The 115,343-nt window shown below is 37.7% G+C and carries 107 protein-coding genes and 6 pseudogenes (2 of these 113 cut by a window edge); 51 read left to right on the forward strand and 62 right to left on the reverse strand.

Going from position 1 to position 115,343, the window contains the following annotated elements; translation table 11 throughout:
• The 6 genes and pseudogenes from QZL88_RS11790 to mobA (QZL88_RS11815) form a co-directional block, all read right to left on the reverse strand.
• On the reverse strand, window positions 1-1,892 hold the 5' portion of the coding sequence (locus tag QZL88_RS11790; RefSeq protein ID WP_296941382.1) for a hypothetical protein. 1,843 nt of this gene lie to the left of the window's left edge; only the first 1,892 of its 3,735 coding nucleotides appear in the window; it begins with the start codon at window positions 1,890-1,892; its stop codon lies beyond the left edge, outside the window.
• A gap of 108 nt (window positions 1,893-2,000) precedes the next feature.
• Window positions 2,001-4,010: a conjugal transfer protein MobC gene (mobC, locus tag QZL88_RS11795; RefSeq protein WP_296941384.1), complete on the reverse strand. Its 2,010-nt coding sequence runs from the start codon at window positions 4,008-4,010 to the stop codon at window positions 2,001-2,003.
• A gap of 33 nt (window positions 4,011-4,043) precedes the next feature.
• A complete protein-coding gene (locus QZL88_RS11800) occupies window positions 4,044-4,865 on the reverse strand; it encodes a hypothetical protein (RefSeq protein ID WP_296941386.1) in 822 nt (273 codons plus the stop codon).
• A gap of 192 nt (window positions 4,866-5,057) precedes the next feature.
• A complete protein-coding gene (locus tag QZL88_RS11805; RefSeq protein WP_296941388.1) occupies window positions 5,058-6,863 on the reverse strand; it encodes a reverse transcriptase/maturase family protein in 1,806 nt (601 codons plus the stop codon).
• 565 nt (window positions 6,864-7,428) lie between these two features.
• Window positions 7,429-7,776: pseudogene (locus QZL88_RS11810) on the reverse strand (relaxase/mobilization nuclease domain-containing protein); the annotation flags it as partial.
• Window positions 7,777-7,778: 2 nt separating this feature from the next.
• Complete coding sequence (gene mobA, locus QZL88_RS11815; protein WP_296941389.1) at window positions 7,779-8,210, reverse strand: conjugal transfer protein MobA; 432 nt, start codon at window positions 8,208-8,210, stop codon at window positions 7,779-7,781.
• 723 nt (window positions 8,211-8,933) lie between these two features.
• Here mobA (QZL88_RS11815) and QZL88_RS11820 point away from each other — a divergent pair.
• The 20 genes and pseudogenes from QZL88_RS11820 (at window position 8,934) to QZL88_RS11915 (ending at window position 25,748) form a co-directional block, all read left to right on the forward strand.
• Window positions 8,934-9,704 carry an AAA family ATPase gene (locus QZL88_RS11820; protein WP_291029970.1) on the forward strand — a complete coding sequence of 257 codons (771 nt, stop codon included), beginning with the start codon at window positions 8,934-8,936 and terminating at the stop codon, window positions 9,702-9,704.
• Window positions 9,705-9,710: 6 nt separating this feature from the next.
• Window positions 9,711-10,145 (forward strand): DUF3408 domain-containing protein, encoded by a 435-nt coding sequence (locus tag QZL88_RS11825; protein ID WP_296941391.1) that lies wholly within the window; start codon window positions 9,711-9,713, stop codon window positions 10,143-10,145.
• Between the two features lie 16 nt (window positions 10,146-10,161).
• Entirely contained in the window at window positions 10,162-10,464 is a 303-nt protein-coding gene (locus QZL88_RS11830) for a DUF3408 domain-containing protein (RefSeq protein WP_291029974.1), read from the forward strand.
• 2 nt (window positions 10,465-10,466) lie between these two features.
• Window positions 10,467-11,204: a hypothetical protein gene (locus tag QZL88_RS11835; protein WP_296941394.1), complete on the forward strand. Its 738-nt coding sequence runs from the start codon at window positions 10,467-10,469 to the stop codon at window positions 11,202-11,204.
• Window positions 11,205-11,368: 164 nt separating this feature from the next.
• On the forward strand, window positions 11,369-11,671 hold the full coding sequence (locus tag QZL88_RS11840; RefSeq protein ID WP_006844193.1) for a DUF4134 domain-containing protein: 303 nt from the start codon (window positions 11,369-11,371) through the stop codon (window positions 11,669-11,671).
• 22 nt (window positions 11,672-11,693) lie between these two features.
• Window positions 11,694-12,029 (forward strand): DUF4133 domain-containing protein, encoded by a 336-nt coding sequence (locus QZL88_RS11845; protein ID WP_291029978.1) that lies wholly within the window; start codon window positions 11,694-11,696, stop codon window positions 12,027-12,029.
• Window positions 12,022-13,416: pseudogene (locus tag QZL88_RS11850) on the forward strand (TraG family conjugative transposon ATPase); the annotation flags it as partial. The gene QZL88_RS11845 and the pseudogene QZL88_RS11850, both read left to right, overlap by 8 nt.
• A gap of 603 nt (window positions 13,417-14,019) precedes the next feature.
• On the forward strand, window positions 14,020-15,702 hold the full coding sequence (gene ltrA / locus QZL88_RS11855) for a group II intron reverse transcriptase/maturase (protein WP_296937713.1): 1,683 nt from the start codon (window positions 14,020-14,022) through the stop codon (window positions 15,700-15,702).
• A gap of 94 nt (window positions 15,703-15,796) precedes the next feature.
• Window positions 15,797-16,423 (forward strand): annotated as a pseudogene (locus QZL88_RS11860) (TraG family conjugative transposon ATPase); the annotation flags it as partial.
• Between the two features lie 626 nt (window positions 16,424-17,049).
• Window positions 17,050-18,732, forward strand: a complete 1,683-nt coding sequence (ltrA, locus tag QZL88_RS11865) for a group II intron reverse transcriptase/maturase (RefSeq protein WP_296937715.1) — start codon at window positions 17,050-17,052, stop codon at window positions 18,730-18,732.
• Entirely contained in the window at window positions 18,710-19,294 is a 585-nt protein-coding gene (locus QZL88_RS11870; RefSeq protein WP_296941396.1) for a TraG family conjugative transposon ATPase, read from the forward strand. The genes ltrA (QZL88_RS11865) and QZL88_RS11870 overlap by 23 nt, the downstream gene beginning before the upstream one ends.
• A gap of 13 nt (window positions 19,295-19,307) precedes the next feature.
• Entirely contained in the window at window positions 19,308-19,622 is a 315-nt protein-coding gene (locus QZL88_RS11875; protein ID WP_291026515.1) for a DUF3876 domain-containing protein, read from the forward strand.
• A 64-nt stretch (window positions 19,623-19,686) separates the two neighbouring features.
• The gene (locus QZL88_RS11880) at window positions 19,687-20,307 is read left to right on the forward strand and encodes a DUF4141 domain-containing protein (protein ID WP_291026517.1); all 621 of its coding nucleotides are present in this window, start codon (window positions 19,687-19,689) and stop codon (window positions 20,305-20,307) included.
• Window positions 20,308-20,309: 2 nt separating this feature from the next.
• On the forward strand, window positions 20,310-21,311 hold the full coding sequence (gene traJ, locus QZL88_RS11885) for a conjugative transposon protein TraJ (RefSeq protein ID WP_291026519.1): 1,002 nt from the start codon (window positions 20,310-20,312) through the stop codon (window positions 21,309-21,311).
• Window positions 21,312-21,355: 44 nt separating this feature from the next.
• Entirely contained in the window at window positions 21,356-21,979 is a 624-nt protein-coding gene (traK, locus tag QZL88_RS11890; protein ID WP_296941400.1) for a conjugative transposon protein TraK, read from the forward strand.
• 8 nt (window positions 21,980-21,987) lie between these two features.
• Window positions 21,988-22,257 carry a TraL conjugative transposon family protein gene (locus tag QZL88_RS11895; RefSeq protein ID WP_296941401.1) on the forward strand — a complete coding sequence of 90 codons (270 nt, stop codon included), beginning with the start codon at window positions 21,988-21,990 and terminating at the stop codon, window positions 22,255-22,257.
• On the forward strand, window positions 22,257-23,639 hold the full coding sequence (gene traM / locus QZL88_RS11900) for a conjugative transposon protein TraM (RefSeq protein WP_296941403.1): 1,383 nt from the start codon (window positions 22,257-22,259) through the stop codon (window positions 23,637-23,639). The genes QZL88_RS11895 and traM (QZL88_RS11900) overlap by 1 nt, the downstream gene beginning before the upstream one ends.
• Before the next feature lie 67 nt (window positions 23,640-23,706).
• Window positions 23,707-24,657, forward strand: coding sequence for a conjugative transposon protein TraN (gene traN / locus QZL88_RS11905; protein ID WP_296941405.1), 951 nt, complete (start codon window positions 23,707-23,709; stop codon window positions 24,655-24,657).
• A gap of 40 nt (window positions 24,658-24,697) precedes the next feature.
• Window positions 24,698-25,279, forward strand: a complete 582-nt coding sequence (locus QZL88_RS11910; protein WP_291027166.1) for a conjugal transfer protein TraO — start codon at window positions 24,698-24,700, stop codon at window positions 25,277-25,279.
• 13 nt (window positions 25,280-25,292) lie between these two features.
• Window positions 25,293-25,748, forward strand: a complete 456-nt coding sequence (locus QZL88_RS11915; protein ID WP_291027168.1) for a DUF3872 domain-containing protein — start codon at window positions 25,293-25,295, stop codon at window positions 25,746-25,748.
• Window positions 25,749-26,233: 485 nt separating this feature from the next.
• Here the strand turns inward: QZL88_RS11915 and QZL88_RS11920 are convergent, their stop codons facing one another.
• Together QZL88_RS11920 and QZL88_RS11925 are read right to left on the reverse strand one after the other, a co-directional pair.
• On the reverse strand, window positions 26,234-27,586 hold the full coding sequence (locus QZL88_RS11920) for a lysine 2,3-aminomutase (RefSeq protein ID WP_291027170.1): 1,353 nt from the start codon (window positions 27,584-27,586) through the stop codon (window positions 26,234-26,236).
• A 695-nt stretch (window positions 27,587-28,281) separates the two neighbouring features.
• Window positions 28,282-30,075 (reverse strand): glycoside hydrolase family 15 protein, encoded by a 1,794-nt coding sequence (locus QZL88_RS11925; RefSeq protein WP_291027174.1) that lies wholly within the window; start codon window positions 30,073-30,075, stop codon window positions 28,282-28,284.
• Window positions 30,076-30,216: 141 nt separating this feature from the next.
• Between QZL88_RS11925 and QZL88_RS11930 the strand changes: the two genes are divergently transcribed.
• Both QZL88_RS11930 and QZL88_RS11935 read left to right on the forward strand, forming a co-directional pair.
• A complete protein-coding gene (locus QZL88_RS11930) occupies window positions 30,217-32,385 on the forward strand; it encodes a bifunctional alpha,alpha-trehalose-phosphate synthase (UDP-forming)/trehalose-phosphatase (protein ID WP_291027176.1) in 2,169 nt (722 codons plus the stop codon).
• Window positions 32,386-32,512: 127 nt separating this feature from the next.
• Window positions 32,513-33,436: a mechanosensitive ion channel domain-containing protein gene (locus QZL88_RS11935; protein WP_291027178.1), complete on the forward strand. Its 924-nt coding sequence runs from the start codon at window positions 32,513-32,515 to the stop codon at window positions 33,434-33,436.
• 533 nt (window positions 33,437-33,969) lie between these two features.
• Here QZL88_RS11935 and QZL88_RS11940 read toward each other — a convergent pair.
• A complete protein-coding gene (locus QZL88_RS11940) occupies window positions 33,970-35,181 on the reverse strand; it encodes a DUF6051 family protein (protein WP_291027180.1) in 1,212 nt (403 codons plus the stop codon).
• Between the two features lie 441 nt (window positions 35,182-35,622).
• Here QZL88_RS11940 and QZL88_RS11945 point away from each other — a divergent pair, with 441 nt between their 5' ends.
• The 4 genes from QZL88_RS11945 to QZL88_RS11960 all read left to right on the forward strand — a co-directional run bounded on the left by QZL88_RS11945 (window position 35,623) and on the right by QZL88_RS11960 (window position 38,892).
• Window positions 35,623-36,702 (forward strand): nitronate monooxygenase family protein, encoded by a 1,080-nt coding sequence (locus tag QZL88_RS11945; protein WP_291027182.1) that lies wholly within the window; start codon window positions 35,623-35,625, stop codon window positions 36,700-36,702.
• Between the two features lie 235 nt (window positions 36,703-36,937).
• On the forward strand, window positions 36,938-38,053 hold the full coding sequence (locus QZL88_RS11950; RefSeq protein ID WP_296941411.1) for a DEAD/DEAH box helicase: 1,116 nt from the start codon (window positions 36,938-36,940) through the stop codon (window positions 38,051-38,053).
• Between the two features lie 24 nt (window positions 38,054-38,077).
• Window positions 38,078-38,317, forward strand: a complete 240-nt coding sequence (locus QZL88_RS11955; RefSeq protein ID WP_051290785.1) for a hypothetical protein — start codon at window positions 38,078-38,080, stop codon at window positions 38,315-38,317.
• Window positions 38,318-38,451: 134 nt separating this feature from the next.
• Window positions 38,452-38,892, forward strand: coding sequence for a cold shock domain-containing protein (locus QZL88_RS11960; protein ID WP_296945073.1), 441 nt, complete (start codon window positions 38,452-38,454; stop codon window positions 38,890-38,892).
• A 133-nt stretch (window positions 38,893-39,025) separates the two neighbouring features.
• Here QZL88_RS11960 and QZL88_RS11965 read toward each other — a convergent pair whose 3' ends face one another.
• Window positions 39,026-39,325 (reverse strand): RNA-binding protein, encoded by a 300-nt coding sequence (locus tag QZL88_RS11965; RefSeq protein WP_026627220.1) that lies wholly within the window; start codon window positions 39,323-39,325, stop codon window positions 39,026-39,028.
• 517 nt (window positions 39,326-39,842) lie between these two features.
• Between QZL88_RS11965 and QZL88_RS11970 the strand changes: the two genes are divergently transcribed.
• The 4 genes from QZL88_RS11970 (at window position 39,843) to QZL88_RS11985 (ending at window position 43,172) form a co-directional block, all read left to right on the forward strand.
• Complete coding sequence (locus QZL88_RS11970) at window positions 39,843-40,877, forward strand: RelA/SpoT domain-containing protein (protein WP_296941416.1); 1,035 nt, start codon at window positions 39,843-39,845, stop codon at window positions 40,875-40,877.
• 634 nt (window positions 40,878-41,511) lie between these two features.
• A complete protein-coding gene (locus tag QZL88_RS11975; protein WP_026627218.1) occupies window positions 41,512-41,949 on the forward strand; it encodes an Hsp20/alpha crystallin family protein in 438 nt (145 codons plus the stop codon).
• A gap of 199 nt (window positions 41,950-42,148) precedes the next feature.
• Window positions 42,149-42,628 carry a hypothetical protein gene (locus tag QZL88_RS11980; RefSeq protein WP_296941418.1) on the forward strand — a complete coding sequence of 160 codons (480 nt, stop codon included), beginning with the start codon at window positions 42,149-42,151 and terminating at the stop codon, window positions 42,626-42,628.
• Window positions 42,629-42,827: 199 nt separating this feature from the next.
• Window positions 42,828-43,172 (forward strand): Hsp20/alpha crystallin family protein, encoded by a 345-nt coding sequence (locus QZL88_RS11985; protein WP_296941420.1) that lies wholly within the window; start codon window positions 42,828-42,830, stop codon window positions 43,170-43,172.
• A gap of 468 nt (window positions 43,173-43,640) precedes the next feature.
• Here the strand turns inward: QZL88_RS11985 and QZL88_RS11990 are convergent, their stop codons facing one another.
• The 9 genes from QZL88_RS11990 to QZL88_RS12030 form a co-directional block, all read right to left on the reverse strand.
• Window positions 43,641-45,140 carry a hypothetical protein gene (locus QZL88_RS11990; protein WP_296941422.1) on the reverse strand — a complete coding sequence of 500 codons (1,500 nt, stop codon included), beginning with the start codon at window positions 45,138-45,140 and terminating at the stop codon, window positions 43,641-43,643.
• A gap of 357 nt (window positions 45,141-45,497) precedes the next feature.
• Window positions 45,498-45,683 (reverse strand): hypothetical protein, encoded by a 186-nt coding sequence (locus QZL88_RS11995; RefSeq protein WP_296941424.1) that lies wholly within the window; start codon window positions 45,681-45,683, stop codon window positions 45,498-45,500.
• A complete protein-coding gene (locus QZL88_RS12000; RefSeq protein ID WP_296941425.1) occupies window positions 45,680-46,975 on the reverse strand; it encodes a PcfJ domain-containing protein in 1,296 nt (431 codons plus the stop codon). The genes QZL88_RS11995 and QZL88_RS12000 overlap by 4 nt, the downstream gene beginning before the upstream one ends.
• Window positions 46,976-46,986: 11 nt before the next feature.
• Window positions 46,987-47,400, reverse strand: a complete 414-nt coding sequence (locus QZL88_RS12005; protein WP_296941427.1) for a PcfK-like family protein — start codon at window positions 47,398-47,400, stop codon at window positions 46,987-46,989.
• Between the two features lie 56 nt (window positions 47,401-47,456).
• Window positions 47,457-47,729 carry a hypothetical protein gene (locus QZL88_RS12010; RefSeq protein ID WP_288210062.1) on the reverse strand — a complete coding sequence of 91 codons (273 nt, stop codon included), beginning with the start codon at window positions 47,727-47,729 and terminating at the stop codon, window positions 47,457-47,459.
• Between the two features lie 556 nt (window positions 47,730-48,285).
• Window positions 48,286-49,281 carry a fusion protein gene (locus QZL88_RS12015; RefSeq protein ID WP_296941432.1) on the reverse strand — a complete coding sequence of 332 codons (996 nt, stop codon included), beginning with the start codon at window positions 49,279-49,281 and terminating at the stop codon, window positions 48,286-48,288.
• A gap of 19 nt (window positions 49,282-49,300) precedes the next feature.
• Window positions 49,301-49,537 carry a hypothetical protein gene (locus QZL88_RS12020; RefSeq protein ID WP_296941434.1) on the reverse strand — a complete coding sequence of 79 codons (237 nt, stop codon included), beginning with the start codon at window positions 49,535-49,537 and terminating at the stop codon, window positions 49,301-49,303.
• A 403-nt stretch (window positions 49,538-49,940) separates the two neighbouring features.
• The gene (locus tag QZL88_RS12025; protein ID WP_296941436.1) at window positions 49,941-50,885 is read right to left on the reverse strand and encodes a GyrI-like domain-containing protein; all 945 of its coding nucleotides are present in this window, start codon (window positions 50,883-50,885) and stop codon (window positions 49,941-49,943) included.
• Window positions 50,886-51,002: 117 nt separating this feature from the next.
• Entirely contained in the window at window positions 51,003-51,401 is a 399-nt protein-coding gene (locus QZL88_RS12030) for a hypothetical protein (protein WP_296941438.1), read from the reverse strand.
• 225 nt (window positions 51,402-51,626) lie between these two features.
• On the opposite strand from QZL88_RS12030, the gene QZL88_RS12035 reads away from it, so the two are divergent.
• Together QZL88_RS12035 and QZL88_RS12040 are read left to right on the forward strand one after the other, a co-directional pair.
• The gene (locus QZL88_RS12035) at window positions 51,627-51,938 is read left to right on the forward strand and encodes a helix-turn-helix domain-containing protein (protein ID WP_296941440.1); all 312 of its coding nucleotides are present in this window, start codon (window positions 51,627-51,629) and stop codon (window positions 51,936-51,938) included.
• On the forward strand, window positions 51,907-52,203 hold the full coding sequence (locus QZL88_RS12040) for a helix-turn-helix domain-containing protein (protein ID WP_296941442.1): 297 nt from the start codon (window positions 51,907-51,909) through the stop codon (window positions 52,201-52,203). Before QZL88_RS12035 ends, QZL88_RS12040 begins: the two co-directional genes overlap by 32 nt.
• Before the next feature lie 69 nt (window positions 52,204-52,272).
• Here QZL88_RS12040 and QZL88_RS12045 read toward each other — a convergent pair whose 3' ends face one another.
• The 3 genes and pseudogenes from QZL88_RS12045 to QZL88_RS12055 form a co-directional block, all read right to left on the reverse strand.
• The gene (locus QZL88_RS12045) at window positions 52,273-52,629 is read right to left on the reverse strand and encodes a hypothetical protein (RefSeq protein WP_296941444.1); all 357 of its coding nucleotides are present in this window, start codon (window positions 52,627-52,629) and stop codon (window positions 52,273-52,275) included.
• A gap of 2 nt (window positions 52,630-52,631) precedes the next feature.
• Entirely contained in the window at window positions 52,632-53,846 is a 1,215-nt protein-coding gene (locus tag QZL88_RS12050) for a site-specific integrase (RefSeq protein ID WP_296941446.1), read from the reverse strand.
• Between the two features lie 27 nt (window positions 53,847-53,873).
• A pseudogene (locus QZL88_RS12055) lies at window positions 53,874-54,068 on the reverse strand (tyrosine-type recombinase/integrase); the annotation flags it as partial.
• A gap of 298 nt (window positions 54,069-54,366) precedes the next feature.
• Between QZL88_RS12055 and QZL88_RS12060 the strand changes: the two are divergent.
• The 3 genes from QZL88_RS12060 to QZL88_RS12070 are packed head-to-tail and all read left to right on the forward strand — an operon-like array spanning window position 54,367 to window position 57,181.
• On the forward strand, window positions 54,367-55,596 hold the full coding sequence (locus tag QZL88_RS12060; protein ID WP_296941448.1) for a site-specific integrase: 1,230 nt from the start codon (window positions 54,367-54,369) through the stop codon (window positions 55,594-55,596).
• 11 nt (window positions 55,597-55,607) lie between these two features.
• The gene (locus tag QZL88_RS12065; RefSeq protein WP_296941450.1) at window positions 55,608-56,828 is read left to right on the forward strand and encodes a site-specific integrase; all 1,221 of its coding nucleotides are present in this window, start codon (window positions 55,608-55,610) and stop codon (window positions 56,826-56,828) included.
• A complete protein-coding gene (locus QZL88_RS12070) occupies window positions 56,825-57,181 on the forward strand; it encodes a hypothetical protein (RefSeq protein WP_296941452.1) in 357 nt (118 codons plus the stop codon). The genes QZL88_RS12065 and QZL88_RS12070 overlap by 4 nt, the downstream gene beginning before the upstream one ends.
• A 66-nt stretch (window positions 57,182-57,247) precedes the next feature.
• On the opposite strand, the gene QZL88_RS12075 is transcribed toward QZL88_RS12070, so the two are convergent.
• From QZL88_RS12075 to QZL88_RS12085, 3 genes are all read right to left on the reverse strand, one after another.
• On the reverse strand, window positions 57,248-57,865 hold the full coding sequence (locus QZL88_RS12075) for a Type 1 glutamine amidotransferase-like domain-containing protein (RefSeq protein ID WP_296941454.1): 618 nt from the start codon (window positions 57,863-57,865) through the stop codon (window positions 57,248-57,250).
• 146 nt (window positions 57,866-58,011) lie between these two features.
• Window positions 58,012-58,308 carry a helix-turn-helix domain-containing protein gene (locus QZL88_RS12080; RefSeq protein WP_296941456.1) on the reverse strand — a complete coding sequence of 99 codons (297 nt, stop codon included), beginning with the start codon at window positions 58,306-58,308 and terminating at the stop codon, window positions 58,012-58,014.
• Between the two features lie 4 nt (window positions 58,309-58,312).
• Window positions 58,313-58,588 (reverse strand): helix-turn-helix domain-containing protein, encoded by a 276-nt coding sequence (locus tag QZL88_RS12085; protein ID WP_296941458.1) that lies wholly within the window; start codon window positions 58,586-58,588, stop codon window positions 58,313-58,315.
• A 513-nt stretch (window positions 58,589-59,101) separates the two neighbouring features.
• On the opposite strand from QZL88_RS12085, the gene QZL88_RS12090 reads away from it, so the two are divergent.
• From QZL88_RS12090 to QZL88_RS12125, 8 genes are all read left to right on the forward strand, one after another.
• Entirely contained in the window at window positions 59,102-59,377 is a 276-nt protein-coding gene (locus QZL88_RS12090) for a hypothetical protein (protein WP_296941460.1), read from the forward strand.
• Between the two features lie 1,021 nt (window positions 59,378-60,398).
• A complete protein-coding gene (locus QZL88_RS12095) occupies window positions 60,399-60,635 on the forward strand; it encodes a hypothetical protein (protein ID WP_296941462.1) in 237 nt (78 codons plus the stop codon).
• Between the two features lie 19 nt (window positions 60,636-60,654).
• Entirely contained in the window at window positions 60,655-61,656 is a 1,002-nt protein-coding gene (locus QZL88_RS12100; RefSeq protein ID WP_296941464.1) for a fusion protein, read from the forward strand.
• 42 nt (window positions 61,657-61,698) lie between these two features.
• Window positions 61,699-61,959, forward strand: a complete 261-nt coding sequence (locus QZL88_RS12105) for a hypothetical protein (protein WP_296941466.1) — start codon at window positions 61,699-61,701, stop codon at window positions 61,957-61,959.
• Window positions 61,960-61,992: 33 nt separating this feature from the next.
• On the forward strand, window positions 61,993-62,325 hold the full coding sequence (locus QZL88_RS12110) for a molybdenum ABC transporter ATP-binding protein (RefSeq protein ID WP_296945075.1): 333 nt from the start codon (window positions 61,993-61,995) through the stop codon (window positions 62,323-62,325).
• Between the two features lie 40 nt (window positions 62,326-62,365).
• Window positions 62,366-62,779, forward strand: coding sequence for a PcfK-like family protein (locus QZL88_RS12115; protein ID WP_296941468.1), 414 nt, complete (start codon window positions 62,366-62,368; stop codon window positions 62,777-62,779).
• An 11-nt stretch (window positions 62,780-62,790) separates the two neighbouring features.
• Window positions 62,791-64,086 carry a PcfJ domain-containing protein gene (locus QZL88_RS12120; protein WP_296941470.1) on the forward strand — a complete coding sequence of 432 codons (1,296 nt, stop codon included), beginning with the start codon at window positions 62,791-62,793 and terminating at the stop codon, window positions 64,084-64,086.
• A 171-nt stretch (window positions 64,087-64,257) separates the two neighbouring features.
• Window positions 64,258-64,437 carry an NADH-quinone oxidoreductase subunit F gene (locus tag QZL88_RS12125; protein ID WP_296941472.1) on the forward strand — a complete coding sequence of 60 codons (180 nt, stop codon included), beginning with the start codon at window positions 64,258-64,260 and terminating at the stop codon, window positions 64,435-64,437.
• Between the two features lie 433 nt (window positions 64,438-64,870).
• Here the strand turns inward: QZL88_RS12125 and QZL88_RS12130 are convergent, their stop codons facing one another.
• The 27 genes and pseudogenes from QZL88_RS12130 to QZL88_RS12260 all read right to left on the reverse strand — a co-directional run bounded on the left by QZL88_RS12130 (window position 64,871) and on the right by QZL88_RS12260 (window position 90,387).
• On the reverse strand, window positions 64,871-66,112 hold the full coding sequence (locus QZL88_RS12130) for an SIR2 family protein (RefSeq protein ID WP_296941474.1): 1,242 nt from the start codon (window positions 66,110-66,112) through the stop codon (window positions 64,871-64,873).
• 3 nt (window positions 66,113-66,115) lie between these two features.
• A complete protein-coding gene (locus QZL88_RS12135; protein ID WP_296941476.1) occupies window positions 66,116-68,065 on the reverse strand; it encodes a Piwi domain-containing protein in 1,950 nt (649 codons plus the stop codon).
• Between the two features lie 439 nt (window positions 68,066-68,504).
• Window positions 68,505-69,494, reverse strand: a complete 990-nt coding sequence (locus tag QZL88_RS12140) for a hypothetical protein (RefSeq protein ID WP_296941478.1) — start codon at window positions 69,492-69,494, stop codon at window positions 68,505-68,507.
• Window positions 69,495-69,514: 20 nt separating this feature from the next.
• Window positions 69,515-71,746, reverse strand: a complete 2,232-nt coding sequence (locus QZL88_RS12145) for an AAA family ATPase (protein ID WP_296941480.1) — start codon at window positions 71,744-71,746, stop codon at window positions 69,515-69,517.
• 197 nt (window positions 71,747-71,943) lie between these two features.
• Entirely contained in the window at window positions 71,944-72,531 is a 588-nt protein-coding gene (locus tag QZL88_RS12150) for a hypothetical protein (protein ID WP_296941482.1), read from the reverse strand.
• Window positions 72,528-73,901: a glycosaminoglycan attachment site gene (locus tag QZL88_RS12155; protein WP_296941483.1), complete on the reverse strand. Its 1,374-nt coding sequence runs from the start codon at window positions 73,899-73,901 to the stop codon at window positions 72,528-72,530. The genes QZL88_RS12150 and QZL88_RS12155 overlap by 4 nt, the downstream gene beginning before the upstream one ends.
• 117 nt (window positions 73,902-74,018) lie before the next feature.
• Window positions 74,019-74,516, reverse strand: a complete 498-nt coding sequence (locus tag QZL88_RS12160; protein WP_296941485.1) for a HEPN family nuclease — start codon at window positions 74,514-74,516, stop codon at window positions 74,019-74,021.
• Window positions 74,517-74,579: 63 nt separating this feature from the next.
• A complete protein-coding gene (locus tag QZL88_RS12165) occupies window positions 74,580-75,032 on the reverse strand; it encodes a PH domain-containing protein (protein WP_296941487.1) in 453 nt (150 codons plus the stop codon).
• Between the two features lie 90 nt (window positions 75,033-75,122).
• Window positions 75,123-75,722, reverse strand: coding sequence for a M23 family metallopeptidase (locus QZL88_RS12170; protein ID WP_296941490.1), 600 nt, complete (start codon window positions 75,720-75,722; stop codon window positions 75,123-75,125).
• A 170-nt stretch (window positions 75,723-75,892) separates the two neighbouring features.
• Window positions 75,893-76,351 carry a DUF3872 domain-containing protein gene (locus QZL88_RS12175; RefSeq protein WP_296941491.1) on the reverse strand — a complete coding sequence of 153 codons (459 nt, stop codon included), beginning with the start codon at window positions 76,349-76,351 and terminating at the stop codon, window positions 75,893-75,895.
• A 40-nt stretch (window positions 76,352-76,391) separates the two neighbouring features.
• Window positions 76,392-76,976, reverse strand: a complete 585-nt coding sequence (locus tag QZL88_RS12180; RefSeq protein WP_296941493.1) for a conjugal transfer protein TraO — start codon at window positions 76,974-76,976, stop codon at window positions 76,392-76,394.
• A 1-nt stretch (window position 76,977) separates the two neighbouring features.
• A complete protein-coding gene (gene traN, locus QZL88_RS12185; protein WP_296941495.1) occupies window positions 76,978-77,928 on the reverse strand; it encodes a conjugative transposon protein TraN in 951 nt (316 codons plus the stop codon).
• 125 nt (window positions 77,929-78,053) lie between these two features.
• Window positions 78,054-79,412 (reverse strand): conjugative transposon protein TraM, encoded by a 1,359-nt coding sequence (gene traM, locus QZL88_RS12190; RefSeq protein WP_296941497.1) that lies wholly within the window; start codon window positions 79,410-79,412, stop codon window positions 78,054-78,056.
• Window positions 79,393-79,683, reverse strand: coding sequence for a TraL conjugative transposon family protein (locus QZL88_RS12195; RefSeq protein ID WP_296941499.1), 291 nt, complete (start codon window positions 79,681-79,683; stop codon window positions 79,393-79,395). Before QZL88_RS12195 ends, traM (QZL88_RS12190) begins: the two co-directional genes overlap by 20 nt.
• An 8-nt stretch (window positions 79,684-79,691) precedes the next feature.
• A complete protein-coding gene (gene traK / locus QZL88_RS12200; RefSeq protein WP_296941501.1) occupies window positions 79,692-80,315 on the reverse strand; it encodes a conjugative transposon protein TraK in 624 nt (207 codons plus the stop codon).
• Window positions 80,316-80,356: 41 nt separating this feature from the next.
• Window positions 80,357-81,358: a conjugative transposon protein TraJ gene (gene traJ / locus QZL88_RS12205; protein WP_296941503.1), complete on the reverse strand. Its 1,002-nt coding sequence runs from the start codon at window positions 81,356-81,358 to the stop codon at window positions 80,357-80,359.
• A 2-nt stretch (window positions 81,359-81,360) separates the two neighbouring features.
• Window positions 81,361-81,981 carry a DUF4141 domain-containing protein gene (locus QZL88_RS12210; protein ID WP_296941505.1) on the reverse strand — a complete coding sequence of 207 codons (621 nt, stop codon included), beginning with the start codon at window positions 81,979-81,981 and terminating at the stop codon, window positions 81,361-81,363.
• Between the two features lie 64 nt (window positions 81,982-82,045).
• The gene (locus QZL88_RS12215; protein ID WP_296941507.1) at window positions 82,046-82,360 is read right to left on the reverse strand and encodes a DUF3876 domain-containing protein; all 315 of its coding nucleotides are present in this window, start codon (window positions 82,358-82,360) and stop codon (window positions 82,046-82,048) included.
• A 13-nt stretch (window positions 82,361-82,373) separates the two neighbouring features.
• A pseudogene (locus QZL88_RS12220) lies at window positions 82,374-83,471 on the reverse strand (TraG family conjugative transposon ATPase); the annotation flags it as partial.
• Window positions 83,472-83,565: 94 nt separating this feature from the next.
• A complete protein-coding gene (gene ltrA / locus QZL88_RS12225) occupies window positions 83,566-85,248 on the reverse strand; it encodes a group II intron reverse transcriptase/maturase (protein WP_296937713.1) in 1,683 nt (560 codons plus the stop codon).
• A gap of 603 nt (window positions 85,249-85,851) precedes the next feature.
• Window positions 85,852-87,246, reverse strand: a pseudogene (locus tag QZL88_RS12230) (TraG family conjugative transposon ATPase); the annotation flags it as partial.
• Window positions 87,239-87,574 carry a DUF4133 domain-containing protein gene (locus QZL88_RS12235; protein ID WP_296941509.1) on the reverse strand — a complete coding sequence of 112 codons (336 nt, stop codon included), beginning with the start codon at window positions 87,572-87,574 and terminating at the stop codon, window positions 87,239-87,241. The pseudogene QZL88_RS12230 and the gene QZL88_RS12235, both read right to left, overlap by 8 nt.
• A gap of 45 nt (window positions 87,575-87,619) precedes the next feature.
• Window positions 87,620-87,922, reverse strand: a complete 303-nt coding sequence (locus tag QZL88_RS12240) for a DUF4134 domain-containing protein (protein WP_006844193.1) — start codon at window positions 87,920-87,922, stop codon at window positions 87,620-87,622.
• A gap of 172 nt (window positions 87,923-88,094) precedes the next feature.
• Window positions 88,095-88,841 (reverse strand): hypothetical protein, encoded by a 747-nt coding sequence (locus QZL88_RS12245; RefSeq protein WP_296941511.1) that lies wholly within the window; start codon window positions 88,839-88,841, stop codon window positions 88,095-88,097.
• A 2-nt stretch (window positions 88,842-88,843) separates the two neighbouring features.
• On the reverse strand, window positions 88,844-89,149 hold the full coding sequence (locus tag QZL88_RS12250; protein ID WP_296941513.1) for a DUF3408 domain-containing protein: 306 nt from the start codon (window positions 89,147-89,149) through the stop codon (window positions 88,844-88,846).
• 17 nt (window positions 89,150-89,166) lie between these two features.
• Complete coding sequence (locus QZL88_RS12255; RefSeq protein WP_296941515.1) at window positions 89,167-89,625, reverse strand: DUF3408 domain-containing protein; 459 nt, start codon at window positions 89,623-89,625, stop codon at window positions 89,167-89,169.
• Window positions 89,626-89,631: 6 nt separating this feature from the next.
• Window positions 89,632-90,387, reverse strand: a complete 756-nt coding sequence (locus QZL88_RS12260) for a ParA family protein (protein WP_296941518.1) — start codon at window positions 90,385-90,387, stop codon at window positions 89,632-89,634.
• Window positions 90,388-91,178: 791 nt separating this feature from the next.
• On the opposite strand from QZL88_RS12260, the gene mobA (QZL88_RS12265) reads away from it, so the two are divergent.
• Together mobA (QZL88_RS12265) and mobB are read left to right on the forward strand one after the other, a co-directional pair.
• Window positions 91,179-91,610, forward strand: coding sequence for a conjugal transfer protein MobA (gene mobA / locus QZL88_RS12265; RefSeq protein ID WP_296941520.1), 432 nt, complete (start codon window positions 91,179-91,181; stop codon window positions 91,608-91,610).
• 2 nt (window positions 91,611-91,612) lie between these two features.
• On the forward strand, window positions 91,613-92,866 hold the full coding sequence (gene mobB / locus QZL88_RS12270; protein WP_296941522.1) for a conjugal transfer protein MobB: 1,254 nt from the start codon (window positions 91,613-91,615) through the stop codon (window positions 92,864-92,866).
• A 3-nt stretch (window positions 92,867-92,869) separates the two neighbouring features.
• Here the strand turns inward: mobB and QZL88_RS12275 are convergent, their stop codons facing one another.
• Window positions 92,870-93,763 (reverse strand): DUF5677 domain-containing protein, encoded by an 894-nt coding sequence (locus QZL88_RS12275; RefSeq protein ID WP_296941524.1) that lies wholly within the window; start codon window positions 93,761-93,763, stop codon window positions 92,870-92,872.
• Between the two features lie 192 nt (window positions 93,764-93,955).
• Between QZL88_RS12275 and mobC (QZL88_RS12280) the strand changes: the two genes are divergently transcribed.
• Window positions 93,956-95,965 carry a conjugal transfer protein MobC gene (mobC, locus tag QZL88_RS12280; RefSeq protein WP_296941527.1) on the forward strand — a complete coding sequence of 670 codons (2,010 nt, stop codon included), beginning with the start codon at window positions 93,956-93,958 and terminating at the stop codon, window positions 95,963-95,965.
• A gap of 45 nt (window positions 95,966-96,010) precedes the next feature.
• On the opposite strand, the gene QZL88_RS12285 is transcribed toward mobC (QZL88_RS12280), so the two are convergent.
• Complete coding sequence (locus tag QZL88_RS12285) at window positions 96,011-97,114, reverse strand: hypothetical protein (RefSeq protein WP_296941529.1); 1,104 nt, start codon at window positions 97,112-97,114, stop codon at window positions 96,011-96,013.
• A gap of 5 nt (window positions 97,115-97,119) precedes the next feature.
• Window positions 97,120-98,754 (reverse strand): hypothetical protein, encoded by a 1,635-nt coding sequence (locus tag QZL88_RS12290; RefSeq protein ID WP_296941531.1) that lies wholly within the window; start codon window positions 98,752-98,754, stop codon window positions 97,120-97,122.
• A 237-nt stretch (window positions 98,755-98,991) separates the two neighbouring features.
• Between QZL88_RS12290 and QZL88_RS12295 the strand changes: the two genes are divergently transcribed.
• Together QZL88_RS12295 and QZL88_RS12300 are read left to right on the forward strand one after the other, a co-directional pair.
• Window positions 98,992-100,551, forward strand: coding sequence for a DUF3945 domain-containing protein (locus QZL88_RS12295; RefSeq protein ID WP_296941534.1), 1,560 nt, complete (start codon window positions 98,992-98,994; stop codon window positions 100,549-100,551).
• Window positions 100,552-100,586: 35 nt separating this feature from the next.
• Window positions 100,587-102,698: a type IA DNA topoisomerase gene (locus QZL88_RS12300; RefSeq protein ID WP_296941536.1), complete on the forward strand. Its 2,112-nt coding sequence runs from the start codon at window positions 100,587-100,589 to the stop codon at window positions 102,696-102,698.
• A gap of 2 nt (window positions 102,699-102,700) precedes the next feature.
• On the opposite strand, the gene QZL88_RS12305 is transcribed toward QZL88_RS12300, so the two are convergent.
• Complete coding sequence (locus QZL88_RS12305; RefSeq protein WP_296941538.1) at window positions 102,701-103,351, reverse strand: GNAT family N-acetyltransferase; 651 nt, start codon at window positions 103,349-103,351, stop codon at window positions 102,701-102,703.
• A 239-nt stretch (window positions 103,352-103,590) separates the two neighbouring features.
• Between QZL88_RS12305 and QZL88_RS12310 the strand changes: the two genes are divergently transcribed.
• Together QZL88_RS12310 and QZL88_RS12315 are read left to right on the forward strand one after the other, a co-directional pair.
• Window positions 103,591-104,034 carry a DUF1896 family protein gene (locus tag QZL88_RS12310; RefSeq protein ID WP_296941540.1) on the forward strand — a complete coding sequence of 148 codons (444 nt, stop codon included), beginning with the start codon at window positions 103,591-103,593 and terminating at the stop codon, window positions 104,032-104,034.
• Window positions 104,024-109,681 (forward strand): N-6 DNA methylase, encoded by a 5,658-nt coding sequence (locus tag QZL88_RS12315; protein WP_296941542.1) that lies wholly within the window; start codon window positions 104,024-104,026, stop codon window positions 109,679-109,681. The genes QZL88_RS12310 and QZL88_RS12315 overlap by 11 nt, the downstream gene beginning before the upstream one ends.
• Before the next feature lie 38 nt (window positions 109,682-109,719).
• Here QZL88_RS12315 and QZL88_RS12320 read toward each other — a convergent pair whose 3' ends face one another.
• The 6 genes from QZL88_RS12320 to QZL88_RS12345 form a co-directional block, all read right to left on the reverse strand.
• On the reverse strand, window positions 109,720-110,463 hold the full coding sequence (locus QZL88_RS12320) for a RibD family protein (RefSeq protein WP_296941544.1): 744 nt from the start codon (window positions 110,461-110,463) through the stop codon (window positions 109,720-109,722).
• A 148-nt stretch (window positions 110,464-110,611) separates the two neighbouring features.
• Entirely contained in the window at window positions 110,612-110,926 is a 315-nt protein-coding gene (locus tag QZL88_RS12325) for a helix-turn-helix domain-containing protein (protein WP_296941546.1), read from the reverse strand.
• On the reverse strand, window positions 110,923-111,237 hold the full coding sequence (locus tag QZL88_RS12330; RefSeq protein WP_296941548.1) for a helix-turn-helix domain-containing protein: 315 nt from the start codon (window positions 111,235-111,237) through the stop codon (window positions 110,923-110,925). The genes QZL88_RS12325 and QZL88_RS12330 overlap by 4 nt, the downstream gene beginning before the upstream one ends.
• Window positions 111,238-111,490: 253 nt before the next feature.
• Complete coding sequence (locus QZL88_RS12335) at window positions 111,491-112,321, reverse strand: RteC domain-containing protein (RefSeq protein WP_296941550.1); 831 nt, start codon at window positions 112,319-112,321, stop codon at window positions 111,491-111,493.
• Window positions 112,322-112,505: 184 nt separating this feature from the next.
• Window positions 112,506-113,267, reverse strand: a complete 762-nt coding sequence (locus tag QZL88_RS12340) for a LytTR family DNA-binding domain-containing protein (RefSeq protein WP_296941552.1) — start codon at window positions 113,265-113,267, stop codon at window positions 112,506-112,508.
• Window positions 113,242-114,267 carry a sensor histidine kinase gene (locus QZL88_RS12345; protein WP_296941554.1) on the reverse strand — a complete coding sequence of 342 codons (1,026 nt, stop codon included), beginning with the start codon at window positions 114,265-114,267 and terminating at the stop codon, window positions 113,242-113,244. Before QZL88_RS12345 ends, QZL88_RS12340 begins: the two co-directional genes overlap by 26 nt.
• Window positions 114,268-114,526: 259 nt before the next feature.
• Here QZL88_RS12345 and QZL88_RS12350 point away from each other — a divergent pair, with 259 nt between their 5' ends.
• Window positions 114,527-115,343: the 5' portion of a DUF6268 family outer membrane beta-barrel protein gene (locus QZL88_RS12350; RefSeq protein ID WP_296941557.1), read on the forward strand. It continues 152 nt past the right edge of the window; the window shows 817 of its 969 coding nt (coding positions 1-817); it begins with the start codon at window positions 114,527-114,529; the stop codon falls past the right edge of the window.

Here is a 115,343-nt window from a genome sequence, read left to right on the forward strand (position 1 = left end):
TCGTTGATGTATCCGTTGCGAATCAGGTAAATAATCAATTTATCATCTTTTATTTTTTCGAAAGAATCGGTAATATCTATATTCTCAGCAATTTGTTGTAAAGTCCAATATTTTATATCGGCCTTTTCCTTCTTCAATTCTTCTATTCGCTTTTTTAGGTTCTCTATTTTTCCGTTGTCTCTATCAAGAATTAATTCTTCTCTTTCTCCATAAGTCATTTCAGAATCAATGCTATTTTCAATATCACTGAACGTGAATGATGATTCGCTCACCTCTGTACGTGAATTATTGTAATTATAATATTGGGTATAATAATATTTTATCTTTTCTTCACTTTGAGAGAGAATTTCAAAAAAGTCATCTTTCCGCAATTCCGAAAATTGGCATTGGCTATTGTCTATATTCAGTGATATGGCATTAGATATTTTTAAGCGTATGGCTTCAATATAAATTGCTCGCAATTCTTGTATGTCTTTAGTCCACAAACTTTCTATCTGCTCTATTCTACGCCTACATCCTTGTATCTCTTTGTCAATTGTATCAATTTTACCTTTGATTAGTGCTGTTTTACTTGAAAAAATATCACAAACTTTACCTTTTCCATTGTGTAAATCAACAAAATCAGATGGATACAAATTTTTGTATATAATCATTGCCAACAGATAGTCTGGGTTTAATTTAGAACTTAACTTGCATTTATACACAGTGTATTCGTTGCAGATATTTTTCAGTAACCTCATGTCATCTATATACATAGATACATCATCGATAAAATCTGTTGATAGTTTATTTTCGTCCTGCGAATCGTCTTGCTTCAACATTCTGTGAAGCATGTCCCCTGAATTGGATGTATTTATAACAGGAATCACAGGGATAATAAAATCAAAGAATTTTGTTCGATTTTTATCATGGAACATGTCATCCTTAATGGCGTAAAGGAAAACAACCCGTCGGTTTATTTGTCGGGAACTATTTATCAAAATATTTAATTCCCGAAGTTTTGTGAATATCTCGGTGTTATTAAACCTGTCTAAATCCTCAATGATAACGACATTGTAGTCCGTTACTTCAAAGAAGTATAAAATTTCGTCTAAATGCTTATTAAGGATGGAAGAATCAATATCCTTACTTATTTCTATCTCTCCACTCTGAACGTTGAGCTTATTTAATTTTGAGTTATTCGCTATTCGGATAGATTTCGCAATAATCATCCCGATTCCTATAATAACAATTGATAGTGAGATATATGTAATAATAGGACTTGATAAATCCAGTTGTTGCCATATTTCTGTGTCTTGGATAAATTTTGGTTTAAAAAATACAATCAAAGCCAAAATCCAAACAATTAGAGATAATGATTTAAATAGAAGTCCTTTTTTCCCTATACTTTTAATTCGTTTGAAACGAGAATCAGGTATTTTTTTATGCCTTACATGATAAAACATTTGTTGTAAAATGCTTAGTTCGATAAGCCTATCAATGTTTTTATCGGTATTTCCAGAATCATTTTCCAATTCAGGCTCATCTTGTCTTATTGCATTATCAGTAAAGGAAGCAAGCGATATGTTCAAGTAGTGGTATCCCCTATGCTCTTTTTGAAAGGTACTAATAATACTACTTTTACCGGAACCATACGCTCCCGTTAAGGCTATGTTTTTTATGTTTTGATTCTCCAATGCCCATTCCAATGCAGCAGAATACTGCCTATCTTCATCACCATTATTTGTTGGTGTCAAGTCCTCATATCCATTGAGATTAGCATTCTGAGTATAACGGCTTAAGGCAAGTTCAAATTCGCTTAGTTTTTTAATCAGGAATACTGTCAATTGAGCAAATAACGACCTTATTTTGCAAATCAATATCTTAAACCATTTTTTAACAACCTTTTTCATATATAGCGATTTGCTACAAAGGTCGTAAAATTACGGGCATATCCTTAAAAATAATATATTATTTATCAACATATAAGGTAGATACCCGCAAATAATCTGAAGAGTGTGTTATTCCTCTTTCGGTAACAAATGCCTCAAATTTTCATCATTACGAATACGCTCCAACTCATCAACCACAATCTGTTTGGCTTCTGCTTTAATGCGGTCGTAATTCTCCTTAATCATTTCTTTTATACGGTTTACACCGTCCTCATCTATAAAGTTGGTGATAACGGGTATTTTCTTGTACGCTTTCGTTTCAGCGGCTACCCGCTCATTATCGACAACGATTTCACTATGAAAAATCTTTTGTTCTATTCGCTCATCAAAGTTATCTGCTATCGCTCCCACAAACATACCCTGTGTTAAGTTACTTATTTTCGACGCAGGAATCAAACTATCCAATTGCGTAGAAATGGATGTCGATTTATCGTTGCGGTTAATGGTCATAGACTTGCGTTTCTGCAACACTTTTCCAAAACGCTCTGACAATGTTTTTGCCGTATCTCCGACCACCTGACCCGAAAATATATTCCCGACTGTATTCATTACCACTGCTGCTTCCTTGTCCCCATAATCACGTTTCAATTGCGAAAAGTCCTGAAAGCCGAGCAATACGGCAACCTTGTTGCTTCGTGCTGTCGCTATCAGATTATCTAACCCCTTGAAGTAAATCGTAGGTAGCTCATCAATGATAACCGAAGATTTAAGCTGCCCCTTTTTGTTAATCAACTTCACGATACGGGAATTATACAATCCGAGTGCCGCACCATAAATATTTTGCCTATCGGGGTTATTGCCTACCACCAACATCTTCGGGTCGTCCGGGTTGTTAATATCAAGGGTAAATTCATCGCCCGACATTACCCAATAAAGCTGTGGCGAAATCATCCTCGAAAGCGGAATTTTCGCCGAAGCTATCTGCCCTTGCAACTGATCCGCAGCACCGGATTTCCACGCATCCATGAAAGGAGAAAGGTAATTCTCAAGGTCGGGATATGAAGTCAAAATCGGAAAAATATCTTCATAGCTTTTATTCAAAAATTCTATGGCATGAGGAAATGTACAATACCTTCCGTCCTTATAAATTCGCAAGTACCAGATAATTGCAGCGAATAGGATAATTGGAGATTCCACAAAGAAGTCTCCTTGTTTTTGCACCCACGTCCGATTCAAATTTAACATTATCGTGTATGCACTCTCATAAGCATCCGAGATGTCATCCATAAAAGAAGGGTTAATCGGATTGCAACGATGTGAACGGGAAGGATCATCAAAATTTATCACATAAAAAGTAGGTACTTTCTCGTAACCTTCTCTATTGTTTAACAAGTGGTTATAGGCAATAGTAGAAAGGTCTGGAAACTTAAAATCGTAAATATAACCTGTATAACCTTTCTCAATCTGCTGTTTTATGAATTGGTTTACAACGGCATAACTCTTACCTGAACCCGGAGTACCTAATACAATAGCTGCCCGAAACGGATTCACTACATTTATCCATCCTTTCCATTGCTTCTTTTTGTACCAGAATTTCGTTGGCAGATTTATCGAATAATCATTCACCATCAGCTTGGTTTCCTGCATAAAGGATTCGTTTTCGTAATTGAATGGATCATCCATCAAATTATTTTTAAGTAAACGGCTCATCCATGTACCTGCCATCAATAATAAAATATAACCAACAGAAATAGTAAAAATGTAAAAACCTGCATTAGCTATTTTAGGAAGTGGCAGATAAAGAAGCCACCAGTTCAAAAAGAAGAACACAAATCCCAATACAAGACATACGTAGATATGATTCCATGTGATTTTTTCTTCCTTTACACCCTTTGTTCCCAGACAGGAAAGAGCAAGAAAAATCACAGAAAATATTTTCGTCCACAGGATTGAATTGAATAATCCTGCGGTACGATTAAAATTCATTAGAATTTTATCTACCACTCCTATATTGATTCCCCACTCGTGTATTGCCTGATAGCAGAACCAATAAATATTCATTAGAACGAATAAAATACTGATCGCCCTCATAAACTCCATGACTTTAGCAAGTCCTCTCAAATCATCTTCTTGTGACATAATCATTATTTTTAAATTGTTAGAATTCTAAATTTACTGTTGCCTCCCGTACCTGCGTTTCTTCTTTTTCTTACGCTTCAAGGTCGGCTGTTTGTTGTCTGTTCCCGCAACTTCGGGAGTAAAGACAGAGAATAAGCTCCCTACCGCTTCATTCGTTTCGGAAGGTGCAGATTGTAGTTGCAGATTGGTCGTTGTGTGCTGATTATCGGAATGTTTCGGTACTGGAGCTTGTATATATCCGCGAGGTGGATTATCCACAAAGCGTTCGTTAAGAACATTCGCCGAAAACTCTTTACCTAAACGAGAACCATTAAGAACCGCCCGTTGGTTATGGTCGATAAATGTAGCCCCGTAGATGCGTCCTTCATCGTTGCGACGTAATACAAGATCAATACCTTTTTCCCGCAAAGCCGCTCGAAACTCGCTCTCTGTACGGGTATTTGCAAAGGACGCAGAAACATTAGCACGGGTTTGTTTGGTTATGCCTGTGGCTTTGATTGTTTCTTTTGACTTGTCAAATCGTTTTTCTAATCTATCTAAACCAAGATCTTTACCGAATAGGGAGGATTTCAAAGGAGCTCCGACACGCTTACCTTCATTATTCAACGCTGAATAAACCAATCCCCGATACACCCTGCCCTTATTTTCTCCTTTGATTTCCTCCACTCCTATATTATAGATGGAGAGTAAAGCACGATATTCTCCTAAAGTCTGAAAGCAATACATCTCCGAGAGCGGTTTGATGACGTTTGCCACCTGTTTCTTTAAGTTCCCCTGGCTAACGTCTATTGGAGTAAGTTGCCATGCCTCGCCTTGATTTTTCTCTTTGGAGTGCAGACCGTATTTTTGCTCCAAAAGGTCTGTAATCTTTCTGCTGCGTTCGTAATTTTTGCTGTCGCTGATTATCGAACCATCGGTGCATACACGGGTCGAAACAATGTAGGCTAAGTACCCAGCGCCTTTACATATTTCTATGCTAGGTTTCCAAGTACTCGCCCCCGAACCGGACTTACACCTTTCGACGTATCCGGCTCTCCACTAATATTATCAGTCTAACCTCCCTGTATGAATCTTCCAATGACAATCGTGGCACACCGCAATGGTTTTTCGCCTGCGGGCAATCATGTGTTTTTCCCAGATCTTTTTTCCTTGTAGATCTTTGAGCTTTTTCACATGATGCATCGACAATACCGATTCTGTTCCGCATATCTCACATTTATTAGCTTTTATCCTATCGATTAGGCTCGTTCTTGTGATTTTAATAAGCGGTTGATCATCATTGAACTTAATTCTACTTAAAGGCTTCCGCTTAAAACCGTCATGATAAAATTCGCATCGTACTGCTTTCCCATTCTTTTTCATATAATCAATCCCAAATTCTCCGTTTTTACTGTATTTTCGAAGAATCTTACGAACTGATGATTTATATTTGCAAGCATAGGTTTTGTACATACTGTATTCCATGATATTATAAAAAGAATCAATAGTATAGCTGTTATTCGCCAATGAATAATAGTTGTAAAAGCCTCGTATTTCACCGTTGTACTGGCAGAGTATTTCTAAGTCATCATTGTTCTTCATACAAGGTCTTGCCTTGGGATGCCATCTCTCTTTCCCATTATGATAAGTCAGTTTAATAGCGTCATATTCGAAGAGTTTCTTTTTCATTGTATCCATAGATAGTTTTAAAAAGACTTTTGACCTGTAATATCTTTGAGCGGTACCCTTACCAATCCGTTTTGTTTGATCTGTTTTGTAGATTCCGATTTCATATCCGAGGAATTTTGCATTCTTCTTTGTGTTGGTTATCAATGTTTTCTCATCGGATAATTCAAGTTTGAGTTTTTCTTCAAGAAAATCTTTGATATCTTTCTTGACTTTCACACAATCTGCCTTACTTCCGATTATCCCAATCAAAAAGTCATCTGCATACCGGGTATATTTCAATCTTCTGTAACTACTATCCATTTCATCCAAACTTGGGTGGTTATTACGGGCTTTACAGCATTCATTGATGCGATTCAGATAGAACTCCCGTTTCTTTTCATCTGTTTCAGTTTTAAGTTTTCGCTCGGCTCTGATTTTTCTCAGTGCATATTTTGAATAAACTGTATCGGGTTTGCGTTTTTTGCCTTCATTAAAGTTTTGGATATATTCATTCATATACTTGTCGAACTTATCAAGATAGATATTAGCCAATATTGGGCTGATAATTCCACCCTGTGGTGTTCCGCTGTATGTTCTGTGAAATATCCATTCCTCGATGTATCCCGCATTCAGAAACTTTCTGATTAACCGAATGAATCTGTTGTCAGAAATTCTTTCTTCAAGTATTCTTATCAAAATATCATGATCGATATTATCAAAGAATCCTTTTATATCTCCTTCAACAAACCATTTGGAACCAGTGAAAGTATCCTTGATACGGGATAGTGCTGTATGGCATCCTCTGTTTGGTCTGAATCCATGAGAACAACTCTCAAAGCTGCCTTCATAGATTGCCTCCAAAATCATACGAATGACTTCCTGCACCAGTTTATCATCAAAAGAAGGTATCCCCAAAGGGCGTTTTGTTCCGTTTTTCTTCGGAATATAAATCCGTTTTGATGATACAGGCTGATACTGCTCACTTTTGAGCAATTCAATCAATTGTTCAATACGGGATATACTCATCTCGTCAATAGTTTTGCCATCAACACCAGGAGTCATGTTACCTTCCTTTGCATATAGCTTTTGGTAGGCAACATAATATATTTCCTTATTGAACAGAATCCGATATAGCCTTTCAAATCTATACATTGCGATTTTACTTTGCTTCGCCAGACTGTTTAATACTCTTTCTGGATCTCTCATAATGTCTCACACATTTTCCGTTAATTGTATTAAAAAATATTAGCTGTCTCCCTTTGCCATGTACAAGGCTTTCCCTTGCTCGGACTACTACGGAGACTCCGTTGCCATGCCAAATATTCAAAGGTCTGAAACCTTATAGCCTTACAACTGGCATTTTGGGTTAGGCAATCCCCATTTAGACATATAATAACTATAGCTCGATAAGTTGTCGGATACGACATCCACCTTTTATTGCTTACTGCAATTGCGTTGTGATTAGTTTACGCTTCCACTATGTCCACATGATAACGGAGTATCACAATATGACGCCAGTAACCGTCTTTCGTCATAGACCCGCATTTGTCCGCTCAGGCTATCGTTTAATCAATACGGATTTTATCCTCATACTTATCATTTCATCTTCCCATTCAGTCGCAACATGACGATTAGTTGACTTATGGATTTGCCGGCATGCTACACTCCCCTTTGGGTTTCCCCGCCAGATAAGCCGGTTGATGACAGACTTGTAAACTCGTGTCTGGTATCGCGCTACCAATACATTTATTATATACCCTTATGGGCGCACGTGTATATGTTCCCTGCCAATGTCCTCATGTTTGAAAATCATGTAGGGTTGTCCGCCATATCCGAACCGTTCCATATACTCACGCCCGATGTCGGCAAGCTGATTATCGGTCAGTTTATCGTCCGGATGTGGGTTCAACGAAATGTGGATAACAGGTTTCGATGTCCGGATATGTGAAGGCATAAATCGTTCAAAATCTTGCATACAATCGGATACATTGAAGACTCCATTGGTAGGTTCGATGAGTAAATTAGTAGCCAAAACTTTACCTAAACCTTCGTCTACCTTCTTTTGATTGTAGGTAAGTGCACCATATAAACTGCTTCCGTGGCTAAATTTGGCAACCATTTTTAAAGATGTTTAGCCTTAAATTGTTCGCACAACTGTAACACTTCGTGCCCGATTCCAGCCAGTTCAATGGTCGCATTTTCCAATTTATAGAGTAATGCCAAGGCTTTTTTCTCTCCAAAATTGGAATGTAACTCCTTTACAACTTGATTGTAATTGACTCCAATACTTCGTATTTGTGAGTGTAAAGCAGTGAGCTTTGCAATAAATTCTACTGCCGAGGCATCGGTTTTCACTACACGAAATTCATCCCCAAAGATGCGGGCAGCGATAAACCCGGACAAGGATTGTACGCCTGACTGCTCGTACAGGGCAAGGAATCCGGCGTGTTGTTCATCTGTCAGGTTCACTGTCAGCCGATGCTTTGCCGGGTCGTTCTTCGGGGGTCTACCTCCTTTTCCCCGATTTTGGGGATTCCTTTTTTCTTCGTTCATAACATTGATTTTTTTGAGTGGTTTATGAACGCTATGGACGGTCCATGCCGTCTTTATTTTTCCCGACTTCGGAGAGGAAAATACCCCTCTGGAAGAGCAAGGGTTGTGTGCTGCAAAATTCATTTTGCGATGCACTCAACATACCTTGCTATTTGCCCAAATGCAAATACTTTTTGCCCATAGAGGGCATCATCCTATCCCGAAAAATTCGGGATATAAGCCTGATTCCTGTCAGGCAATTTATGAGTGTCGGAACTCTATTTAAAAGAGACATGAATACCCCATAACGTTTCATGCAGTAAAGTTATAATCTAAAATAATCAACTGAAAATCAATAAGTATAGACAATCCCGGACACAAGCCGCCACCTCTCAAAAACATACTGCAAGTATGAGAAATATAGATTTTATTTGCTGTCAGAAGATTATTGAATATCTGTTTTTGTAAATATTTTCTTAGATAAATTCTAAAATAAACGAGAAGTCTAGAAGTCGATTTCGTACAGTCTTAAAACAGTGATGTCGTACAGAAGTAGTGTCGTAGTTTTTCAAAAAAGAAGAAAATTGAAAAAGGAAATATTGAAAGAAAAACAAAAGCAATAAATCAAAAATGTATCACAATGAAGCAGCATTTATCTGGAACCATAAAAAAATAATGAATTAAAGATGTTTCGCAGTAGAGATACGAACAAATAAATATTTAAAAACTAAAACAAATGATGTTATGAAAAAGGATGAAAGTAAAAATGAAGTGAAGTATGTTGCATTCAGTACACAAAAAGGAGGAGCAGGAAAAACAACTCTTACTGTTCTGATAGCTTCTTATCTCCATTATGTAAAAGGCTACAATGTGGCAGTGATAGATTGTGACTATCCGCAACACTCAATATCTCAAATGCGAGAACGGGATTTTAAGATGTGCGAAAATGACGAATACTACAAAGGGATGTTGTACGAACAGTTTATCCGTTTGGATCAAAAGAAAGCATATCCCGTAATCGAGAGTAGTACAGAAAAGGCATTGAATGATGCCGATACCCTTTGTGAAAACGCTGAATATGATTTTGTGTTCTTCGATTTACCCGGAACGATGAATAATCGCGATCTAGTTTTGGCTCTTGCCAGCATGGATTATATTATTGCACCTATCGCTGCTGACCGTGTGGTGATGGAGAGTACCCTTAATTATATGATAGCGGTAAGAGATAATATTCTCAACTCCGGCAAGTCGAATATTAAAGCCATGCATTTACTCTGGAATATGGTGGATGGTCGAGAAAAATCTGAATTGTATGAGGTCTATGAGGGAGTAATTAATGAATTAGGATTTTCTGTGCTCCAGACCTTTATCCCCGACAGTAAGCGTTTCCGAAAGGAGCAATCTGTCAACCACAAAGCTTTGTTCCGTTCAACCTTATTTCCTGCAGATAAATCACTGGTCAAGGGCAGCAATATAGATACTCTTAGTAATGAAATGTTGGAGTTGCTAAAATAATGTGCGATGGCTAAAAAAGTAGATACATCGACGTTTGATGCCGATTTTATCATCGGGCAAATCAAGCCCGACAACCGAGATATTCTGCCCCCATCGGAATCAGAGCCAATATCGGAAGAGAAGGTTCTGTCCGAACAAGAAGATATTGCGAACCATCCACCGCCAGAGGTAAGAGAATCAGTCTCTCGTCGTAAACGGGGGCAACAATCGGCAGGCTTTAAAGAAACATTTCTGAAACGCAACGAAATCAAAACTAGGCAGTGTGTTTATATCAGTCATCGTATTCATTCACTTATTGTAAGATTGGTCCGGACATTAGTTGAATCGGGAAATGAAGTAACACTTGGTGGCTATATAGATACTGTGCTGGAGGAGCATCTCAATCAGAATAAAGAAGAAATCAACCAATTATATCGTCAGGAGCGTGGCGATCTGATATAAATCAAAAAATAAAAATATGAAAAAGAGAAAAATTAATCGCAAAACGATTCTTTGTAAGACTGCTAATGTGGCTGTCCCAACAACAGTTGAACAATATGAAGCTTGTTTTTTCCAAAAAACGGAAATAAAAAGCCGTAGTGGGAAGACTGTTTACATCCGAAAAGAGTTCCACGAACGTATTATGAAGATTGTACAAGTTATCGGTGAGAACGATTATACCTTGTTCGATTATCTAAACAATGTATTGGAGCATCATTTTGATACCTACCAAAACGAGATTACTGAACTATATCGTAAAAAGAACACGGATATATTTTAGTCATGAAAGAATACATTATTTCAGCGATCCTACTGTACATATTGTTTGTCGTTTTCTACTTGCTTCGAGAGCGGATACTCAAACGGAAAAAGAATGCATCGAAAAAGCCTGCTTTCAATCTGTTTCGTGCAGCACCAAAGGAGGATATTATCGGCAAAAGCAAATTTGACCTTAGACAATCCCGGACAGAAGCTACCACTCTGATTAATAACGAAAAAGAGAAAGAAAATGCTTCTATATTTGTCGAGGAAGAAGAAAGAAGAACCTCGGCGACAATCCCTTTGGATAAACTCGATGAAGTCTTTTCGAATGATGATTTATCAGACAAAGATTCAAATGAGATCAATTTAGAGATTGAGAACACTCCCCCCGAATTTGAGCCTGACAATGATTCAGAAGAAATAGACGAAGAGGAAACAGAAGAAGATACTGAAGGGAGAGCCGGGGTTTCAATGGCATCGGGGCTTGACTTCAATAATTTGGCGAGTATGATGCGAACGGTGGAGACACCCGACAATGCAACATCCGAAGAAAAAGAAGAAGCCGGACGGGTATTGGTCGAGATACGCAAGACGGATATGTTTGAACAGGTTGTATCGGGTAAGCCCAAAAAGAAAGTGATCGTTTCGTCGCTTATGGACGATTACTTCTCAGCCTTCCAACGTAAACAAAGAGAAGCAGAAGAAATAGTGGAGCCGATCGTCAAAGCTCCGACTGATTTTAATGTACGCAATATGTAAAACAAAAAAAGTAAAAATATGAAAGAGCGAGATTATGGTTAGCGTGAATGTGCGTCAGCCAAACAAAAGGGTCTGCGACCCCCACTAAAAAATCAAAGTTAAACAACATTATTCATTCAGTACAGGGGACTATTCCACCCCCTGTACTATTAATCAAAAAACGTATGACAAAGAAAAAATTTCTTTTGTCAGCAGCCTTCATCATGGTTGCTGTATCATCTGTATTCGCACAAGGTAACGGTATCGGAGGTATTACCGAAGCTACCAATATGGTAACATCGTATTTCGATCCGGGAACAAAACTCATCTATGCCATTGGAGCCGTTGTCGGTCTGATCGGAGGTATAAAAGTCTATAACAAATTCTCATCAGGTGATCCGGACACCTCTAAAACTGCTGCTTCGTGGTTCGGTGCGTGTATTTTCCTTATCGTAGCCGCCACTATTCTACGCTCTTTCTTCCTTTAATCCATTTCAAAAACGATACGGAATGGAGTATAATATTAACAAGGGCATTGGCAAGAGCGTGGAATTTAAGGGTTTGAAAGCACAATATCTTTTCATCTTCGCAGGTGGTCTACTGGCTGTATTCATCGTATTTGTAGTTATGTATATGGCAGGAGTAGATCAGTGGATATGTATCGGTTTCGGTATTATTACTGCTTCTGTACTGGTATGGCTGACTTTTAACCTGAATACAAAATATGGAGAACATGGGCTCATGAAGTTGCTCGCCAAACGGCAACATCCCCGTTTTCTGATCAACCGCAGAAACTCTCGTCGCTTGTTTCAATACCGTAAAAAGAAGGAGGTATGGAATGCGTAATACACTAAAAGCAGCTACCATCGAAAGTAAATTTCCTTTGCTTTCGGTTGAACGCGACTGCATTATCAGCAAAGATGCGGATATAACGATAGCCTACCGTGTGGATCTGCCGGAACTGTTCACTGTAACAAATACCGAATACGAAGCCATACATTCGGCTTGGACGAAAGCCATTAAGGTTTTGCCCAATTACTCAATTATCCATAAGCAAGATTGGTTCGTCAAAGAGAACTACAAGCCTGCTACCGATAAAGAGGATATGAGTTTTCTATCCCGCTCATTCGAACGTCACTTCAACGAACGTCCTTTTCTGAACCATACTTGCTTTTTGTTTTTGACCAAAACGACCAAAGATAGAATGCGGATGCAAAGTAATTTTTCATCGCTCTGTCGAGGAAACATCATCCCCAAAGAGGTCAATAAAGAAACAGCATTGCGATTTATGGAGGCAGTCGGGCAGTTTGAGCGAATTTTGAATGATTCGGGATTTATTACGCTGACGCGTATTGCTTCAGACGAGATAACAGGAACGGAAAAAGAAGCGGGGCTGATTGAAAAATACTTTGCCCTGTCCCTCGAAGATACGACTTGTTTAAAAGACTTGGAGTTGGGAACAGATGGCTTACGTATCGGAGATAAAACAGTATGCTTGCATACCATTTCGGATGTGGAAGACTTGCCCGGAACAGTCGGAACAGATATGCGATACGAAAAGCTATCTACCGATCGTAGTGATTGCCGTCTGTCGTTTGCATCTCCTGTGGGATTATTGTTGTCTTGTGATCATGTATATAATCAATACATCTTCTTGGACGATTCGGCAGATAACCTGCGGCAATTTGAAAAATCTGCCCGCAATATGCAATCCTTATCGAAGTACAGTCGTGGAAACCAAATCAATAAAGAGTGGATCGACAAGTACCTGAATGAAGCCCATAGTTTCGGGCTTACTTCTGTCAGGGCACACTTCAATGTGATGGCATGGTCTGACGATGCGGAAGAACTCAAAAATATCCGTAACGATGTGGGTAGCCAATTAGCTCTTATGGAGTGTAAACCACGACACAATACAGTCGATGTCGCTACACTCTATTGGGCTGCGATGCCGGGTAATGCGGGTGATTTTCCGAGTGAAGAAAGTTTCTACACATTTATAGAACCTGCATTATGCTTCTTCACAGAGGAAACAAACTACAAGAGTTCTCCTTCACCTTTCGGTATCAAGATGGCAGATCGGGTAAGCGGAAAACCCATTCATGTGGATATTTCCGACCTGCCCATGAAGCAAGGGATTATCACGAACCGCAACAAGTTTATCTTGGGGCCTTCAGGTAGTGGTAAATCCTTTTTTACCAATCATATGTGTCGCCAATATTGGGAACAGGGCGTGCGACGAGAAGTTGCATAAGTAATTGTTTAACAACAAGATTAAACCTATTGTTTCGTCAATAGTAGCCTAAGGATACGTGCATTATGAGTAATTGTTTTGTACGAAGCTATCCTGAGAAAGTAACCCTTCCGAAAGGAGGAGTCGGAACCGTGAGGGAAAGACAACGAGCGTAAGCATTATATGCTCTGGGGGCGAGGCTGAATGGTATGGCTAACAAATGTGAACTGTCAATAAACATCGTTACGAAAAGAACAAGCTAAAGAATGCTGATAAGCTTGAACCAAAAGGTACGCAGCCAGGATAATCCTCTCCCTTGTGGGATTACACGAATATGAGAGCTGCCGGTGGATAGACAGAGCCTAACCCGTTCGTGTTACTTATGCAGAACTCGGAAAACCCGTACTTCTCCTATTTACTTAGGAAAGTGAGCCGTAAGGCAAGCTGATAGAGGTGCGGATATGGGATAGTAGAAAAAGCGAATGCCACTTTGTAATGAAGTGGATAGAGGTTTAAACGTTACCTCACACGAAAGTGGGCAGACTTCTACATAAGGTAATTCTTTACAAGAAACTTTTAGAACTTTTTAAAGTAGAAAAGCAAATGAACGAAAGTAAAACATCGTGTGCATCAACTGACCGAACAAAATCAATCGCATGGGAATCCATTGAATGGAATAAGTGTGAACGTGAGGTTAAGAAGCTACAAGCACGTATTGTAAAGGCTCAAAAGGAAAGTAAACACAATAAGGTGAAAGCCTTACAGTGGGTGCTTACTCACTCTTTTTATGCTAAAGCATTGGCTGTAAAAAGAGTGTCTTCTAATAAAGGAAAAGCTACGGCTGGGGTAGATGGTAAAATTTTGAATACCCCAATAGCCAAGGCAAATGCGATTACTGAATTGAAAAGACGGGGATATTCTCCGCAACCATTAAGAAGAGTACATATTAAAAAGAGTAATGGAAAACTACGCCCGTTAGGAATTCCAACAATGAAAGACAGAGCAATGCAAGCATTATATCTCATGGCATTAGACCCTGTGGCTGAAACAACTGCTGATAACCATTCGTATGGTTTCCGCAAAGGAAGAAGCACGCAGGATGCTATGAAACAATGTTTTATTGATTTGGCAAAAGATTATTGTCCTAAGTGGATATTGGAAGGAGATATAAAAGGTTGTTTTGACCATATCAGCCATGAATGGCTTCTGGAAAATATCCCAATGGATAAGGTTATGCTAAAGAAATGGTTAAAAGCAGGATTTGTCTTTAATAAAATGTTGTTCCCGACAGACGAGGGTACGCCACAAGGTGGTATCATATCTCCAACACTTGCTAATATGACCTTAGATGGTCTACAAGAACTACTTGCACAGAAGTATAAAGCAAGAAGAATCAAAGGTGAAAGGAATAAAAAATATCACCCAAAGGTCAATCTTGTTCGATATGCTGATGACTTCATCATAACAAGCGAAGACAGAAGTGTATTGGAATCTGAAATCATGCCATTATTAAAAGAGTTTCTCGCAGTAAGGGGACTTACCCTATCTGAAGAGAAAACGAAGATTACTCATATTGATGATGGTTTTGATTTTCTTGGATTCAACTTCAGAAAGTATAACGGAACAATGCTTGTGAGACCATCAAAAGAAAAGGTAAAAGTCTTTTTGGATAAGGTTCGACATATTATTGAAACAAATAAAATGGCGAAACAAGAGACAATTATAAGACTTTTAAACCCGATGCTTATAGGTTGGGCTAACTATTATAAATATAGTATAGCATCAGAAATATTCGGTAGAGCAGATTTTGAAATTTTCAGAAAACTATGGAGGTGGTCGAAAAGACGACATAATGCTAAAGGAAAATATTGGGTTGCCAATAAATACTATCATAGGGTAAATGGTAGAAGCTGGACTTTTTCAGTAAGTGATAGTCGTAAAAAGAATGGTGAGTACTTCTCGTTAAAGCGACTAACCAATACAAAAACAGAATCCTATGTGAAGATTAGATCAGAGGCTAATCCATATGACTCAGAGTGGGCTGAATATTTTGATAAAAGAGAAACTTATCAGATGCTCAACACCCTTAAAGGCAGAAGGTCACTCCTATATATCTGGGAAAAACAAAACCGTATTTGTCCAATTTGCGAGAATTTAATAAACAGAGAGAAAGAATGGAGTATCATGGAACAAACCATAGAAAACCATATCAAAAGAACTCTAGTACATGATAGTTGTCGCAGAAGTGTATTACTTAAAAATAGAAGAAATGAGCCGGTTTCATAATAGAAATTTTGAATTGCTTGAGCCGTATGAGGGGAAACTCTCACGTACGGTTCTTAGAGGGGAAAGGGGCAGTAATGCCCCCGACCTACTCGACACGCACATCGTGCTTGTGGATACGGGGAACTCCTATCAGGGACTTTGCAATTTCATCAACCGTCGTACCAATGGAGAAGATGGAGTGTATTTTACATATACGGAAAAAAATCCCATCTCATTTAATCCATTTTATACCGACGATGGGGTCTTTGATATCGAGAAAAGAGAAAGCATCAAAACCCTGATAATGACTTTATGGAAGCGGGATAATGAACCTCCCACACGTTCGGAAGAGGTAGCTCTTTCCAATGCCGTGAGCTTGTATATAGAACGTATCAAAATAGACGAATCTGTTCTGCCGTCGTTCAATACCTTCTACGAGTTTGTCAAATTGGACTATGCTGCTATCCTCGATGCCAAACGGGTACGGGAGAAAGATTTTGACTTAGCCAACTTCCTCAATGTGCTTGAACCCTATTATAAGGGTGGTGAATATGATTTCCTGTTGAACTCTGAAAAACAACTCGATTTACTATCTAAACGATTCATTGTCTTTGAAATAGATGCGATTAAGGATCACAAAATATTGTTTCCTATCGTAACGATTATCATTATGGAAGTTTTCATCAATAAAATGCGTCGCTTACAGGGAATCAGAAAGATGATATTGATTGAAGAAGCATGGCTGTGACATGTAAGTCTTGTGAGTGATTGTTCAACAGCTATTACTAGCGAGTAATAATCTGATTGAACCTGTTGTTTCGTCAACAGTAGCCTAGGGCACGTGCGATAGTAAGTAATGAATTCGTATGAGAGCTGTCCTGACAATGAAGCCCTTCCGAAAGGAGGAGTCTGAACCGTGAGGGGATGACAACGAGTGTAAGCATTATACGCTCTGGGAGCTAGGCTGAATGGTATGAATAATGTAATGTGAACCGTTGATAAACGTCGTAACTTCGAATGAGCCGCTAATGATGCTGGGCTCTAACCCAAAAGGGATGCAGTCGGCTAACCTTCTCCACGCTAAGGTTACACGAACATAAGCACTGCCGGCGGATAGACGGATTCTAACCCATTCATTTGTCACTTATAGGGAACATGGTAAGCCCGTATTTCTCCTACCATTGGTAGGTAAGCCGACCGTAAGGAACGCCGAATGGGATGCGGGTATAGGAATGTGGAAAAAGCGAATGCCATTCTGTAATGGGATGGATAGAGGTTGAAACATCGCCTCACACGAAAGTGGGCAGACTTCCGCAAGGTGACTTTTTTACAAGAAACTTTTAGAACTTATTTAAAGAAGAAAAGCAAATGAACGACATTAAAACATCGTGTGCATCTACTGACCAACAGTGGAACACTTGGCTCGATATTGATTGGGACAAGTGCCAAATTGCGGTTGATAAGCTACAGGCGCGTATTGTAAAAGCTCAGAAAGAAGGCAGATACGGCAGAGTGAAAGCTTTGCAGTGGACGCTGACGCATTCGTTTTATGCCAAAGCATTGGCTGTAAAACGTGTTACATCTAATAAAGGCAGTCGAACTGCGGGAGTAGATCGTGCAACATGGTCAACTCCAAATGCTAAATTTCAGGCAATCAGTGATCTGAAAAGACGAGGGTACACTCCCCAACCGCTAAGACGGATACATATTAAAAAGAGTAATGGAAAATTAAGACCTCTTGGTATTCCTACAATGAAGGACAGAGCAATGCAAGCATTATATCTGCTGGCATTAGAGCCTGTTGCTGAAACCACGGCAGACAGTAATTCTTACGGATTCCGTAAAGGAAGAAGTACTGCTGATGCAAGAGAACAATGTTTCTGTGTATTGGCAAAGAGAACCTCTCCCGAATGGATTATGGAAGGAGATATTAAAGGATGCTTTGACCATATCAGCCATGACTGGCTCATCAACAATATTCCAATGGATAAGCTGATGTTAAAGAAATGGCTTAAATGTGGCTTTGTGTTCAATAAAGAACTGTTTCCGACAAACGAAGGAACACCTCAAGGGGGGATTATTTCTCCAACTCTGGCTAATATGACTTTGGATGGATTGCAAGTTATGCTTGCAAAGAAGTATCATAAAAAGTTCGTAAACAGAACAACAACCTATTATCCAAAAGTTCATTTGGTACGTTATGCAGACGATTTTATCATCACAGGCAGAACCAAAGAAGCTTTGGAAGAAATCAAACCATTGGTAGTAGAGTTTCTTCAAGAAAGAGGGCTTACCCTCTCAGAAGAAAAGACGAAGATGACTCACATAAGCGAAGGCTTTGATTTTCTTGGGTATAACATCCGTAAATACGATAATGGTAAACTTCTGATCAAACCATCTAAGGAAGGTCTAAAGAAATTCATGAAGAAAATCCGAGGAATTATTGATTCCAACAAGGGCAGTAAACAAGAATCTCTTATACGGCTAATGAATCCTGTAATCGTAGGTTGGGTAAATTACTACAAAAACTGTGTAGCATCGGACACCTTCAGAAAAGCTGATTACTTGATATACGAAAAGTTGCAGCAATGGGCAAGAAGAAGGCATCCCAAGAAAGGAAGAACTTGGGTTTCGGACAGGTATTTTACAAGAATCAAAAACAGAAACTGGTGCTTTGTAGCGAATTTCAAGAAGAAAGGAAAAGATGACAGGATCGTCCTTAAACGCTTGTATGATACAAAGATCACTCGCTATGTGAAAGTGAAAGCCGAATCGAATCCATTTGACCCTGAATGGGATACTTACTTCAAAAAGAGAAAAGAGTACAAAATGCTCAAAAATCTCAATGATACAAAGCCCTTGCTGTATCTATGGAAAAAGCAAAAAGGAATATGTCCTTTATGTGGAGAGCCAATTGACATAGATGATTCTTGGGGTACTACTGAAAAGAAAACCACCCCGGAAAAGCAGAATTATTTAGTGCATGATAGCTGTCGCAGAAAGAATGACCAATTAAAAAGATGTAACAATGAGCTGGTTTCTAGTAAATAGAAATTTTAAGTTGCTTGAGCCGTATGAAGGGAAACTTTCACGTACGGTTCTTAGAGGGGAAAGCTCCCGAAAGGGAGCTGACCTACTCGGCAAAGCGATTGCTAAAGAGGGTATGGCAGAGTATATTAAGTACCTTTTTAAGACCGTTCGAAAATTCTTCGGAGAAGCAATCGTTGTCACTCAGGAGGTGGATGATATTATTGCATCACCTATCGTTAAGGAATCCATCATCAACAACTCCGACTGCAAGATTCTCCTAGACCAGCGTAAGTACATGAACAAATTTGATAGCATCCAAGCTCTTTTGGGGCTGACCGAAAAAGAAAAAAGCCAGGTGCTATCCATCAATATGTCCAACAATCCGAACCGAAAATACAAGGAAGTCTGGTTTGGTTTAGGTGGTGTTCAGTCTGCTGTATATGCCACAGAAGTGAGTTTGGAAGAGTATTTTACGTTCACAACGGAAGAAACGGAGAAGCTGGAAGTTGCACAGAAAACTGAAGAGTCGGATGGTAATATTGAGTTGGCTATTAAACAAATAGCAGAAAGTAAACGCAAGTAAAAAACGAAAAGCTATGTTCAGTCAATGTAATATAACCGATTCTTGTTCCACTTCTACAGATTTTTCCATGCGGGAGATTACGGGGCGTTGGGTAAGTAGAGAAGGTGCACCTGCGATAAGAATATATCGCAATATCTCCCGAAAGAAAGGAGGCATCCGGCTCTGTCTTACTTACAACAACCCGCAGGTAGTCTGTGATTGTACGGTCTACAACGTATTTGGTCTGCATTACATTGAACTGTACGAGCGTATCACAATTACTTACGACCGGGAGCAAGAGATATTACATCTTTCTGCTTTCGGAGAATATGTCCGCCAGGAGAATTAGGGCACTAAGGGCTGCCTCCGGCTTCGGACGGTAAACGGGTAATAACAATTAAAAAATAACGAATATGAAAAAGATACTTTTCTGTCTTATGGCACTCATGGGGCTATGTACCTATCAGGCAAAAGCACAATGGACGGTGATTGATCCCTCCAATCTGGCACAAAATATATTGACTGTTTCCAAAACGGCTACAACAGCCAGTAATGTGATTAACTCTTTCAAAGAGATGCAAAAAATCTACGATCAGGGAAAACAGTATTACGACAAATTAGAATCAGTACACAATCTGATCAAAGATGCACGCAAAGTAAAGGAAACGGTAGAATTGGTCAGCGAAATATCGCATATCTATTCTACCAACTTCAACAAGATGTTATCCGATAGAAATTTTAGTGTCAGTGAACTGGAAGCGATATCAAATGGATATGCCAAGCTGTTGAACGAAAGTGGCAATCTGCTTGCAGATATAAAGAATGTCGTTTCCATCTCTAACGGGCTTTCGATGACTGATGCCGAGCGTATGTCAATCATAGATGAGATACATGCCAAGATGGTTGAACATCGCAATCTTGTCCGCTATTTCTCCAAGAAAAGCATCTCCGTTTCCTTTATCCGCAGTCAGGAGAAAGGCGATTTGGCGAGAGTGAAAAGCTTGTATGGTAATCCATCCGATAGATATTGGTAACCATGATACTGCTTGCAATAGATTTTGACAACCTGCATCAGCTTCTTCGGAATCTGTATCAGGATATGATGCCTCTTTGTGGTGATATGGTAGGTGTTGCCAAAGGGATAGCCGGACTTGGTGCTCTGTTTTATGTTGCTTCCCGTGTATGGCAAGCCTTGGCACGGGCAGAACCGATAGACGTATATCCCTTGCTAAGACCTTTTGTTATCGGGCTATGCATTATGTTCTTTCCGACTTTTGTACTAGGTACAATCAACGCTGTTATGTCACCTGTAGTAAAAGGAACACATACCGTATTGGAGACACAAATGACAGATGTGCATGCCCTGCAAGTGGAAAAAGATCAACTGGAGTACGATGCAAGGCTGCGTGAAGGAAAGGCATGGCTGGTCGATGACGAGGTGTACGATCAAAAGATGAAAGATCTCGGAATTACTGATGCTGCCGAAATGATCTCTATGTGGGGCGAACGCACCTGGTACGATATGAAAATGTGGTTTCGCCAACTGATTCGGGATTTCTTCGAACTACTGTTCAATGCCGCAGCTCTTACGATTGATACCCTGCGAACGTTTTTCCTAGTGGTGCTGTCAATCTTAGGACCGTTGGCTTTTGCCCTCTCTGTTTATGACGGTTTCCAATCCACGCTGACCAACTGGATTTCCCGCTATATCTCAGTGTATCTGTGGCTCCCCATTTCCGATCTGTTCTCGGCAGTACTGTCCAAAATTCAGGCTCTCATGCTGCAAATGGATATAGACCTGTTAAGAGATCCGTCCTATGTGCCGGATGCCAGTAACGGAATATATATCATATTCTTCATCATCGGAATTATAGGATATTTCTCTATTCCGAGCGTAGCGGGTTGGGTTATTCAGGCAGGTGGCGGTAGTGCTACACGCGGAGTAAACACAATGGCGAGTAAAGGGACTGCAATGGCAGGAGGTGTTGCCGGAGCTGCGGCAGGCAATGTAGCCGGTCGTCTAATGGGGAAAAAATAGACAGCCACATTGTATCATTTATTAATTCAAAATAAAACGAACACATGGAGTTCAAGAGTTTAAAAAATATAGAAACATCATTCAAACAGATACGCCTGTTCGGGATTGTCTTTGTCTGTATGTGTGCCGCCATTACGGGTTACTCGGTATGGTCGTCGTACAACTTTGCCGAAGCACAACGCCAGCGTATTTATGTATTGGACGGTGGCAAGTCCTTAATGCTTGCCTTGTCCCAAGATATGACACAAAACAGACCTGTGGAAGCAAGAGAGCATATCAAGCGTTTTCACGAATTGTTTTTCACCCTCTCACCTGATAAAAAAGCCATCGAGAGCAACGTAAACAGGGCATTATTCCTTGTCGATAAATCGGCTTTCAAATATTATCAGGACATGGCAGAAAAAGGGTACTACAACCGCATCGTGTCGGGGAATATCAATCAGATCGTACAGGTCGATAGTATTGCCTGTGACTTTGATAGCTATCCCTACAAAGCGGTAACCTATGCCAAACAAATGATTATTAGAGAGAGTAACCTCACCGAACGCAGTCTGGTTACCCGTTGCAATCTGATCAACTCGGTACGCTCGGACAATAACCCTCACGGTTTCACGATGGAGAAATTCGAGATTGTAGAGAATCGGGATATTCGGATATCGGAAAGGTAGGTAAAGCTATGATACGAAAGATAATGAAACACATCAATGAATGGTTGGAGGACGGTCTGCGAGGAATACTCGGCAGGTTGACCCCCGACAGGCGGATTATCCTTGTGATAGCGATGTTCCTTGTTTTTGGCGGTCTTTCCATCTATATGACCTTTTCTTCTATTTACAATTTCGGTAAAAACAAGGCAGAAAAGATGCAGATAGAGCAGATCGAATCGCTGAGACTACAAGTGGAACAACAGCGAGATAGTATTAACAATCTAAAATCAGTAGAATAATGGAACAGGAAGATTTGAATAAAGGAATACCGCCACAAACGGAGACTATTCCCGAAGAACAGCCATCTGTACCGGATAATAAATCGGAAGCGAAGAAAGAACCTCAGAAACCGCCAAAGCAAGAGCTTTCAATGGCGGAGAGACAGAAGCGAAAGAAGTTGTTGATCATGCCTCTATTCTTTCTAATCTTCAGTGGTGCGATGTGGCTGATCTTTGCTCCGTCGGATGATGGGAAAGAGCAAGCGGTAGGACTCACGGGATTCAATGCCGAACTACCCGTACCCAAAGACGAAGGCATTGTGGAAGGCAAACGGGATGCTTACGAACGGGAAGCGATGCGACAAAAGGAACGAGAGAAAATGAAGTCTTTACAGGATTTTTCTTCTATGTTCAACGATACCGAGCAAAACAATTATGAACAGAAGGACAATGCCTACAATACTTCTTTGCAAGTAGAACAGCCCCGAAGTTCAACACCTCGTGCAATACAATCATCAGCAACGGCTTATCAGGATATTAATAAGCAATTAGGCGATTGGTACGAAAAGCCTTCCGAAACAGGCAAACAATCGCAGTCAGCTATGGAACAGCGGCTACAGGAATTGGAACGAAAGCAAGAAGAAGCCGAGGCGAAAAAAGCAGAAGAGGACGAACAGACCGCTTTACTTGAGAAATCCTACCAGATGGCAGCACGCTATATGCCTATGCAGACAGGAGAACAACAGGTAGAAGAAGCAAGTGTGACACGTACAGGCGATAAGGTTAAGATAAAACCCGTTAAACAAGTGCATCACAATGTTGTATCTCTATTGGCTGCTCCGATGCCCAATAATGAATTTATAGCCTCGTACAGCAAGCCCCGAAATAAGAATTTTCTCACTGCCGCAGGCAATGAGGGAATACAGGATAAGAACAGTATTCGTGCTTGTGTAAACCAAACTGTGACTCTGACTAATGGCAAAGAAGTACAACTTCGTCTTTTAGAGCCAATGCGGGCAGGAAACATCCTGATCCCTGCCAACACTTTGGTAACAGGAGCTTGTCGTATCGGTGGAGAACGTCTGGAGGTAATGATCAATTCCATTCAGTATGCAGGAAACATTATTCCGGTTGAACTGCAAGTGTATGATATGGATGGTCAATCCGGGATTTTTGTTCCCAACAACGACGAAGTAAAAGCGGCTAAGGAAGTAGCATCTACATTGGCATCATCGGCAGGCACAAGTATTATGATTTCGGATAATGCAGGCTCACAGCTGGCTGCCGATATGGGCAAAGGTTTGATACAAGGGGCTTCGCAATACATCAGTAAAAAGATGAGTGTAGTAAAAGTTACCCTCAAAGCCAATTACAAATTACTTCTGTTACCAAAGTCAGAGTAACAGAATAATAAATGGGTCTGCGACCCCCACTGAAAAATCAATGTTTAACAAATTTAAGATCACGAATATGAAACAAATATTTTTTATATTAATGCTTGCTGTAAGTGTATTTACAGCCCATGCACAAGAAGTAGCCCAAGATACTATTGTGGTGCATACAAAACCGACAACGGGTGACTATTACGAGAGTTTTACTCGTCCGCTGACCTTCGATAGAATGATACCGCCTTATGCTCTGGAGGTTACTTTCAATAAAACCGTTCATGTCATATTCCCATCGGCTATTCGCTATGTCGATTTAGGGTCGGCAGATCTTCTCGCAGCAAAAGCGGATGGCACGGACAATGTATTGAGAGTGAAAGCAGCTTTGCGGGATTTCAGTCGGGAGAGTAACCTGTCCGTTATTACAGAAGATGGTGCATATTATAGTTTCAACGTAAAATATGCAGATGAACCTGTAAAACTGAGTATTGAAATGACAGACTTTCTACACGATGGCGAAGCGGTCAACCTCCCGAACAATGCCCTTGCGGTCTATATGCAGGAATTGGGGCAAGAATCACCCTTGTTGGTCAAATTAATTATGCAGTCTATACACAAGAACAATGACCGTGAGATAAAGCATATTGGTTCGAAGCGTTTCGGAATACAGCACACGCTGAAAGGTATTTATACCCATAACGGACTATTGTATTTTCATTTGCAACTGAAAAATTCATCCAACGTACCGTTCAATGTGGACTTTATCACATTTAAGATTGTAGATAAAAAAGTAGCCAAACGGACTGCTATCCAGGAGCAGGTGATTTGGCCACTTCGTGCCTACAATAATTTGATGTTGATAGGTGGACAACAGACAGAACGCATGATTTTTACTTTGGCGAAATTCACAATTCCCGATGACAAAATGTTGGTTGTTGAACTCAATGAACAGGAAGGTGGACGCCATCAGCGGTTTACTTTGGATAATGCCGATCTGATTCGTGCAAAGGTTATTAACGAATTGAAAGTGAAATAAAAGTCTCAGACTTTTTTATTAACACATAGACGATATAATCATGAGAAAAATAATAATGTTAATAGTTGTGTCGTGCTTCGCCTTTTCGGGTGGAGCATACGCTCAACGTTCACTGTCGGGTATGAGGGGTATACAACTAATGGGAGGCATGGTGGATGGAATCTATTCGTCCAAGAACGATAATGAAGCGGGGTACTATTTTGGGGTGGCAATGGCGACTTATGCCAAGAACGGTAACAAATGGGTGTTTGGAGCGGAGTATCTGGAACGCTATTATCCTTATCGGGAAAAACGATTGCCAATAGCTCAGTTCACAGGTGAAGGAGGTTATTACTACAACTTTCTGACTGATCCGTCCAAAACAGTTTTTCTCTCTTTGGGTGTTTCTGCTCTTGCAGGCTATGAAACATCGAACTGGGGCGAAAAGACTTTATATGATGGTTCTACACTCCAACATAAGGATGCCTTCATCTACGGTGGGGCTATCACATTAGAGATTGAAACGTACCTGACAGACCGTGTTGTATTGCTCGTTACAGGGCGGGAACGCATCCTCTGGGGTAACTCTACAGGACATTTTCATGGGCAGTTCGGTGTAGGAATCAAATTTATAATCAACTAAGAGACAATACAAAATGAAAAAAATAAAAACTTTCTTCGGAATAACAGCGTGGCTGGCAGTGATAATGCTGCTGGCCTCAGCCTGTAGTAGCGATATGGATATTAATAAGGTTTACGCATTTGATCTGGTTTGTATGCCAGTTCAGAAAAAGATCGTTCAGGGAGAGGTGGCGGAAATCCGTGCACAGATTGTAAAGGAAGGTAACTTTCAAGATACCAAATTCTATATTCGGTATTTTCAGGTAGATGGCAAAGGTCAATTACAACTCGATAATGGGACTATCCTTCTACCAAATGACTTGTATCTTTTGGAAAAAGAAACCTTTCGAATGTATTACACTTCCTATTGTACCGACCAGCAAGTGATAGATGTCTATATCGAAGATAGTTTCGGGCAGGTGGTTCAAAAGACGTTTTCTTTCCAAAATGACCGAGGTAACGAGGAAGATTTACCAATAGAAGCGGAATAGCCATGATGACGATGATGGTAATCTCATACATAGCTACTTGGGTAAATATGATTTATGCCTATGTAACTGCTCCTATAGATGTTGAACTGTGGGGTTATCCTGATTAATTTATTATCCAACGTAAGAGTTGTATTTTTCATGTAGACCACTGATTAACAAAGTTTATTTTGATAATATTTTATGATAATAATATGTAACTTTTTCTCAGGAAGGCAATGTCGCATTCCGTCAAAAGTGAACATAAAATGATTAAAGATCAAAAAATCAGCTCTCTCATTGAAAATTGTGGGAGAGCTTTAATAGAAAAAGGTTATTCAGATGTTAACATCGAAAAGCATTACTGGATCTGGAAAAAAATTAGTAGATACATGGAAGAACATTCAATTGTCACTTATAGTGCAGATGTAGGAAATCAATACCTTGAAACATTACCACCAGATTTTCATATTTCCTACTTGAGGTCATTTCGTCGTAGCGTTTTTTATTCACAGATTATCTGTTTTATGGTCAAACAAGAAAGGCTTTGTATCTATAAGTTTATGACGATCTTCTTCAAAGAAAAATTTGTCTTCGCCGAATGCCGGTTTGAGCTGGTTGAACCAGGTCGCTTTAGGATTGTATTCTGCAAAAAAAGGAATATCCACCCATTTGGGATTACGTCCCTGGATAAAACGAAGTATAAATATCTTTTCATCTTTAATCTCCTGTACACCTAACACCTGTATCTTTCCGGCATGATCACTCATACTCGGGCCTCTTACTGTCCTGCATAAACCACTCACCTGCTGATAAGCTCTGCGGAAGATATTCCAACATCTTTCCAGAGGAATTTCAAAGTATTGTTTAGAACCGGTATCCCGGGCGATAAACATATAGTAAGGAATGCAGCCCAGATCGACTTGCTTTCGCCACATCTGCGCCCATATTTCAGGCTTATCGTTGATATGCTTTAGCAGTGGAGACTGAGTCCGTATTTGTGCTCCGGTACTTCGGATACGCATAATGGCTTGTTTGACTGCTTCGGTCGAAAGTTCTCTGGGATGATTGAAATGCGCCTGAATCGACAGGTTCTTTCCCGATTTGTTAATCTCTTCAAATAAACGGATGACATCATCACTATCGGTGTCAGTCAGATACCTGTATGGCCAGTAGGCTAATGACTTTGTTCCGATACGTATGGTACGGATATGATCAAAATCAGAAGTTAACAAGGGTTTAATATAGCTACTAAGAATGGCTGCATTCATAACCATCGGATCTCCGCCTGTAAACAGGACATCTGTCACCTCTTTATGGACTCGCAGGTACTTAAGTAATAAGTCCGCTTCTTTCATCGCAAATTTTAATCCGCTCATTCCTGAGAATTGAGGCCACCGGAAACAAAAAGTGCAATAAGCATGACAGGTTTGTCCCTGACTGGGAAAGAACAATACCGTTTCAGGATATTTATGTTGGATACCTTTCAGTTTTATTTCTCCTAACGAAGGTACATTATGCTCCTGCCCTGCCGGATTGGGATTCAAGGACAAGCGGATTTCCTGTATCTTCTGGTCAAGAAAGGATTTTTCGGTATTTTCATCCAATAATTTTTCAATCATTGCATAATGCTTTTTATCAAGCATCCCTTTTCTTGGAAAGTTTAATGTGAATATCGGATCAGTTTCGATATTATCCCAATCTATCAGTTCATCTATTACATAATTATTGGTTTTAAACGGTAATACTCTTCCTACGATTTCAATATCTCGGACAAACTCTTTGGGGATACCAGCTATCTGAGGTATAGATTGATAATTGTGTAATGTGTACGTTTTTAATTGATTACGGGATTTATTCATATTTACAGTTAAATTATTAAGATACACTTACTTATATTCCAAGTGCAGGTATTTTGAATTTGTTTTTATGTTGTTTTCGAGCGTACAGAAGGATCAGCTGAATATTCATAATCAGTTAAGAGACAAGAAAGCCAACCTGAATAAAGTTCAAGCCATATCAGATAAGATTTAGAAAAAAATTTGATCTTATCTACAAATAAAATATGTCACAACGATATATTGACTATCATATCCGGAACAAACACAGGTACAGCTAAAAGGATGCTATTGCGTTTGTATAAATGATTCCGGATTGTAAATATACAAAAAATAATCGGGGTACCGATTACAAAAACAGAAAACGGGTAAGAGAACTCTCTTACCCGTCAACTATATTATTTGATTAATAACGATTTCTGTTATATGTCCGCTGCTTCTATCTGCTTTTGGACAGGCAACGTTGCACTGATAGGCTTTCTTTCAAAATCAGTTTCGTTTAATTCTGAGATAGCACTTTGTCTGTCTGCTGCATTATTGGACATTTCATAGTATCGGAATCCTCATGTCCTTCCATTTTGTCTATCTGTGATAATCTGTGCAGATCCTGCTTTATCATACGACAGCACTTATCGTTGCGAAAAATTGATATAATAAAAACACCGGTACAATTTTTCGTTTTGTGTTTTAAATAGAACTTTGGTCAAAACAGCCTTTAATCAAGGCCGAATAAATTGAGACAATATTCTTTCTTCTGAAAATAGACTAGCTGTATTTATCAAAGCTAAATGGGAATATGCCTGAGGGAAATTACCCAATTGTCGCTTTGTCTCGAAATCCAGATCTTCGCTGAATAAGCCTAAATGATTGGAATATGAGAGCAGCTGATTGAATAGGCCTAAAGCATCGGATTTTTCTCCGACAACAAATAATGCCCTTACCATCCAAAATGTACAGATGGTAAAAGCTGAAGATGGCAGTCCAAAATCATCACTATTTTTATACCTATACATCAACCCTTCATGTAGTAATTCTTCTTTAATTTTTCTTACGGTTTTTATATACCTTTCATCATTAGCTTCAATAAAACCATACTGTTCGATCAACAACAAAGAGGAATCCATTTGCTTATTTCCATAGGCTTGAGTGAAACTTTGCAATTCCTCATCCCAACCTTTTTCACATATATCTCGATAAATTTTATCTGCCTCCACTCTTATCAATTTGGCATATTCATCTTTATTTAATAATTGTGCTATTTTTTCGGTTCTGTCTAGTGCAACCCAACACATTACTTTCGAAAACACAAAATGATCTTCTATATTTCTAAATTCCCAAATACTTTGATCTTTATTCTGCCATTCAGCAATTACAGTCTTTGCTATATTCCGGACAATCTCCCACATTTCTTCTATTTCATCCAGATTGCCTGGGAAAAATAAATAATAATTATAGATAACGTCCATCAAATAGCCTAACGAATCATTTTGTTTCTGATTGTAAGCGGCATTTCCTATACGTACGGGTTTTGAATTTTCATAACCTGACAAATGTGGTAAGAACTCTTCAACCAAATTCCTTTCACCCCGTATACCATACATGATTTGGAATTCATCATATTTCGATTTCAAAATACGTTTGACAAACCCTAAAAAACGAGCAGCTGCTCCCTGATGTCCCATTTTTAGTAATGTTTCTATCGACATGGAGGCGTCCCTGATCCAACAGAAACGATAATCCCAATTACGTACTTCGCCGATTGTTTCAGGCATACTTGTTGTTAGAGCAGCAAGTACGGCTCCCGACGATTGGAAGGACATCAATTTCAAAACAAGTAGGCTTCGTGCTATGACATCCCCATAAGCGTTAAACCGTTTAGAGCGGTAGCTCCAGTTAAGCCAATATACTTTAGTTCTTTGATACTCAAGCTTTACCCGATTGATGTCTACCGTAACAAGTTTCTGGTTGTATGATAGAAACAAAAAACCATCATCATTAAGTATTATTTCTTTTTTATCAAGAATAGCATCAAAATCAAAATTAGAATACAAGTAAAAATTATTCTTGTCATTTTCGACAGAAGCTGTTCGCACATACTCAGATGTTTTTCTAAATACAGCTTTTTCCTTGGCATAATTAATTGCAGGGTTGTAGCTTATCTTGAACCGAGGTTTACCATTTACTAATCTGATATATCTGTATATCTCCGCAGGCATATAGTATGTACTGTCGGAGGTTCTGTATCTGGGCATGAAGTCTAGTACATCAAAAGTACCTTCTTTTGCCTCGAACCTCGTGCGCAAGATATTTGTTCCTTGTTTATATTCCTGCGTTATCTTATATTCGCCCCCGACTTCTATCGCGAATGACCCTCCTTTCTCCTTATCTAGTAATTTTGCAAAAAGGGAAGGAGAATCGAAGTCAGGGAAACAAAACCAATCTATACTTCCATATTTTGAAACTAATGCAGCTGATCTACAATTACCTATAACTCCATAATCTAAATTTTTCATTTCAATAAATTATATTTTTTTGTGATAAAGGTAACAGCTCTCACTGTTAATTTTGAACATTTGATATCATTTTTACGTTTTAATTATACATATTGCCATGTATTAACGATCTTTAATACGTAAAAAAACTCATAATAATAAATGAAAACTGTTGTCATCTCTAATAGATTGCCTGTAAAAATAATAGAAGAAAATAATGAACTTAAACTAATAAGGAGTGAAGGAGGGCTTGCGACCGGACTTAATTCTATCGATTCGGGACAAAAAATGTGCTGGGTTGGATGGGCAGGAATGTATGTTGATGATGAAAAACAAAAACAAAAAATTAATCTTCAGATGGACGATTTGGATTTCCATCCGGTCTATCTATCCGTCAACCAAATTGAAAATTATTATGAAGGATATAGTAATAGTACAATTTGGCCGCTATGTCATTATTTCTTTTCCTATATAGAATCAAATGCAACTTATTGGGAGTCTTACAAAGAAGTGAATGCTTTATTTTGTAATGTGGCACTTGAAATAATAGAGCCGGGGGATACAGTATGGGTTCAAGACTATCAATTAATGCTCCTTCCTGCGATGCTAAGAGAGAAAATTCCAGATATAAATATAGGCTATTTTCATCACATACCCTTTCCTTCATATGAGCTATTCAGGGTTTTGCCCGAGAGAGCAGAGATATTACGAGGCCTATTAGGGGCTGACTTAATAGGGTTTCATACATATGACTATATGAGGCATTTTATCAGTACTGTATATCGTGTATTAGGCTACGAATGTATACTGGATGAAATTCAATTGGAAGAACGGATGATTGATATAGATGCTTTCCCCATGGGGATCAATTATGAATTATATAATAATGCCATACTTAACCCTGAAGTGGAATTAATAGCAAAAGAATTGAGAAATAGTATTAGTGGCAGTAAGATTATCTTGTCGGTTGACAGGTTAGACTACAGTAAAGGAATATTGATACGGTTGCAAGCGTTTGCTGAATTTCTTGAAGCCAACCCGAAATATAGGGGTACAGTTTCTTTAGTGATGGTTGTGGTACCTTCAAGAGACACTGTTGATATTTATTCTGATCTTAAAGTAAGAATTGATGAAATGGTGGGATCTATTAATGGAAAATATTCGACATTGAGTTGGAATCCGGTCTACTATTTTTATCGTTCTTTTTCTTTTGAAGAATTGACGGCATTGTACTATATGGCTGATATAGCTCTTGTAACACCTATACGAGACGGTATGAATTTGGTAGCGAAGGAATATCTTGCTACAAAGAGAAATAATACCGGAGTGCTGATTCTTAGCGAAATGGCAGGAGCCGCAATCGAACTCTCCGATGCAATCATTGTGAATCCCACAAATACAAAAGAAATAAATGATGCCATTATAAAAGCATTGGAAATGCCGGAGGAAGAACAATTCTCTACATTAAAAAAGATGCAGAAGGCAATAGCAACTCAAACAGTAGGACAATGGGCTCAAGATTTTATCTCAGAGTTGAAAAATGTTAAAGAACGGAATTACTCTATGTTCGAGAAAGTAATTAAAGACGAAAGTTTGAATAATATTAAAGACGCGTATGACAATGCACAAAAGAGGCTCATTATACTTGATTACGATGGTACATTATCTCCATTCTACAAAGATCCTGCAAATGCATACCCACGACCAGAACTATTACAACTTTTAGAAGAAATTATAAGAAACAAACGAAACAGGCTCATTATTAATAGTGGAAGGGATATGGATACATTGGATAAATGGTTTCAGGATCTATCGATTGGTCTGGCAGCCGAACATGGAGCATATTATAAAGACAAAGAAAAATGGTATAGTAATATTCCGGAAATAAAGTGGGATGATGAGATTATGCACATACTGGAACAGACAACACGTAAGACTCCAGGAGCCAAAATAGAGACGAAGAAGACGGCGATTGTATGGCACTACAGAGCCGTTGATACATGGCTTGCCGAACTGAGGGTTAATCAATTGATCAAAAGCTTGATTAATCCTTGCTCGCGATTAAATCTGCAAATAATGAGAGGGAATAAAGTAATTGAAATCAAAACATCGAATTTCAATAAGGGTTCAGAAGCAGTTCGATTATTAAAGATGGACAATTATGACTTTGTTCTGGCTATCGGGGATGATACCACTGATGAAGAAATGTTTATTGCTCTTCCAGACGATGCTATCACCATTAAAGTTGGAAAAAATGCTACTGCAGCTAAATATAATTTACCCTCTCAAACCAAGACCGTACCTTTTTTGAAAAATCTAATAAAGAATTAAAATACAAATGAATATATATCAGTTCACACGGGATATACTTCTGAGTACTGTTCTGTTCTTCGGAATATTGGGCTTGGTCTTTATTGTTTATAAGATTCTGGTGAGAACATTAAAAAGGCGTGCTAGTATGACTAAAAGTAAAATAGACGACTTTATTATTGATCTTCTGAAAGTTCCTCTGTTATGGCTTTCTTTCTGGCTTCTATTTAAGGTTTTTAGTCATAATTCTTTTCTTGCCGACAAGACATTCTTTGCCTCTCTTTCTAAAGCCAATGACATTTTGTTGATAATAACCGTTGGATGGGTGTTGATAAAAATAGTTAAAGCTGTTTTTTACTATTTACAGAATAGGCTTAATATTTCAACATCCGATAATCTTAATGCAAGGAAGAGTTTGACAAAGATGACGATTTTTGAAGGTATTATCATTGTTATTATAACTGTCGTAATTATTGCTCTCTGTTTAATGAGTTTCGATAATGTTCGCAATATTGGCATTAGTCTATTGACATCAGCAGGTATCGCCGGTATTGTTATTGGATTTGCTGCCCAAAATAGTATATCAACGATATTTTCAGGTATCCAGGTGGCTCTGACCCAACCTATCAGATTGGACGATGTTGTTATTGTAGAAGGTGAGTGGGGACGAATAGAAGAGATAACCCTAACGTATGTCGTGGTAAAGATCTGGGATGAGCGACGCCTGGTTCTTCCAGTTAAGTATTTCCTGGAGAAACCGTTTCAGAATTGGACTAGAAATACAGCCAATATATTAGGAACGATATTTTTATATATAGATTATAATTTTCCTGTAGATGCTCTAAGAAAGCATTTGGATATAATTCTACAAGGACATTCACTTTGGGATGAGCGTGTTGCTAATATTCAGGTTACGGATTCCAAAGAAAGGTACAAAGAGCTACGGGTTTTACTAAGCAGTAAAGATGCCTCTTCCAATTGGGATTTACGTGTAGATATAAGAGAAAAACTTATTGATTATATAAATAAAGAATATCCGGATTCTTTTGTTAAATACAGATTGGCTAAATGATTAGGCTACAGAGTGAAAAGCTATACGGAGATCATTTGAATGAGGAATTGGACTACTGCCTGCAAATCAGGTGTATGTCGGATACTTACGGCCTGTACCGACAGAGACTAATACAATATGGTTCTATTCCCTCAGATAAATCATAAATATACTGCAAGTCGCAAGATAAGGAAGTAGCTCTAACAAATCAAAGTAATATGAACAATGGGATTATCTCCATAAAAGTAATATCCAGAAGCTCCTGGAGGAGAATTACCGCAAAGCATGGCAGTGAGCTTCGGTCAGGGACTACGCCTCCCCCAACCCCATTATTTTTTCTTTTTTATCCGGTAACTTTTACCACACAGCAAGCAATGGTAAATAAGACAAATCTTTTCCTGCTAAGGAAAACCCGTCAGGGCTCCGTATTTGGCATTTTACCAGCTTGCTGTTCTTTTGTGGACGGATAAATAAGAAAAATCAGTATTCAATCTTTGCTTTTGATATAAAATAATATTTATTTTTTTTAATTTTATTTGTACTCTAATTACCCATTAGCATAAAAAATCACCTATTTTATCGAAGGTTATTTTAAACTGATAGTCAATCTCATCCTTATCTTTTCCATTTACAGGAAATGGATTTTCATGCGTATATCTATATGGATAATCTAAAACGTCAATCTTGATGGGGATATCTCTACATACTCCTTGTAAAGTATTTATCACTTCGTAAGGAGGCACTACTTCATCTTTTTGTAAAACAATACTATAAAACCGTTCACTCATTTTGCGGAACAGATTTTCCCGATATGCCGTAAACATTTTATAATTTAACATACACTGGAAATTTATACCTTCCGGTTCCCTGTTCATATAGTCGTAAAGTTTCCGGTCTCTTCGCATATGGCTTTTCAAGTGCTCTACAACAAATGAATATAAGCTGACATTGGCCTCACTATCCAGAATAAATTTCGAAACAGGAGATAACCTGTTAAAAACAGCACCTCCACAAAAGGTTGCATATTTGGATTTAGAGAAATAACCATTCTTATTACTCATCATTAAGATCTCCCCAAGAAAAGTTCCTATTGAATAGGAGAAAAAATCAATTGTGGCATCGCTTTCTATAGCCGGATGATTCCCCAATTTAATATCTTCGACGAAGTCTATAATATCATAGTAAGATTGCAACCCGGACCAGATAAAACGTTGGGGTTTATTGTGAAGACGGGTACTGATCGCAACATTTGATAAACTAGAACAGATAATATCAGGATGTCGCAACTTTCGTTGTTGGCTGACCTCATACATCTTATGAGAATCACTCCACAGGGATGGAGCCCTATTCATATGGAAAGCTATGGGGAACATGACGATAGCCTTTCCTGTCTTATCAGCTAGCTGTTTAGCCCAGGGAAGATATTTAGCCCAATATTTTTCATTAAATCCATGAAACATTAGAATAATACCCTTTGACTTGAGGATGGTTGATGACATAATAACATGGTAACGGAATTTTATGTTTTCCTGTATTTGCGCATCTTTCTTATTTAACATTTTCTGGATAATATCCGGCTCATAGTCCGTAGGCATTGCCGGTTTATATTCATAGTCATCAGTATTTCCTAGCCCCCCGGGCAATAACTCTTTTTGTTTAGATATAAATGTGAAATTTCTCATGACAAGATTTTTGTCAATTGCAATCTTGTCTTCTGTATAATTCTCTATAGACTTCAAATAATTATATAAATCTAAATATTGCATAACTTATGCTATTTATATTAAGATTACTCTTTTATCGAATTCTTTCGTTTTGAATTTTATCCATGCAAAATAATTATAAAAGTCTGAAAATTGCAAGAGAAATAAAACATCATATAAAGGCACTTTTCTTCCCTATGCTACCCGGGAAAAAAGACTCATAGGGCATAAGATTATAGTCTTAGCCAATTATTCTCTTATCAAAAGGAGAAGGTAGATCCTATAATTTATAAAATCAGCAATATATCGATTTTTTTTCGTATCTTAGCACTTTAAGCAATCGAGTTTATATTGTATCTTTCTTCTCAGTGTTTTGCTCCGCCTCCTATTTAGCGGATCTTCCCATCGTCAAAATCGACATCAAAATCAGCTTTTTTGTTAATATTATTAACCGGTTACGAGAATGTGTAAAGCTATTTGTCGTAACACATTTTTGTAAATTAGATGAAATCATTTTTTATTGGAAATCTGGAAGTAAAACTTCCTGTTATTCAAGGTGGAATGGGTGTCGGTGTATCCCTGTCCGGATTAGCATCGGCTGTTGCCAACGAAGGAGGTATCGGCGTAATATCCTGTGCCGGGTTAGGCTTAATTTATCACAAATCGCCCGGAGACTATCTAAGCAAATGTATTTCCGGACTAAAAGAAGAAATTCAAAAAGCAAGAGAGAAAAGTAAAGGCATAATCGGTGTAAATATTATGGTTGCCCTTACCAACTATGCAGACATGGTAAAAACATCGATTGCTGAAAAAGTGGATGTTATATTTGCCGGTGCAGGTCTTCCCTTCGATTTACCCTCCTTCCTGACCGATGATAGTAAAACAAAACTCGTACCGATTGTTTCTTCTTCAAGAGCAGCCAAAATAATATGTGACAAATGGAAAAACAACTATGGTTATTTACCCGACGCCATTGTTGTTGAAGGCCCTAAAGCCGGAGGCCATCTAGGCTTCAAGGTGAATCAGCTTGATGATGAACAATATTCTTTGGAACATCTTATCCCCGAAGTGGTAAGCATCACTGATATGTATAAAGACGAAAAAAATATACCGGTAATTGCTGCAGGGGGAATCTCCTCGGGAAAAGACATACTTCGCTTTATCGAAATGGGTGCTTCAGGTGTTCAAATGGGAACTATATTTGTTACCACCAATGAATGTGATGCTTCCGAGACATTTAAAAATGTCTTCGTAAAGGCAACACAAGAAGATATAAAGATCATACAAAGTCCTGTAGGGATGCCTGGTAGAGCCATTAATGGCGAGTTTATTCAGAGTGTGGAAAATGGCAATGAGACACCCAAAAGTTGCCCCTTCCATTGCATAAAGACATGTGACTATACCAAAAGTCCCTATTGTATTGTTCAATGCCTTTATCAGGCAGCAAGAGGTAATATGAAAAAAGGTTACGCTTTCACTGGCATTAATGTACACCTGTCTCAGAAAATATCAAGTGTAAAAGAAGTTATATCTAATCTCAAAGCTGAATTCTTGAATGCAGCATTAGAAAAGGCAAGGGTATAAGCAAGCAAAGGTTGGTAGCATATTCTTTCCATTATACCATCTTTATTATACTGTCCCTATAAAGGATATACCTTCTTTTGAACTTTTTAAAAAGACAGGGCAGGTAGTAATTTAAGCCATCAGTTGTTTGGTATCAACTGATATTATATAATTAATTAAAACTGTTTCATTGATCGTGAAACAGTAAAAATCAAAAAGTTACTGTTATTCAAATGTAACAGTTCAAAATTTAAACATGACATTTAAAGAATTAAATATTATTGAGCCCGTTTTGAAGGCTCTGAATGAAAAAGGATATACACATCCGACGCCGATACAACAGCAGGCTATAGCTCCTGCACTGGATAATCGCGATATACTCGGCTTGGCACAAACCGGTACAGGTAAAACTGCTGCATTTTCATTACCGATCATACAGCAATTACATTCAAACAAAGTACATAGTAAAAAAAGGGATATCAGAGCATTGATATTAACTCCTACCCGGGAGCTGGCAATTCAAATTAATGAAAACCTGAGAGACTATACTCTTTATACAGGTATACGCCACTGTGTGATATATGGAGGAGTGAAACAACATGCTCAGGTAAATGAACTAAAAGCAGGAGTAGATATATTAGTCGCTACTCCGGGGCGTCTGCTGGATTTAATGAATCAGAATATTATCAGCTTAAACTCTATTCGTCATTTTGTGCTGGATGAAGCTGACCGTATGCTGGATTTGGGATTTGTTCACGACATCAAGCGTTTGCTGCCTAAGCTACCCAAAGAAAAGCAAACACTTTTCTTTTCAGCCACTATGCCTTCCTCTATAGCTGCTCTTTCACGCTCTATCTTACATCATCCGGTAAAGGTGGAGGTTGCTCCGGCTTCGTCGGTTGTTGATACGATAGACCAATATATTTATTTTGTGGAAAAACAAGAGAAAAAAGACCTGCTTATAACCTTATTGAGAAAAGACAAAAAGAAGTCTGCCCTTATATTTTCCCGCACCAAGCACGGGGCTGACAAGATAGTTCGGATACTTAGTCAATCGGGAATAGGCAGTGCAGCTATTCATGGAAATAAGTCTCAGAACGCAAGACAACGAGCCTTATCCGATTTCAAATCTCATAAAATACAAACCCTGATAGCAACAGATATAGCAGCCAGGGGAATTGATATCGATCATCTGGAGTTGGTGATAAACTATGATCTGCCGGATGTAGCCGAAACTTATGTACACCGTATAGGACGTACAGGAAGGGCTGGCAACACGGGTACTGCCCTGACATTCTGTGCCCAGGATGAGCAGGTTATGCTTCGGGATATTCAGAAGCTAACGGGTAAAAAGCTTGTTGTATCAAGCTAATATTAAACATTAAAAAAAACGAATATGGGAGCAAAACAAAAATCTTCAACAAATAAGAAGGAAGGGGAAATAACCCGTTCGGAAAGAACATCGGTAAACCAGCAAGCTGAATTGATACTAAAGAACATCAAGGAGAAAGCCGGGGCTGTTGTTCGTGTGGCAATTACCAGTAGAACAACAATCGAACTTCCGGCATATCTCTCGCAAGCAGAGGTGGATGCACGCGTGGAAAACTATCTTAGATTACATGCTTCTAAGATATAAGTCCGTTCAGAATATTTTCCTAGCGAATAAGATCAAACCAGAAAAACGATGAATTCGCAATCGGTCTGCTCTTTCGAATCTTAAAACAAGAGCGAAATAAACATACCCTTTAATCCAAAATAAAGATTTTAAGAATAAATATGGCGAGTACATTTAATAAAAAAGAGATAGAAAAAAAGAAACAACAAAAAAGAAGAGAGAAAGAACAAAAAAGGGAAGAAAGAAAAAATAATCCTGCCGATTCTTTTGAGGATATGATTGCTTATGTGGATGAAAACGGAGTTATAACCAATACTCCTCCTGATCCTACTAATAAACGAAAAATCAAGATCGAAAGTATCGCTGTTTCTACACCGAAAAAAGAAGATATGGAAGATCCCATATTGAATGGCCGTGTAGAACATTTTAATCCCGACAAAGGGTATGGTTTTATTAAACATACAGGAAGTACGGATAAATATTTTTTCCATGTCAGTAGTGCTCCAGCCTCCATAAAAGAAGGAAATCCGGTATCATTCGAGTTGGAACGTGGCAAGAAAGGGATGAATGCTATTAATATTAGGCTTGTCAATTAGCTGTCAACTTATATAAAAAGTGGATGCAGAACTAAATACAGACTTTTCTTCAAAGAAAAATCTATCTGAATACAAAAAATAAGGTAGCCCCACCGGAGCTACCTTATTGTATATCGAATCTGTCAAAAACGTATCAATATCTGTTGTTATAACCACCCCTATTATTTGCGTAAGAGTTGTTACTTTTTTCCTGACGGGGTCTTGCTTCAGAAACAGAAATAGTTCTTCCGTCATATTCAGCTCCGTTCAATTCTGAGATTGCTTTATTAGCTTCTTCGCTGTTATCCATTTCAACAAATCCGTAACCTTTAGATCTGCTGGTATTACGGTCCATAATAACTTTAGCTGAATTGATCGCTCCATACTCCTCAAAAAGAGTGTTTAAATCGGTATCGTTAACATCGTAACTCAAACCTGCAATAAAAATGTTCATTGTAAAAAAATTATAAAATAAATAATCAGATGAGAATTACGGCAAATAAGCACTTTAAACTAAAAACTCGTGGAATTGAAGGATAAATATGAAATCTGGAATAAAAACTCAAATATTTAAAGCAAAGATACGGTTAAATATATAGATACCACTATGTTTATGCTTTAAAATATTGAGATAGTGTTAATTGTTGTCTTTTTCATATGCATAATACGTAATTTTAACTAACAATCGAAACCTAATTTTATATTCAGAGTAATTTTTTACTATTTATATCTAAATTGGACTTTTGATAAAAGACAGATTATTTTATTTTTGCTTTATATAGACCTTTCTCTATTCGGGAAGTAAGCCTTTACAGATCCAAACTCCGGTATGGGTATCCAACGGTATTTATAAATGCAATAAATACTTATTTTATCGGAAAGGATGAGTGGTAAAAAATATTTGTATTTTTAAGATGAAATTAGTCATTGCCTATAAATAGCGGGCATGACATAAATACTCGATCAAAGATATGAATGACAAGCTAATCGATGAAACTGTTAAGAGGTATATCAGAGAATACGACCGTTATAAAAAACTGGCTGATATAGTTTTTAGTATGTGTCAAAACATAGTCCAGAAAAACCTGACTATACGGGCTACCGTCCAACATCGGGCAAAGAGTCCGGCAAGCCTGGCCGAAAAATTAAGAAAAACCAATAAATATAAATCGGTAGATAGTGTATTTGAGGGTATAAGTGATCTGGCGGGCGTACGTATTATCACTTATCAGGAAGTAGATCGGGCTAAGGTAGTAAATGAAATCAAACAGATATTTGTCGGCAAGTTTGAAAAGCCTATCAGAATAGAGGTTAAAGATAAAAACGGGGATAACGGCAAATACTATAAAGCTACACATTGCCAGGTAGCTTTACCTTCAGAATATTTAATTGAAAATTTCAACTTAAAAAACACAACTTGTGAAATACAGGTCTGCAGCCTTTTATCTCATGTATATAATGAGATAGAGCATGATTTGCAATATAAGCCACGTACGGGAAATTTATCTAATGAGGAGAAACTACTGATCGATCAATTGGCTTTAATTACCGAATCGGGAGACACTGTTATTCGAAAACTTTTAGAGGCTACAAATGACAGGCTGAAAAAGCATAAAGGAGAGTTTGTAGATGTGCATGATTTTGCTGTCCGGATGGGAGAATTGTTAAAAGTCGGGGAATCTTTCTCGAATAATGCAGGGTTATTATATGATCAATTCGTCAGTATGAGACTAAATTCACCTGAAACAATTATGTCTACTCTACTAAATCATGGGGAGGATCTTGTTGATGCAGCTATCCAGCAATATGAGATATTCTCCCAATATATTGCTACCAGAAAAATCAATATTACAATAGATAAAAATTCGTCTGACTTATTGTTGCTATTATTGTTGAGAAAGAAAGTTGCTGTAATATTAAAGGATAATACATTTATTTCTGAAAATAACAGGACATTGCGTTTAAGACAAATTGCACAGCTTTATCAGGATATGCTGTTGACGTAAAAGGTAATAAGATATTTTACGAGCTAGCACATATGAAATAACAGCTTAAAGGAATATACAAAACGGACATAATCAGCTTATTTATATTGTCTAGGTATTCAATATATTTGAACCGAATATTACCCGAATCTTACAATTAGGAAGTAAAGAAAGTCTCTATTAATCGCTTTTCTTTAATTTTGTTTTAATCCATAGAAATATTATCTATTGGCAAAAAGGAGTGTTTGTTTTTATCTTTTATTTCGGTCATAGATGTACATAAATTACTGTAAACTGATGATTTTTGTAGGTTTTTCTGCTCGATGTTTTTATGATTATCTGTTTGTTACAAACACTTGATTAAGCTTCCTGCATCTCAAATTATTATCTTGAGCCGTTTTTTTTGTAAAGTTTTTGAGATCATAAATAACCTGATTCCATATGGGTGTATAGCCAGCCAAGCTGTCATTATGTCATTTTTTATATTTGATATATACATGAAATAATGTTCTTAAATAAGATATTGGATAAATTTATTTATACATGGTTAATTATTGTTAATCAAATAGATGGCCCCACTTATTTTGGCATTGGATTTGATTTATCAATTATGTAGTATTACTTATGTCAAACTAAAATAATGGAGGATTAAGTTATGTCATTAGTTAGATTTAGAGACAATTTCCCAACATTATTCGATCGCTTCTTTGAAAATGATTGGTTTGATTTGGGAAACCGTAGTTATTCTACGACAAACACAACATTGCCATCTGTAAATATCAAGGAAGGTAACGAAAATTTTGAGGTAGAAGTTGCCGCCCCTGGCTTTTGCCGGGAAGATTTCAAAGTTGAACTCAGCCATGATCTTCTTACTGTTTCATCAGATAAAAAAGTAATGAATGAAACTAAAGATGATCAGCAATTTACCCGCAGAGAGTTCAGTTATCAGTCATTTAGCCGCTCCTTTACACTACCCAATATTGCCGATAGTGAAAAGATTGAAGCTAAATATGAAAACGGAATTTTAAAAATAGTTATACCGAAGAAAGATGGTGCTAAGTCCAATCCTGTTCGTCAGATTTTAATTGAATAGGTCCTTTCAATGCCGGGCATGGATTAGAGTCCCAGTCCGGCATTCTTGAACCAAATAAACCTGTGAAATATAATTTTTTTAAGTGAGATATCAATAATTGAACTAAATCACTAGCTTCTTTGAAGAAGCTAGTTTACTGAATAGTTATCGCTTAATTAACAGTTTAGAATATTGTATAACGATAAAAATTAATAGGGTTATGAAACAATTATTAATATTCGTTATTGCTTTGTCAATATTGCTAACCGGGTGTGACAAAAACAAGAATGCAGCTACTCATGAAGATAATATTCCTGATACTTCTTCTATCGTAAAAGTAAATAAAGAATATGATGAGGATGGGAACATTGTGAGCTACGACTCAACCTATTCTTTTTATTTTTCGAATATCAAAGGAAATACATTAATAGGTGATAGTATCTTCAATTTGTTCCAGGATCGATTGTATCAAAAATATCCTTTTTTTCGGCAACAATATTTCTTTAATGATTTGTTTTTTCAGGATTCACTTTTGAAGTATGATTTTTATAAAAAAGATTTTTTCTCTAACCGGTTTAGAAATAATCGAAGGAAAATCGACAGCCTATTTTTACAAATGGATATTTTAAAAAATAATTTTTTCCAACATCAATTCAAAGGAGGTAATTATTCTTCTGTAGTTCCACCAACCAAGTATTAAATTGAAAACATAAAAAATAGAAATATTATATTAAAAGCTCTAATTAAGGATATCTGAAAACAACATTATCTTACGCAATAATTATTCTTTCAATAACACAACAGACTGGTCTAATTGTGGTGGACTGTTGTTTATATCTATATTTTTACTTTGAATATTAAACTAATTGTTATGTATAAGTTAAAAGATAATTTTAATTATGGAAGATTCTATTTTACAGTTTAATAATAATTCAAATTTTAGTTCAAATTTATATTCTGAGAATAAAGAACAATATGAGAATCTTTATAAAGAATGTTATCCGGTGGTCAGCTATACAAATCGGTCTCATGACTTTATTGTTGATCTTTTTGCCGCAGGGTTTAAAGACAATGAATTAAATGTCTTTGTTGATAATGGCATACTAAATGTGGAAGGACGACAATTATATTCAGGATCCCATTTTCTGCGAAGCATAAAGGTTCCCAACTATGTAGATTTACACCATTATTATTATCAAATAAAAAATGGGCATGTAAAAGTTATTTTCCCTATTGAAAAATAAAAGCCTTCAATTTTAAGGCTTTTATTTTATCTATACCATTTTGTATATTGATTACTAATTAGTAAACAAATAAGGGATAAAGGAATAATTCTTTCAATTATTTGTGAAATAGATTAGTCAATAGATAATGAGGACATAAATTCTAACTAAGCATTCCAAAATATTTATTGTTGCATTATTGTGTAGATTGTTAACATTTTGATAGATCAACTCTTAGAAAGTATTTCAAACAATGATTTAAAGAGAACATCAAAATTGATTTGCAGATAAAAATGAGAGTCTTGCTCTAGAAGATGGAAGTTTACATTTGTGTCAGATTTTAGTAAAGATAATTTCATGAATTATCTAAATAAGTAAGAAGTAAATATTTCTAAAAAAATATACTGAATGCATCTGGATTAAGGTTGGAGTTGTTACTAGTATTATTACAGATATAGCTACGATAGCGACAATGGCGGAATTTTTTTGCTACAAATGTTTTGCTCTTAAGGGCTCTTGCTCTTGGATTTTATCATAATATTTTTTTCTAACATTCATCGGAAAATCATTTTGATAAAAATACCGTCGAAAATCAGGTGTATCATTCCTTTCAATTACTTCCATAATATTCTTCAAAGCTAACTTTTGAGTATCACTCACATCGTCAGGGAACCCTCCAATTTCATAATAAGTACTTAAAAAATCCCATTCTTCCTTTGTAACCTTAGTGTTAAATAAATAATACTCATTTGCAATGATCTTTCCTTTCTCATTATAAACACATAGGGCTTGAGAACTTGTTGAGTGTAATACTCCTTTAACATATTCTAATCGCTTAGATTTAAACTGGATTTTTTGTTTTGGCTTTTGTTCAAAGACATAACGCAAAAAACCTTCTCTCTCTTTTTTTATTAAGTTGATTTCCGAATATAAAAACTCATAACGATCATCTTTACTCATACTGTTTACGACATACTGGATCTCAACCACTGGATCAAAATAGGCAGAAGGAAATAAATTATATACATGATATTTACGAGAAATATTGCCATCCTTACTTTCATAAAATTGATATTTTACATACGTTTCATAGTCTAAAAAACTGCGTAAAGCTCTTGTAACTAAGTTGTTCTGCAAACATTTCCGATACCAAGAGAAACGGTTACTATTTTTGACCTCTTCTCTATTTTCCTTTATCTTTCTTTTAACTTCAGCAGCTCTTTCTGCATCAGCTTTTTCCTTCTCGTGTGCTTTTAGTACTTTTTCAAAATCAAGCTGCTCTTTTTCTTTAGTCAATTCATTCTGAATATCATCTTCAAGGCATAAGAGATTTTTTATAAACTTTTCTTTACTATATTTTAGAACTTTACATTTGAGATGCGGAGTTAATCTGATAATTTGATCTGAAAAATCAAGAAACAGATTTCCTTTGTATTTTGAATTAAGCCACTTCCTTACTTTTTTAAGAAAAGATATAATAAACTCATTGCTTTTATATGATGCCATATAAAATTCAAGATTCTTATTAGAAAGATCAGTAAACTTAGAAAAGGTAGCGATAGAAGAAAAATCTGTAAAATCCAATATTAAGTATGGTGTATAGCCTAGTGCTTCATGAGCTATAAACCTAGAGTCAATTTCATTTAGAGAAACCTCCAATGAATGCTGAAACTCTATAGCTGTAGTGTTTACAAGGCTATCAATTCGGTGCATTTCTCCTTCATGTTCTACCACAACCTCATACGTCCGGATATTTCCAGCTTCTAATCCATAATTATATTCAATACATTTATATTGCCAATCTGAGTGCCATGCACACATCGGATTATCCGTTTTTACTCCTTGAAACGCTGTTTTTCTTCGAATATATGATTTTCTATTCTCTGAACAGATAACTGATATAAAAATATCATCATAAAAACGATACCATATTCGATATTTTGGTATTGCTTCAGAAATAGATTGTATATCAATAATTGTTCTTGGCATGACTCATTACAAATAAAACATCAATTAAAGGTAAAACATTCAGAGTAAAGTTACAATCTTTACCATTATTACTACTTCATTTATTTACATAATATATTGGACTCTGTCGGCTTTTTGCTTCTTTTTCTCCGCATAAAGTCCTGCTAACGGCTCATGGAAAAAGAAGCGGCGGAAATTTCTCTCCGCCGTCAAGTTTTTGATTTATGTTTTAATTCTTCCAGTTGTCGAAGCATAAATGTGTAGTTTTCTCCAACTGTATGCCCCGAATCCATTCTAAATGGACTACTTCGGCACAATCTGCATTCCTTGATAGCCTTATTCAAGTGAGTTACTTCGATTGTCTTTCCTGTAATATCTTTAATTTTCATTGTTTTTTACCTCTGATTTAAATACATACCAACTATCACTATAATTCTTCCCAATGAGATTGAAAGCTCCTGCCAGATTGCTACTTTTGGCAAATTCCTTGGCTTCCAAAATCGATTTGAACTCTCCTAATTTTCGGAAGCCAACAAACAAGGTGTAAATATTTTCTTTCATCATGCTGCTAATCGATTTTCTATCAATGATATATTTTGCTCTACAAGTTGAATTATCTTGTTGTGGTGTTTGGTATTCTTATTACATACTCCACGGCTTTGGATAACTTTTAGTTGAGATATTGAGACTTCAATGGTTTCGATGCGTTTGCCGTCAATACAAGCTGAAAGTATCAGCGAATCGGCTTTTGAATGATAGCCTGCTACACAATGGTGCATAGCCTGTCCTTCCGCTATAATTTCTGCAACGCTCTCCAATACACGAATACTGATAGTGCCATCCGAAAATACAAGTCCAAAGAATTTTGCTTTGGTTTCTCTGTATTCGGCTTCTTTTGCAAGCTGTTTTTCTATTTCGACTCGTGCATCGGCTTTGGCTCTCTTGATTACATATCGGTCATGTTCTACTTTGAGATTGGTCGGACAAACATATTTCGCATTGTGCAGGTCTTTACCAAAGAGTCGGAGCATATCTATATAGTCGCACCAAAGAACCGCATTTGTAATTTTATATTTGTTTCGGATAGCTATTTTGATAGACTGCCAGTAATTGTCGATGTTCCTCCAACCCATATTCATAATGCGTTCCAATAGCTTGGTATATCCTGCTTTGATGAGTGTTTCGGCTCTGCTATCACTCAATAGGGTGCGGAATAGGTCTAATTGTTTTTGTCCGTACAATGCTTTCTTATATCCTGCTCTTTTTAGTTCGGGTATAAGCTTTTGACGTGGGTAGACTTCGCCTAGATTGCCTATTTTATCATAGATATTTATACAAAATTTATTGTTGCTATTCTCGTTTCTCAACTCTATCGGAGTATGAAATATCCATGAATCAATACAATACGTTCCCATCGTTTGTCGCAGTCGGGCAAAAGTATAGTATTTGCCATCGGGAGCAATCCAACGTTGCATAACCTCCGAATAACTGAGTTTTGTGGGTTCTCCTATCTTGGATTTGTAGCTGAACATGATGGTGCGTATCACTTGATAGCCTTTATGTGCCGTGATGATATTCAGATAATAGCTATCATCAAACGTGCGTTTCTTGGTCGTTTTAACTATCAATTTTGATTGACAATTCGGACACTCGCAACCCAATAAGCTTATTGATAATTCCCCCATCCCTTCAAACGACTGTCCACACTTGGTACAAGTAATCATCCCTTTGTCAGTTCTTCGTCCAACATATTGGATAGTGTGGTCGTATCCCCATTGGATTTGCTTCTTTGTGATTTTGGGCAATGTTTTACTTGCTTCCTCTACTTGTTTTTGGAGTTTATTCTTTGGTTTCATAGGTCGATAATTTAAAAATCAAACAAACTTGGTTGAATGGTTAATGCTACTTTTTTGGCTTTCTTAGTTGGCTGTGTCATCTTTCGGTAGGCTTCGTCTTGTGCCTTTTGGATGGCATTTTGTCGTGCTTGCTCTTTTTCTTCGGCTGTCAATACTACCATATGATTGACTGCTACTTGTGCATTGTGCATCGGTTTACCGATTTCGATATTGTCTTCATCATAGAAATGTACCGCCATGCCAAATATCTCATCATCGTGAAAACCATTGCAACCGCTTTTCTGTACTTGGTTCAGAATGTAGGTTATGCAATCCTCTAACTTCTTTTCGGGTAAGGAATAGCGGAACGAAAAAAGTAAATCTATTTCGGCACGTTTGTCTAAATATGCCTTTATCGTATTTTGAAAATGATTTGTTGATTTCATGTCTTTGGGTGTTGTGGGGCAGTGTTACTGCCCCTTGTGAATACGGCTTATTCTGTTTAATAATTTTCGTCTATATATTTATCCATTTTCTTATACAGAGTTGGATACTGTCGTTTTATACTCTCCAACATTTTGAGATACATTTGGTAGATTTCATCATCATCCACTTCTTCACCGTTATTTTCTTTAGCTTCATATTCGCCAAATAATTTTATATATTCTTTTTGCTCAAAGTAATCAGCAACGTACAAAGAATATTCTGCCATTGAAGTGTTGTCGTATAGTAATCCTTTCAAGAAATTATTGAATGATATTTTCTTTTTTGTCATTTTCTTCGGGTTTTATAAGGCAGGTATGTTCTGCCCTTGTGAGTAACTTTTACTTCTCGGAATCTATGCTAGTGAAAATAAAAATCGAGGGCTTGTAAGGTCTATTATATATATCAGTTTTGCTTTTTAGTTTTCGATTTAAGACCTCGACTTTTATAGCATCATGGGGTAACTTATTTGTTCTATCGATTGAATACAATGCACTTAACTCAATATTGACTTCATAAACTTTGCCATTGTAGTTTATTTGTTCGGGAAGATTTGCTCTTTTAAATATTTTCATCTTTTAGTGTGGTTATATGTTCTTTGGATATATTTATTCCATAATTTTGAGCATCCATTTTTAATGATCGTGCTACTAGAGGGTAATTAGTGTCAATCCAATCAAATTCATCAACAAAATTGTATTTGTCATCTATTCCCATTGCTGTCTCATTGGTCACTAACACACCTTTAGGGATTGTTATTTTGCCGTAATTTCTAAAATCAATGGAAACAGGATTGGCTGTTACTTTTCTATTCTTTGTTATTATATTCTACCTTTTGTTTAAAATGATTAATTCAATCCGAAATAGTACGCTAAACGTTGCTCCTGCGATTTTGAGAATATCCATCCTGCTAACTTTTTGCCATTGAAGGTCAATCGGCTGTTGAATTTTCCTCCCATTGCTTTGAGTTCGTCTTTGATGGCTCTTGTTTCTCCGAATACTGCTACGGCTTTGGCTGAGTAGTCTACGAGTGTACAATTGGCTTTGCTTATGCCGTTGTTGTCGCTTGGTGGTGGTACATCATCATTTTTCTTGATACGGATATTATCTTCATCTCCTGCGGTGTAAGCAAATTCTTTGATTGTACTTTCTCTTTGGTAGATGGGATATTTCTCTATTATCCATCCGCTATATTTGCTTTCTCCTAAATAATACCCTGCCCCCATTGAGTATTTCTCCCGATGTTCGTAATCTGCATTGTATTCTGCTAAATAGGTTGTTCCCTCGAAGTTGGATGCGTGTTTTCGCATTTCAGAAAAGATATCTCTTTTGTGAGTAGAAAAGCCTAGAATAACAGTTCGTGTTGTTCTTGATGCAAAGTAGTCGGTTTGGCTGTCGCTCTCGTCTTGTTTGAGTCGTGCCACAATAACTGCTTGTGCGTTTTCGGGGAGTATCTCGGCAAAACGTTTGCTTCCGATTGCTTTTACTTCCTCCACTCGGATGCGTTCTTTTTCTTCCTCGTCCGCTTCTGCATTGGCTTTGGTTTGTGCTTCTTGCAAAAGGATTGCTACTTCAAAGCTGTCTATAAATTGAGGGTTGTCGCTGTCGTAATAGAACCCAATGCCGAATTTTTCTTTCAATGGTCGAATAATGTCGGCTATATGAAAATCCTTTGTCGTTAGGTTTATCAACTTGTAAGTGATACCCCATTGATTTTTTGTAATATCATACACTACATAGCTGTGATAGCTGTACCCCTCCATTTGGATAACTTGGTTAACCTCTACCACTTGCACGGCTCTGTCTATTTCTTTGTTTGCACCTAATAAAAATATTTTGCTCATAATTTTTGCGTTTTAATGTTTATAAATAAGTCAGCATGAGATAAATAAGAGTGATTGTAGCACCCAACATCAGTAAGCAGGAGAGAATACCCCGAATCACATCATAGAAGAGATACAAGCCCACCAAAGCCCAAATAAACCCTGCTCCCCATAAGGAATAAACCACGATAATTAAGACTATTTTCAAAACCCAACCTATGCTAATTGGAAGGTAGGTGGATCGCTGTTTCCTATTTTTTTCTGCCGTTTGTTTCATAATTTCTGACCTTTTTTTTAACGCTATGCCGTATCGGAGCCGGTGAGGAGTATTCGAGTTTCAGAAGCTTAAAAAAGGATAGTGTTTAGCTGTGCAAGGTTTTGACGAATAAATACGCTCGCCCGGATAGAACCAAAGAAGGGAAAGAGGAAGATTTTTCGACAAACCCTTTAGGGCTTGACCTTGCGGCAGCGTGAAAAACACGGAAATACCTTTGCGACTGAAATCGAAAACTCATTAGGCTCTGATGTCATTTCGCTTAATGGGGAAGAAATTATGAAACAGGTAGAAAAAATCTTGTTTACTCTTTCTTGAAGCTATCTAAAGAGTATAACCTTAATATTATAGATGCAGAAAAGCCTGCATCTTTAGACACAGGCTTATAAATTAAGAAAATGGGATATTACAAAGGTTTCACGGGAATACAGATATCAACAATAAATCTATGTTCGATATCTTCGCTGTAGTTATTGTGATAATATTCGTAAGTAGGATTATCTGCCGGCTGATAGCCACTCTCTGTTAACCAAGAGCACATGGTGTTCCATGCTTCCTCAAACTCGGTTTCTTTAATTTCAAAGTGACCAACTGCATACTTTCCAGAAGGGATAGTAGATTTGCCAATCTCACCCTCTACTTTAACATCCTCTTTGACAATAATACTGGCATCTTGACGTACTTTCTCGATGGCTGTAATTGATGGATCGTCACGATAGACTGTTACCGTTTTGGTTTCCGGTGTCACAAGTCCACGAGGGACTGCCCAACGGAAAAGTTTTTCGTATGCCTGTCCAATCATGTTAAATGCACCCATGTGACGACAGTAGATCAGATTCAATTCGGGCATTTGTTTAATTTCAATTTTCGTGTTCATAATAATTATTTGATTAAATTCGACACTGCAAAATTGATCATTTACTTGTTGTGGATGTTTGCCGATCTTGCTTACTGCTTTGCAATTCTTGCTATATCTGACACCATTCTTTGTATATATTGCTTTCTCCTGTTCTCTAAATTCCTTGGTCGTTAATCCAAAATAAGTTTTGAATGCTCTACTGAATGAAGAAGCATTGATAAAACCACATTGAAAAGCAATATCACTAACAGTAGATTTCAGGTTGTCGGTGAGTAGTTGAGCGGCTTTTTCTAGCCTGATACGTGAAACAAAATTATTAGGGGTTTCGCCTACCATTGCTGTAAATATTCTATGAAAGTGATAAGGCGAAAACGAAGCTACTTGAGCCATGACCGCCAAATCGATCTGCTGTTCAATATTTTGTCCAATATAATCCATCACACGATTAATCCGTGCTGTATATTCCTGTTTACTAAGTTCTTTTGAATCCATCAGGCTAAATTATTCAAAAAATAAAGAATGTAATTCACCTATCTTGCTTTATTGTATAATATCCATCTGTAGAAGTTGAAATATGTTTGACTAACTCCAAAATAGAACACTATCTTTTTATAATTTACTTGTATCCAAGTCTTTTTGACTTTTGGATCTACCCCATAATTCAGACGGAGTTAAGGAGGTTTCAATTAATTCTACGGGTACTCCTCCATTATTGATAATGGCTACACGATAGTTTGGAATAGGTTCGTAAGGACCTAGTAGAATCTCGTAACCATCTGTAGCCTCTTTCAAATTATCTACTTGTATAGCTACATGAGGCAAACTTTTTATTAAAGGATGTAAGGGACTATCATCTGTGAAACGGTGATATTGTATTCTGAAATCGCCTTCTACATCTGATGTGTACATCCCAAAAGCTTCACTGAATTTTTCATTGGGGCGTACCTCGGTAGTAGGGATACCCATATGATGATAGCGATATTCTCTATCAAATTTATTCATAGCCATAATATTGTTTTTTTGTAAAGATAGAAAATTTCTCTAATAGCAGTTTTCCCATAGTTTAAATGACAAAGTTATATTTTGCTGATCGAGAAAACTCAAAATTCTGTTTTAGGTATAGACAAGTACAGCCTAAAGCTACCAGTCTGTAGATTAATGATGTGTGCTATTTTTTAATGACTTATATTTGCTACCCCCGTAATCATAGTATAAACAAAAAAGAAAATTACTATGGAGATAATGTATATTGAAGCCCAAACATTCGAAGCACTGATGCAAGGTTTTGAAGGATTTGTTCGAAAGGTAGACCAGTTATGTGAAAGGCATATAGGTAAAGAATTGAATGAGTGGCTGGATAATCAGGATGTATGCTTAATTTTGGATATAAGCCCCCGTGCATTGCAGACCTTGCGAGATACGGGTAAGTTGGCATACACCCAGATAGACCGAAAGGTATATTACAAACCAAAAGATGTGGAGAAACTTATTGCGAACTTAAAAAAGCAAAAAAATGAACAGCGAGGTTATAACAAGAGGCAATGAGCGGATAAAAACATTGCTAGGTTCACTCGACAAGGTGTTGGTCAAACTGGAAAATATATTGACAAACTATAAGCCGACATTGAACGGAGAGCGATTTCTGACTGATGTACAAGTTTCGGAACGATTAAAGGTAAGCCGACGGACATTACAACAATACCGAAGCGAAGGAAGAATCCCATATTTTAGATTTGGAGGAAAATCTCTGTATCGGGAGTCCGATATACAGAAAATATTGGAAAAAAATTATTGTGAGGAATGGGAATAATTCTAAAGCTATTTATCTTACAATGTTTAATCAAATTCCCCGAAATCAAATGATTTCGGGGAATCTTTTTTAGTTCAGCACCGCATTCTGCATTGGCAATATGAGAGTCGTTGTTACGCTGTTTCTGGCTGTCTTTTTGATTACCCACTTGCGAAATACATCCGCTTTGAAGGACTGCACCCTAAAAGCAGTAGCTATGACCATATCCAATCCATAATAAGAAGGATAGATATTCTTTCCATCAACTATGCAAGATGATGAATCATCACCACTTGCAATACCCGATTTTTCAATAGTACGAACCTCTCTTTTTACAGTTTGAAGGAAAATACCAAATAGTTCGGCTATCTCGGCAATAGTCATGCTGGTTTCGCTTGGAATAGTTATATTTCCATTATCGGAGATTGTTATTTTTGTTTGACTCATAATTAAACAATTTGATTTTCTTTGTTTTGCATTATTTTTCTTCGTTTCATAAGTTTATCCATATCCTTCGATATTTTCTGTTCTGTGATTTGGGCATACACTTGTGTAGTGCTAATGTTAGCGTGCCCCATCATTTTGGCTACACTCTCAATGGATAATCCTGCTGAAATCGCCAGAGTTCCGAAACTGTGGCGAGAGCAATGGTACGACAAATTCTCTTTCAATCCCGTAGTAATCCCGATTTGATTAATGTCATACCAGATCTTATCTCGAATAGGTAAAGGGAATACAGGACTGCTATCATCAGTGGTATTGTAAAGCATTAGTATCTGCTCGGCTATTGGATGAAGGGGGATGAATGCCTCTACATTGGTTTTTACCCTACGCTTTCGGATATAGAGCCTGCCTGCTGCCGTTTTTCCTATATGCTGAGGATAAAGGCGATGCATATCCACATAGGCAAGCCCCGTCAGTGACGAAAAAATAAAAGCCCTACGCACTAACTCCAAACGTTCATCCGGCATTGGGTTCTCCATAATACATTTCAAATCGGATTTGTTTATATGCCGATGCTTGGGAGGATCTTTCTTTTCGTATCTCACATCTTCCAATGGATTACTTCTCAATACTTCTTGGTCAATAGCAATATAAATAAGTCGGTTCAGCCAAGTTAAAGCTCGGTTTATATACGAATTCTTTCGATCATGTACTGTTCTCAGATATAGCTTGAATGATTCTGCGAACTCTTCTCTTATAGCTGCAAAGGCGATATCTTTCATCCCTTTGGAATAGATATATTCTTGCAGATTTCCTTGCATAAGTCTGGACTCTCTATAACTTGACCTTGAGTCTATCTCTATCGAACGAAGCCGTAAACGTTCTAATTCCACTTTCCCTGCTTCAAGTAAAGAAGTCGGAATGGAATTTATACCAACTATGGTATTTTTCAAAAGCTCACTACTGATAGCTCCCTGCTCTCCCAAAATATGCTCGTAGGTGTGTTCTATCCGTTGGCGAAAGGCTTTCAATTGATTACTGATTCGCTCGTTTTTGATACCTCCTTTTTTAGCATCCCAATTTTCTGCTTGACAGTAGATACTGGTTGTAACAACAATCGGTTTTCCATCGATACTGATTCGACAAAGAATCGCTGTCGTTCCGTCTGCCCTTACTTTGTTTTTGTTGATATAGAATAATATTTTGAATGTACTACGCATGATTATTTTTATTTATTGGGTTTATAATTAAAGAACTAATTTGAAATCAGAGGTTGCTTCAATAAGCTTATCCATGTCTTCAAATAGCTTCTTGGGAGTGACACGGGCATAAACCTGTGTCATCTGAATATTACCGTGTCCTAGCATTTTGCTGATTGTTTCAATAGGTACTCCCTCTTCGAGCGTAATCAGACTTGCAAATGAGTGGCGCCCTGTGTGAAAAAAACACAAGAAAAGGCATATATGCAAATCGCAATACTTCAATAGGTAACAGGCTTGAAATTAGCCAATTTGCTTAGATTTAGGAAGTTTGTAAAATTTGAATCTAAGCAAATCTTAGACATACTTCAGTTACTAAGTCGTTAACCACTCAGTTACCAAATGAAAACAGGTAACAAGATGCGGATAAACAGACTTCTTATATTCTGATTTGCTTATAATTACGCACTAAAGAGCACTTATATAACCAGTAACTTTGCCGTTGCAAAACAACGGCAAAGGACAATAAAAATATAAGTGTATGAAAACAGAAAAATTCAAGGTATTGCTCTACCTCAAAAAGAGTAGTCCTGACAAATCGGGTAAAACACCGATTATGGGACGTATTACTGTCGGCAAGTCGATGGTACAATTCAGTTGTAAACTTTCCTGTACATTTTCTCTATGGAACCCGCGTGAAAGTCGTTTGAATGGAAAAAGTAAAGAAGCCATAACGACCAACGCCCAGTTGGATAAGTTGATGCTTTCCATCAATGAAGCCTACGACACGCTCATTGATCGTAAACAACCCTTCGATGCCCAAGCCATCAAGAACTTATTTCAAGGAGCAATGTCCGCACAAACGACCTTGCTACAACAATTCGATAAACATATCGAAAGCGTTAAAGAACGTATTGGCGTTGATCGTTCCCCAAGAACACTTCCCAATCATCTCTATACCAAACGAGTTGTAGCCGAATTTATCAAGGAAAAGTTTAATGCTTCCGATCTGGCTTTCGGTCAGTTAAGCGAACAGTTTATCCGAGACTTCCAATCTTTTGTATTGGAGGATAAAGGACTTGCACTTGATACCTTACGACACTATCTGGCAATCCTAAAGAAAGTTTGCAAGATAGCTTTCAAAGAGGGTAACTCGGATAAAAACTATTTTGCTTATTACAAGCTACCTAAACAAAAAGAAAGTACCCCTAAAACCCTCAGTCGGGAAGATTTTGAAAAAATTCGGGATTTAGAAATTCCCGAACGTCGCCGATCTCATATTATCACACGTGATATGTTTCTGTTTTCCTGCTATACCGGGACTGCTTACATAGATACGGTGTCTGTAACCAAAGATGATCTTTCAACGGATGATGATGGAGCATGGTGGCTCAAATACAAGCGGGGCAAAAACGGCCAACTTGCCCGTATTAAATTGTTACCAGAATCCATTGCTCTGATTGAAAAGTATCGGGATGATAGCAGGGAGACTCTTTTTCCAATGATACACAACGGTACGATTAAAAGAAATATGCAAGGCATACGGATTCTTGCAGATGTAAAAGGGTGTCTCCACTACCACATGAGCCGTCATTCGTTTGCCAGTCTGATTACGCTCGAAGCAGGCGTACCTATCGAAACGGTGTCGAAGATGCTCGGTCACAGCGACATAAAAACAACTCAAATCTATGCCCGTGTGACTCCTAAGAAACTCTTTGAGGATATGGATAGGTATGTTGAAACAACAAAAGATTTAGTATTAACCCTATAACATTAATGATCATGCGAAGTACATTTAAAATATTATTCTATATCAACCGCAGTAAAATAAAATCCGACGGCACTACTCCTATTCTGTGCCGCATTACAGTTGATAATAAGCAGACAGTTCTGGCAACAGGGATCTATTGTGAGCCGAACGATTGGAACAGCAAAAAAGGAAAAGTGCGGGATGGAGCGACCAATCATAAGTTGGATAAACTTCGGGAACGTATCGAACAGACCTATGAAGAGACACTTAAAGAACAAGGTGTTATCAGTGCAGAATTACTCAAAAATATAATTTTAGGAGTAAATACTGTATCCTCCTCTCTTTTACAGGCAGGTGAAGTGGAGCGTGAACGACTAAGAAAACGCTCACTGGAGATTAATTCAACATCCACCTACCGACAATCAAAAACAACCCAGAGCAATCTGCGTGATTTTGTTCTTTCACGGGGGATGGATGATATTGCCTTTTCTGATATTACGGAAGAGTTTGGGGAATTGTTCAAAAGCTTTTTGAAAAAGGATTTAGGCTATGCGACAACCCATGTGAATCATTGTCTATGCTGGCTAAACAGGCTGGTTTATATTGCTGTCGATCAGGAAGTATTAAGAAGTAGTCCAATTGAAGATGTGGAGTATGAGAAGAAATTACCTCCTAAATTACGGCATATTACCCGAAATGAGTTGAAAAAGATCATGGAGACCCCAATGCCCTATGAACGGCAAGAGCTGGCTCGCAGAGCGTTTATCTTTTCAGTATTTACCGGACTTGCTTTTGTTGATGTGCATAACCTTTATCCTCAAAATATTGGTAAAACAGCGGAAGGTAGATTATATATCCGAAGCATCAGAACTAAAACAAAGGTTGAAGCATTTATTCCATTGCATCCGATAGCAGAACAAATCTTGATGCTTTACAATACAACTGACAATACCGCTCCTATTTTCCCATTACCGAGTCGGGATCAGGTTTGGTTTGAAGTTCATGAGATAGGCTTTGCTTTAGGCATCAAGGAGAATCTCAGCTACCATATGAGCCGACATTCGTTCGGAACACTTATGCTCTCGGCTGGTATTCCGATTGAGAGCATTAGCAAAATGATGGGACATACCAATATTTCGAGTACACAAATTTACTCGAAAGTGACTGACGATAAGATATCGGAAGATATGGACAAACTAATGGAACGAAGAAAAGCAATTAGTAATAAAACACCTCAACCCATAGAGTTATGAAAGATACAAAAATAAAAATCAGCGATAACGGAACTGTACATATTCCAAGAAATGTAAAAATGAGTATTGTAGAGATTGCTGAACTTTTTGAAATCTTCTATCAAACAGCAAAGAAGAATATTCGTTCTGTTGAAGCATTGGGCATTTGTACAGGGGATCAGTCGATGAGTGGAACAGTCGAAGGAGCAAAGATCGTCTCTGATTATTACGGTTTGGATATGATAATCGCTATCGCTTTTCGGGTGCAATCAGTCAAAACGAATATTTTTCGTAAACGGATCATTGATAAATCTATCAAACTGGAAGTAGTAACAATGCCTCTATTATCGATGCAAAATGCAATGCTCAACTAATACTGAACTGAACGTCATAAGTTATCAAACCAGGCTTCGGGTTTATACCGAAGCCTGGTTTATTTATCATTTACTTTCTACTCTCACATCATTTCCATTAACTAATATTGCCTGAGAATTGCTTATCGGGTATAAGTCTAGTTCAGAACTGTATTTTGATATCATTTTTTCAACAGCCTTTGCAAAAGGGAAGTTGGTGTGATGAGGTATCGGATAGAAGTCAATTACATTTAAGGCTGAATACGTACCCAAATTAGGAACTACTTTATGGTCATCCATTTCTTTCACATACTCTATATTGGGAGAAACAATCATAGAGCCGGCAGACTCTCCAATATATAATTTCCCAAGATCTATTTGCTCAATTATTATTTTATCTGCACCAGTCTTTCTTAGTTCTTCTAACAAAAAGAAAGTATTTCCTCCTGATATATAAATATAATCATTCTGCTGTAACTTGCTGACTATTTCCGAAGTTGTTGCTTGGGTCAACTCTAGCTCATCGACAATTAGCCCCATTTTCTGAAAAGCCTTTTTAGCCGAGCCTACATAGAATTTAACTTTTTCAGGGATACTGGCTGTTGGTATAAAAGTTATAGTCTTCCCTTCCAGGTCTTCCTGTACAAAGTTCATAAACATATCAGCCACATCCTTGAATGACGATGATAAAAATAGTTTTCTCATTTTAGTTTTAAATAATTTATCTGTAAAACAAAGATATTATATAGATATGACAACTGTATGTCAGTAACTTCTTAAAACGATGAAAAAATATTTTCTTCAAGATTTATTCGAAGCTTGATCTATATTCTCTGCTTGTATGCAGAGCATTATTTCAGTTCTTGAACATAGTTTCTATCCAATATCTTCTGAATATCGGATTCCCTATACAGCGTTTTACCTCCAAATTGAAAATAAGGAATTTTACCTTCTGTACGATAGAGTTGTAATGTTCTTCTACTTATTTTTAACTTTTTGGACATCTCTGTATCAGTCAAAAATCGTTCTCCGAAGAGCGATGGCTTGTTAGAGGTCAGGACAATTTCAATCCTATCCAACATCTTGTCGAGCAAAGTAAAAAACTTCTTTACTCGTTCGTTCCGCTTCGTTAAAATGTCATTATCCATTTTGTTACAATTCTAATTCGTGAATAAGTTTTCTTACATCTTTGACTCTATAATAGAGTTTCCGGCTAATCTTGGTATAGGGCAACATACCATTATCACGATAACCTTGAAGGGTGCACTTAGATATATTAAGCATCTGGCACACATCCTGATTATCTAACCAATCTTCAAGTCCTTTACTGGTATGTCTCTCACATAGCTTATTCACTTTATGAGCGAATAGCTCAAACTGCATCATCATTGCCTCGAATGTTCGGGCTTCAATATATATTATCTCCATAGTAATTTACTTTTTTGTTCATACTATGATTACGGGGAGAGCAAATATAAGTCATTAAGTTATAGTACATGTAATTAATTTACAGGCTGGTAGCTTTAGTCTGTACTTGTCTATGCTTAAAAGAGTATTTTAATTTTAGAGGTAGCTAAGGGTATCAGTCTGCAACGAAACTATCTAGGGAGAAACGACGATACTAAAAAACGTAGAATTCTAGTCTGTTTTCAGGATTTTGATAACACAAAAGATGTACGAAACAGACGACTACGAGGTGGTAGTAGAAGTATATTAACAGAACTTGTTAAGTATGGAATCTTACTAGAAGGCACTTAATAATAGATAATACGATAACGAAGTATAGACTTTCCCGTTGGATATTAATGCATAGTAGCGATGTTGTTTATAGCTCTAAAGGATTTCAGTCGTACGTCCTGTAAATTTAAGTTACGTAATTTGGGGTAGGTCGTATTTTTACATACATTTGTGAATATTCAACAACCACTAAAAGCAGTACTTATGGACGAGAAATTACAGGAGAATCTTATTCATTTTATAAAAGGTTTGCAACATTATGACTTTCAAGGTATAAATAACATACATGATATCAAAAGGTTGTGCCTAGTTATAGCTAGTTATCATAAGCAGGACGAAGTTTTATCTATAGGAGACTATATAACCTTAATATCGAACAACATAGAGTTTGATATCAGTGATATAGAAATGAAAAATTTAGCTATAGATATGCATGAAAAAATAAATTTTGGCGATCAAGTACTAAAATATACTAAGTGAGAAAAGGATGCTTTAATCGGCATCCTTTTCGTCTAGCATATCATCCACGAATGCGCCCAGCTTCACGGATATTTCACCCTTTAGCATCTTTCGTATCATACGAAAAAATGGTGCTTCTGGGTAGATAATAATTGAATAGGCATAGACCAAAATTCGCAAACTACCATCCAGACCACCACGACCTCAATGTATATAAACCTATCATTGAGTATCACTATTCAATAAAGAATACCAGCCAAATGCTAGACCCATATAAAAGTATTTTAAAGAAGTGACATGCCCTAACTTCGATAATGAGAATTTGTGTTTTGTCGAAATAGATATGATAGTACCGAAAAGTCACCCAGCATTATTGCCGTAAGTACTACGACAAAAGCGAACTATTCCGGAATAGTATATCAGTAAAGAACGTAACACGAGGGATAAGTCAATTGTATATATTAACTCCACGAGCAGCCTAATAAAGCTAAAATATTAGGGAATAAAAGCATCTGTATAAAATTATTATTTCGATCATCTTTTCTGACTAGGTACACGTATCCTTGCGCCTAGCGGACTAGCCTTTGTCCTGTCGTTGCTCCTTCGCCACAATGGTGTCCTGGCTTTGAATGCGGATAAAGGTTTTTACAACCATGAAAATTATCTTAAAAGATGAATTAGATCGAATACTTACAGTGTTTCACATTTTGGACTCTTTCTATAGCTTCACGAAAGAGTAAACGGGATTTTTTCTACCTGTTTCATAATTTCTTCCCCTTTAAGCGAAATGACATCAGAGCCTAATGAGTATTCGATTTCAGTCGCAAAGGTATTTCCGTGTTCTTCACGCTGACAGCAAGGTCAAGCCCTAAAGGGTTTGGCGAAAAATCTTCCTCTTTCCCTTCTCTGTATCTATTCGGGCGAGCGTATTTATTCCTCAAAACCTTGCACAGCTAAACACTACCCTTTTTTAAGCTTCTGAAACTCGAATACTCCTCACCGGCTCCGATACGGCATAGCGTTAAAAAAAAGGTCAGAAATTATGAAACAAACGGCAGAAAAAAATAGGAAACAGCGAACCACCTACCTTCCAATTAGCATAGGTTGGGTTTTGAAAATAGTCTTAATTATCGTGGGGTACTCCTTATGGGGAACTGGGTTTATTTGGGCTTTGGTGGGCTTGTATCTCTTCTATGATGTGATTCGGGGTATTCTTTCGTGCCTGCTGATGTTGGGTGCTGTAATCACTCTTATTTATCTCATGCTGACTTATTTATAATCCTTTAAAATTTAGAATTATGAGCAAAGTATTTTTATTAGGTGCAAACAAGGAAATAGACAGAGCAGTGCAAGTGGTAGAAATCAATCAAGTCATCCAAATGGAGGGGTATAGCTATCACAGATATGTAGTGTACGACATTACAAAAAATCAATGGGGTATCACATACAAATTGATAAACCTAACCACAAAAGATTTTCATACTGCTGACATCATTCGCCCATTAAAAGAAAAGTTTGGCATTGGGTTCTATTACGACAGCGATAACCCTCAATTTATGGACAGCTTTGAAGTAGCAATATTACTCCAAGAAGCACAAGCCAAAGCCACAGCAGAAGCAGACGAGGAAGAAAAAGAACGCATACGGATGGAGGAGGTCAAAGCAATCGGGAGCAAACGTTTTGCCGAGATACTTCCCGAAAATGCTTTGGGCGTTATCGTGGCACGGCTGAAACAAGACGAGAGCGACAGTCAAACCGATTATTTCGCATCAAGAACGACACGGACTGTCATTTTAGGCTTTTCTACTCACAAAAGAGACATCTTTTCCGAAATGCGGAAACACGCATCCAACTTCCAAGAAACAGCCTATTTAGCGGAGTACAATGCAGATTATGAACATCGGGAGAAATACTCTATGGGTGCAGGGTACTATTTAGGCGAAAGCAAATATAGCGGATGGATAATAGAAAAAGTATCCATGTACAGCCGTGAGAGTATGATAAAGGAGTTTGCCTATACCGCAGGGTGTGAAGATAACATCCGCATCAAGAAGAATGATGATACACCACCAACGCCCCCAAGTGACAAGAACGGCACAAGCAAGAACGGTTGCACGGTAGTAGAGTATTCAGCCAAAGCCGTTGCCATATTCGGAGAAACAAGAGCCATCAAAGACGAACTCAAAGCAATGGGAGGAAAATTTAACAACCGACTGACTTTTAACGGAAAAAGGTTGGCAGGATGGATATTTTCAAAATCGCAGGAGCAACGCTTAGCATACTATTTCGGACTAGATTGAATCATTGTAAGTAAAAAGTATAAATGCAAAATATAAGATACAATGAAAAAGAATAGAAAAGTAACAGCCAATTCTGTAACCGTCGATTTCAGAAATTATGGCAAAATAACAATCCCTAAAGGTGTTTTAGTGACCAATGAGACGGCAATGGGAATAGATGACAGATACAATTTTGTAGACGAATTTGATTGGATTGATACCAACTACCCCCAAGTAGTACTATCATTAAAAATGGATGCTCAAAACTATGGAATAAATATACCTAAAGAGCATATAATTACACAAGAAGGTGAAACTATTTAAAGGAGCAATCCTCCACAAATCCTCAAGAATATGATAACAACAATAATAGCTACCAAATTTGTAAAATGGGATGTTCCCGAATTAGACGCTTTGAAAGGCTCTAAAGTGTATCAACTTAGAGAGAAAGTAAACGCTGAAGAGAAGTTGAGCAGGGAAGAAAGAAACTGGATAACTGAAAATGTAAATCGCAACAGCTATTTCAAAAATGCCATACCGTTAAGTGGTTACCGTTTTGACTTCTCCGAGATACTGAAAACCTATATCGTGAAGCAATACGGCTCATACCAAGAGTATAAAGCAGTAGATAAAACAAGTTTACGAGCCATGATATATGGCAGAATTGATAAAATAATCGAAGTAAAATAACAATAAAGGGCGGTAATCCTGCCCCCAAATACCCCAAATTATGAAAGCAACAAACCATTTTCAAAATACGATAAAAGCATATTTAGACAAACGTGCCGAGATAGATTTACTTTTTTCTTTCCGCTACTCCCTGCCCGAAAAGAAGTTAGAGGACTGTGTTACTTATATCCTAAACCAAGTGCAAAAAAGCGGTTGCAATGGTTTTCACGATGATGAGATATTCGGCATGGCGGTACATTTCTATGATGAAGATAACATCGAGATAGGTCAACCGACGCACAATGCACAGGTAGCAGTTAATCATGTAGTAGTATTAACAGCCGAAGAAAAAGAACAGGCACGTCAAGATGCTATGCAAAAGGTACAAGACGAAGCCTATCGAAAAATAACACAGCCAACTAAGAAGGCTAAAAGAGTAACATTAAATCTCCAACCAAGTCTATTTAACTTTTAAAATATCGACCTATGAAACCAAAGAATAAACTCCAAAAACAAGTAGTAGAAGCAAGTAAAAGTTTGCCTAAACTGACTAAAGCGCAAATCCAATGGGGATATGACCACGCTATCCAATATGTTGGACGCAGAACTGAAAAAGGAATCGTTACCTGTACCAAGTGTGGTCACACATGGCAAGGGATGGGAGAATTAGCCAACACGCTTTTGGGTTGTGAGTGTCCGAATTGCCAATCAAAATTAATAGCCAAGACCACGAAAAAACGAACATTCGATGATAGTTATTATATGAACATCATTACGGCACACAAAGGTTATCAAGTGATACGAACCATCATGTTAAGCTATAAATCCAAAATAGGAGAACCGACAAAACTCAGCTATTCGGAAGTGATGCAACGTTGGATTGCTTACGATGGGAAACATTGCACTTTTGCCAAACTTCGCCAAACGATGGGAACATGTTGTATTGATTCATGGATATTTCATACTCCATTGGAATTAAGGAACGAGAACAGCAACAATAAGTTTTACATAAATGTCTATGACAAGATAGGAAGCATGGGCGAAATATACCCACGTCAAAAACTTATACCCGAATTGAAAAGAACCGGCTATAAGAAAGCATTGTACGGACAGACCCCGTTAGACTTATTTCGCACCTTATTGAGTGACAGCAGAGCTGAAACACTCATCAAAGCAGGATATACCAAACTATTGGAACGCATAATGAATATGGGTTGGAAGAACATCGACAATTATTGGCAGTCTATCAAAATTGCTATCAGAAATAAATATAAAATTACAAATGCAGTTCTTTGGTGCGACTATATAGATATGCTCCGACTCTTTGGGAAAGATCTGCACAATGCAAAATATGTTTGTCCGACCAATCTCAAAGTAGAACACGACCGATATGTCATCAAGAGAGCCAAAGCCGATGCACAAGCAGAAATCGAAAAACAGCTTGCAAAAGAAGCCGAATACAGAGACGCTAAAGCAAGATTCTTTGGACTTGTATTTTCGGATGGTACTATCAGTATTCGTGTGTTGGAGAGCGTAGCAGAAATTATAGCGGAAGGACAAGCTATGCACCACTGCGTAGCAGGCTATCACTCAAAAGCCGATTCGCTGATACTTTCCGCCTGCATTGATGGCAAACGAATCGAAACAATCGAAGTATCCATCTCTCAACTGAAAGTCATTCAATCGAGAGGGGTATGCAACAAGAACACAAAGCACCACGAAAGGATAATCAAACTTGTAGAGCAAAATATATCACTCATAGAGAACAGATTAGCAGCATGATAAAAGAAAACATCTACACATTGTTCATTGGCTTCCGAAAATTGGGAGAGTTTAAATCTATTTTGGAAGCCAAGAAATTTGCTCAAAGTAGCAATCTGGCAGGAGCTTTCAATCTCATTGGGAAGAATTATAGTGATAGTTGGTATATATTTAAATCTGAGGTAAAAGACAATGAAAATTAAGGATATTACAGGTAAATCCATTGGGGTAACAGATCTAAATACAGCTATCAGGCAATGCAAATTGTGTCGAAGTAGCCCGTTTATAATGGATTCGGGGCATACTGTTGGAGAAAACTACACATTTATGCTCCGACAATTGGAAGAACTGAAACATAAATCAAAAACTTGATGGCGGAGAGAAATTTCCGCCGCTTCTTATTCCATGAGCTATTTGCAGAGGTTCATGCGGAGAAAAAGAAGCAAAAAGCCGTTTGTTGACGGATAGATATATTCCACATCCGCAAATTAAGATCTAATGAACTAGTCCATATTTCTCTAATCACTAGTTTAAAGACTTCCACCCTATTGCTTATTAGGTTTGAAAAACTATTTTAACTTAGTTCTCGATACAGAAACCTTCTTAAATAAGAGAATCGTGATCATTATCAACAAATTATATCTTATGGAGTATCGGTTAGTTATAAATTCACAGCAAATATTGATATAGAATAGTTTACAAAGGTCTAAATATTATCTGAATTACTATGGCAATACCTTCGATTAAATTATATCGATGGTAATTTTACCTATTATTTCACCAAGATAATGTATATATGGTCGAGCTAAAATGGATCATTTCTTTTCTTCTCATTTTCAAAATCATTGATATAACTCAAAAAATACTCACCTTTGTTAGAGAAAAATTTAATAAGAAAATCTTTCATGCCTTGTTCTATATGAAAAATTACATTTTCTCCATTTATGTGATTAATATTAAACTCTGGAAGTTCGCTATAGAATGGATTACGTTGTATAGCTTCAATATAATCGATCAACAATTTATCAGCAGATTCTCCTCTATCCACTAAATCTTTTACATTGTCAGGCCCAAATCGAGGATTAACGATTATTATTTTTTTTGTTCCGTTTCCCTGATTTGCAGCTTCAATCAGTAAATTATTAATGTATGGGTCAAAAAAACTATATCCTATTACAAAAATATAGTCTTTCTCTATGAGCTTCTTTTTAAAACTATGAATTAAACTAAAGAAAGGATCTACTGAAAAAGTCTTAGTCCCAAGTCCAAATATTATATAAGGTTTATGATTAATATCTAACACCGCTTTTTCTAAATCCGAACAAAGATTATAGATTTTTACTTCGCCAGTCTCTAAACGAACCCAATCTAAAGAGCCATGTAATTTATATAGCTTAATTTTGCCATATACATCCTGAGTATCTTGCCATTCCATACCCCTCCATTCATTGTTGTTAAAACCTTTCCATGGAGACATATTATATTTCGAAAAATATTCCTCAAAAACAAGGTCATAATTTAAAGAAAAGAGATCCATCTCAAAATTCAAATTAGCATAATTCTCAAATAGAGTTTTTAATGGATCAAGAAAGGATGTATCTTTAATATCTAACCATTTAGGCACCAGTCTTTGTTTTATTATTTGATCCAAAGATTCAAATAAGGTGCTTTTCATGTTTGGATATTTGCTTTTATATTCAGTTTCAAGTAGTACTAATTTGTCAGCCCAATTACCAGTTATAGGATAGGGTAAAAAATTTTCTCTATTTTTTATCCTTCTTATTAGCAATGCTAGTTCCTCAATATTAGCAAAGAATTTAAATTGATTATTTGTATTAAAACTTCTCCATTGATTATGATATTCTAAACAAGATAATAAGAATTTAAGAGCTTCTTTTTGAGTTATGTCAAATATATCTTCGGAATCACTGACAATCTCTGTCTTGATTTCATCTAGCATTCCTCCTGACATTTTACAGCCTGCATCATAAGAAGCCCCTGCTCCAAGAAGAAATAAGCTTTTATCAAAAGCATTTTTAATATCCATATCTTATATAAACCAAGGGGTATTGTTTACAATGTAATTATTAGGAATATTTCCAGCAAAATGGCTGGAGAACTCTGCTATTAGTTTTGCATAAATCGTTGTAGCAGGCTGGCTCCTTTGCTTTAACCCTTTCCATATTAATCTGGAGAATTCATAAATTTGCCCAATTAATTCATTGTGAGAAAACCCATTAGCATCAGCAAAATGAATTTTTACTTTTATCGGCAGTTCATCCGTAACCATATTTAAAGGTTTCTTTTCATATCTTAAATTATTAAATAACAAATATTCATTTCTTCCAACCTTTACATATGTTCCACTTTCTGGCATTCCCATATTATATTCAGAGTCAAAACAAATATCAGCCTGAGTTTTAGAATCATTAACTTCAACGATGGCATACGGTATATTTAATTTAAGCTCATTGTATAATAATTGCTCAATATTTCTTGTTTCTCGTTCGCTATTAGGTTTATAATAGTGAATAATCAATCTCCGAATCTCCCCTTGTTCCAATATATACTTTTCGATAGAATTACGAAGATGCCCTATCAGTTCTGTTTCTGAATCACTGGTGGGATAAGCATGTGTTCCTTTTAAGAATCCCTCATTCGTAAAAAACACAGAACTTCCAATGTATCTACTATTTCCTAATTGGACCTGATTAAACCCTATGACTAGATCTTGATTCGTATTATTTTTCAATCGCCATGGAATGCCCTCTAATTTAGCTAATATACCGATTGCAATATTCGGCAAATGATAGTTAAACGAGTTTGCTTGTCTTATATGTTCTTGATTAATAAATTGAGAAGGAATGCCTTTCTTTAATAATGCATTTTTTATTTCGTAGTAGGCGTTAGTTTTTTCTTCATCTGAATTATTTTTATCGAACTGGCCTATTATAATTGCAAATAGATTATCATAAGAATCCTGATTTAATTCTCGATTCTCAAAATCTTTGTATTCACTCTCAATATTAATAATATTGCTATAATGAAATTTAATATCTGATAAAGTTACAGGAATTCCAACATAACGTTCTAGACCCGGAAAGTTTTTATGTCCATTTTTAAGATATTTGAATAGATTATTTGCATCATCCCTATTTTCATATACAAATATGAACTTATTATCTAAGGCTTTAGGACTAGGTTTATAAATACCAAAGTCTCTCATTCCTGTTATTGGATTAATATCCGTTTTATCGTTCTTGAATAATAATTTATTCTCATACATATTCACTTTATAAATATCACGAATATCTACATTCATTAAACCAGTAGAAATAAAATTCAATCCTTTTTGGTTTATATTTTTAATATGATCATTGAATAAAAGAGTAATGGTTTCGTGCTTTTGTTTAAATGTCGGTCTTTGAGTAGGGTTGGAGATACCAAACTCTGACTTAATCTGAAAATTTGCAATCAATCGATAAGAACCTCCTATTTCTAGCAAAGTTTTTTTTATTATTCTATTGCTTTCGCCACTAAGATACTTAACTGTTCCATATGTAGACTTATACGATATCTTATCTTTACTTATTAAGGTAAAGCTACTCCCTAAGCTTATAGATAATTCATTTCTTTTATTTTTTATATTTAGATCAAATCGCTGATAGATATCCCAGACTTGGTTATAATTTCTTACGAATTTATAAATACTTAAATCGTCAACTTTAGGATTTGGATCAATGATAAAACCTTTTTCCTCAAAATAATGGAATATGATGCTACGAATCAATTTTGGTTTATAATAATCGATACAAACACATTCAAACTGATTCTCATAATTAGGGTCTACAAAATCAAAATATAAATATTCATCATCATCAATAGACTCTTCTTTCAACCATTTTATTAAAGCCTCGAAATCTATATTAGTCGACATTCTATCTTTAAGTATTTTACATTTTGTATAGAATGGTAATTCAGATTTTTTAGAAAAATACATTTTCGATGGGGTATTGTCGAACTTATATTTTATTCTGTTTATGACAATGCTCATATTCTATGAATTTGGACGATTTTTATAATAAACAAAAGTAATAAAAATCATAGACTTAATATGTTGATTCTTTAAAATCACCCCCAAGAAAAATCTCTCAGGGGCAAAACATAATCTATAATAACAATCCAATCAATAATAGTATCTCAAATACCTAAACCCTCCTTTCAGTATAAAGCCCACATGACTATAAGTTTCTCCTTGACGGACATAAAAATCATTCTTTTTGTATTCAGTTCAAACACCTTTCTTTTAAAAAAAACTTTTATATCTGTAATTTCTTTAAGCTCAAGATATTTATTAAATACAGCCATCGGGCAAAATCTAAATCATATGTATAGTAAATCGACTACAGTATATTTATTTACTTTTTGTTTATCATTATTTATAAAGTTACTTTCCTGATTGGTAAATTAAGCAACTCTTTCCTTATTTTTCTCAGTCTTAATAATTGTTTGCGAATGTCTTGCATGAATTTGGCCATAGGCCGTTTATGTATATCTGAGTCTTTCATGTAATTTCCCCACAATATTCGCTCAATAGTATCAGTTCCGGAAGGAAATAGCCCTTTGTAATTTTTCTCAAGGGATTTCCGATAGGCTTCATTATACATGCGAGCTCTGAGAACCATCTCTTCTGCTATATCCGTTTGAGTATTATAAATACCCTCTATATCAAAACATTCGGAAAATGTTTTTTTATTTGCCGGTGGAGGTGGCTCAGTAAAATTAACTTTTAATAAGTCTTTTCTTTTGGGATCTGTTAGGTAAGAAGTTAAGCCGGGTTTATCCAATTCAAAATGAAAAAAGGATGAGGAAGGTTTCTTAACATATAATTCAAACTCTACATCTTTAGTGCTTTTGGCACCGTTACAGGAAGAGCAAGCTGGATATAAATTATAGAGTGAGATACTTAAAAAAGGATAATCACTTTTATTGTGATAATGGTCGGCTTGGAACTTCGCTTTGCTATTTCCAGTTTTTGTTTCTACAACTACTACTAATTGAGAATTACAATAGACGCAGGTTTTTAGACCTATTTCAGAAAAATATTCGGGGTAAAAAGAGCTTCTCAACTCTTTATAACCTAAACACTTCAAAATTAAATCTTTCAATACTGGTTTATCCTCCATTTTGTTAGTATTGGGGTTCATTATTTGTCTTTTCGGGCACTTCCCTATTGTTGCTTTCCATTGTTCTAATTGAGATGGCTGAGCGGTAATGATATTCGTATATTTAAATAAATCAATGACTTTATTCAAATAGTCTGATTCAATAGATTCTAATTTGGCATTTTTTAATTTTTCCAATTTTGTACAAGCATTGGTACGTTGATTCTCTATTCTTTTTGGAAACAAGGCTTTCGCTTTTTCCACAACACTATAGGGGATAGATATCATTTTTCAAGTTGATTAAGTTGTTCCGTTAAATACGAAATTTGTTCTTTAATAGATTCTTTCTTATCAACAATATAGGGAGAGGTTTCATACATATCTGATAAAGCATTTCTCAACAAAGGTTCTCCTATTAGCTCTATAAAGGCTTTCAAACTTTTAGCTGTCCACTGAAAATCATTCGGATTTGGTTTGTTTTGCATATACCGGATAGCAGACTGGATATGCTCTTTAGCCACATCTCCTATAAAACCATTCTCCATAAAAAAATCATTTTGTAGAAGATCATAAATATTGGCTCCAAAGGTTTCTTCGTTAACTTCTATTTGATCTTCTTTTCCTCCTCTCAAGCGAAGGATATGAGTATGGGGGATATCAGAAAGAATAAAAGGAGAGTGAGTTGCAAGAAGGATATTAATTCCCTCTATATGTTCTATATCTTTAAAGTTAATCTTACGTATATAATCGAGAAGATCATGCAGAAAAGTACGTTGCCATTCGGGATGATAGTATAGTTCAACTTCATCCAATACAATATTAATGTATCTATAACGAACAATTTGTTCTTTTTCTTCTACAGAATTGAGATTGATTAGATGATATACAATCGAGCTGAGGCTATTGATACGCTGCTTTTCACCAGAACTAAAGGTATCCATTGGTATGTGGGGACTAGTTAGAGCGTCTTCATCGGATTGTAAAATACGCTCAGGTTCAACTTCTACCCTAAAAATAGAGGGGGGAGCCATCATGTAGGTATTTACTTTAAAACGAGCCTCTTCTTCTTGGCGGACCTGTTCAATCTCTTTAGACAACTGATCAATATCCATAATCACGGCATCTTTAAAAATAGCATCAGATATTTTTTTAACACCACCAATTGCTACGTAAATCCTCCGATAATATTTAAGATGTAGAATGGCTCCTTTAACTTTAAAATTAGTATGATTATAGTGATCTCGTATATAAGTCAACAACCCCTTAACATTTTCAATCTCTTGTGTTTTTGGATTTGTAAATTGTCCATATAGTGATTCATACTTACAAGCCATTTTCACCAATTTGAAAGTGATATACAAAAACATCACCTCCTTGAAATTGGGTTCTATCTCTTCTTCTGTAAAACTAAACACTTGAGGAACTTCCTTTTTAATTTCATTCAACAGAATCTTAACTTCTTCTTCGGAAAGCTGCCGGTCATCATGATTAATCCTGTCCCAATAATCCGTCAGATAATCAACTTTATACTCCATCTTTATCTGTCTAGCTATCTTTCCATTTGCCAAATGTCGCAGGCTTCTTCCTTCAGTAATTCCATTCAGAGGGCGAAGAATGTTGGAAACTAAACGACGGGTCAATAAGCTACGCTCACTGTTTATGTTAATATTTCCATCAGATCTCATAGGATTCAATACGATAGGAGTTTGATAGCCATCATTCTTATGAAACAAAGGGTTGACCCAATTCCCAATTTCTTTTGCGTTAAGTGAAAAAAGTGAATAGTTGACCACCATCGTATAAAAATAAGTCTCGGCAAATTGCTTTAAATTTTCCATTTTCTTTCCAATTTCTTGCTTTTCACATACATAATGTGACGAATCCTTGTTATAAGAATGAATTAGGATATCACAATCAAAAGGGTTATTGGAGTAAGCAGGAGCTGGAATAAAAGACATCTTATAAAAACATGCCATGTTCTCTTTGCTTTCAGCACGATATAAGATTTGGAGATCCAGATTTGGATGAGGTTGATAGAGATATTCTCCTGATCGCTCTGTTAAAATCATCTCCTGAGCTTCCTTTGGAAGAAGATTTTGAAGAGCTTCCCGGATTTTTATTTTTTCCTTTTCCTCTTCTTTGGGATTCTTGTAAAAAGTATAACTTTCAAGTTTACACCCGATATTATAAGCAGCCCGGTAAAAGAGCTCAACTAGTGTACTTTTACCTGAACCATTAGCTCCTACAATGGCACTAATGTTGATAGGTAAAACACGGTCAGGAAAATCAATATTATACAAAGGTATATCACTAGACTCATCATAGATAAACTCTGCTAGGTCATTCTCTTTAATAAACGTATAATGCTTATTAAAAGAATATATACTGTTTTTTTTCAAGTTCCTGCTATAATTGCTATTATATTGAATTGCTGAATCTCTCAAGAATTCTATTGATTGATTGTCTGCAACTTCCGAACTATTTCCAATTTTAAGGGCTACAATTTGAAAACTCATTTTCTTAAAGTATATTTTTGTGAAAAATAATAACAGAATTTAGCAAAATGGGAAGATATTATCAAATGCCTTTCAACTAAATTATTTTTCTCTGGTTATGTTTCTTTTTCCGCATAATCTCACAAAAAAAAAGAAGTGAAAAATCAGTTTTTTCTAATTCGATTAGAAAAAGGTTGTAATCATCTAACTGTTTCTATTTAAGAAATGTCAGATTTTATCAAGACGCAGTATTGTTTAAGCGTTTCTTCAATTATACAATTTATTCCCCATTGTATTTGATTTTCAGCAACCCAATTTACTGTTTCGTGAAAATTAGACGCTTTATAATGTTTACTATAATTAGTATTACTCTCAAATAATTTTATATTACAGTCTGCAATAATGAAAGGATTCATTTCAATCTCTTTATCCAAAGATTGAGAATATGCTCTGGATTTGGAATTACCGGGAATTATTGATTTCAAATGAAAGTTAGTTACCCTTAATTCCTTTAAGAAATGGAATAATGGATAATCAGTTTTTTCAATAGCCAAATCTGGATAATTTACTTTTAGCATTTCACTTATGGACACAAATTCATTCAGTGCTGCTCTTAGATGTGCTTTTTCAGAAAGAAAGGGATACTTGTTGTCTTTTTCTCCCCCAATAAAAAGACTACATCCGTAAATTCTTTCCGAAATATCACCTAATTTAGTAAGCTCGGGAAAATCATCAAATATCTCGTATTTTAAGATTCCCTGACAATGGGGAATCGTCGGAAATTTACTCAAATCTAAACTTCTCATTTTACTTTTTGGAAATTCTTATCAACAGTTAGTTGGTTAATAGTCATTGATTTATATGGGTGAAATTCGGGAAAGTAAGATAACACACTTCCATCCTCTTTCAAAAAATGTTGTGTAACATTTTTAAATAAATTAGGGTCAAGAGGTATTAAAGCATTGGGATTATGAAAAATAGAAATTCCTTCACTCCAATTTTCTATTGAATCTTGCGTTACCTCATAAGCAAATTCCAAAGGTACGGCAGCATTTTCATCATGGTCATGGCGATAACCAAATCTGAATAATCTTGATTTTTGAGAGTTTAAACCTGCTTGCATACCTAACCTGTTAAATTTGGAGAGTGTCGCAGTTGGAGAATTGATTACTGCACTAATATTTTCTGCATCTGGCTGAAAGAAGAATCCTGCAGGAACTGTTGCGCCTGTTGATTTCGTGTATTCCTTTACTGGAACTGGTATTATAACTAATTGACCTTCTTCTGTATGATAATGTTCATACTCATAACCATATAAATATGAAATTAAAGCAGGATAAGACCATAACATAGATTTTGTTTCATGAAAGTCTGCAACTGCAATTACTAGTGGTTTTCCTTTAACATGATCTTTTTTCCAATATTCTTTTTTCAGTTTGCTATAAAGAGCACTTCCGAATTTCAACGGCATATCATTTTTTAGCTCTTTTTCAATCTCTTCTTGATTTTTGGGCTCATATTCGGTTAAAAAATCAGTATCCTGATCTTTCCTTCCAACAATAACAGCTTCTATTGCGATCTCATGTCCCAATTTTTCTATCATAAAATCAGGTGCATAACTATCTCTTTTAAATGAAAAGAATTGTTCTCGACAGAAGCAAAAAAGATATAATTCCCATAACCGTGCATCAAAACCGTTTATTGATTGGAACTGATCGATGAAATTTCCATCTATATCTTTATAATGATAAGATATTTCTTTAATAACATTTTTTGCGGCGAGATAACCCTCATGCTCATTCAATATCTTAAAATAAGGACTTAACTTTCCTTCTTCTATTATTATTTCAAATAAATCAAAAAAGTCACTTTTGTCATCGTGCATTGTTATTGCATCCGAAGCCATTTCATCATCAATCCATTTTCTAGCTTCATCAATGGTCGTTAAGCTTGCGATTACTTTTTCTGCTCTATATTGCTTAGCCTTATCTCTTGACAATATTGCAGCATAATAATCATTATCAGTATAATCCAGACTTATAAAGCCTATTAATCTACCACTTTCGTTTCTGTAAAACTCCAGTTCTTTTGAAAAATATCTCACGAACGGTTCTCTGGTAAACAGAACAAGTATATTGAACAAATTTTTATTGATTGGTATAGCTATTTTCATCATAAACTCTGATATTATATTTTTCAACAACTTACTTAAATTTTATCATTCGGTCGTACCATCCATCCAAAACGTCGATAGTTTAAAAGATACTAGAGGTATTATGCAGGGGAGAAAGAGCTATTCTCTATTCTCTATTTTAAATTTATGTTGATTTTTTCTAACAGTATCTATGAACCAACCACCATAATACCTTATAAATGAAAGTAATTCGGAAGGCAAAAATGAGGCCACTACATAATTATCTCCTTTATCTTTGTCCTTGAAAACAATTTTGTCAATTAAAAAATCAGTATTTTCGGATTCAAATTCAATATTGAAATGCGCAATGGAATGTCTTAAGGCTACAATAAGGCCTTTTAAGTCGGTGTATTCTTCGTTGAAGGTTGATATAAAAATCCCCATATCTCCTTTCAACTTAGAGGTAATTCTTTCTTTTGGTAAATAGCTAATGGCTTTTTCTTTCGGAAATACAACTAATCCTAATAAACAATTTATTAGCAAGGTATGATTATATTGCTGTTCAAAATTATATCTATGAAGTATTCCTTCATATTGAGCTATTAGTCCTAATGTCCTTTCAATAAAGTCTATCTCTATATTCTTATAGTTTCCCATCGATTATTATGTATTGTGTTTATTCTTAAAGTATAAGAAGTATAAATTCTAAATCTATTTGTATTACCCTATCTGTGTATTTATCTCACGTCTGAAAGCCAACGGGTCAGCTATATACGGATAGGTACTTGAAGCACCACCAGTTGTAACTGTAATTGTACCAAAATTAAATATCCGACCCAAAACACTTTGTTTTATATGAAGACCTTCACATTTCGCCAATACCAAATCTAGAGCTCTGCGACTGATAACACCTGTTTTAAGTATCACACGTTTGTTCGTTACTGCATAAGAAGAACCTACTTTTATTAGTATTCTTGACAACAGCGACACAATCCCGAAGAACAAAATCAGTAAGCCTGCATAATGAGTCATAGCTGATATTTCTTTAGGGCTTGATGCAAGAAAAGCACCGATAAGTAACAATATAATCGGTTGAACGAATAGGAAAAAATGCAATCTTGCAACATATTTTATTTCTTCCCCAGATAGCAGATTTTTCTGTATGTAATTCATAGGCTATTGATTTATTTCAAAGGTAGTTATTTTTGTTAATTTTCGATATTCGGGCAGTAATATTTCATCTATAATTTTAGCATTTTTCTTCTATAAGAAATCATTGTTCAAGTGTTTAAATAGCAAGAAGCACCATCCAATTGGGTTCAAATAACGTTTACCTTTTCTAACTTCGTAATGCAAGTGGTTACCTGTTGTTACCCCTGTACTACCCACACAAGCGATCTGTTGAGTAATACTTACCCTTTCCCCCACATTTACCAATATCCAGCTTAAATGTGCGTAGAATGAATGAAAACCGCCTACGTGTTGAATCTCTATAAAGTAGCCATATCCCACATCGTAACCTCTGGCAGTCACTATTCCGTTACCCGTAGCATACACGGGAGTACCCTTTGTCTCTGGAATATCAATTCCTGTATGAAATTTTCGTCTTTTATAGCATGGGTGCTGTCTCATTCCAAAGCCTGATGAAATATACTGAGTTTTTTTAATCGGAAATATCACAGGATAGTCAGATAACTCATCAATAGTCATTTGCAAAGAATCCGCTATTTGCTGAAATTCCGTAATGGAATAAATCGGCTTCAGACAGTGTTCTATTTGTGATTTTCTGTTTGATGAATTGCTTTGCTGTCCCCATGCAGGCAGATGGAGTAAAGCTATCAATAGGATTATTATATATTTCATTGTCCTGTCTTATATAGGACAAACGCCCAAAGAATCTTCGAGCGTTTGTCTGATTGTTCACTATTCAATTTCTTCACCCCACAGCTCAACGTCTGTAGGAGCAGTTACATAAGCATAAATCATATTTACCCAAGTAACTATATATGAGATTACCATCATCGTCATCATGACTATTCCGTTTCCGTTGGTAAATCTTCTTCCTCACCTCTGTCATTTTGGAACGAGAACGTCTTTTGTACTACCTGACCGTGGTTATCTTCTATATACACGTCTATCACTTGTTGGTCAGTAGAATGAGAAGTGTAATACATCCGAAACGTTTCTTTTTCCAAAAGATATAAATCGTTTGGTAGAAGTATAGTTCCATTTTCGAGTTGTAATTGGCCTTTGCCATCTACCTGAAAGTAACGAATGTAGAATTTAGTGTCTTGGAAGTTCCCTTCCTTTACAATCTGTGCACGGATTTCCGCCACCTCTCCCTGAACGATTTTTTTCTGAACTGGCATACAAACCAGATCAAATGCGTAAACCTTATTAATATCCATATCGCTACTACAGGCTAAGGCCAGCAGCATTATCGCTGCCAGCCACACTGTTATTCCGAAAAAAGTCTTTATTCTTTTCATCATTGTATTTGTATACTTTGTTAAATAAAAGGGGCTGTGCCCCCTAATTGATTATAAATTTGATTCCTACACCGAACTGCCCATGAAAATGCCCTGTAGAGTTACCCCAGAGGATACGTTCTCGCCCTGTAACGAGTAGCACCACACGGTCTGTCAGGTAGGTTTCGATTTCCAATGTGATAGCACCTCCATAGATAAAAGTATCTTTGTGTTGAAGTGTAGAGCCATCATACAGGGTCTTTTCGCCCCAATTCGATGTTTCATAGCCTGCAAGGGCAGAACCACCCAAAGAGAGGAAAACAGTCTTGGAAGGATCAGTCAGAAAATTGTAATAATAACCTCCCTCAGCCGTGAATTGGGTTATCGGTAATCGTTTTTCCCGATACGGGTAGTAGCGTTCCATATATTCCGCACCAAATACCCATTTGTTTCCGTTCTTAGCATAAGTCGCCAGCGCCACACCGAAATAATACCCCGCTTCATTATCATTCTTGGATGAATAGATTCCATCCACCATACCACCTGTGAGTTGTATGCCTCGCATACCCGGAAGTGAACGCTGTGCATGTGCTTGGTCTGTAAAGACCAGGCACAACGCAATCGTTAATATAAGATATAACCGTTTCATACTATTTCACTTTGAGTTCGTTAATAACCTTTGCTCGAACCAGATCTGCATTATCCAATGTAAACCGCTGATGACGTCCGCCTTCCTGCTCGTTAAGCTCTACAACCAACATTTTATCATCGGGAATCGTAAATTTCGGTAAAGTGAAAATCATGCGTTCTGTCTGTTGTCCACCTATCAGCATCAAATTATTGTAGGCACGGAGTGGCCAAATTACCTGCTCCTGAATTGCAGTACGTTTGGCTACTTTTTTATCTACAATCTTAAATGTGATAAAGTCCACATTGAAAGTTACATTAGATGAGTTTTTTAGTTGCAGATGAAAATACAGCAGTCCATTATGGGTATAAATACCTTTCAGCGTGTGTTGTATTCCGAAACGCTTCGAGCCGATGTGTTTTATCTCCCGATCATTGTTCTTGTGTATAGACTGCATAATTAGCTTGACGAGCAAAGGTGATTCCTGCCCCAACTCCTGCATATAGACTGCAAGAGCATTATTCGGACGGTTCACCGCTTCGCCATCGTGCAGAAAGTCAGTCATTTCAACAGACAGTTTTACAGGTTCATCTGCATATTTAACGTTAAAGGTATAATATGCACCATCTTCCGTAATAACTGACAAATTACTCTCTCGACTGAAATCCCGCAGAGCTGCTTTCACTCTCAATACATTGTCCGTGCCATCTGCTTTCGCTGCGAGAAGATCTGCCGACCCTAAATCGACATAGCGAATAGATGATGGAAATATTATATGTACAGTTTTGGAAAATGTCACCTCCAGAGCATAAGGTGGAATCATTCTATCAAAGGTCAGCGGACGGGTAAAGCTCTCGTAATAGTCACCCGTTGTCGGTTTGGTATGTACCACAATGGTATCTTGGGATACTTCTTGTGCATGGGCTGTAAATACACTAACAGCAAGTGTTAATATAAAAAAGAATCGTTTCATACTTTTGATTTTAAATTCGTTAAACATTCAATTTTTAGATTGCCCGTTTCTCACGACTCGCCATAATCAAAATAAATTTTGCTTCTGCTCTCGCTGCTTGAAACGGTGATTTTTTAGTGGTTTTGTTAATTTTCTTTGGGTAGCAATAGGAGCTTGTAATTAGCTTTTAGGGTAACTTTTACTACACTCATCTTTTTACTGATATACTGTGAAGCCCCTTGTATCAACCCCTTGCCCATATCGGCTGCCAATTGTGAGCCTGCATTATCCGAAATCATAATGCTTGTTCCTGCTGATGATGCCAATGTAGAAGCTACTTCTTTGGCTGCTTTTACTTCATCGTTATTAGGTACAAAAATTCCTGATTGACCATCCATATCGTACACTTGCAGTTCAACCGGAATAATGTTTCCTGCATACTGAATAGAATTGATCGTTACTTCCAGACGTTCGCCACCGATACGACAAGCTCCTGTCACTAAGGTATTGGCAGGAATCAATATCTTGCCAGCCCTCATTGGTTCCAAAAGACGAAGTTGTACTTCTTTGCCATTAGTCAGGGTTACAGTTTGGTTCACACAAGCACGGATACTGTTTTTATCCTTTATTACCTCATTGCCTGCAGCAGTCAGAAATCCCATATTCCGGGGTTTGCTGTACGAGGCTATGAATTCATCATTGGACATTGGTTTAGCCAGTAGGGATACAACATTCTGATACACTTGTTTAACGGGTTGTACTTTGACCTTATCTCCTGTAGGTGTCACGCTCGTTTCTTCTGCGGGTTGTTCTCCTACCTGTGCAGGCATGTAGCGTGCTGCCATTTGGTAGGATTTTTCAAGCAAGGCTGTCTGTTCGTCCTCTTCCGCTTTTTTTGCTTCGGCTTCTTCCTGCTTTCGTTCCAATTCCTGTATCCGCTGCTCCATAGCCGACTGTGATTGTCTGTCTGCTTCGGTTGGCTTTTCGTACCAATCACCCAATTGCTTGTTGATATCCTGATAGGCAGTTGCCGAGGACTGTATCGTCCGAGGAGTTGAACTTCGGGGTCGTTCTGCTTGCAGCGAAGTATTGTAGGCATTGTCCTTTTGTTCATCATCGCTCTGCTGTTCATTGTTGAACATGGAGGAAAAATCCTGTAAAGATTTCATTTTCTCCTGTTCCTTTTGTCGCATCGCTTCCCGCTCATAGGCATCCCGTTTGTCACCCACAATACCTTCGTCCTTTGGTACGGGCAGTTCAGCATTGAAGCCCGTTAGTCCTACCGCCTGCTCTTTCCCATCGTCCGACGGAGCGAAGATGAGCCACATCGCACCACCGAAGATTAAGAAGAATAGCGGCATAATCAGCATCTTCTTTCGCTTCTGACTCTCCGCCATTGAGAGTTCTTGCTTGGGTGGTTTGAGTGGTTCTTTTTTAACCTCATTCTTGATATAGGGAACAGGTTCTTCCTCCTGATTCGTTTTGTTATTGATTTGTTCGTCCATATTCGTAATTGTTGTTTAGATTGTTAATACTGTCTCGCTGTTGCTCCAATAGTAGTTTTAGCGATTCGATCTGCTCTATCTGTATTTTTTCTGCCTTATCTTTTCCTAAATTGTAAATAGAGGAAAAGGTCATGTAGATGGAAAGACCACCGAAAACAAGGAACATACTTATCACAAGGATAATCCGTCTGTCGGGGGTAAGTCTGCCGAGCAAGCCCCGCAGACCATCCTCCAACCATTCATTGATGCGATTCATTATTTTTCGTATCATAGCTTTACCTACCTTTCCGATATCCGAATATCCCGATTCTCCACAATTTCGAATTTCTCCATTGTGAAACCGTGAGGATTGTTATCCGAGCGTACCGAGTTGATCAGATTGCAACGTGTTACCAGACTGCGTTCGGTGAGGTTACTCTCCCTAATAATCATTTGCTTGGCATAGGTTACAGCCTTGTAGGGATAGCTATCAAAATCACAGGCAATACTGTCCACCTGTACAATTTGATTGATATTCCCCGATACAATACGGTTATAGTACCCTTTTTCTGCCATGTCCTGATAATATTTGAAAGCCGATTTATCGACAAGGAATAATGCCCTGTTTACGTTGCTTTCGATAGCTTTTTTATCGGGTGAGAGAGTAAAAAACAGCTCGTGGAAACGCTTAACGTGTTCGCGTGCCTCCACAGGTCTGTTTTGTGTCATATCTTGGGACAAGGCAAGCATTAAGGACTTGCCACCGTCCAATACATAAATACGCTGGCGTTGTGCTTCGGCAAAGTTGTACGACGACCATACGGAGTAACCCGTAATGGTGGCACACATACAGACAAAGACAATGCCGAACAAGCGTATCTGCTTGAAGGATGTTTCTATATTTTTTAAACTCTTGAACTCCATTTTATTTGTTCGTTTTTGAATTAATAAAAGACACTGCGTGTCTATTTCTTACCCATCAGACGACCGGCGACATTACCTGCGGCAGCTCCGGCAACACCTCCTGCCATTGCAGCCCCTTTGCTTGCCATTGAGTTTACTCCACGGGTAGCACTACCGCCACCTGCCTGAATAACCCAACCCGCTACGCTCGGAATAGAAAAATATCCTATAATCCCGATGATGAAGAAAATGATGTATATTCCGTTACTGGCATCCGGCACATAGGAGGGATCTTTCAACATATCTATATCCATTTGCAGCATGAGTGCCTGAATCTTGGAGAGCACAGCCGAGAACAGATCAGCAATGGGTAGCCACAGATAGACCGAGATGTAGCGGGAAATCCAATTGGTCAGAGTCGATTGGAAACCGTCATAAACAGAGAGGGCAAATGCCAATGGTCCTAAGATTGACAGCACTACGAGGAAAAACGTTCGCAGGGTATCGATGGTAAGGGCTGCGGCATTGAACAGCAGTTCGAAGAAATCCCGGATCAGTTGACGAAACCATACTTTCATATCGTACCAGGTACGTTCTCCCCACATAGAGATCATTTCGGCAGCATCGGTAATTCCGAGATCTTTCATCTTTTGGTCATACACCTCGTCATCGACCAGCCATGCTTTTCCTTCACGCAGCCGTGCATCGTATTCCAATCGTTCTTTCTCGGCTTGCAGAGAATGCACATCTGTCATTTGTGTTTCCAATATGGTATGCGTTCCTTTTACCACAGGAGACATAACAGCGTTGATCGTACCGAGAACAAATGTTGGAAAGAACATAATACAGAGTCCAATGACAAAAGGTCTGAGCAGTGGATATACATCTATCGGTTCTGCCCGTGCCAAGGCTTGCCATACACGGGAAGCGACATAGAACAGTGCACCCAATCCGGCTATTCCTTTGGCAACACCAACCATATCGCCACAAAGGGGCATCATATCCTGATACAGATTACGAAGAAGCTGATGCAGGTTATCGAAATCTATTGCTAGCAGTATCATGATTACCAATATCTATCGGATGGATTACCATACAGGTTTTTAACTCGCTCCATATCTCCTTTCTCCTGACTACGGATAAAGGAAACGGAGATGCTTTTCTTGGAGAAGTATCGGACAAGATTGCGATGTTCGAGCATCTTGGCGTGTATATCATCTATAATTGACATACGCTCGGCATCGGTCATCGAAAGTCCGTTAGAGAGGGAAACAACATTCTTTATATCTGCAAGCAGGTTGCCGCTTTCCTTCAATAGTTTGGAATATCCGTTCGATATAGCTTCCAGCTCGTTGACGCTAAAATTCCGATCGGATAGCATCTTGTTGAAATTGGTAGAATAGATCTGGGATATTTCGCTGACCAGCTCTACCGTTTCTTTCACTTTGCGCGCATCTTTGATCAGACTGTGTACGGACTCCAACTTATCATAATACTGTTTTCCCTGATCGTATATCTTCTGCATCTCCTTAAAGCTGTTGATGACATTGGTAGCCGTCGTAGCGGTTTTGGAAACAGTCAGTATATTTTGTGCCAGATTGGAGGGATCAATCACCGTCCATTGTGCTTTCGCCTGATAGGTGCATAGTCCCATGAATGCCATAAAGCAGAAAAGTATTTTCTTCATATTCGTTATTTTTAATTGTTATTACCCGTTTACCGTCCGAAGTCGGAGGTAGCCCTTAAGCGGACTAATCCTCCTGACGGACATATTCTCCGAAAGCGGAAAGATTCAAGACCTCTTGCTCCCGATTATAAGTAATTTCGATACGCTCATACAATTCAATGTAATGCAGACCGAATACATTGTAGACCGTACAATCGCAGACCACCAGCGGGTTGTTGTAAGTAAGACAGAGCCGGATGCCTCCCTTTTTTCGGGAGATGTTGCGGTATATGCTTATCGCAGGTGCACCTTCTCTACTTACCCAACGCCCCGTAATCTCCCGCATGGAAAAATCTGTAGAAGTGGAACAAGAATCGGTTATATTACATTGGTTGAACATAGCTTTTCGGTTTTTACTTGCGTTTACTTTCAGCTATTTGTTTTATAGCCAACTCAATATTACCATCCAATTCTTCGGTTTTCTTTGCAACCTCCAGTTTCTCCGTTTCTTCCGTTGTGAACGTAAAATACTCTTCCAGACTCACTTCTGTGGCATATACAGCCGACTGAACACCGCCCAATCCAAACCAGACTTCTTTGTATTTTCGGTTCGGATTGTTGGACATATTGATGGATAGCACCTGACTTTTTTCTTTTTCGGTCAGCCCCAACAGAGCTTGGATGCTATCAAACTTGTTCATGTATTTACGCTGGTCTAAGAGAATCTTACAATCGGAGTTGTTGATGATGGACTCCTTAACGATAGGTGATGCGATAATATCGTCCACTTCCTGAGTGACAACAATTGCCTCTCCGAAGAACTTCCGAACGGTCTTAAAGAGATACTTAATGTACTCTGCCATACCTTCTTTAGCAATCGCTTTCCATGCCTCTTCAATCAATATCATCTTTCGAATACCTTGTAACCGCCTCATCTTATTTATGAAAACTTCCATGACAATGATCGTTACAATAGGAAACAAAATTTTGTGATCCTTAATCGCATCTATTTCAAAGACAATGAATCGTTTAGATAATAAATCGAGCTGTTTTTCGGAGTTCAGCAGAAAGTCGTATTCGCCTCCCTTGTAGTAGGGTTCGAGCACATTGAGGAAGTTCGCAAGGTCAAAATCTTTCTCCCGTACCCGCTTAGCATCAAGGATAGCAGCATAGTCCAATTTAACAAATTCGTAGAATGAATTGAATGAGGGTACAACCGACTCATCAATCGTTATACGCTCTATATACAAGCTCACCGCATTGGACAGGGCTACCTCTTCCGAACGTGTGGGTGGTTCATTATCCCGCTTCCACAAAGTCATGATCAGGGTTTTGATACTTTCTCTTTTCTCGATATCAAAGACCCCGTCATCGGTATAAAATGGATTAAATGAAATGGGATTTTTTTCAGTATAGGTAAAGTAGACTCCATCTTCCCCATTGGTACGACGGTTGATAAAATTACAAAGCCCCTGATACGAGTTTCCTGTGTCCACAAGCACGATGTGCGTGTCGAGTAGGTCGGGGGCATTACTGCCCCTTTCCCCTCTAAGAACCGTACGTGAGAGTTTCCCCTCATACGGCTCAAGCAATTCAAAATTTCTATTATGAAACCGGCTCATTTCTTCTATTTTTAAGTAATACACTTCTGCGACAACTATCATGTACTAGAGTTCTTTTGATATGGTTTTCTATGGTTTGTTCCATGATACTCCATTCTTTCTCTCTGTTTATTAAATTCTCGCAAATTGGACAAATACGGTTTTGTTTTTCCCAGATATATAGGAGTGACCTTCTGCCTTTAAGGGTGTTGAGCATCTGATAAGTTTCTCTTTTATCAAAATATTCAGCCCACTCTGAGTCATATGGATTAGCCTCTGATCTAATCTTCACATAGGATTCTGTTTTTGTATTGGTTAGTCGCTTTAACGAGAAGTACTCACCATTCTTTTTACGACTATCACTTACTGAAAAAGTCCAGCTTCTACCATTTACCCTATGATAGTATTTATTGGCAACCCAATATTTTCCTTTAGCATTATGTCGTCTTTTCGACCACCTCCATAGTTTTCTGAAAATTTCAAAATCTGCTCTACCGAATATTTCTGATGCTATACTATATTTATAATAGTTAGCCCAACCTATAAGCATCGGGTTTAAAAGTCTTATAATTGTCTCTTGTTTCGCCATTTTATTTGTTTCAATAATATGTCGAACCTTATCCAAAAAGACTTTTACCTTTTCTTTTGATGGTCTCACAAGCATTGTTCCGTTATACTTTCTGAAGTTGAATCCAAGAAAATCAAAACCATCATCAATATGAGTAATCTTCGTTTTCTCTTCAGATAGGGTAAGTCCCCTTACTGCGAGAAACTCTTTTAATAATGGCATGATTTCAGATTCCAATACACTTCTGTCTTCGCTTGTTATGATGAAGTCATCAGCATATCGAACAAGATTGACCTTTGGGTGATATTTTTTATTCCTTTCACCTTTGATTCTTCTTGCTTTATACTTCTGTGCAAGTAGTTCTTGTAGACCATCTAAGGTCATATTAGCAAGTGTTGGAGATATGATACCACCTTGTGGCGTACCCTCGTCTGTCGGGAACAACATTTTATTAAAGACAAATCCTGCTTTTAACCATTTCTTTAGCATAACCTTATCCATTGGGATATTTTCCAGAAGCCATTCATGGCTGATATGGTCAAAACAACCTTTTATATCTCCTTCCAATATCCACTTAGGACAATAATCTTTTGCCAAATCAATAAAACATTGTTTCATAGCATCCTGCGTGCTTCTTCCTTTGCGGAAACCATACGAATGGTTATCAGCAGTTGTTTCAGCCACAGGGTCTAATGCCATGAGATATAATGCTTGCATTGCTCTGTCTTTCATTGTTGGAATTCCTAACGGGCGTAGTTTTCCATTACTCTTTTTAATATGTACTCTTCTTAATGGTTGCGGAGAATATCCCCGTCTTTTCAATTCAGTAATCGCATTTGCCTTGGCTATTGGGGTATTCAAAATTTTACCATCTACCCCAGCCGTAGCTTTTCCTTTATTAGAAGACACTCTTTTTACAGCCAATGCTTTAGCATAAAAAGAGTGAGTAAGCACCCACTGTAAGGCTTTCACCTTATTGTGTTTACTTTCCTTTTGAGCCTTTACAATACGTGCTTGTAGCTTCTTAACCTCACGTTCACACTTATTCCATTCAATGGATTCCCATGCGATTGATTTTGTTCGGTCAGTTGATGCACACGATGTTTTACTTTCGTTCATTTGCTTTTCTACTTTAAAAAGTTCTAAAAGTTTCTTGTAAAGAATTACCTTATGTAGAAGTCTGCCCACTTTCGTGTGAGGTAACGTTTAAACCTCTATCCACTTCATTACAAAGTGGCATTCGCTTTTTCTACTATCCCATATCCGCACCTCTATCAGCTTGCCTTACGGCTCACTTTCCTAAGTAAATAGGAGAAGTACGGGTTTTCCGAGTTCTGCATAAGTAACACGAACGGGTTAGGCTCTGTCTATCCACCGGCAGCTCTCATATTCGTGTAATCCCACAAGGGAGAGGATTATCCTGGCTGCGTACCTTTTGGTTCAAGCTTATCAGCATTCTTTAGCTTGTTCTTTTCGTAACGATGTTTATTGACAGTTCACATTTGTTAGCCATACCATTCAGCCTCGCCCCCAGAGCATATAATGCTTACGCTCGTTGTCTTTCCCTCACGGTTCCGACTCCTCCTTTCGGAAGGGTTACTTTCTCAGGATAGCTTCGTACAAAACAATTACTCATAATGCACGTATCCTTAGGCTACTATTGACGAAACAATAGGTTTAATCTTGTTGTTAAACAATTACTTATGCAACTTCTCGTCGCACACCCTGTTCCCAATATTGGCGACACATATGATTCGTAAAAAAGGACTTACCACTACCCGAAGGCCCCAAGATAAACTTGTTGCGGTTCGTGATAATTCCCTGCTTCATGGGAAGGTCAGAAATATCCACATGGATGGGTTTTCCGCTTACCCGGTCTGCCATTTTGATACCAAAAGGTGAGGGAGACGATTTGTAATTTGTTTCCTCTGTGAAGAAGCACAAGGCAGGTTCTATAAACGTGTAGAAACTTTCTTCACTCGGAAAATCACCCGCATTCCCCGGCATCGCTGCCCAATAGAGTGTCGCAGCATCTACCGTGTTATGGCGGGGCTTGCACTCCATGAGTGCCAATTGTGAGCCAACATCGTTACGGATATTTTTGAGTTCTTCCGCATCATCAGACCATGCCATTACATTGAAGTGTGCCCGAACAGATGTAAGCCCGAAACTATGGGCTTCGTTCAGGTACTTGTCGATCCATTCTTTATTTATTTGGTTTCCACGACTGTACTTCGATAACGATTGCATATTGCGGGCAGATTTTTCAAACTGCCGCAGGTTTTCTGCCGAATCGTCCAGAAATATGTATTGGTTATATACATGGTCACAGGATAAGAGCAACCCCACAGGTGAGGCAAACGACAGGCGGCAGTCGCTTCGATCCGTAGATAGTTTTTCGTATCGCATATCTGTTCCGATTGTTCCGGGCAAGTCTTCCACATCGGAAATGGTATGCAGGCATACTGTTTTATCTCCGATACGCAAGCCATCTGCTCCTAACTCCAGATCCTCCAGACAAGTGGTATCTTCCAATGAAAGGGTAAAGTATTTCTCAATCAGCCCAGCTTCTTTTTCCGTTCCTGTTATTTCGTCTGAAGCAATACGTGTCAGCGTGATAAATCCCGAATCATTTAGGATACGTTCAAATTGTCCGACTGCCTCCAAGAAGCGTACTGCCATCTCTTTATTGACTTCTTTGGGAATGATATACCCCCGACAGAGCGATGAGAAGTTGCTTTGCATCCGCATCCGATCCTTTGTCGTTTTGGTCAAAAACAAAAAACAAGTGTGGTTCAGAAAAGGACGTTCGTTGAAGTGACGTTCAAATGAACGGGATAGAAAACTCATATTCTCCTTATCAGTAGCAGGTTTGTAGTTCTCTTTGACAAACCAATCCTGTTTGTGAATAACCGAGTAGTCGGGCAATACCTTGATCGCTTTCGTCCAAGCCGAGTGTATGGCTTCGTATTCGGTATTAGTAACCGTGAACAGTTCCGGCAGATCCACACGATAGGCTACCGTTATATCTGCATCTTTTGAAATAATGCAATCGTGTTCAACCGAAAGCAAAGGAAACTTACTTTCAATAGTAGCTGCTTTTAGTGTATTACGCATTCCGTACCTCCTTCTTTTTGGGGTATTGGAACAAGCGACGGGAATTTTTGCGGTTGATCAGAAAACGGGGGTGCTGTCGTTTGGCGAGCAACTTCATAAGCCCGTGTTCTCCATATTTCGCATTCAGGTTGAAAGTTAGCCATACCAGTGTGGACGCGGCGATAACACCGAAACCGATACATACCCACTGATCTACTCCGGCCATATACATCACTACAAATACGATGAATACAGCCAGTAGACCACCTGCGAAAATGAAAAGGTATTGTGCTTTCAAACCCTTAAATTCCACGCTCTTGCCAATGCCCTTGTTAATATTATACTCCATTTCTTCTTATTCGTATTTAATGAATAATAAAGGGGTCTGAGACCCTTACAGGAAGAAAGAGCGTAGAATGGTAGCAGCCACAATCAGAAAGATACACGCACCGAACCACGAAGCAGCAGTTTTAGAGGTGTCTGGGTCACCTGAGCTAAACTTATTATACACTTTTATTCCTCCGATGAGTCCTACAACTGCACCGATAGCGTAGATGAGTTTTGTGCCCGGATCGAAATACGAAGTGACCATATTGGTGGCTTCGGTAATACCTCCGATACCGTTACCTTGTGCGAATACAGATGATACAGCAACCATGATAAAGGCTGCTGACAGAAGAAATTTTTTCTTTGTCATACGATTTTTGATAATAGTACAGGGGGTGGAATAGTCCCCTGTACTGAATGAATAATGTTGTTTAACTTTGATTTTTTAGTGGTGGTCGCAGACCCTTTTGTTTGGCTGACGCACATTCACGCTAACCATAGTCTTTTTGCTTCATACTCTTTTGTTTTAATTGTTAGCTACTTTACGCAAATCCGCGTACATCAAACTCTTTAGGTGCTCTGACTGTCGGTTCCTCCAATTCTCCAGCGTCTTGTTGTTTGCGATGAAAGGCAGCAAAATAGTCATCCATAAGTAAGGATACGACCACTTTCTTTTTAGGTTCTCCCGAAACGACCTGTTCAAACATATCGGTCTTACGTATCTCAACCAATACCCGTCCGGCTTCTTCTTTTTCTTCGGATGTTGCATTGTCGGGAGTCTCTACCGTTCGCACCATACTCGCCAAATTATTGAAGTCAAGTCCCAACGCCATTGAAACCCCGGCTCTCCCTTCGGTATCTGCATCTTCTGTTTCCTCTTCGTCTAAATCGCTGTCGTCGTCATAGTCCGGCTCTAATTCGGGGGGAGTGTTCTCAATCTCTAAATTGATTTCATCCGAATTATCTTCCGTTCTATTGTCTGTCGAAAAAACTTCATCGAGTTTATCCAAAGGGATTGCTGCCGAGGTCTTTTTTTCTTCTTTCTCGACAAATATAGAAGCATTTTCTTTCTCTTTTTCATTATTAATCAGCGTGGTAGCTTCTGTCCGGGATTGTCTGATGTCAAATTTACTTTTGCCGATAATATCCTCTTTTGGTACTGCACGAAACGGATTGAAAGCCGATTTTTTAGCAGCATTCTTTTTTCGTTTTTGCATCCGATCCCGAAGTAGATATAGGACGACAAACAATGCGTACAGTGCAATGGCTGAAATGATATATTGTTTCATGGCTAAAATATATCGGTGTTCTTTTTGCGATATAGTTCGGTAATCTCGTTTTGGTAAGTATCGAAATGATGCTCCAGCACATTGTTCAGGTAATCGAACAAACTATAATCGTTCTCACCGATAACCTGTACAATCTTCATAACACGTTCGTGGAACTCTTTTCGGATATAGACTGGTTTTCTATCTCTGGTTTTATTCTGGACTTCTCTAAAAAAACAAGCTTCATATTGTTGAACTGCTGTTGGAGCCTCAACATTAGAAGTTTCGCAAGGAGTCGTTCTTTTATTAATTTTCTTTCTCTTTTTCATATTTCATTGTTTTTTGATTAAAATACTTTCTCAATATTATTATCATACAGTTCGGTTATGTCTTCCTGATAAGTAGTAAAATGATGCTCCAAAACATTGTAGATATAACTGAATAATGAAACATCATTCTTAGCTATGACGTGCAGTATCTTAATGATTCTCTCGTGATGCTCCTTACAGATATAAACCGTTTTCCCGCTACGTGCAGCTATTGCAGACTCATGTATAAAAAGGCATTGATAATCCGCCTCTACCTGTGCTTTTGATTTTCGCTTACGTGGTTCCTCGCCTGGGAGTTCTTTTATGGTCTCGTTTACAGGTAGTTGAACTTGTTCTTCGACTTGCTCTTCCTGATTAGTCACTCCTTCTATCGAAGCGGGTTCGGGAGAATAAGCTTGTAACTTGCGTTCTCTTCTGCCTGTACGAGCAATGATGTCCTGAGCGTTCAACTTCGTATCGGTTTTCTTTTCTTCCATAGTGTATTACTTTAGAATTTCGAGCAATTCGTCTGAAAGAGTGTCTATATTGCTGCCTTTTACAAGAGACTTATCGACAGGGAACAGTGTAGATCGGAATAGAGCTTTATGGCTGACGGATTGTTCACGTCGGAATCGCAGGCTATTGGGGATAAATGTATTCAGGGTTGTAAACTCCAATTCATTAATCACCGCCTCATATACTTCGTAGAGTTCAGATTTTTCCCGTCCATCCACCAGATTCCAAAGCAGGTAAATTTCTTTAATATCAGATTTGCCACTGCCCATAATATCATCACGTACAGTTACCATGTAATCAAGTGTACTCTCCATTACTACACGGTCAGCAGCGATAGGAGCAATAATATAGTCCATTCGTGCAAGCGTATGGATTAAATCTACATTGTTGAGCGTTCCCGGCAGATCAAAAAATATAAAATCAAAATCACCTTGCGGAGTCAGATGTTCGGCATCAGCGATAGCCTCTTTAGTGTTGCTCTCAATAATGGGATAGGCTTTCTTGTTTTCCAAACGGGTAAACTGTTCGTACAGCATCCCTTTGTAATACTCGTCACTTTCGCACATCTTAAAATCCCGCTCCCGCATATCTGCTATGGAATATTGAGGATAATCGCAATCAATCACTGCGATATTTTTTTCTTTTACATAGTGCAAATAGGAAGCTGCCAATACAGTAAGAGTTGTCTTTCCGGCTCCACCCTTTTGGGTTGAGAATGCCACATAAATAGGTTTCTTTTTCATTTCAATTAATTTTTAAATGATACAATCGTTTTTTCGTATAGCCGTACCCAAGGAAATACATATATTTCTAAGTATCGACTTTCGTTCGGTGGTACATCTGTTTTCAGGTAACAACCTTTGAATAGAGGTACATACAACCAACCGTCTATTGGGACATATCCCTGTTGGAACGTTGCAACAGACTTACGTTCTTAGGTTGGTTCTTTTGTAAATTGGTTGATTTGATATTAGATACTATATATACTACCTATGTATCTGAAAATGGACTATCCAACCATCCTCTCTCTGTACGTTTTCACCTCTGTATAATCGCACATAGATTCCTCCTTTGGTACAACTGATTGCAGATCTCTATATCTCGCCATACAATCAATTGTCCGGCAAATAAAGCCCATATTTTTCATACTTACATTATGTTTTTGAGAGGTGGCAGCTTGTGTCCAAGGTTGTCTATGCCTATTGATTTTCAATTGATTATTTTAGTAAATAACTTTGCTGCATGAAACGTCAAAGAGGATTCATATCGGTTTTAAGTTTGTTCCGACATTCAAAAAATGCCTGACAGAGATCAGGTTTTTATCCCGAAAAGTTCGGGATAGGGAGATTGCCCTTTACGGGCAAAAAGTATTTGCATTTGGGCAAATAGCAAGGTATGTTGAGTGCATCGCAAAATGAATTTTGCAGCACACAACCCTTGCTCTTCCAGAGGGGTATTTTCCTCTCCGAAGTCGGGAAAAATGAAGACGGGTTGAACCGTCCGTAGCGTTCATAAACCACTAAAAAATCATGTTATGAACAAAGAAAAAAGAAATCCCCACAATCGGGGAAAAGGGGGCAGACCCCCGAAGAACGATCCGGCGAAGCATCGACTGACTGTGAACCTGACAGATCAGCAACATGTCGATTTTTTAGCCTTGTATGAACGGTCAGGTGTACAATCCTTATCCGGTTTTATCGCTGCCCGCATCTTTGGGCATGAATTTCGTGTAGTGAAAACCGATGCTTCGGCAGTAGAATTTATTGCAAAACTTACTGCTCTGCACGGACAAATACGAAGTATCGGAGTCAATTACAATCAGGTTGTAAAGGAGTTGCATTCTAATTTTGGAGAGAAAAAAGCATTGGCATTGCTCTATAAATTAGAAAATGCAACCATTGAACTGGCCAGAATCGGACGGGAAGTAATGCAGTTGTGCGAACAATTTAAGACTAAACATCTCTAAAAATGGTTGCTAAATTTAGTCACGGAAGCAATCTGTATGGTGCACTTTCCTACAATCAAGAGAAGGTAAACGAAGGTTTAGGAAAAGTTTTGGCTACCAATATGGTGATTGAACCCAACGATGGAGTGTTCAATGTTACCTCTTGTATGGAAGACTTCGAGCGATTTATGCCCTCGCATATTCGCATATCAAAACCTGTTATCCATATCTCACTCAATCCACATCCGGACGATAGGCTGACCGATCAGCAACTTGCTGACATTGGACGTGAATATATGGAGCAGTTCGGATATGGCGAACAACCCTATATGATTTTCAAACATGAGGACATTGGCAGAGAACATATACACATCGTTTCGACACGTGTACGCACGGATGGCTCAATAATCAGTGACAGCAAAAATTACGAATGCAGCAGAAAGATTACCGATTCTTTAGAACAAAAGTACGGTCTGCACTCAAAAGAAAAGAATCAGGGCGAGGCATGGCAGCTTACACCAATAGACGTTAGCCAGGGGAACTTAAAAAAACAGGTGGCAAACGTCATAAAACCGCTCTCCGAAATGTATTCTTTTCAGACTTTGGGAGAATATCGTGCTTTGCTCTCCATCTATAATATAGGAGTAGAGGAAATCAAAGGAGAAAATAAGGGTAAAGCATATCGAGGATTGGTTTATTCGGCATTGAATGACAAGGGCAATCGTGTCGGAACACCGTTGAAATCGTCTCTCTTCGGTAAGAATCATGGTTTAGATAGATTGGAAAAACGATTTGGGAAGTCAAAAGAAACAATCAAGGCAAGCGGCATAGCCAAACAAACTCGTGCTACTGTTTCTGCGTCCTTCGCAAGCACCCGCACAGAGAGCGAGTTCCGAGCGGCTTTGTGGGAGAAAGGTATCGACCTTGTGCTACGACTGGGCGATGAAGGACGCATCTATGGGGCTACATTTATCGACCATAATCAGAGGGTAGTTCTTAACGGTTCTCGTCTGGGTAAGGAGTTTTCTGCAAATGTTCTTAACGGACGTTTTGTAGATAATCCACATCGTGAGGATCTGCAAGTACCAGCACCGAAACATTTCGATAATAAGCAACCAACCACCAATCGGAAACCGCAATCAACACACTTCGAGACGAACGATCCGGAGGGAAGTTTATTCTCTGTCTTTACTCCCGAAGTAGAGGGGACAGATAACAAGCAACCGACCTTAAAACGTAAGAGGAAAAAGAAACGTAGGTATGGGAGGCAGATGTAGTCATTATTTGCTAACTTTAGCTTGAAAATATGTATCTAAGACTTCTGTAGGGTTTATTTCTTGAATATGAGATAAAAGATTTAATGCTAATCCTCGATTTTTATATGAATAATTCCAGATATCAGATATGTCATTTGAGTATTTAATAAGTGTTAGGGATTCATGTATAAGTGTTCCGAGATATAATATCATACAGGCTTCATCTTTATATAGTTTTTTATATAATTCTTCTTTATTGGTATGATCAAAATCAGGATCGAACGCTCCTATATCATAAGTACAACCATATAAGGACCCATGAAGGGCTTCGGAGGCATCCGAATAATATTGTATTTTATTCAAACTAAAAAACACATCAAGGAATTTACCCCATTCTTCTAAAACTTTGATTCTTTCATTTAGGCTTTTTTTACTCCAACTTAAATTGGGCTTTGTTTCTGAGAATATTGTTAATGCTTCTTGCACAATTGGAATTTCTTTTAATTTTTCTCTTTTTTTCTTTATTGCATCAGCATGTTCTTTATATGTTTCATAGTTATCGATTCCTTCTTTTAAGCTAGTGCCTACTTTGAAATAGTATTTGTAGATGGGGTGTAGAATAAATGCACGATACTCTTTTGCATCACATACACTGGCGTAACAAAAGTTTGTGACAGTTTCCATAAACGATCGGGCAAGCATAGTAACTTCACTCGAAAAGCATTCCACTTGAGTAGCTAATTGAATAAGTGCAGCTCCTGTTTGCTTGCCACTAATTAAAAGTGTAGCTGTTTTTGCTATACGTTCATCCGTAATCTTTGCTATTGCTTCTTGTAAAAGAATTAGTTCTGCTCCAAAGAATTGTATTGCTTCGTTATGATAATGTTTTAAGTTTTCAAGAGAATGAGTTGTAGACATTATAGATTTCAATTTAAGTGTATTTTTTTCTCCATAAAGATAAAATATAATTCTACTATTTGTTTATTTTCAAAAAGATAATAGCCATTCCCAGCCACAAGCTACCACTCTCTATACGACTTGCTTCATATCACAATCATCTACTTACATTCGCATTTTTAACAAATTAGAAACGATCTAAATTCAACGATTATGCAACAAGAAGATGATTTAAGAGGACTTGCCAAAGTCATGGAGTTTATGAGGGCGATCAGTATTTTGTTCGTGCTGATGAATATTTATTGGTTCTGCTATCAAGCAATATACGAGTGGGGAATCAATATCGGGGTAGTAGATAAAATTCTAATGAATTTTAACCGTACCGCAGGTTTGTTCAATTCTATATTGTGGACGAAAATCTTTTCTGTAGTCTTTCTTGCCTTGTCCTGTTTGGGTACAAAGGGAGTGAAGGAGGAAAAGATCACATGGAATCATATCTATGTATGTCTTATTTTGGGTTTTGTATTTTTCTTTTTGAACTGGTGGCTTCTTTATCTGCCTCTTCCCAAAATAGCCAATGCAGGTTTCTATATTTTTACCATTACAGTAGGATATATATTGCTTTTGATGGCGGGTACATGGATGAGCCGCTTACTCAAAAACAACCTGATGGACGATCCGTTTAATAACGAAAATGAATCGTTTATGCAGGAAACCAAGTTAATGGTAAACGATTATTCGATAAACCTGCCTACAAAGTTCTGGTACAAAAAGAAGCAATGGAAAGGATGGATTAATGTAGTAAATCCTTTTCGTGCGGCTATCGTATTGGGTACTCCTGGCTCGGGTAAGTCTTATGCCGTTGTAAACCAATTTGTCAAACAGCAGATCGAGAAAGGTTATACAGGCTATATTTACGATTTCAAGTTTCCAGACCTTTCGACTATTGCTTATAACCATCTGTTAAACAATAGAGAAGGTTATAAGAAAGTACCGACCTTTTATGTGATAAACTTTGATGATCCAAGTCGTAGCCACCGTTGCAATCCAATTAACCCGTCATTTATGGATGATATTTCGGATGCATATGAGAGTGCATACACGATAATGTTAAATTTGAATCGAACTTGGGTGCAGAAGCAAGGAGACTTCTTTGTAGAATCTCCGATTATTCTGTTTGCCGCTATAATTTGGTATTTGCGTATCTACAAGGATGGTAAATACTGTACTTTTCCTCATGCCATAGAATTTCTGAACAAAAGTTATGAAGATATTTTTCCGATTCTGACTTCGTACCCTGATCTCGAAAATTATCTTTCTCCCTTTATGGATGCATGGAAATCTGGGGCTGCCGATCAGCTCCAAGGACAGATAGCATCAGCTAAGATACCTTTGTCTCGTATGATTAGTCCGCAATTATATTGGGTGATGTCGGGTGATGAGTTTACTTTGGATATCAACAATCCGGATGATCCTAAAATATTGGCAGTAGGCAATAATCCCGACAGACAAAATATATACGGAGCGGCACTCGGATTGTATAACAGTCGGATTGTGAAGCTGATAAATAAGAAGGGGCAACTCAAATCATCGGTTATCATTGATGAGTTACCGACAATTTATTTCAAAGGGTTAGATAACTTGATAGCCACCGCCCGAAGCAATAAGGTTGCTGTATTATTGGGGTTTCAGGACTTTTCGCAGCTAAAGCGTGACTATGGAGACAAAGAGGCTGCCGTAGTAATGAACACGGTAGGTAATATATTTTCGGGACAGGTAGTCGGAGACACAGCGAAGACCTTATCTGACCGTTTTGGTAAAGTATTACAGAAACGCCAGTCTATGACCATCAATCGCAACGATAAATCGACTTCCATTTCTACCCAGATGGATAGTTTGATACCAGCATCCAAAATATCCAATCTGACTCAGGGTATGTTTGTCGGAGCGATAGCTGATAACTTTGATGAGCGAATAGAGCAAAAGATTTTTCATTGTGAAATTGTAGTAGACAATGAACGTGTAACTTCTGAAACCAAAGCATATAAGAAGATACCTGTCATTACCAACTTTGTAGACGAAAATGGTGTAAATCGCATGAAGGAAATGATTAAGGAGAATTACGACCGTATCAAAGCAGAAGTGAAACAGATTGTGGCGGATGAATTGCAACGCATTAAGGATGATCCAGAATTGTGTAAGTTGCTGCCGAAGGAGGAGTAAATTTCATAAAGTAAAGAACTGTCTTAAAAAAAACAGTTCTTTACTTTATCTAAACTGTGCATCTTTCCATTCATCAACAAGAGTTTTAGATTTAAAAAAGCTGTATGCAAAAGCAAAAAGATCTGAAAAGTTAATGTTTTCAACACGTAAGAGATGGGTTCTGAATGAAGCGTCTGTTACCTTTCTTCCATTTGCCAGATTTTCCAATAATCTATTTTCTGCATTATTCTCGGTATAAACATTTATTGCTAAATCAAGATGATTTAGTGTTGAATCATGAAAAGATTTACCGATGGCAGCATCCGTATCAAGATGAATCATACGACTAACAATATATCTTTCAGTAGGAGAAACGATGTTTTTTTGCTCTATTAATTCTTCCATCATCATAGAAAGATTTCCATTTCCATCTCTTTTTGCAATGATATCCAATCTCCTAATATTTTGGCAGTGATACTCCCAATATTCATCATAATTATCTTTAGGATTAACACTTTTATCTAAGAAAAACGAGCACCCTTCATGGCTTCTATTGTAAATAGAAAGTTCATGCCACCATTTAGGGTTCGGTGGAATAAGTTGTGACTCAAATAATTTTTGTGGAGGCTGGGTTGAATACACTACGTGAGGATTGACCCTAATGTATATAGGACTTTGAGGACGATTATTTGACATCCAGCCTAATACAGTTAAGGGCACATATCCATCTATGTACCCATATTGATTATTAAAGTGTATGATTTCAGAATCATTAATTCTTTTAAAAACAGAATAATCCACCAACTCTCTATCTCTAACATGCTGAAATAAAGAAGGATTTGCTTTAAATAAAGGCTGGTTTTCAGAGTATAATTCACATTTTCTACGAAGACATATGATATCTTTTACATATTCAGCTTCAAGTCCAACGCAAATACAAGCAATCCTTTTGGGTTTATCATAATTAGTAAAATGTCCTATGATAAAGTAGCTTGCAGCTATATTTTCTTCATATTCTCCAATAAATTGAGCTCGAAAATTTATAGATTCTATAGCTGCTGCATTACCTTCATGAAGGAGGTTTTCAAAATTATGAAAAAGACTCTCTCCAATTTTAATTTTTTGAGAAGATAGCCATTCAAGAAAGATATAATATTCTTCTATATTCATAACAATTATTCAAATGGAGTAATAATTGGCACTTTGCTAAAATATGGATGAGTATAATTTAAGAATTGTTTGTTTGCATCATCCCTCAATTTAATCGTTGGATAATCCCAACTGCCCTCTATATATTCTTTTATACGAGTTAATGTGATTGCTTTGTATTTTCCGTTAAACATATAAAAGGTCGGTGTGTTAATAAAAAAAATTGGTTCTACTTCAAAGTCAAGAATGCTATAATCTATATGGAACATAATTTCCAAATGTTCTTGTAGCACTTGTAAATTTTCACTTAACCAATTTTTCTTAGCCTCTATTTTTATCTCATATCCTCCAAAATTAGTATAATCAGTTCGATAACCAACAGCATCGTACCGAGCACGATTATATTTCGTGTCTGAAATAAATATCTTTTTATTATCCTTGTTTACAACAATAAAATCGATCTCTCCCAACCCCTGAATATCTACTTTTACATTTGATTTTCCTTTTTTTTGTTTGAATGATTTTGTATTTCTACAATAAGGGAACTTGTTAGTAATAAATATTTTTTCGATTTCATTTTCCAGTAAGCGATCATGTTCTAAGCCTTTTTTATTCATAAACTTAACCATCCCTTTATTCTGTAACCACTCCGCTGGCATAGTGTTCCAATGAATAGTATTAGATGCGATAACCATCATGCTTTCTGCTATTTTGCTATCTCCTATAAGAGATCGTTCTACGTCATCAACAGTATAGGTCAGCATTGGTCTAAACATATATCGTTTCTCTGAATGAGGTTTAAGAACAGCATCTTCTATACTAAGTTTATTCGCTTTGGTTATCATCAGGCCTGAATAAAACAGGAAAGTATTATCTTCGGATGTATTACATTCAGCAGCCAAATTAATAGGTAGTACATAAGGTTCTACGGTTTGATTTTGTCTATTGCTAAAATGCTTTTTTATCAGAGGGATTTGACCAATGGCTTTGTTGTAATCAATAGAAAAATTATTTTCAATGGCTTGTTTTAATTCTTCCAACGCAGCTTCATCAAAAAATGTTTCATAATCTGTACTAAAGTAGTTCAATAGCAATTTATTGAGTTCTCCATAATTATTTTGCCATCCACATGTGAATACGTTTTCTTCAAATTCAACAAAGTAGGCATTGGGAATCATCTTATGATAAGCTATGTAAATTGAAAATTCATAAATCCAATTTCCTAAATAATATAGTTCCTGCATAATATTCAATGCTTCTTGATATTCAATATTTCTTTTGGCTGTCAATTCAATATCACAAGATTGCTCCAATATCAATTTCAAGATTCTACGATATCGAGGGAAATCAGAATCAATATCATCAGGTAGTTGAAGCCCTCCAAGTTGTTCTATATATAAATCAATAGACGCTTCGTGTAATAAGAATACGTAGTGGAAAAATATTTCTGTGTCTTGTTGCAATATCAATGTTCTAAACTGATCTACAAAATACTCAAAACAGGACGACAATATTTCCTCAACTTCATTGTGGTCATAAGTTGTTATATTCCCATATTTTGAAATGAGGAATTCAGACAATCCTACATTCCAATACTTGTCGATAAATGGTTCGTACTCAAAAGTAAGTATTGAATGATTATTTATAGAAACATGAGACATAGTATTGAAAATTAATATTTAACACCAACAAAGATACTCAATTTAGCTTTGAGGTTCTTATTTTCATTGACAGAATTTGGCCTTAAAGTCATTCTAACAAAAAGTCTGAAAAGTCATATATCCCCAGACAACCCCAGCCACAAGCATCCATCTCATTAAATACTTGCAGTCAACTCATTAGTAAGATGTATTTTCGTTTTGCATTAATGTTAATGCAGAATAAAAACATCATTTATTATGGATCAAGACAAAGTAAAATCCGAAGAGCCTAAAGTCTTATTGACCCAAGGCGAAGATGGCAAACTAAAAGTCATCACAGGGGAGAAGGACGGTAAACTAAAAACCGTTGAACCCACCAAAGCGAATGCCGACCAGTTTTTGAAAGTTGATACCAACAGCAATTTTCTGGAAAATTTCTTCAAAAAAATGTCGGCACAGTTCAATCATCCATCGCACACAGGCGTTTATGCCGTCGGGATGTCAGCGGTAGATAAGATAGCTGCTTTTCTTGACAAACTTATCCGTATCGACCACACCGACAAAGCTCTCGATCCGTATCGTCTTAAATTTGACGGTAAGATAAAGATTGACATTGAGCTTACAGGTAAGTTTCAGCCTTTAGACCTCAATAAACTCAATTGGAAAGAGACTGAGAAGTTGGGCCTTTCGGGGGATAAGTTGCAGGATGCTCTCAAAGCGATGGTTTACGGGCACAAATCTCCCGGTCTGGTTGATATCAAACCTACTATCGACGGCAATGAATTCCCAATGCAAGCTCGCTTATCGCTGGAGCCACAAAAAGATGGCAGCATCAAGTTGGTAACCCATCCCAAACAGGAACAACCCGATTTTGAGAAACCATTTATGAATGTAGTCTTTTCCGAACAGGATAAAGAACAGCTACAGAAGACAGGACATGGTGCACGTGTGTATGACCTTGAAGTGAATGGAGAGAAAATACCCTCACTTGTATCTCTCGACAAAATGACGAATCGAATTGAAGCCGTACCCCTCTCTGAAATCAATATTCCCCAGACTTTGAAAAATACACCTCTTTCTCCCGAACAGCAGCAGGGATTGAGAGAAGGTAAAGCGGTATGGGTTGAGGGCATGGATAAAAAGGTCAAACCAGGAGAAGAACCACAAAAAATAGATCGTTTTGTACAGTTCAATGCCGTCAATAAGAATTTTGATTTTAAGTTCAGCGACGAGCAACGGCAACAGCATAAGGAGCAGCGACAAGCCAAACAGAGCGAAGGGCAAGCACAGGAAAAGCCATTACCAAAAGCCCGTAAAGTTGATGAGGTCTGGATTTATTCTAAGCAAGGAGGTGTACAACTTAGTAAAGAAGAGTTTACCAAGCTGTGTAATAAAGAGCCAATCTTTGTTGAGGGCATGCAATCCCGCCCGAAACAGCAACAAGCTGATGCATCGGGAGCACAAAAAGTGGAAGCTACCGACCAGAAAGGACAGAAGTATAATGCATGGGTATGGGTTGACGAAAACAGAGATAAAGTTCGCCATACCTCTAAGCATCCCGATCAAGTGCGAGCCATTGAAGCGAAACAAGCTGCCAAGGATTCTCAGAAGGTGACTCCTGCTGCCGAGAGCAAAACACAGGTCGCTGTCAATAATGAGGGCAAGACTAACGAGGCAACCAAATATTCCAAAGAGCCGCTAAAACAAGGTCAGACACAGCCCACCGCCAAGCAAGTCGAAAAGAAGGAGCAAAAACAGCAACAGGAACAAAAACAATCTCCTGCCGCTCCGAAAAAAAGTAAAGGGCGAAAAATGTAGTTTTTATGATCCACCACTAAAAAATCAATGTTACAATGAAAATAATAATAGCAGAAAAACCCTCTGTGGCTAAGAGTATAGCAGCCATAGTCGGAGCAAACAATAAAAAAGAGGGCTATATGGAAGGTAACGGATATGCCGTTACGTGGGCTTTCGGTCACTTGGTAGGACTCGCCATGCCGGAGCATTATGGTATCACAGGCTTTCAGAAAGAGAACCTGCCGATACTTCCTAAAGAATTTAAACTCTTGCCTCGACAAGTCAAAGAGGATAAAGAATACAAAAACGATCCCGGTGTGATGAAACAACTAAAGGTTATCCGCGAGTTATTCCATCGTGGAGAATCTATAATTGTGGCAACCGATGCCGGACGTGAAGGGGAACTCATATTCCGCTATATATATGAATATATAGGATGCACCCTTCCGTTTGAAAGGCTTTGGATCAGTTCGCTAACAGACCGAGCCATCAAAGACGGCTTTAAAATGCTTCGCTCCGGAGCCGATTATGACAATCTGTATGCTTCTGCCAAAGCCCGCAGTACCGCTGATTGGCTTGTTGGAATCAATAGTAGTCAAGCCCTTTCTATTTCGGCAGGGTATGGAGTTTGGTCTTTGGGCAGAGTGCAAACCCCAACACTGGCAATTATTTGCAGCAGGTATCTGGAAAATAAAGATTTCAAGCCACAGACTTATTTTCGCTTGAAATTGCAGACAAAAAAAGAAGCTACTACTTTTGCTGTTCATTCGGTGGATAAGTTCGATACCCGAATCCATGCCGAAGAAATTACGGCAAAGGTCAAAGCTGCGGGAAAGATATTCGTTACAGCCGTAGAACGAAAGGAAGTCAAACAAGAACCACTCTTGCTGTACGATCTTACCACACTTCAAAAAGAAGCCAATAGTAAACATGGTTTTTCGGCAGACAAAACGCTGACAATAGCTCAAAGTCTGTATGAAGCAAAGAAAATATCCTATCCACGAACAGGTAGCCGTTATATTTCCGAAGATGTTCTAGAGGAAATACCACATTTGATTGCGACACTACGGTCACACCCTCTTTTCGGGAAATACATAGATGGCAGATTTGATACCACGCTCAATACCCGTTCGGTCAATGATGCTAAAGTGACCGACCATCATGCACTGATTATTACGGAAGAATCTGCTACCAATTTATCCAAAGACGAACAGTCTATCTACGATATGGTTGCCGGACGTATGCTCGAAGCCTTTGGCGAACGTTGCATCAAAGAGAACACCACCGTATCATTGGATACCGATGGCGTACACTTTTCCTGCAAAGGGAGCGTTACACTCGTCCCCGGCTGGAGGGCGGTATTTGATGCTAAAGACGAGCCAAACGATGGAGAAGATGAAAACTCAACTTTACCTGCTTTAGTTGAGGGAGATCGTTTGTTGATTCGTGATTGCGAGATTCAGGAAAAGCAAACCAAGCCTCGTCCATTGCATACGGAGGCAAGTTTGCTTAGTTCAATGGAATCCGCAGGTAAAGAAGTAGAGGACGAACAACAGCGTGAAGCCATGAAAGAGTGTGGTATCGGGACACCCGCTACCCGTGCATCCATTATCGAAACATTATTTTCCCGTGAGTATATCATCAGAGAGAAAAAGTCCCTTGTTCCGACCAATAAAGGATTGGTGGTCTATCTGGCTGTAAAGGACAAAAAGATAGCCGACGTAGCCATGACAGGACAATGGGAGGAAGCCTTAAACAAAATAGCTTCGGGAGAAATGGATGCTGCTGCATTCCACAAAGGAATAGAAATCTATGCCTCGCAGATAACTACGGAGCTACTTTCTACCACCATTGAACGGACAGATAATCGCAATACTTGTCCCTGTCCTAAATGTAAAAATGGGCAGATGGTATTTTACCCGAAGGTGGTAAAATGTAAGGATGAAAACTGCGGGCTGACTGTATTTAGAACCGTTGCTAAAAAAGAACTGACGGATGGGCAACTCAATGACCTTTTGATGAACGGCAAGACTGCACTTGTAAAAGGTTTTGTAAGTTCTAAGACCGGAAGCACTTTTGATGCTACAGTTAAATTTGATGCGGACTATAAAACAGTCTTTGAGTTCCCGCCACGCAAAGGTGACAGCAAAAAACGACGTTCTAAGTAAAATTATAGATCCAATTTCATATTATAGTTGTAATAACAGCCCTTCTTCAGTTGAATTTCACCTTCATCCAATTTCAGGAATCCTAATCGGTTATAAAAAGTGACGTTTTCCGGAAGTTGGGTTGTTAAACCAACAATATGACATATTCGATTTATAGATCTCAATTTTTGTAAGCAATCGTCAATCATATAAGAACCAATCCCGGAGCCCTGATAGTTGGCTTTTATGGCAACCATCGACAAATAATAATAGTCATTGGTTCCGATGGCATTTGTTAGAAGCTCTTTATTGAGAGAATCCATCTTAAGCATTGTGCGTAAAGCAGAGAGTCCAAAATTCATAATAAATCGGGGTAATCCGATCTTGAAATAATCGCGAAGTTCAGATTTTACTCCATTGGAAGGTAATAAGCTAAATACTCCTATTATTTCCATTGAGTTTTTCATTCTAACGACTTTTGTCACAGCTTGTCTTCTGTTTATGAGGTATAGATTGGTCTTAAATAACCAGAACAATCCGTCTCGCAATTTATCCTTATTTACGAAGATTGAAGCATAAGCAAGATTCGATTCAAAAGCATCTACTAAAATAGTAGCGACTTCTTCATATTCAGATTCTTTCAATCTATCTATTCGGACATCAGGTAAGGACATGACAATTGCTTATTGATATTACGATTCAATTAATCATACAAATTTAAATATAAGCGATTGGATACGCAATGACACCAAGAAAGAAGCGACCATTGAAATAATAATTTCACTATCTTTACCACTGAAAGGTCTTTGTTCTACGATTCGGAATAGTCGTTTAACATTGATTTTTTAGTGGTGGCATCCGAGGCTAAGCTTCGGATGCTTTTTCTTTTTCTCACTACTAAAAAATCAACGATATGGCAACAAAACCAAATACTTCAGCCGTAAAATTCTCTTATTTTCGGCTATCTCTATTATCCTACCTGCGAGATACACATCCCACTAAAGCTACCGACCTCGATTTTATTGCTGTACGTGGTGATTCCGCAGCAGAAACATACAGCCAAGCTATAAAAGCAGGTCATACACATGACGAAGCAGAAGCAATCTCTTCGCAAGTCCTGTATGAAGGTTTATATTTCTCCACCTACCGAACCCTTGTGACTATTCTTTGGGAAGAATTTTCCGAAGAAGTAGACCCATCCCAAGCCGAAGGTATAGCAATGGAGTTATTGCCCCGACTTACGGATACGATTCAAAAATACACCCTGTCTGATGATTTTGCCGATACACTACAGTACAATCAGTTTTACACGGAGCTGACTGGCGAAATACAAATACTGCTCGAAAATGGCTTATAATAAGAAAGCCCATCTTCGGGATAATATCGAGGCGATCCGTATTGCATTCGCACTCGATAAAGAGAAAAGGCAGGCTACCGATGATGAAAAAGAGAAACTGTCAGCCTATTCCGGCTTCGGAGGGATAAAAGCCGTGTTGAATCCCACCGCCAAACAGGAAGATATACAATATTGGAAAGCCTCGGAGCATGATTTATTCCCACTTGTAACTGAATTGCACCAAGTATTACGGGATGGAGCCAAAGATGATACCGAATATAAACGCTATGTCAGCTCACTCAAAAATTCGGTGCTGACCGCTTTTTATACACCCAAGCCCGTTGTTGATGCCTTAGCACTTGCTCTGAATAACAGCGGTATCAAACCTCAACGTTTTCTTGAACCGAGTGCCGGAGCCGGAGCGTTTATAGCTTCATTCAAAGAAACTGCTCCTGATGCAGAAGTAACAGGTTTTGAAAAAGATCTGCTGACGGGTAAGATTCTCTCACATCTTCATCCGCAGGACAACATACGGATTGAAGGCTATGAAAAAATGGAAGGACGTTATGCACAGCATTATGATGTAATAGCTTCGAACATTCCTTTTGGTGATGTGGCTGTATTTGATCCTTTGCTCTCCAAGCACGATATACCCGCAGTGAGCCAATCGACAAAGGCCATCCACAATTATTTTTTCACTAAAAGTGTGATGGCTGCACATGAGGGTGGTTTGATAGCTTTTATCACTTCACAGGGCGTTCTCAATTCGGAGCAGAACAAGCCGATTCGTGAACACTTGATGAATAGTTGCAATGTCGTATCGGCTATTCGCCTGCCCAACAACCTCTTTGCCGAGGAAGCAGGGACGGAAGTCGGCAGCGACCTGATTATCCTGCAACGTAAGAATACAACTATTTTACCAAGCCAACGCCAACAAGACTTTATAGAATCCCGCAAGTTATCCAACGGTATATCTGTAAACAATTTGTTCAAAGACTTCGACAGGGTGATACAGACTGATGTAAAAGTAGGTACTGACCCTTACGGAAAACCTGCAATGGAATTTACCCACTCTGGAGGAACGGAAGCCATTGCAGCTACATTATACCGGATGCTGAATGAAGATTTTTCCAAGCATCTCGATCTGGAGCATTACTTATTTCATGCTTCGGAGAAACAGGAGCAACAAACAACTGTAGCTTCTGTACAGGAAATATCTGTATCGGATATGGTAGAGCTAAGCCCTAAATCGGCTTATGAACCTATTGAAGAAGATTTAGTTCTTTTCCATCCTTTTGCAGAAGCCAGAAACCGCAAAGCATGGGCGGAACTGTCCGAGCAGGAGAGAAAAGTAGTTGTGGAACCACACATTGACCAAGCCAAAGAAGAAACGAAAGCTGTACCAACAACAGAAAAAAAAGATACAATCATCAAGGATGAAGCCAGCGGATTGTTTGTAAATACGAATACCGGAGAAGTTATAGAACAAAAGGAAGTACCGCCACCTGATATGCAGCAACAGCCGATTGTTTCCTTGTACGACTTGTTTGGTTTTTCAGCCGAAGAACGTTCGCAGATAAAACAACCCAAACGTTCCCGCCGCCGTATGCCCATACCACAGCCTAAAGCCAGTCAGCAAAAGGAGGTACAACCGAAAATCCCGACAACAAGCAAACCCTCTGAAACACCCGAACAACGTGCCGAACGTTTGGAAAAAGAAAGGGCGGAACGGTTAAAGCCTATTCCGATGCCGATGCCCGAAAATGGATTGCCGAAACATTATAAGGATGGTTCATTAGTCACTGATACGGATAATCGTATCGGCTACCTACGTGATATGGACAAACATCAACCCATGTTCCATCCGTTGGAATTATCACCCAATGAACAAAAACGGGCATCCCTCTATATCGAGATACGCGATACCTACAACCACTTGTATAACAACGAAGCCGATACATTGAAAGAGAATCCAGCATTACGCCAAATGCTCAATCGCCTGTATGATGATTTTATACAAAAATTCGGAAACCTGAACGATGCAAAAAATCTCGACCTCATCAAGATGGATGCCACAGGGCGAGAAATACTCTCGTTGGAACGCTACCGGGAGGGCAAAGCGATAAAGGCTGATATCTTTGAACGTCCCGTAGCCTTTAATCCCGATGAGATTTCCAAAGTGGATAATGCATACGAAGCTCTTGTCTCCAGTCTAAACAAATATGGGGCGGTAAACCCCGATTATATGGTTTCGCTTACCGGAGGAACAAAAGAGGAATTATTTGACGAGTTGAAAGGTAAAATCTATTTCAACCCCTTGATATACGGCTATGAAGTTGCCGATAAGTTTATTTCCGGCAATGTCGTATCCAAAGCCGATGAGATAGAATTGTTCTTTAATCGAAACCCCGAAAAACGGATAGAGGAATCACTGAATGCCCTGCGGGAAGCGATACCCAAACCGATAGCCTTCGACGATTTGGATTTCAATTTTGGCGAACGCTGGATACCTACGGGTATATACGCCGCTTTTGCTTCACATCTTTTTGAAACGGATGTCAATATCCACTATGCACAGAGCCGGGATGAGTTTAGCATAAATTCTAACACTAAAAATGCTAAGATCAGTGATCAATATGCAGTCAAGGGCGAAAGCCGCACCTTTGATGGTATTGCCCTGATGCGCCATGCCTTGCATGATACCACTCCCGATATTACAAAAACGGTCAGGGTGGATGGCAAGGATACGAAAGTACGGGACGGAGAAGCAATACAGCTTGCCAATACTAAGATAGATGAGATGCGTAACGGCTTTTCAGATTGGCTCAGAGAACAAGCTCCCGAATTTAAAGACCGACTTGCCGATATGTATAATCGAACATTCAATTGTTTTGTACGACCGGAATACGACGGTTCGCACCAGACTTTTCCCGGACTCGATCTAAAAGGCTTAGGCATTCCCGACTTATACAAGAGCCAGAAAGATGCCATCTGGATGCTTAAATTGAATGGTGGCGGCATAATCGACCATGAGGTCGGCGGAGGTAAAACGCTCATTATGTGCTGCGGAGCAATGGAGATGAAGCGACTCGGATTGGTAAACAAACCCCTTATCACAGGGCTGAAAGCCAATGTTCACGAAATCGCTCAAACCTTTTGTACGGCATATCCCGATGCCAAGGTACTCTATCCGGGTAAAGAAGATTTTACACCGCAGAACCGCAATCGTATTTTCAACGAAATGAAAAACAACAATTGGGATGCCGTGATTTTAACACACGAGCAGTTCGGTATGATACCGCAATCTCCGGAGATACAACGAGGCATCTTGCAGGCTGAACTCGATAGCGTGGAGGAAAATCTCGAAGTGCTTCGTGCACAGGGTAAGGAGGTTTCAAGAGGGATGCTGAAAGGTTGTGAGAAACGAAAAGCCAATCTTGAAACAAAGTTAGAGGGAGTAGCTCATCAGATCGAAAACCGTAAGGATAATATGTCGGATTTTCGGATGATTGGCATAGACCATTTGTTCGTAGATGAATCTCACAAATTTAAAAATCTGACCTTTACCACCCGTCACGACCGTGTAGCGGGCTTAGGAAATACCGAAGGCTCACAACGGGCACTCAATATGCTTTTTGCCCTGCGTACCATACAGGAACGCACAGGCAAGGATTTAGGGGCTACTTACTCGTCGGGGACAACGATTTCCAATTCATTGACTGAATTGTATCTGTTATTCAAATACCTGCGTCCCAAAGAACTGGAAAGGCAGGGTATCAATACCTTCGATGCGTGGGCAGCGATCTTTGCCAAGAAAACCAAAGATTACGAGTTTTCGGTAACGAACCAGATTGTACAGAAAGAACGTTTCCGCTATTTTATAAAAGTACCGGAGTTGGCTTCTTTCTATTCCGAAATTACCGATTACCGTACTGCACAAGATATAGGCATTGATCGTCCAGAAAAGAACGAGATTCTGCACAATATACCACCGACACCCGACCAGCAGGAGTTTATCGGTAAGTTGATGGAGTTTGCCAAAACAGGGAATGCCACTCTTTTGGGACGTGCACCACTTTCGGAACGGGAAGAAAAAGCGAAAATGCTGATAGCAACCGACTATGCCCGAAAGATGTCGCTCGATATGCGGATGATAGACCCTGATAAATACGGCGACCATATAGATAATAAAGCAAGCCATTGTGCTGCCTCGATAGCGGATTACTACCAAAAGTACAATGCCCAGAAAGGCACACAGTTTGTCTTTTCAGATTTAGGAACATACAAGCCGGGGCAATGGAGTCCTTATACTGAGATTAAGCGCAAGTTGGTGGAGGATTACGGCATTCCTGCATCCGAAGTGCGATTTATTCAGGAGGCTACTAGCGAGAGAGCACGTAAAGCGATGATTAAGGATATGAACGAGGGTAAAATCCGTGTCATGTTCGGCTCTACCGAAATGTTGGGAACAGGTGTGAACGCTCAGAAGCGAGCAGTGGCCATTCATCATTTGGACGCACCGTGGCGTCCCTCAGATCTGGAACAGCGCGACGGACGAGCTATACGCAAAGGCAACGAAATTGCAAAACTGTATGCTGACAATAAGGTAGATGTGAAAATCTATGCTGTGGAAAAATCACTCGATGCATATAAATTTGGCTTACTACACAACAAGCAACTATTTATTAAACAGCTTAAAAACAATAATTTGGGCACTCGAACCATTGATGAGGGCAGTATGGATGAGAAAAACGGTATGAATTTTTCTGAATATGTAGCTATCTTGTCAGGGAACACCGAATTATTGGAGAAAGCAAGAATAGAAAAAAAGATAGCTGCTTTGGACAGTGAAAAGCAGGCTTTCGTTCGGGGTAAATCATCGAGCCGTTACAAGTTGGAAAATATTATGCAGACGGTAGAATCCAATAAAGGATATATTGATCGCATTTCCAAAGATGTGGAAGCATTCAATAACCGGGTGCAGGTTGCTCCTGATGGTACACGGCTCAATCCTGTAAAATTGGATGGGTTTCAAGCTACTGATCCAGTTGCTATAGGTAAGAAACTGAATGAAATAGCAGATAAAGCACGTACTCATGGAGCACATGAGAAAATCGGTTCGTTATATGGCTTTGATTTATTGGTAAAATCCGAAACTACAAATAAAGATGGTTTTGACCTGATACAAAACCGCTTTTTTATACGTGGCGAGGGGCAGATACTCTACAACTACAATTATGGGAGTCTGGCGGCAGACCCTAAAACTGCATCGTTAAACTTTCTGAATGCACTCGACAGTATGCCTAAACTTTTAGAGAAATACCAGACGGATACCGATAAGCGGATGCAGGATGTACCCGTTCTCAGGCAGGTAGTAGAAAGTATATGGTCAAAAGAGAATGACCTGAAGGGCTTGAAAACGGAACTTACCGCTTTGGAGCGTAAGATAGAGTTATCCTTAAAGCCCATTGAGCAAAGTGAGGGACAAGAAAATATTCCTGAAAAGAATCAGGTTCAATCTCAGAATAGCCCACAATCAACAGCGATTCAGGATGCCCCTATGCCAAATACTTTGCAAGGAGTGAAAGAAGTTATGGGGGACAGATTCGTTATTGGATCGGTGAGTAGTTCTCCGCCAAAGGATGAGAAAAGAGGTATGAAGCTCTAAATGAAGATGACCGTAGAATAATTCTGCGGTCTTTTTGTTTAAGATATATAATGAAAATTATGTCTCCTAAATTTTTTTGTAAGATGAAATTTATAGCAAAGCCATACTACATCATTTTCAAGTTGTTTTATTGAAGTCAATTCCAACGATTGACCTTGTGCTGGCAGCTCATCAATCTCGCCTTTATATTCAAATATGGCAGGCACACCTGAAAGCCCATCTAAGCTCGGACAGATAAAAAGGCTTAGTTCATCTATCAATCCAGCTTTAAGAAATAGTCCGTTTATAATTCCGCCACCTTCTAGCAAAATGGTCTTAAATCCAAAATCATCAGCTAGGACATCTAGCGCTCTTTTCAAGTTATTCCCATCATGTCCGGCAAAAAGATAGGATACTTGCTTTTCTTTCAGATGTTGGAGGTATTCTTTTGATACTTTTTCGCTGAGAATCGATATGTAATTATTGTCACCTGTATTGTCATAGAGTATTTTTCCATTTGGATCAAGGACTATATAAGTATTTGTCTTGTCTGGCTTAGCTATGAAAGTCTCTGTTTCATCAGTAGGAGGATAATCTTTGTGGTCAAATGTATCTTTGAAATACATTGCTTGAAGAGTTGGACGTCCGATAAGTGACGCATCCCCATTAAGCTGCTCGGATAGTGCGACGTATTGATTTATCAAATCATCATGGCTTTTACCATTGAGAGGAAGGCTGTAACGATAAGGCATAAGTCTACCATCAACTGAACTCATCATATGACAAATTACTTTTGGCTTCATATTTTGTCGCTTTAATTTTTCATGTACAAAGATAGCTGAGTATTCCTTTGTATCACGAAAACATCTCCGAATTTAGCAATGATTAAGTATGAATATAAAATAATTATCACTTGTTGAGTAACTTCGACTAAAAAAACAACTAACCTAATTATTCTGTTTCATTATTATCGACACCATCTCTAAAATGATCACGAATAAATTTCTCTACGTTTTTCTCTGTGTAAAATATCTTGTGATGGATGGTTATATAGGTCAGTTCTCCAGCCGAGCGGTAACGCTGCAATGTTCGTTTGCTTACGTTCAGCATTTGACACAAGTCTTGATTGTCTAAAAGCCGTTCGCCATTTAATACGTTATGCCGTCCACTCATTATATCCATAAATTTATCTAATCGGTCAAAGCGTCCCATGAATTGCTCGAACCACGCCTGCATGAAATCCCTTATGCCTTCGTCCTCGCTCATGGCTTGCCTCCTTTCTTATTCTTCTTTACCATAAGTCCGGGTAATAGACGTTTGACCTCTGCCAACAGATACCACACTCTTCCTCCCCTGATTGAATAGGCTATTTCTCCGTTACTGCGTAGCCGTTGCATAGTACGTCTGCTTACCCGCAATATGGTGGCGGCATCTTGATCACTCAACCAAACCTCAGATGGATCGAACTGTTGTAGGATGGTATTTTCTTTCTCTTGTTTTTGGACAAAAGAATGAATCTTATCTATTTTTTGTAGCAGTATTTTATAGGCTTCCGATTCTATGCTTATTACTTTCATACTCGTAACTTATTGATTTTATGCAAAGTTCAAGCGTTTTTTGATACTTGATAACGAGGTCGGTATTACTTTTTTTGAATATTTTTGTAAATAGCTTATTTGTAATCGAATATAAGTGAATTTTCTCCGAAAAAGGGAGATGAAAAATACGGAAAAGGTCAGTATAATGCATATTTTAAACCAAAACACCCGATTTTGATGCTAATTCAGCTCAAAATCGGGTGTTTAAGGATACATACCGACCTCGGTATTATTATTTTCTACCCATACGCCGCAATAGGGCATCTTTTAACTTGTCAAGAAATGGCGTAGGGTTATTCCGTATTTTCAAATCGCCAAGAGTTCGTGAAAGATTACTGTCTAATTGGATATTGAATACATTTTGTATGTAATCGTAAAGCTGTGTTAACGGTACATCTCCAAACATTCCGGCACTATCCCAAGAAAAAATTTGTTCCTGCAATTCAGCTTTACTGCCCATCCATGTCTTCTTAGTAGCAGGAAAATTAAACGTGCCAAATTTCATTCCATTGTCATTCAATAGTTCTATTTCCTGCATCAGATAAGCAGAAAGCATATCGTTAGCCATGATTTTAGCCACTTTAAAGTCACAGTTTGTAGAAAAATTCGGATCGAGTTCATAATAAAAGGTTTCTAAATATTGCTCAGTATCCACTCTGCCACGTAAAAAGTAAAGAGAGTCTAGATGGGTAGAGCCAGATCGATAGTAACGAACAAAATCTAAGCGCTTGTTTGTGTATTTGTTTATTGCTTCCAATTCTTCATACAAATATTCTTTTTGTGTACAGGTTCCAGCAACAGGACGGTTTATTTCTATATTATACAGTTTACGATAATAAATCAGCCGATAGCAAAACTTGGGTTTTGTTTCTTTGAAAAAAAGAATTTCTTCAGCTTCATCCTGAAAATGGTAGGAAAGTATGAAATTCTTTAACCTATCAAAAACCGTTGCTAGAATATGAGAGGCTTCAAGGGACTTTTTCAGTATGTTACTATTTGAGTATTCAATATTTTCTATTATTTCGTCTGTTTCTTTACGTAATGTGGCAATATATTCAAGCATATTATATCTTATTAAAAAAATAATTTGTTTGCCTTTACCTCTCAGAATAGATACCTCCCACTAAAAATCCATGTAATTCAGGGTATTAGATTATTTTGCCTTTTACCTATCTACCTCGATCTGGATTAAAGAAAATTATAAGGTACAACTCTTTAATATCTCATTTGATTTATGAAATAACTATTTAGACACTTTCCAACCAATTTAAAAAATCGCTTGCCTTTGCCTTACTAACCACAATCGTTTCGGGAGTTTCTTCTTTTAGCTTGATAGCAAGTTTCCTTGAAAAATATCGTTCTATACTTAATACTGCGTCCCTATTGATTAGGAATTTTCTATTAGCTCGATAAAATATTTGTGGATCTACATTCCGCTCTAAATCATCAAGGCTCGAAGAAATGGAATAGCGTTGATGATTGAAAGTTAAGATTTTCACCATAGTATTATCAAGATAGAAAAAAGCAATATCCTTTACCGGTATAGGAATGATTTTCTCTCTTTGATTGACCAATAAAGCAGTTTTATATAAGTATTTTAATTTATGTGACAATGCGTCAATATCCTTAGACGTCTGGGCTGGTGCAAAGACAGATTTCATCTGTTCATATTTCTCCAATGCAGTTCCAATCTTGGATTTTGTAATTGGTTTTAATATATAACTTACTGCACTGGTTTCAAAAGCATTTACCATATATTCATCAAATGCTGTACAGAAAATAATGGGACATTTCGGTGTAATCTTATTATAGATATCGAAGCACATTCCATCAGCTAACTGTATGTCCGAAAATATTAAATCCGGATGTATATGCTTCGACAGATATATAATTGCATTTTTAACAGAATCTATTATACCAACGATTTGTATGTTATAATCCAATGCTAAAAGGATTCTTTCCAATTCCTTGGCCGCTTTTATTTCATCTTCTATTATGAGAACTTTCATTGCTTATAACTGGGAGTTTTATTGTAAATGTTATATCAGACTTTTCTATAAGTATATCTCGGTCAAACAATAATTTATAACGTTGTGCAACATTATTCAATCCTATTCCCGTAGAATATTGAGTAGATAATTTAGGTTGAAGATCATTTGCAATAATCAAATAGTCTTTACTTGTATTATAAAGATAAATTTTCAGAGGTTTAGATATTGACGCGATATTATGCTTAATTGCATTTTCAATTAATAGCTGCAAGGTGAGAGGTGGTAATAGCGTATTTAATAAATCCTTATCTACTTGTATATTGATATCTATAGCATTTTCCAAGCGGGATTTAATAATATAGAGATAAGATTGAATAAAATCAAGTTCTTCTTTTAATGATACAATGTTCTTCTTTTCCAATAGCAAGACGTACCGATATACCTGAGCCAGTTCTGAAACATAATCTTTAACTTTTTCCTCTTGTGTCAATGTACTAAGAGTATTCAAGGTATTAAATAAAAAATGTGGGCTTAACTGCTCTTTCATCGACGATAAGTTTGCTTCTAATTGTATTTGCTTCAATTGTATGATTTCGATGCTATTCTTTTGCTTCTGATTTAATACATGAAGATGATATAATATAAAAAAGTACAAACTGTTTAGAAGTATTCCCCTAAATATCACATTGATATATGCTTCACTCCTTTGAAGGAGAATAACCTGCAACGTTTCCAACTGAAATAAACCTAGTATCCCGTCATGAACAATGAATCCTACCAAGGATACCCCTATAATACATCCTATAACATATAATTTATTTTCTATGAATTTATTTCCTGACCTGTATAATAGCGCATTTAAAATCACAATATTGAAAAAACAATAAAAAAAATTTGATATAATAATTTGTAATGTATTAGATAATGTAAGGTCTATTCTGATGACTCTAAATGATAACCCGATAAGAGACAGAGCCAATGAGATAAAAAGGTTTAATTTCCATTTAATATTTTCCATGGTGACAAAATTAAAGAATAAGATTTATAACAAGTAAAGATTTATCTTTTAAACGGGCAATATTGCCTTTTAAGCGGACATTTTTTTATTTGACACAGAAAAATAATTCTCCCTTTCCACCTTATAAAAAGTCTTATAAATATTGATATTCATTTAAATACGGACTTTGCCCGCTTCATCCCTTAAATAGCCCGCCTCACAAAAAAACTGCTTTTTTAGTATTGGATGTATAACTTCTTTTGTATCAAAAAAGTTTGTTATGAAAAAAAGTTTGTTATGCATTATTGCTTTTGTTTTATCGGTGACACTCTATGGTCAGGAAAATAAATCTCCATTATCAAAAGCAACAGAGAAGGTAACAGATAAATTTCCTCCGGCGCGAATGATAGATGTGGAATATCAGCAGACATTTCCTTCCGATTTTGAGTCAAAGTTATTCAAAAAAGAATATAAAGAAGGAGAAATCAAAAGACGTGATAATATCCAGATTACGGTAAATATTCCCGTAATAAAAAAGCAGCGATGGGCAATAAAGACCTCCGTGCTATATCGGTACAACTATTTTGATCATGGAAATATAGTTTATAAAGGTGATCCTGATTTAGATATATTCGGGAATAATTCAGATTTACATTACATTGCCGGAATAACAAGCTTTTCTTATACTTCTAAATTATTTGGTAAACCTGCCATATATAATGTATCCCTAGGTGTAGACGGAAGTCATAAAGACGTAGAAGCCTTTAAAGCTGCTTCGGCAGGAATATTAGTTCTAAAAGCAGACCGTCGGACAACGATCACTGCCGGTTTAGCGGTTAATTATGATCCCGCCTCATTAAGTCCTGTTATACCAATTTTTACACTTGAACATAAAATCAGACCGGATTTCATTTTGGATGTTGCTATCCCGCAAAGGATCATGGTAAAGAAGGGTATAGGCAAGAACAGCCGACTATCCCTGGGCAGTGAATTGAAATCTAACATCTTTTATATATATCCTGAAAAAGAAGCTTATTCAAAAAGTTATTACCACAGGGAGATTCAACTTAAATCAGGTTTTACATATGAATATCGAA

Origin of the sequence: uncultured Dysgonomonas sp. (assembly GCF_900079725.1) — a bacterium.
Lineage (GTDB): Bacteria > Bacteroidota > Bacteroidia > Bacteroidales > Dysgonomonadaceae > Dysgonomonas.

Coding starts and splice junctions, on each gene's coding strand:
- QZL88_RS12060 (WP_296941448.1), top strand. CDS start 54,367: ATGAAAACAGAAAAATTCAAGGTATTGCTCTACCTCAAAAAGAGTAGT.
- QZL88_RS12240 (WP_006844193.1), bottom strand. CDS start 87,922: ATGACAAAGAAAAAATTTCTTCTGTCAGCAGCCTTTATCATGGTTGCT.
- QZL88_RS12345 (WP_296941554.1), bottom strand. CDS start 114,267: ATGGAAAATATTAAATGGAAATTAAACCTTTTTATCTCATTGGCTCTG.
- QZL88_RS12210 (WP_296941505.1), bottom strand. CDS start 81,981: ATGAAGAAAATACTTTTCTGCTTTATGGCATTCATGGGACTATGCACC.
- QZL88_RS11995 (WP_296941424.1), bottom strand. CDS start 45,683: ATGATGAAAGAAAATATTTACACCTTGTTTGTTGGCTTCCGAAAATTA.
- QZL88_RS11925 (WP_291027174.1), bottom strand. CDS start 30,075: ATGAAAAATTTAGATTATGGAGTTATAGGTAATTGTAGATCAGCTGCA.
- mobC (WP_296941384.1), bottom strand. CDS start 4,010: ATGTCACAAGAAGATGATTTGAGAGGACTTGCTAAAGTCATGGAGTTT.
- QZL88_RS12135 (WP_296941476.1), bottom strand. CDS start 68,065: ATGTATTTTTCTAAAAAATCTGAATTACCATTCTATACAAAATGTAAA.
- traJ (WP_296941503.1), bottom strand. CDS start 81,358: ATGATACTGCTAGCAATAGATTTCGATAACCTGCATCAGCTTCTTCGT.
- QZL88_RS12320 (WP_296941544.1), bottom strand. CDS start 110,463: ATGAAGCCAAAAGTAATTTGTCATATGATGAGTTCAGTTGATGGTAGA.
- QZL88_RS11915 (WP_291027168.1), top strand. CDS start 25,293: ATGAAAAAAATAAAAACTTTCTTCGGAATAACAGCGTGGCTGGCAGTG.
- QZL88_RS11880 (WP_291026517.1), top strand. CDS start 19,687: ATGAAAAAGATACTTTTCTGTCTTATGGCACTCATGGGGCTATGTACC.
- QZL88_RS11840 (WP_006844193.1), top strand. CDS start 11,369: ATGACAAAGAAAAAATTTCTTTTGTCAGCAGCCTTCATCATGGTTGCT.
- traM (WP_296941403.1), top strand. CDS start 22,257: ATGGAACAGGAAGATTTGAATAAAGGAATACCGCCACAAACGGAGACT.
- QZL88_RS12295 (WP_296941534.1), top strand. CDS start 98,992: ATGGATCAAGACAAAGTAAAATCCGAAGAGCCTAAAGTCTTATTGACC.
- QZL88_RS12165 (WP_296941487.1), bottom strand. CDS start 75,032: ATGAATTACATACAGAAAAATCTGCTATCTGGGGAAGAAATAAAATAT.
- traK (WP_296941400.1), top strand. CDS start 21,356: ATGGAGTTCAAGAGTTTAAAAAATATAGAAACATCATTCAAACAGATA.
- QZL88_RS12010 (WP_288210062.1), bottom strand. CDS start 47,729: ATGACAAAAAAGAAAATATCATTCAATAATTTCTTGAAAGGATTACTA.
- QZL88_RS11950 (WP_296941411.1), top strand. CDS start 36,938: ATGACATTTAAAGAATTAAATATTATTGAGCCCGTTTTGAAGGCTCTG.
- QZL88_RS12115 (WP_296941468.1), top strand. CDS start 62,366: ATGAAAGCAACAAACCATTTTCAAAATACGATAAAAGCATATTTAGAC.
- QZL88_RS11910 (WP_291027166.1), top strand. CDS start 24,698: ATGAGAAAAATAATAATGTTAATAGTTGTGTCGTGCTTCGCCTTTTCG.
- QZL88_RS12015 (WP_296941432.1), bottom strand. CDS start 49,281: ATGAGCAAAATATTTTTATTAGGTGCAAACAAAGAAATAGACAGAGCC.
- QZL88_RS12250 (WP_296941513.1), bottom strand. CDS start 89,149: ATGAAAAAGAGAAAGAAAATTAATAAAAGAACGACTCCTTGCGAAACT.
- QZL88_RS11980 (WP_296941418.1), top strand. CDS start 42,149: ATGAAACAATTATTAATATTCGTTATTGCTTTGTCAATATTGCTAACC.
- QZL88_RS12130 (WP_296941474.1), bottom strand. CDS start 66,112: ATGGATATTAAAAATGCTTTTGATAAAAGCTTATTTCTTCTTGGAGCA.
- QZL88_RS12335 (WP_296941550.1), bottom strand. CDS start 112,321: ATGCTTGAATATATTGCCACATTACGTAAAGAAACAGACGAAATAATA.
- QZL88_RS12195 (WP_296941499.1), bottom strand. CDS start 79,683: ATGATACGAAAAATAATGAATCGCATCAATGAATGGTTGGAGGATGGT.
- ltrA (WP_296937715.1), top strand. CDS start 17,050: ATGAACGACATTAAAACATCGTGTGCATCTACTGACCAACAGTGGAAC.
- ltrA (WP_296937713.1), bottom strand. CDS start 85,248: ATGAACGAAAGTAAAACATCGTGTGCATCAACTGACCGAACAAAATCA.
- QZL88_RS12275 (WP_296941524.1), bottom strand. CDS start 93,763: ATGTCTACAACTCATTCTCTTGAAAACTTAAAACATTATCATAACGAA.
- QZL88_RS11990 (WP_296941422.1), bottom strand. CDS start 45,140: ATGCCAAGAACAATTATTGATATACAATCTATTTCTGAAGCAATACCA.
- QZL88_RS12025 (WP_296941436.1), bottom strand. CDS start 50,885: ATGGATTCAAAAGAACTTAGTAAACAGGAATATACAGCACGGATTAAT.
- QZL88_RS11975 (WP_026627218.1), top strand. CDS start 41,512: ATGTCATTAGTTAGATTTAGAGACAATTTCCCAACATTATTCGATCGC.
- QZL88_RS11945 (WP_291027182.1), top strand. CDS start 35,623: ATGAAATCATTTTTTATTGGAAATCTGGAAGTAAAACTTCCTGTTATT.
- QZL88_RS12080 (WP_296941456.1), bottom strand. CDS start 58,308: ATGGATAATGACATTTTAACGAAGCGGAACGAACGAGTAAAGAAGTTT.
- QZL88_RS12155 (WP_296941483.1), bottom strand. CDS start 73,901: ATGATGAAAATAGCTATACCAATCAATAAAAATTTGTTCAATATACTT.
- QZL88_RS12070 (WP_296941452.1), top strand. CDS start 56,825: ATGAAAGATACAAAAATAAAAATCAGCGATAACGGAACTGTACATATT.
- QZL88_RS12125 (WP_296941472.1), top strand. CDS start 64,258: ATGAAAATTAAGGATATTACAGGTAAATCCATTGGGGTAACAGATCTA.
- QZL88_RS11935 (WP_291027178.1), top strand. CDS start 32,513: ATGACTAAAAGTAAAATAGACGACTTTATTATTGATCTTCTGAAAGTT.
- QZL88_RS11940 (WP_291027180.1), bottom strand. CDS start 35,181: ATGCAATATTTAGATTTATATAATTATTTGAAGTCTATAGAGAATTAT.
- QZL88_RS12215 (WP_296941507.1), bottom strand. CDS start 82,360: ATGTTCAACCAATGTAATATAACCGATTCTTGTTCCACTTCTACAGAT.
- QZL88_RS11970 (WP_296941416.1), top strand. CDS start 39,843: ATGAATGACAAGCTAATCGATGAAACTGTTAAGAGGTATATCAGAGAA.
- QZL88_RS11875 (WP_291026515.1), top strand. CDS start 19,308: ATGTTCAGTCAATGTAATATAACCGATTCTTGTTCCACTTCTACAGAT.
- mobA (WP_296941389.1), bottom strand. CDS start 8,210: ATGAACGAAGAAAAAAGGAATCCCCAAAATCGGGGAAAAGGAGGTAGA.
- QZL88_RS12095 (WP_296941462.1), top strand. CDS start 60,399: ATGAAACAAACGGCAGAAAAAAATAGGAAACAGCGAACCACCTACCTT.
- mobC (WP_296941527.1), top strand. CDS start 93,956: ATGCAACAAGAAGATGATTTAAGAGGACTTGCCAAAGTCATGGAGTTT.
- QZL88_RS12170 (WP_296941490.1), bottom strand. CDS start 75,722: ATGAAATATATAATAATCCTATTGATAGCTTTACTCCATCTGCCTGCA.
- QZL88_RS12045 (WP_296941444.1), bottom strand. CDS start 52,629: ATGAGTCAAACAAAAATAACAATCTCCGATAATGGAAATATAACTATT.
- QZL88_RS12245 (WP_296941511.1), bottom strand. CDS start 88,841: ATGAAACAATATATCATTTCAGCCATTGCACTGTACGCATTGTTTGTC.
- QZL88_RS11830 (WP_291029974.1), top strand. CDS start 10,162: ATGAAAAAGAGAAAAATTAATCGCAAAACGATTCTTTGTAAGACTGCT.
- QZL88_RS12235 (WP_296941509.1), bottom strand. CDS start 87,574: ATGGAGTATAATATTAACAAGGGCATTGGCAAGAGCGTGGAATTTAAG.
- QZL88_RS12180 (WP_296941493.1), bottom strand. CDS start 76,976: ATGAAACGGTTATATCTTATATTAACGATTGCGTTGTGCCTGGTCTTT.
- QZL88_RS12000 (WP_296941425.1), bottom strand. CDS start 46,975: ATGAAACCAAAGAATAAACTCCAAAAACAAGTAGAGGAAGCAAGTAAA.
- QZL88_RS12075 (WP_296941454.1), bottom strand. CDS start 57,865: ATGAGAAAACTATTTTTATCATCGTCATTCAAGGATGTGGCTGATATG.
- QZL88_RS12020 (WP_296941434.1), bottom strand. CDS start 49,537: ATGAAACAAACGGCAGAAAAAAATAGGAAACAGCGATCCACCTACCTT.
- QZL88_RS12065 (WP_296941450.1), top strand. CDS start 55,608: ATGCGAAGTACATTTAAAATATTATTCTATATCAACCGCAGTAAAATA.
- QZL88_RS11825 (WP_296941391.1), top strand. CDS start 9,711: ATGGCTAAAAAAGTAGATACATCGACGTTTGATGCCGATTTTATCATC.
- QZL88_RS12085 (WP_296941458.1), bottom strand. CDS start 58,588: ATGGAGATAATATATATTGAAGCCCGAACATTCGAGGCAATGATGATG.
- QZL88_RS11805 (WP_296941388.1), bottom strand. CDS start 6,863: ATGAGAGATCCAGAAAGAGTATTAAACAGTCTGGCGAAGCAAAGTAAA.
- QZL88_RS12160 (WP_296941485.1), bottom strand. CDS start 74,516: ATGGGAAACTATAAGAATATAGAGATAGACTTTATTGAAAGGACATTA.
- traK (WP_296941501.1), bottom strand. CDS start 80,315: ATGGAGTTCAAGAGTTTAAAAAATATAGAAACATCCTTCAAGCAGATA.
- QZL88_RS12050 (WP_296941446.1), bottom strand. CDS start 53,846: ATGCGTAGTACATTCAAAATATTATTCTATATCAACAAAAACAAAGTA.
- QZL88_RS11930 (WP_291027176.1), top strand. CDS start 30,217: ATGAAAACTGTTGTCATCTCTAATAGATTGCCTGTAAAAATAATAGAA.
- QZL88_RS11870 (WP_296941396.1), top strand. CDS start 18,710: ATGAGCTGGTTTCTAGTAAATAGAAATTTTAAGTTGCTTGAGCCGTAT.
- QZL88_RS11845 (WP_291029978.1), top strand. CDS start 11,694: ATGGAGTATAATATTAACAAGGGCATTGGCAAGAGCGTGGAATTTAAG.
- QZL88_RS11955 (WP_051290785.1), top strand. CDS start 38,078: ATGGGAGCAAAACAAAAATCTTCAACAAATAAGAAGGAAGGGGAAATA.
- QZL88_RS11820 (WP_291029970.1), top strand. CDS start 8,934: ATGAAAAAGGATGAAAGTAAAAATGAAGTGAAGTATGTTGCATTCAGT.
- QZL88_RS11985 (WP_296941420.1), top strand. CDS start 42,828: ATGGAAGATTCTATTTTACAGTTTAATAATAATTCAAATTTTAGTTCA.
- QZL88_RS12310 (WP_296941540.1), top strand. CDS start 103,591: ATGGCAACAAAACCAAATACTTCAGCCGTAAAATTCTCTTATTTTCGG.
- ltrA (WP_296937713.1), top strand. CDS start 14,020: ATGAACGAAAGTAAAACATCGTGTGCATCAACTGACCGAACAAAATCA.
- QZL88_RS11895 (WP_296941401.1), top strand. CDS start 21,988: ATGATACGAAAGATAATGAAACACATCAATGAATGGTTGGAGGACGGT.
- QZL88_RS12145 (WP_296941480.1), bottom strand. CDS start 71,746: ATGAGTTTTCAAATTGTAGCCCTTAAAATTGGAAATAGTTCGGAAGTT.
- QZL88_RS12330 (WP_296941548.1), bottom strand. CDS start 111,237: ATGAAAGTAATAAGCATAGAATCGGAAGCCTATAAAATACTGCTACAA.
- traN (WP_296941495.1), bottom strand. CDS start 77,928: ATGAAACGATTCTTTTTTATATTAACACTTGCTGTTAGTGTATTTACA.
- QZL88_RS12105 (WP_296941466.1), top strand. CDS start 61,699: ATGAAAAAGAATAGAAAAGTAACAGCCAATTCTGTAACCGTCGATTTC.
- QZL88_RS12090 (WP_296941460.1), top strand. CDS start 59,102: ATGGACGAGAAATTACAGGAGAATCTTATTCATTTTATAAAAGGTTTG.
- QZL88_RS12150 (WP_296941482.1), bottom strand. CDS start 72,531: ATGAGAAGTTTAGATTTGAGTAAATTTCCGACGATTCCCCATTGTCAG.
- QZL88_RS12120 (WP_296941470.1), top strand. CDS start 62,791: ATGAAACCAAAGAATAAACTCCAAAAACAAGTAGTAGAAGCAAGTAAA.
- QZL88_RS12005 (WP_296941427.1), bottom strand. CDS start 47,400: ATGAAATCAACAAATCATTTTCAAAATACGATAAAGGCATATTTAGAC.
- mobA (WP_296941520.1), top strand. CDS start 91,179: ATGAACAAAGAAAAAAGAAATCCCCACAATCGGGGAAAAGGGGGCAGA.
- traN (WP_296941405.1), top strand. CDS start 23,707: ATGAAACAAATATTTTTTATATTAATGCTTGCTGTAAGTGTATTTACA.
- QZL88_RS12305 (WP_296941538.1), bottom strand. CDS start 103,351: ATGTCCTTACCTGATGTCCGAATAGATAGATTGAAAGAATCTGAATAT.
- traM (WP_296941497.1), bottom strand. CDS start 79,412: ATGGACGAACAAATCAATAACAAAACGAATCAGGAGGAAGAACCTGTT.
- mobB (WP_296941522.1), top strand. CDS start 91,613: ATGGTTGCTAAATTTAGTCACGGAAGCAATCTGTATGGTGCACTTTCC.
- QZL88_RS12030 (WP_296941438.1), bottom strand. CDS start 51,401: ATGGCTATGAATAAATTTGATAGAGAATATCGCTATCATCATATGGGT.
- QZL88_RS12285 (WP_296941529.1), bottom strand. CDS start 97,114: ATGAATATAGAAGAATATTATATCTTTCTTGAATGGCTATCTTCTCAA.
- QZL88_RS12300 (WP_296941536.1), top strand. CDS start 100,587: ATGAAAATAATAATAGCAGAAAAACCCTCTGTGGCTAAGAGTATAGCA.
- QZL88_RS12290 (WP_296941531.1), bottom strand. CDS start 98,754: ATGTCTCATGTTTCTATAAATAATCATTCAATACTTACTTTTGAGTAC.
- QZL88_RS12175 (WP_296941491.1), bottom strand. CDS start 76,351: ATGATGAAAAGAATAAAGACTTTTTTCGGAATAACAGTGTGGCTGGCA.
- QZL88_RS12100 (WP_296941464.1), top strand. CDS start 60,655: ATGAGCAAAGTATTTTTATTAGGTGCAAACAAGGAAATAGACAGAGCA.
- QZL88_RS12315 (WP_296941542.1), top strand. CDS start 104,024: ATGGCTTATAATAAGAAAGCCCATCTTCGGGATAATATCGAGGCGATC.
- QZL88_RS12340 (WP_296941552.1), bottom strand. CDS start 113,267: ATGAAAGTTCTCATAATAGAAGATGAAATAAAAGCGGCCAAGGAATTG.
- QZL88_RS11835 (WP_296941394.1), top strand. CDS start 10,467: ATGAAAGAATACATTATTTCAGCGATCCTACTGTACATATTGTTTGTC.
- QZL88_RS12260 (WP_296941518.1), bottom strand. CDS start 90,387: ATGAAAAAGAAACCTATTTATGTGGCATTCTCAACCCAAAAGGGTGGA.
- traJ (WP_291026519.1), top strand. CDS start 20,310: ATGATACTGCTTGCAATAGATTTTGACAACCTGCATCAGCTTCTTCGG.
- QZL88_RS12255 (WP_296941515.1), bottom strand. CDS start 89,625: ATGGAAGAAAAGAAAACCGATACGAAGTTGAACGCTCAGGACATCATT.
- QZL88_RS12040 (WP_296941442.1), top strand. CDS start 51,907: ATGAACAGCGAGGTTATAACAAGAGGCAATGAGCGGATAAAAACATTG.
- QZL88_RS12325 (WP_296941546.1), bottom strand. CDS start 110,926: ATGAGCGAGGACGAAGGCATAAGGGATTTCATGCAGGCGTGGTTCGAG.
- QZL88_RS11965 (WP_026627220.1), bottom strand. CDS start 39,325: ATGAACATTTTTATTGCAGGTTTGAGTTACGATGTTAACGATACCGAT.
- QZL88_RS11920 (WP_291027170.1), bottom strand. CDS start 27,586: ATGAATAAATCCCGTAATCAATTAAAAACGTACACATTACACAATTAT.
- QZL88_RS12035 (WP_296941440.1), top strand. CDS start 51,627: ATGGAGATAATGTATATTGAAGCCCAAACATTCGAAGCACTGATGCAA.